We start from the raw sequence: 115,343 nt of genomic DNA, 5'->3' as shown, positions 1-115,343 counted from the left end.
GACGCGCGCGCGGCGAACCCGCAGGAGGGCGACACCTTCACGATCGGTCTGCCTCCCGAGTTCGAGTTCCCGCAGGCCATCCCGTTCCAGCTGAACGGCGAGCTGAACGGCAACCCCGTGGTGTGGGGCAACTGCCTCACCGACCCGGCGACGAGCATCGCAACCTGTACGTTGACGGATGCCGTGCTCTTGGCGCCCGAGCTCGTCCAGGGGACCTGGCAGTTCGACATCGAGGCGGTGCAGGCCACCACCGCGAACCAGGTGACCTTCGATCTCAACGGCGCCCAGGTCCCCGTCAACCTCCCGGGCGGCGGCGGCATCGACGACGGCATCGTGCTTCCCGGCGAGGTGACCAAGTCCGGTGTCATGAACCAGAACAACTGGTCGATGACGTGGACGGTCGACATCCCCGGCGCGAACATGGCCGGCCAGAGCACCGTGACCCTCCGTGACACCCTCGGCGCCGGCCACCAGCTGTGCACCCCGACGGGCCTGAAGGTCGAGACGGTGCGCGGCTCGACGGTCGTCGACGTCACCAACCTGGTGACGACCGCCCCCGCGCCGGGCCAGACCGACTTCACCGTCGTGCTCACCGCTCCGACGAGCGGCTTCGACGCGAACGTCACCTATCGCGTGACCTACCAGACCTGCACCGTGGACGGCGAGATCGATCCGCCCGGCACCACGTACGAGAACTCGGCGCAGATCGAGGGATGGGGCTCTGCCGGCTCCGGCGTCGGACACGTCGAGAACCTGCCCTGGCAGTCCTCGCTCACCAAGTCCGGCAGTGTCCTGGGCGGTGCCGACCGCAACGGAGAGGTGGCGTGGACCGTCGTCGTTCCCGGTGACCAGCTCGTCGGCAAGAACGGGTTCACGCTGACCGAGACGCTCGGTGCCGGGCACCAGCTGTGCGCCGACACGATCAGCGGCATCCAGATCACCGAGCGCTACGGCCCGAGCAGCCAGATGTCGCAGAACATCACCAGTTCGCTCACCGCGACCACGCTGTCGTCTTCGGCGCAGACGTTCCGGGTACGGTACGACATCAGCAACCCGTCGTTCCAGTTCAAGGCCTCGGACTACCGGTACGTCATCACGTACCGTACCTGTGTCACCTCGACCGACCTTCCTTCCGGTGGTACGGCCTATGCAAACCAGGTCGACGTCGACGGTCAGGTCGCCAGCACCCAGGCGACGGTTCCGGCCCGTACCCAGGGCAAGTCCGGACGCATCAACACGACGGCGGTCACGATCGACGGCGTGCAGCACATGCCCCAGACGACCCTCGACTGGGTGGTCACCATCCCGGGCGAGATGATCGAGAACATCGACGACGTGCTGACGCTGACCGACACGTTCTCGGCGTCGCAGAGTGTCTGCGAGGCGGGCGACCCCTCCGGCGGACTGCCGGCGCAGCTGCGGCTGAAGGTCGAGGCGCGCGACCAGATCCAGAACGGCGGTCTCGCCACCGTCGATCTCACCGGTGACACGCAGGCGACGCTCGCCGGCAACGTCCTCACGTTCGACATCGAGGCCACCAACCTGCCGATCCCGACGGGGACCAGCGACGGCTTCTCACGCGAGTACCAGTACGTCATCACGTACACGACCTGCACGACCAGCGGCGGTATGGATGCCCGGGGCACCGTCTACTCCAACGACCTCACCGGTTCGGGCATCAACTTCACGTCCAGCATCACGCAGAACAACAGCGGCAGCGGCACCGGCCAGGGCGTGACCCGCGGGTCGGTCGCCATCGACAAGGTGCTGGCCGACACACCGGGCGCCGAGTTCGTGCCCGATGACGCCGCCTTCACGGTGCACGTCCGCGAGATCGACCCCGCCAACGTGACGCAGAACGAATACGACCTGCAGGTGCCGCTCAGCGGCGCACCGGTCAGCGGACTGAACGCGCGCGGTACCGGATGGAAGGTCGAGCTGACCGAGCCCACCTTCCCTGCGATCCCCGGAGTGACCTTCGGCGCGCCGGAGTTCGCGGAGGGACCCGGCGTCTCGGTGAGCGCGGACGGCACCGTCGCCACGGCAACCATCAACCCGGGTGTGAACGTCTCGGTGACACTGACGAACGAGGCGCTTCTCGGGTCGGTCAGCGTCGCGAAGGCACTGCAGGGCGGTGCGGCGAACCTCGTCGACCCGGACCGCACGTATCAGGTCACGGCATCCATCGACACCACCGCGCTCGGTGCCGGATTCCCCGCGCAGCCCGACCGCGTCGTCGACCTGACCGTCGGTGAGCCGGTCACCCTGGACGAGGTCCCGATCGGCGCGACGGTGAACTTCACCGAGGCGCGCCCCGCCGACGACGACACCCTGACGTGGGCGGCTCCGGTCTTCACTCCGGCGAGCGTCGTGGTCACACCCGCGCACGCCTCCCAGCCGGCGGCGGTCACCGTCACCAACAGCGTCGAACGCACCGTCGGGACCTTCTCCCTCGTCAAGGTCGTGACAGGGGAGCAGGCCGACAACCCCGCGGTGCCCGACACCGTGACCGTGACGGCGAGCTGGGACGAAGAAGGCACGCCGGGGTCGAAGACCCTGACCCTGCCCACCGACGGCACACCGGTGCCCTTCGGTGAGAGCCTCCTGATCGGCACCGAGGTCACCCTCACCGAGACGCCCCTCGTTGACGGCTCGAGCATTGCCTGGGGCGCGCCCGTGTGGTCGGGCACCGGTGTGACTGCCGACGGTCCGTCGGCGGTGGTGACGGTGGGCCGGGATGCCGGTGCGACGGTCACCCTCGAGAACCATGCGGCAACGTCGACCGCGGGCATCACGCTGATCAAGGGCATCGCCGGGGCGGCAGCCGGTGAGGTGGACCCCGCCACGGAGTTCCCCATCACCGCCACCTGGACCGATGAGGACGGGGTCGAGCAGTCCCGCGACCTCGAGATCAACGCCGTCGAGCCCACGCCCCTGGGCGAGGATCTGCCCGCCGGCACGGTCGTGACGATCACCGAGGGAGCCGCTCCCGAGATCGACACCGTCGTGTGGGGATCGATCACGATCTCCGGCGACAACGTCGACGACAACGGCGACGGCTCGGCCACGGTCGTCGTGTCGGACCAGCAGAGCACGGTCGGCCTCGTGACGGTGGTCAATGAGGCCACCTGGGCTCCCGGCACCTTCTCGATCTCCAAGAGCATCGAGGGCGTCCTGCTGGACGACCCGGACGTGCCCGAGACGGTGACCGTGATCGCCACCTGGACCGAGGGCGGTGACCAGCAGTCGGCCGAGATCTCGGTGCCCACCGACGGCACGGTCGTGGAGTTCCCGCAGGAGCTGCCGCACGGCACCGAGGTGACCCTGACCGAGACCGCCCTCGACGACAGTGCGCGCTTCACCTGGGCCGACCCGACGTGGAGCGGTGAGCGCGTCGACGCTGCCGAGGACGCGACGGCCGTGGTCACGATCGCCGCGGCCGACGTCGCGGAGGTGTCGCTCGTCAACACCGCCGTCACCTCCCTCGGAAGTGTCACCATCACCAAGTCCCTCACCGGGGAGGGCGCGGCCCGTTCCACCGGAACCGCGTTCCCGGTGACGGTGAGCTGGACCGACCTGCTCGGCGAGCAGCAGACGCTCGACATCAAGCTGACGGCGGGTGTTCCGCTCGTCGTGGACGACCTGCCACTGGGCACCGAGGTGCGCGTCGAAGAGCGCGCCGCCACCCTCGCCGACCAGGTTCGGTGGGCCGGCGCGCAGTGGAGCTCGGCCGATGACGACGTCACGGTGAGCACGCAGAACGGCAACCCGGTCGCCGTCGTGACGGTCGCCGGGGAACCCGGTGCGACGGCTGCCCTCGCGCTGGAGAACGAACTCGTCATCGACCCGGGACTCGCGGTCACCGGAGCCGACGCCGCGATGGTGTCGGTGATGGCGGGAGTGGCCTCGATCGCGGTTCTTGCCGGCGCGGTGCTCATCTGGGGACGACGCCGCCGCCGGGCGTGATCTGAGGGCCAGAGGGGAAGACGGGCTGGGGCCGTCTTCCCCTCTGGCGTACCCGGCGGACGAGACGAAGACATGAAATCGATTTCGCGAACAGCGGCATTCGTCGTATCGTGACAGGCGATCGAGGAGGATCATGACCGCATCGCGCCCTCGCCGTGTCTTCCGCATCGCCGCGGCAGCGGCATCCGGTTCCCTGCTGATCGGGATGGCCGCCTGCACGGCTTCGCCGACGATGCCGGTCGTGGACACGAGCCAGGAGAAGCCGTTCGTCCTCGAGGGGGTGTCGAACCTCACCGAGATCGCGCAGCTGACCGGGCCGGACGGCATGAACGACACCGAATCGGCGGCCGTCGCCGGAACCGACCTCGGATCCATGACGAACCTCGGCGACCGCACGTACTTCTTCTTCGGCGACACGTTCGGGGAGCGGGCCCCGGACGCGGTGGGCGGTCAAGGCGGCATCTGGAGGTCGAACGCCGCGGCATGGACGACCGACGCCGATCCGTCGGACGGCATCTCCTTCGACGGATGGACGCCGACCGACGAACTGGGATGGGCGCAACCTCTCATCGAAGGTGAGCACGACAGCAACGACGGCGAGGGTGAGGTCACCAAGATCCCGACGCATGGATTCGCCATCGGCGACAGTCTCTACGTCTCGTACATGTCGGTCTCGCACTGGGGCGAGCCCGGGGCGTGGGATGCGAACTACGCGGGTCTCGTGAAGTCCACCGATCGCGGTGAGACGTGGACCGCCCTGGAGAGTCCGCGGTGGCCCGGCGACTCGAACTTCATCCAGGTCGCGCCGGTGATCGTGTCGGACGGCGGCCGGCCGTTCGTGTACTTGTGGGCGATCCCCGCGGGGCGCTTCGGCGGGGTCGCGTTGATGCGCGTGCCGGCGACCGAAGAGGCGGTGGAGGACGCCGACGCCTATTCGTACTTCGCCGGCGCCGACCCGGAGGGCGAACCCCGGTGGGATGCCGATATGGATGCCGCGGAACTGGTCGTCGAGGGAACCATCGGCGAGCTGTCGGTGATGTGGTCGGACTACCTCGAGCGCTGGATCATGACCTACTCGGATGGCGGGAACGCCTATATCCGCGAGGGGCTCACGCCCTGGGGCCCCTGGGACGAGCCGGTGCTGCTGGCCTCGGCGGCCGACTACCCGGGCCTGTACTCGCCGTACCTGAATCCGCGCTACGTCACCGAGGGGGGCAGGCGCATCTTCTTCAGCATGTCGTTGTGGGGCCCGTACAACGTCTTCTGGTTCTCCGTCGACCTGGATAAGGCCTCCTGACGGGCGATTTTCGGGTGATGGGTGAAATCGATTCAACGCCTGGCTCGGACGCCGGCCCGGGCCGGACAGGCGACCCTCCGCGCGGACCCGGTGACATCGCCGTTCTGGCGGCGCACCGAGCAGCCAACGAGATCGACGTGAGCACCCATTGCGCATGAAATCGATTTCGCCTACGCTGGCCGAGGACGAGATCACCGGCGATCCGCACGACGGCGGCATCGCCCGTTCGGCTCAGACCGGGCTTCCTGGCCGGCCACAGCTCCGACTCATCGCAGAGTCGTGTTCCTGAGGAGGGACGAATGCACAAGAGAAACAGCAGGCTCCTGATCGCCGTCGCGGCAGCCGCTGCCGCCGGCACCATCCTGGCCGGTTGCAGTGCCGGTGGCGGAGGTGACGCCGGTGAGGGCGGCGTCACCACGGTTCAGTTCTGGCACCGCACCTTCACGCCGGTCGAGAACGAGTGGTACGCGAACATCGTCAAGCAGTTCAACGAGTCGCAGGACGAGATCAAGGTCGTCGACACGGAGGCGCCCGCGGATGCCTGGGATCAGAAGATGAAGTCCGCTCAGGCGGCGGGCAAGGCGCCCGACATCTACACGTTCTCGGCGAGCATCACCGACGCCGTCAACGCAGGGCAGCTCCACGAGCTCAACGGGCTCGTCCCCGAGGACAAGCTCGACGAGATCATCGAACCCGCGCAGCCGATCTCGCAGATCGACGGAAAGTACTACGCCTACCCGCTGCTCCTCGAACCGCAGACCGTGCTGTTCTGGAACAAGGACCTGCTGTCGGCCGCGGGGCTCGACCCCGAGACCGGCCCCACCACGTGGGACGAGCTGTTCGACATGTGCGCGGCGATCAAGCCGACGCTCGCGGACGGGCAGTACTGCATCTCGCCGGCCAGTGACGCGGTGACCTTCGCGTGGTCGTCGGTCGGTCAGCAGTACAACTTCTCGGGCCACACCGCGCTCAACGAGGACTGGACCGCGCCCGACATCGACGACGACGGCTACCGGCAGCTCATGGAGAACTACAAGACGCTGTGGGACGAGGGCTACATGGCTCAGCAGGCGCTGGACGTGTACGTCGGCGGCAAGGACTTCGGCGAGGAGAAGGTCGCGTTCAAGGTCTCGGGCTCGTGGATGATGTCGGAGATCGGCTCGGACTACTCCGACGTCCTTCCCAAGACCGGCATCGGCGCGTTCCCGAACGCCGCGGACGCCGATGGTCGCGGGGCCACGACGCTCGGCAACTTCCGGTGGGTCATCGACGCCAAGTCGAAGAACGCGCAGGCCGCCGCCGACTTCCTGACCTGGGCGCTGGCGGGCGATCCCGAGCTGCTGGTCCCCTTCTTCGTCGACACCCAGTTCACGAAGGTGCCCGTGCGCCAGTCGGTCCAGGACGCCGTCTCGGCCGATGAGGCAAGCGCCGACGCGCCGTGGTCCTCGATCGTGATGAACGACATCGTGCCCACCGCGATCCCCGAGCCCACCTACCCCTGGGACGTGTCGCTGGCGGTCGGCACGGCGATGGAGTCGGTCATGAAGGGCGCGGCGTCGACGGACGACGCCATCAAGACGGCGGAGGATGCCATCAACACGGTGATCCAGCGCGACGACCTGCCCAGCAAGGCGCCGAAGTCCTAGCGAAGGATCGGGTCCGGGGGCCGATGCGATCGGCCTCCGGACCTGCGCCGGCTCGGACCACAGCGAGGTGAGGAAATGACCGCGACGCAGACGATGATGACCGAGACGGAGACGATGGTTCTCCCCGGTCGCCGGCACGACAAGCGCCGGCACGACAGATTCCGGTATCGCGACGGGCGGATCGCCTACCTGCTGATCCTTCCTGCAGTGGTGCTGTTGGGGATCTTCGTGATCTGGCCCGCGATCTACGCCGCCTATCTGTCCTTCCAGGACTGGAGCTTCTACAAGGACCCCGCCTTCGTCGGCTGGCGCAACTACACGAACGTCCTGAGCGACCCGCTGTTCTGGGAGTCGATCGGTCGTGGCTTCGTGTTCGTCGCGATGACGGTGCCGCCGATGCTCCTCCTGGCTTTCTTCTTCTCGAGCCTGGTCGTCAGCGTCTCGCGCTGGTTCGCCGGGGTCTTGAAGGTGAGCATCTACATCCCGACGATCATCTCGTCGGTGATCACCTCGATCATCTTCGTGTTGATCTACAACTACTCCGGCGGCATCCTCAACGCGGCCATCGGCGGGTTCGGCGTCGAGCCGATCGCCTGGATCGGCGATCCCGCGTGGGCGCTGCTGGCCATCGCGATCCCCGCCATCTGGCTGGGGATCGGGCTGACGTCGCTGATCATGGTCGCCGCCATGGTCGACATCCCCACCGAGTACTACGAGGCGGCAGCGATGGAGGGCGCGAACTGGTGGGACAAGACGCGGTTCATCACGCTTCCGCAGATGAAGAACGTCTTCCTCTACCTGCTCATCACGGGGTTCGTGGCGGCGATCCAGCAGTTCGAGCTGCCGCTGGTCATGACCGGCGGCGGGCCGCTGAATTCGACCACGCTGCCGAACCTGTTCATCTTCAACCACTTCCGCAACGACATCAACGTCGGGTACTCGATCGCGGCCGCGCTGCTGCTGTTCGTCGTGCTCGGCACGGTCTCGGCGCTGGTGTTCCGATTCGTCAACTCCGAGAGGCTGGTGGACTGACGTGACCGCTGTTCAGGATGCCCCGGTCACGACGGTGCCCGCCGCCCAGCGCCGTCCCCACCGCGACTTCACCTGGTGGTTCTACGCCGTCGGCAAGGCGATCATCGGCATCGTCTTCGTCGCCGCCGCGCTGTTCCCCCTCGCCTGGATGGTGATCGCGGGGTTCAAGGCGAAGACCGAGGTCATCCAGACCCCGTTCCAGTTCTTCCCCGAGGTGTGGCGCTGGGAGAACTACGTCCAGATCCTCGCCGACCCCACGTTCACGCGAACGATGGCGTGGACGTTCCTCGGTGCCGTGCTCTTCACCGTGCTGGCGCTCGCGGTGAACTCACTCGCCGCCTACGCGTTCGCGCGCCTGGACTTCCGCTTCAAGCGCACGCTCTGGGTGATCGTCATCACGACGATGTTCATTCCCGGGATGACGATCCTCCTCACGAGCTTCATCGTCGTGACGAACCTCCAGATGCTCGACACGCTCGCCGTCCTGGTCATCCCGGGCGCGGCCAGCGCCGGGATGATCTTCTTCATCCGGCAGTTCTACCTCAGCATCCCGTCGAGTCTGGAGGAGGCGGCGATGCTGGACGGCTGCGGTCGCCTGCGCATCTTCACCAAGCTCTTCCTGCCGCTGTCCAAGCCGCCGTTCGTCGTGATGGGCATCACCGCGTTCCTGGCGTACTGGAACTCGTACGTGTGGCCGATCATGACGATCACCTCCCCCGACCAGTTCGTCGTGCAGCAGTACCTCGCGACGTTCCGTTCCGAGCGCAGCACCGAGCTCGGACTTCTCATCGCCGGGTCAGTGCTCGCGGCCGCGCCCGTGATCATCCTGTTCCTCATCTTCCAGCGCCAGATCATCGGAAACATCAAGATGGCCGGCCTCAAGTAGGCCGTCCGACGGTCCGGACCGTGTCAGAAAGGCAGCACGTCATGCGAACACCCGTCGCGATCGCGGTCACCACCGTGGCGCTCCTCATCGGATCCCTCGCGGGTGCGGGGGCGGCCGCGGCCGGAGACGAGGATGCCGTGGCCGCGGCATCCCCGGATCATTCGCCGGCGGTCGTCGTCGCCAAGATGACCGGCCCGAAGTCGACCAGCGCGACCGATGCCGCCTGGAAGGTGACAGGCACGGACCTCGGCATCATGTGGGACAACGGCGACGGCGAGATCCTCACGGCGTTCGGCGACACGTTCGGCGACTGGACCGGCCCGGGCGGCGGGGGCGGTGACTGGCGGTCGAACGTGCTGCTGCGCAGCAGCGACACCGAGCTGTCGGACGGCATGACGTTCGACTCCGCTGTGGAAGACGCCCCCGGCCATGCCGGTGAGATCATCCCCTCCCTCAAGATCAACGGGCAGGAGATGACGACGATCCCGACCGCCGGCATCGCGGTAGGTGACCGTCAGTACCTCGCCTTCATGTCCGTGCGCCAATGGGGGCCGCCGGGCGCCTGGGACACGAACTTCAGCCGCATCGCCTACTCCGACGACAACGGTCAGACGTGGAACTCGACCGACGGGCCGCAGTGGACGAACACCCCCGACGGGCAGGACCCGTTCCAGATGGTGGCCTTCGAACGGCACGACGGGTACGTGTACATGTTCGGAACGCCCAACGGTCGGTTCGGTGCGGCGCACGTCGCACGTGTGCCCGAGGCCCAGATCCTCGACAAGACGGCGTACTCGTACTGGAACGGCACGACCTGGGGAGCGGATGAGACCGCGGCGGCGGCGATCGTGCCGCCGAACGTCGCGGAACTGTCCGTGCAGTACAGCGAGTACACCGGCGGCTGGCTCATGACGTACCTCGACGAGAACCTCGACGTGGTGCTGCGCACGGCGGACTCGCCCGAGGGTCCGTGGAGCGACCGGCAGCGGCTCGCGAGCTTCGCCGACTTCCCCGGGCTCTACGGCGGCTTCCTGCACCCGTGGTCGGCGGACGGCGAGCTCTACTTCGCGCTGTCGCAGTGGGATCCGTACAACGTCTACCTGATGCGCGCCGAGATCGATGAGAGCGGCGCCGTCGTCAACCCGAACCTCATCGAAGACCCGGGTTTCGAGCGCGCCGTCGACGGCACCATGCCGGCGCCGTGGGCCTGCACCGGCAACTGCGGCATCGACATCAACCACGCGTGGGCGCACGGCGGCAGCAAGCAGGGATGGATGCGGCACAACACCGGCTGGATCGACATCCACCAGGATGTCGCGGTCGAGCCGAACACGACGTACACGTTCACGGGCTTCGTGGTCACCGGCGGCACGCCGGCCCAGGGATCGATCGGCGTCCGCGAGCTCGGCGCCGGCGGCGCGACGATCGGCGAGACGACGTTCGAGGCGGTCGGTGCGTACACGCGTTACTCGGTGACGTTCCACAGCGGTGACCGCACCCAGGTGCAGGCGTTCGTGGGAACGCACCTGAACGGCGACCGCTGGGTGCAGATCGACGACCTCTCGCTGGTGAAGGCGAAGGAGCAGCTGCCGGGGCTGACGGTGTCGGTGTCGTCCGACCCGGCGGCGGGCACCGAGGTGGTCCGCGACGACGTCGTCACGTACACCGTGAAGGCATCGACCGACAGCGCCGGCGCCGAGGGCGTCGCACTCGCGGTCGACCTCGCAGGGCTCGTCGACGATGCGACCCTGAACGCGGCCTCGCTCCACGCGTCGATCGGAGCGGCCGTGCTCGACGGCACGACGCTGCGGTGGTCGGGGGCGATCCCGTCGGGCCAGACACTCGAGCTCTCCTTCGCGGCGACCGTGCGGCGCGACGCGTCGCGGACCGATTCGCAGCTCGTGGTCGCGACATCCGCCACCGCCGACCGGGCCATCCTCACCTCGTGCGCAGGCTGTCAGCTCACCCTCACGGCCGTGCACTACGACCCGCGCCCGCCGCGGCCGGAGTTCCCCGACAAGCCCGGCAAACCCGAGAAGCCGGGCAAGCCCGACAAGCCCGGCAAGCCGTAAGTCGCGGGACACGCCCGCCGACCGACCCGCGGGACGGTCGGCGGGCGCCACGTGCGCACGTCCGAGGCGGCAGGGAGCCCGGAGGCGATGGCACCGGGTCGGTATGCCAGGCCGTCTGACGGGGGACCGGAGCTTTCTAGGATGGGGCTGATGATCCGGATGCCCGAAGCACGGGCAGACAAGGAAGGCGGGCGGATGGCAGCTGAGCGGCTGGCGGCGGTCTACGAGTCCTTCGACGAGCGGTTCGCCGACGTCGGCGGCGACCGCTGCATCGAGTGCGTATTCGACGGCGGTCGCTGGCTGGAGGGCCCGGCATATCACCCGGCGCATCGCTTCGTGCTCTTCAGCGACATCCCGAACGAACGCGTGCTGCGCTTCGACGAGCGCACCGGGCGCGTCGACGTCGTCGATGCGGCATCCGGCTTTGCGAACGGCCGCACCGTCGATGCGCAGGGCCGATTCGTCTGGTGCGAGCACGGCGGTCGCCGAGTCGCGCGACTCGAGCACGACGGCTCGACGAGCGTCGTCGCAGACGCCTTCAACGGCGCGCCGCTGAACAGCCCGAACGACGTCGCCGTCCACAGCGACGGCTCCGTCTGGTTCACCGATCCCACGTACGGCATCATGAGCGACTACGAAGGCGTCGCCGCCTCGCCGGAGCAGCCGGTGCGCGGCGTGTATCGCGTCGACCCGGATGGCTCGATCGCCTTGCTCTTGGGCGAACTCGACCAGCCCAACGGCATCGCCTTCGGCCCCGACAGCACCACCGTCTACGTCACCGACAGCGGTACGCCGGCGATCTGGCGCGCCGAGGTCCGCTCCGACGGCTCGACCGGCGCCCCGGAGCGCATCGCGGATGCCGACGTGGTCTACGACGGCATCCGCATCGATGCGCTCGGCCGGCTGTGGGTGGCCGCCGAGGACGGGGTCCGCTGCCATGACGCCGACGGCACGCTGATCGGCCGCATTCCGTTGCCGGAGACCGTGGCCAACCTCGAATTCGGCGGACCTCGCCGCAACATCCTGTACATCACCGCCACGACGAGCCTCTACGTGCTGCGCACCACCGTGCGTGGGCTCGCGCGCGCGGGCGGGTGAGCCCGTCACCCTTCCCGCACGCCTCGCCCTGCGATACGCATGGACGGATCTGGAGCGACCACCCAAACGCTTCCGCCCCGTCGCCTGACTCGATGGACCGAGACCGGGTCCTGATGGGGCGGCCTGCGTGACGGCGGCCGCCGCCTTGCTTGCCGCGGAAGACGACATCACCCGAGTTCGCGCCGAATCCAGCGCTCGACGACGAGTGCGGTCTCCGCAGGGGTCAGAGAGTCGTTGTCGATGACCTCCGCACGCCATGCCGGATCGCCCGGCGGCAGGTCCGTCCATCGAGACCACTGCATGGGCACCTTGCTCGGAACCTGGATCACCTCGGGCGCGTGCGCAGGATCACGGGTATGGGCGCGGAGCCACTCGCCGAACCGGACGTGATGAACGATCGACGCCGGATCCTCGCCGCGGCGCAGCAGCCGCGCGGTCCGCGCACTCGGCGAACAATGCAGCAGGCACACCGCGATGCGCTCGAGCCGATCCGCCGACGGGGCGGCCAGCAGCTCTCCCATCGCAACCTGGCCACACAACACGAGGTGCCCGCCGCGCTCCTGCACTTCCCGTCCGCGCTGCAGCCAGAACTCGATCGCGTCATGCCGCCAGGCGGTGTCGGCGCCGTCAGGCACACCGATCGAGTCGAACTCGACGCACTCGACGTCGGCACCCCAGTCGACTTCGGCGAGGTACGGGAGGACCGAGGACTTGCCCGACCCGCTCGCTCCGGTGAGAGAGAAGAGCATTCTCCAGATGCGCCCTCAGTCCCGCGGTGCGCGCGGGGGAGTGGCGCCGATGTCAGGCACAGGAGCGGATCCTAGGTGCACCTCCATGTCGTCGGCACTCGGCGTCTTGGGGCGGCGAGCCGTCGGCCGGTCGAGGTAGAACATGGCGGTCGAGGCGATGTCGTCGCGCAGCGGGAGGTAACGCCAGCCGCTGCGCCAGCCGAGCGCCTGGATGTCGACCTTCGGGATGCCGGTTCGGAAGAAGATGGGATCGAGCAGGTGCCACCGGTACATGCCGAACCGCTGCTGCGACACGTAGAGCCCGTCGGGCCGGATCACCTGCGGCATCCCCAGATATGGCGTCGAGAACTCGGTGTAGCCCTTGCCGGGGATGTCGAAGTTCCACGCACCGCCGAAGTAGTCCTCGGTGCCGGTGCCGCAGATGGTCGGGTAATCGGTGTCGTCGTCGAGGTAGAACTTGATCTCGCCCTCGCCCCACCAGCCGTTCGAGTTCACACCCCACGCGATGTAGGTGCCCACGTACTGACCGCGACCCTCGATGCCCTCCAGGATCGTGTGCGGCACGAGCTCCTCGAGCGGGTTCGACCGTCGCCATTGCGCGTGGAAATAGCCCTCGTTCGCATAGTCCCCGCCGATCTCGTACGTCACCTGGTAGTACACGCGCACGTCCACGACGGACGTGTTCTCGATCGTGAGCCGGGCGCCGTCCCGGAAGGGCATCGGCCAGTACGAGTTGAAGCCGCCGTTCGGGTTCGCGGCGATCGCCTGCGAGTTCACCTGTGCGAACACACCCCAGCCGTTGCAGAAGAAGTCGCCGTAGGGCACTTCCACCGCAGGCTCCTCGGCGCCGTCCCAATACGCGCGCAGGATCAGCGTGCGCCAGTTGTCGGTGTGCGTCGTGATCCAGATGTGGGTGATCTTCCCCCCGCCCTGGATACTTGCGAGTTCGAACGTCTCTCCCGCCTTGACGTCCACGCTCGGCGAGATCTTCCATCCCGGACCGAGGTCCCGCGCGCACGACGCGCCCGTTCCCTCCGTCGCCCGACCGCCTCCGCCGGCAGTCCCGTCGAAGTTCTCCGGCGAGATCGAGCGCGTCTGCACCGTTCGCAGTGCGGCGATGGAGGAGAGGTCGGAAGAGGGGAACTGGGGTGCGTTCATCGGGCGGCACGTCCTCGTGTCGGCGCGCCCGGTGAGGGCGCGGGCGTTCGTTCAGCAGCAGCTATGTTGGAATCGATTTCAACACTGTATGGTGGGCAGACCGGCATGTCAACGCGGGCCGGCATGGGCGAGCGAGGTGACATGGCCACGATCTACGAGGTCGCGAAGCTCGCCGGCGTGTCTCCGGCGACGGTGTCCCGCGTCTTCAACGGGATGGGCGTCTCGGACGAGAAGACGCTCGCCGTGAGGGAGGCTGCACGCCAGCTGAGGTTCACACCGAACCGCACTGCTCGCACCTTGCGCCGCCAGGCCTCGGAGGTCATCGCGCTGGTGATCCCCGACATCGAGAACCCGTACTTCACCGAGATGGCGCGCGGGGTGGAAGACGTCGCCAGTCAGGCCGGCTATTCGGTCGTGCTGTGCAACACCGACGCGCAGATCGAGAAGGAGGCGACGTACCTCCAGATCGCCATCTCGGAGCACATGGCCGGCGTCATCCTGGCGGCGGCCTCCGACCACACCAATCTGGACGAGCTGCTGGCCACGGGGCGTCCGGTCGTGGCGGTGGACCGCGGAACCGGCTACGACATCGACGGTGTCGTCATGGCCAACCGCACCGCAGGCCAGGCCGCCACGGAGAACCTGGTGCAGGCCGGATATCGGCGCATCGCGTGCATCACCGGACCCCAGCACATCGAGACGGCATACGAGCGTGCTCAGGGGTGGCGCGCGGTGCTCGCCCGGCACTTCCCCGATATGGATGCCGATGAGCTGCTGCGGTACTCCACCTTCCGAGTGGACGGCGGCCGCGCGGTGATGGAGGAGCTGCTCGCGCTTCCCGAGCCGCCCGACGCGGTGGTGGCGGGCAACAACCTCCTCGGGGTGGGCGCGATCCAGGTGCTGACCGAGCACGGACTCACGCCACCGCGGATCGGCGTCGCCGTCGTCGGGTCTTTGCCGTTCACCACTCTCACTCCCACCGCCGTCACGGTGGTCCGACTGCCCGCACGGCACATGGGCGTGACGGCCGCGAAGATGCTGCTCGAGCGCATCAACGGCGACGACCAGCCGGCGCGCACCGTCGTGCTGCGCAACGAAGTCCAGCCGGCGAGCATCGCGCCCGTCCGCGCTGCGACGTCGGCCTGACGGCGGCGGTTTCAGCGTGATACGCGATTTGCGCGGTTGATCATGAAATCGATTTCGTCTACAGTGGACGCGTTCGACACCCCAGGTCGTGATCGAGGAGGATCCGATGACCGCCCGTTCCACGCACCACGCAGGGCAGCGGAGCACGTGCGCATGACCGCGCCGACTTCTCGGCTTGCGCGGCGGGCACGCGGCATCCCGCACACCGCGGAGCCGGTCGCCTTCCCGCTGGGCGGTATCGGGACCGGCAACGTCTCGCTCGGCGCGCGCGGGGAGCTGCGCGACTGGGAGCTGGAGAACCTGCCCGACAAGGGACGGATGAACCCGTACTCGTTCTTCGCCATCCACGCCGCCGCGGACGGCGCCGACCCGGTCACGCGCGTGCTCGAGGCCCAGATCACCGGGCGCCGTGACCTCGACGCGGGGTACCCCTTCGAACGCCAGGCCGGATTGCCGCGGCTGAAGTCGGCGACGATGTACGGCGAGTACCCCGTGGTCGACATCGATTTCGACGATGACGTTCTTCCGGTCGAGGTATCGCTGCGCGCCTTCACGCCGTTGGTGCCGCTCGACGCCGACGCCTCCGGCATCCCCGGCGCGGTTCTCCGGTACCGGGTCTTCAACCCCTCGGGTCAGCGCGTCCGCGTCACCGTCGCCGGCAGCGTGAGTCACACCGCCGGCCGAGGGGAGGGTCCCTTCGGCATGCGGGCCCCGCAGACAGTCCGCTGGCGTGAGGATCTGGACCGCGACGGCCGCGGTGTCCGCGGCCTCGAGTTCGGCATCCGTCTGCCGGAGGACGACCTCGGTTACGGCACGCTCAGCCTCACGACGACGGATGCCGCCACGACGGCCAAGCCGCAGTGGGTCACGGGATTCTGGCCCGACGGGCCGCGGTTGTTCTGGAACGACCTCGCTGCGGATGGCCTCCTCGGGCCCGAGCCCCGGCTCACGCTGGAAGATCGGCCTCGCGGCCTGTTCGCCGACTCGGATCCGGCCGCCGGCGCAGGGGCCGATGCCGCAGCGGCCCCGGCCATGAGCGAGGAGGAGCTCTTCGAGAAGCTGCCGCGACTGCGCACGGGCTCACTTGGGATCGTGCACGAGCTGGCACCCGGGGAGACCCGCGATTTCGAGTTCGTGCTCGCCTGGGGCTTCCCCAACCGCCACCGTTCGTGGCGGGGGCACATCGTTCCCGACGCCCGCACGGACGAAGGCGTCGTGCGCAACCATTACGCGACTCTGTGGCCGGATGCCTGGGCAGCGGCGACGCATCTTCACAGCGAGCTTCCTGAGCTCGAGGCCGCCACCCTCGCGTTCGTCGACGCGCTGTACGGCGGAAGCCTGCCCGAGGTGGTCGCGGACGCGGTGGGCGCCAACATCGCCGCGCTGCGATCGACGACGGCTTTCGTCGTGGAGACCCCCAACCCGATGCTCGGCGCGGGCCCCGTCTTCGTGGCGTGGGAGGGATCGTTCGACCACGCCGGGTCGTGCGAAGGCACGTGCACGCACGTCTGGTCGTACGCGCAGACGGCGGCATGGCTCTTCCCCTCGCTCGAACGCAGCGCACGCCGCGTGGAGTTCCTGCTCGAGACCGACAGTGAGGGCGGGCAGAAGTTCCGCGGCAACCGGGTCTTCGGCGGTGAGCCGTGGTTCATGGGACCCGCCGTCGACGGACAGCTCGGCACCGTGATCCGGCTGCACCGGGAATGGCGGTTCTGCGGCGATGACGACTTCCTCCGCGAGTCCTGGCCGGCTGCCGTCCGCGCGCTGGAGTACGCGATCCGCGAATGGGATCGCGACGGAGATGGCCTGCTGGACGGCGAGCTGCACAACACCTACGACATCGAGTTCCACGGGATCGATCCCCTCGCCAACGGCATGTTCGCCGCGGCGCTGCGCGCGGGCGCGCGCATGGCTGCGCACCTGGGTGAGAGCGACCGCGCGTCGGACTGGCTCGATCGGGCCGACCGGGTCGCAGCCGGGATGGACGAGGTGCTGTGGAACGGCGAGTACTACCGGCAGGTGATCGACGATGTCGACGCCCACCGGTACCAGTACGGAGAGGGTGTTCTGTCGGACCAGCTGCTCGGGCAGTTCCACGCGTGGATCAACGGCCTGGGCGATCTGCTCCCCCGAGAGCGGCTGCGCAGCGCGCTGGGTGCGATCGTCGCCCACAACCACCGCACCGACCTCACCGCGCACGAGAGCACGCAGCGGGTGTATGCGCTGAACGACGAGGGCGGCCTCCTCCTCGCCTCCTGGCCGGGCGGCGGTCGCCCCGCGATCCCGTTCGTCTACTCCGACGAGGTGTGGACGGGCATCGAACACCAGGTCGCGGCATCCCTCGCCTACGCCGGCCTCGTCGACGAGGCATTGCAGGTCGAGCGCACGCTGCGCGACCGCTACGACGGCCGATACCGCAGTCCGTGGAACGAGATCGAATGCGGCAATCACTACGCGCGCTCGCTGGCGTCGTGGGGGCTGCTCCTCGCGTTCAGCGGTGCGCAATGGGACGCGCCGACGCGCACACTCTCCTTCGATCCGGTCGGCGGCGGGTCGTTCCGCGGCCTGTTCACCACCGGCAGCGCGTGGGGCCGCGTGCAGATCGACGGCGACGCACTGACGCTGCATGTGGACGGCGGCACTCTCCGCCTCGACCGGCTCGTGCTCCGCGGTCGTGCCGTGTCGCCCCACGGGGCTTCGGAGCCCTTCACCTTGACGGCCGGTGAGAGCGTGAGCGCTCGCGCCGCCGTTGCAGACCCCTCACCACTGGAGACCTCATGACCAGCTATACCCTTCCCACGCCGCGCGAGCGCCAGGCGGCGCCGCCGAAGACGGCGTACCTGATCGCCTCAGGAGACCTGCGCGAGTCGGCGAACGCGGCCGGCTGGCCGACCCAGGTGGAGCTCGAGGCGGGGGTCACCCGTGTGCTGAACGAGTTGGGGTGGCAGGTGATCCGTGCCAACGAGGTCGACCCCGAGACGGGCCACGGCTTCATCTCGAGCCAGCGCATGGGCCTCGAGGTGTTCAAGAGCATCCCGACGGATGCGCCGCTGATCGTCGCCGAGGCGGTGTGGCAGTACTCGCATCACGTGCTCGCCGGGCTGCGCACGCACGAAGGCCCCATCCTCACCGTCGCCAACTTCGCCGGCGACTGGCCGGGACTCGTGGGCCTTCTCGGCCTGAACGCCGGGATGACGAAGATGGGCAAGGAGTACGCCTCCCTCTGGTCCGTCGACTTCACCGACGACTGGTTCAAGGCCGGACTGAAGGAATGGACCGAGACGGGGCGCATCACGCACGACGCGTCGCACGTGCGCGCCCTGCCCCCGCTGCCCGACACACCCGAGGTGCAGCTGGGCCGCGCCCTCGGCGACCAGCTGCTCGCCGACAAGGCCATCATCGGCGTGTTCGACGAGGGCTGCATGGGCATGTACAACGCGATCTTCGACGACGAGCTGCTCAACCGCACGGGAATCTACAAGGAGCGCCTGAGTCAGTCGGCGCTGTACGCCGAGATGCTGACGGTGACGGATGCCGAGGCCGACGCCGCACGGAACTGGCTCACCGACAGGGGCATGACGTTCCGGTTCGGCACCGACGAGGCCACCGAGCTCACCGAGGCGCAGGTGCGCTGGCAGATGAAGATGTACATCGCCGCGCTGCGCATCGCCGACGACTTCGGCCTGGACGCGGTGGGCATCCAGTACCAGCAGGGCCTGAAGGATCTGGTCCCGGCATCCGATCTCGCCGAGGGCGTGCTCAACTCGACCGAGCGCCCGCCGGTGTACTCGCGGGACGGCAAGCGGGAACTATTCGCGGGCCGGGCGTTCCCGCACTTCAACGAGGCAGACGAAGGGGTCGCTGTCGACGCGCTCGTCACCGACCGCGTGTGGACCGCGATGGGGCTCGTGCCCGACAACACCCTCCACGACGTGCGCTGGGGCGAGGACTACGACGGCCAGTTCGTGTGGGTGTACGAGATCTCGGGCTCGGTTCCCGGCTCGCACCTGGGCGGATGGGACAAGGCGGAGGGGTGGCGCCAGGGCCCGGTGTTCTTCCCGGCGGGCGGGTCGACGATCAACGGTGTCTCCAAGCCCGGCGAAGTCGTGCTCTCTCGCGTGTTCATCGCCGACGGCATCCTGCAGGCCGACATCTTCCGCGGCACGGTCATCGAGCTGCCCGAGGACGAGACGCAGCGCCGCAAGGATGCCACGAACCCGGAGTGGCCGATCGCCCACGTCGTGCTCCACGACGTCAGCCGCGACCAGTTCATGGCCCGTCACAAGGCCAACCACGCGCAGCTGGTCTACGCCCCCGATGCCGAGACCGCCGACAAGGCGCTCATCGCCAAGGCCGCGATGCTCGACCGCGTGGGCATCAAGGTCAACCTCGTCGGCCGCGTCAACGGGCTCTGAGCCAGGGGAGAGGAGAGCGGTGGCCGGCGACGCGGAAAGACGCGAGTGGACCGAGGCCGTCGTCGACGGACGATGGCTGCGACCGGCCCCCGGCGACGGGCCGCGCGAGCCGCGGTGGGGTCATCCGGACGGCATGCAGCTCGGGCTGCATCCGCTGTCGGGCCCGCGCGGACTGCTGCGGCTGTACACGCCGTATCTCGGTCAGCCGCGCGACCGTCTGCTGAACTTCATCGCCGTGGAACCCATCCCGTCAGGTGCCACCGAGCGGGGGTTCTCCGAGCTGGAGCGCAGTCGTCTCGATGGCGTTCCGGGATTGCGGATGTGGACCGTGGATGATGCCGCCGATCCGTCGCCGAGGGATCCGCGCGATCCCGCCCGTGGCGTGGTGTCCGACGCCGACGGTGTCGAGCGGCTCACCGTCGACGTGCTGGTCGAGCCGTTCGCCAACGGTGCGGACGTCTGGGTGCGGGCGGTCTTCCGCGCTGACCGGCCGCACGAGATCTCGGTCGCCGCCTACCGTCGGGACTCGTCGGCCAGGCTGGAGGCCTGCGTGCTGACGGCGACCATGGGAAACTGGGCGCGCCTGCGCACCCTGCGCCTGGCGGACCGCGAAGCCACCGCCGGGGCGTTGTGGCCGGACTACCGGGACGTGCACTTCGCCGAGCATGCCCGTTTCGGACTGGATCAGCTCGCCCGCGACGGCGGGGCAGTCACGGTCTCGGCGATCCCCGACGAGGCCGAGCCGCACCTGGCCGAGCATGCGCCCGGCACCAGGGAGCACTGGCGGTACGTCGGCATCCCCGCCGTTCAGACGTGGCGCGCCGAGGATCCGGATCCGCGGCTGGTCGCTCAGGTCAACGGGCGGTACACGTACTGGATGAGCGAGGCGCCGATCCCCGGGGGCATCGCGTTCGAGAACTTCGAGCTGGTCGAGCCGTTCCGCCACGGGCGTGCCTTCACCTTCTCGGCCGAGCCGCTCGTCGCGCAGCCGTGACTATCGCCGCGCCCGTATCTCGCTGATGATGGACGCATGGCGACTCTCGACGACGTCCGCGCCATCGCGCTCGCACTGCCGGGTGTGACGGAGCGCGTCGACGGCCACCGCGGCGGAGCCTCGTGGCGCACGGCCGCCGGCTCGTTCGTGTGGCAGCGGGGACCGAGCGGTCGAGACCTCGAGCAGTTGGCGACACTCGGCCGCGAATGGCCGGCCGGTGACGTGGTCGGGGTGCGCACCGACGGACTGCCCGTCAAAGAGGCTCTCCTCGAGACCGCCGCGGACGCCTTCTTCACCATCCCGCACTTCGACGGGTACCCGGCCGTGCTCGTGCGGCTCGAGGCGGTCGACCTCCAGCAGCTGCGCGAGGTCATCACCGACGCATGGTTGCTGAGGGTGGGCAAGCGCGTCGCGAACGAATGGCTCGCCGCGCACCCGCCCCTGTCCGGCTGAGTCAGCGTTCGCCGGTGCCGGTGGGCTCGCGGCATCCGTGGGGCGTTCGCCGGTGCCGGTGGGCTCGGCATCCGTGGGGCGTTCGGGGGTCGCGACACGCGGCAACGTGCGCGGCGTTGCGGCGTGTCGTGGCACCTGAGTGGCTTGCGTGCCCTGGCCGGCGGGCCGAAGTTCGGGCGCCGCGCGAGATGGGCTCGTGGTGTCCGTGGGGCGTTCGGGGGTCGCGACACGCGGTATCGTGCGCGGCGTTGCGGCGTGTCGTGACACCTGAGTGGCTTGCGTGCCGTGGCCGACGGGCCTGAAGCCCGGCGCGAGGCGGCGCAGCCCGGCGCGGGCTACGCGGTGACCGGGGCCTCGGCATCGGCCGTCGCGGCGTGCGCGGCGACGAACGCGTCGTAGTCGGCCTTCGACAGCGCCGCGTACGCGAACGCCCACTCCAGAAGCGACTCGCCGACGACTCCTCCGCTCCCGATGTAGCCGGCGACTGCGGCGGCGTTCGGCGACTGTGCGTGCGCACGTGCGAGCGTCGCCGCGCAGGCCTGTGCGTAGGCGAGGAAGGGGCGGTCCTCGATGGTCTCGGCTTCGACGGACCCCTTCATGTCCCGGAACTGCCGGACATAGAAGTCCCCGGTGTCGCTGCGCAGGTGACCGAGGAACGGGTCGGACACCGCCTGCAGGATGCGCTGCAGTGCGACGACCCGTCCGCCGTGGCCGTGCTGCGCGATGTATGCCATCGCCTCGGGAGGCTGGTCGATCCGCCCGTGCTCGACCAGCACGCTCTCGCCGGCCTGCTTGGCCTGCAGCAGCAGCGAGTTCCCGTCGGAGTCCTGCAGCAGAACCAGACCGCACAGCGTCCCGACGCTGCCGACACCGACGACGCGGCGCGCGAGATCCGAGACGGTGTAATGGTTCAGCAGCATCCGGATGTCGATGTTCGCCGAGTCCGCGTAGCGCCGCATGTTCTCGTGCAGGCGCGTGCCGCTGGCCTCGTCGCCGTGCACCATCGCGGGCGGGCGCTCGACGAACACCATGCGACCGTCGGGCAGCGTCTCCGTGAGCCGGCGCATCGCGCGCTCGGCCGTGCGCTTCTTCGCGTCGTGCATCGCCTCGCGCAGCACGGCGCGGGTGTCCTTGTCGGCCGAATCGGCGAACGCTCCCACGTCGAAGTGCTCGAAGAAGCGCAACAGGGGACTGCGCGAGGCGTGGGCCGCCATTGCGCGCGCGTAGGTCCGCACCGCCGCAAGTGCGGCATCCGTCACCACCGCCTCGTCTCGGCTCGTCGCCTGACCACCGATCACGATGCTGGCGACGAGCCGTTTGACGTCCCACTCCCACGGCGCCCACGCCGCCTCGTCGAAGTCGTTCAGGTCGAAGACGAGCGTGCGCTGGGGCGAGGCGTAGAAACCGAAGTTGGCGATGTGCGCATCTCCGCATGACGGGACGAGGATGCCGCTGTGCGGGTCGGCGGCCAGATCCGCCGCCTGCAGGGCGGCCGTGCCGCGATAGAACGCGAACGGGCTCGCCGACATGCGCTCGATGCGCAGCGGAACGAGCTCCGCGACGCGGGTCGCATTCTGGCGATCCAGGATGCCGAGGGGATCGCGGCCGGTCGTCGTCAGGCGGGAGAGCGAACGGCGCGGCGTGCGCTCCCGCGCGGCACGGCCCTCGGCCATGCGATCCGCCATGCTCGGCGGCGCGACCCAGGCCGTGTCGCGCCCGTCCTGCCCCGTGTGCGCCATGCGGTCATTGTGGCCCTCGACCGCCCCGAGCGATAGGCCTCCTGCGGACGGAGCCGCCGCACCACCCCCCGCCGGGCCGCGCGACGCCGAGCGGACCGTTGCGCGTCTCGGCGCGCTCATCCGATCGCCGGGCGTTCGTCGCCTAGCCTGGCCGCGTGAAGCGCGACGTCCCCCCGCAGCCCGCACCCGTGCTGTCGCCGTCGCTGCGCGTGCTGATCATCCTGGCGACGACGGTGGTCGTGCTCGCGGGCGTCTACTTCGCCCGGAGCCTCATCGGCCCGCTCGCGCTCGCGATCGTGCTCGTCGTGATCTGCGAGCCCGTGCGTCGCCCGCTCGACCGCCGCGGCTGGCCGCGCTGGGCCGGGACGACCGCCGTCATCCTCGTCGCCTACCTCGTGCTCGTGGTGATGGGGCTGCTGCTGTGGGTGGCCGGGGTGCAGTTCGCCCAGCTGGTCGACGAGTACCTCGACAAGCTCCGCGGCAGCCTCGACGGCTTCCTGGCGTGGCTGCAGTCCGTCGGATTGGACCAGGAGGCGACGGATGCCGCGGCCGCGGTGCTGGACCCGCAGGCGATCGTCGGGCTGGTGTCGAGCCTGGGCGGCACGGTGATCGCCGTGCTGACCGCCCTCTTCTTCGTCGTGTCGTACATCATCTTCATGGCCGCCGACGCGGCCCGGTACCGGGAGGCGGAGCGGGTGTTCGGCGCGGGCCGCCGCCCCGCCCTGGCGCGGATCCGGCGCCTGAACACCGGCATCCGTCGCTACTACGTCGTCAACGCGACCTTCGGTGCCATCGTCGCCGTCATCGACGGCCTCGCGCTGTGGGCGCTGGGCGTTCCGGTCCCGGTCGTGTGGGCGGTGCTGGCGTTCGTGACCAACTTCGTTCCGAACATCGGGTTCGTGCTGGGGCTGATCCCCCCGGCCGTGCTCGCGTTCGTCGTGGGCGGGTGGCCGCTCCTGCTCGCCGTCATCGCGATCTACTGCGTGGTCAATGTGGTGCTGCAGGTGCTCGTGCAGCCGAAGTTCGTCAGTGACGCCGTCGACCTCAGCCTGACCCTGAGCTTCTTCTCGGTCATCTTCTGGACGTTCGTCATCGGGCCGCTCGGCGCGATCCTGTCGATCCCGCTCACGCTGTTCGTCCGGGCGCTCGTGCTGGAAGGCGACCCGGGCGCCCTCTGGCTGCGGTGGCTCTCGGGCGATCGCGACGCCACTCCGGCCGCCGCGGCACGCGAGCGCCTCGGAGGGCCGTGATCCGCTGAGCCGCGGGGCGTGGCGAGGCTCCCGATCCGTCGCGCGCGTGAGCGTCTCCGGTCGTGTCTCCCGTCGCCTGCCCGCAGCCCGGGCGCGCCCCCGGGGCGACGCGGTCCGCGTAGGGCACAATGCGCGTGTGGACGAATCGACGTGGCGGGCACGCACCGAGGTCCCGCTCGTGGTGGCCGGGTTCGCCTACCTCGTCGCCTATTCGTGGCGGGTGATCGCCGACCTGACCGGCCCCGCGCGCATCGTCGCCACGACGGTGGTGCTGGTGACGTGGGGCATCTTCATCGTCGACTACCTGGTGCGCCTGTTCATGGCCGACCGCAGATGGGTGTGGTTCCGCACGCATCTGTCGGACCTCGCGTTCGCGCTGGTGCCCGTGCTGCGCCTCGTGCGACTGCTGCGGTTCCTCACGCTGCTGCCCGGGCTGCGCTCCACCCGAGGCGACCGGCTGCGCACGCAGATCATGGTGTACGGCGCGGGTGCGGCGGTCATCCTCATCTACATCGCGTCGCTGGCCGTGCTCGAGGCCGAGCGTCACGCGCCGGGTGCCAACATCACGACGTTCGGCATCGCGTTCTGGTGGGCCTGCGTGACGGTGACGACGACGGGCTTCGGCGACTACACGCCGATCACGGATGCCGGGCGGTTGGTGGGGATCGGAGTGATGTTCGGCGGGGTGGCTCTGGCCGGCATCATCACGGCGACGCTCGCCTCACTCGTCGTCGAGCTGGCCTCGCGGGGACATGACGATCGCGAGCCCGCCACGCGCGCGCAGGTGCGCGAACTTTTGGCCAAGGTCGAGGCGCTGACGGCCGCGTCCGCGCGCCCGGATCCGGCACGGGATGCCGGCACTCCCGGCGGCTCAGGTCTTTCCGGCGACCCTCGCGCTCCCGGCGGCTCAGGTCTTTCCGGCGACCCTCGCGCTCCCCGCGGCGAGGTCCTCGACCCGGATGCCGAGGGCCACGGCGGCGACGACCGCCCCGGCGGCTGAGACCCCGGCGGCTCCGGGCGCACTCCCGGGCGGCATCCGTCGCAGGGCGGCATCCGTCGCAGGGCGCAACCGTCGCAGGGCGGCATCCGTCGCAGGGCGGCATCCCGCCCCGGCGTCAGGCCAGCAGCTTCGCCTTCGCGGCGGCGAACTCGTCGTCCGAGAGGATCCCCTGCGCGTGCAGCTGACCCAGCTGCGAGAGCTGTGCCATCAGGTCGTTTCCCCCGCCGGCCGGGGCAGCCGGCTGGGCCGCGGCCTGCTGGGCGGCGGCCTGCTGGGCAGCCTGCTGCATGGCCGCCTGCTGCTGCTGCATCTCGTAGGCCTGCGCCTCTTGAGCCTGGTACGCCTTCTGCTGCTGGTGGCGTGCCACGCTGCCCGAGACCGCCGTCGCGGTGCCGGCGACCACGGCGGTGCGCGCCGCCATCCCGATCAGGCCCGGTCGTCCCATTCTTCCGAGTGGCATCTCTCCTCCTTCATCCGGCGTTCTCTGCGAGGAACGCGTTCACCACCGGGGCGGGCACTCCGTGCCGCGCGATGACCGCACCACCCGCGTCGTACAGGGCGCTCGCGAACGACTTGGCCCACAGCAGTTCGACGACAAGGATCGCCGCCGACCTGCCCGGTTCCAGACTCTCCGCGAGGAAGAGGATGTCCTCCTCGCCCGCAAGACCCGCCAGGTCCAGAGCGGGCGCGCCGTCGTTGACCGTGTCCGACAGCTCGAGAACCTCGATCTCACCGTCGGGCGAGCGGCGGGCGAAGACGAGGTCGAGCAGGTTGACGGTGCCCGTGGCGACGAGATCGTCGATCGCCTGGAGGACCGCCGGACCCGGACGGTCGCCGTCGAACGCGATCGCGTAGAACTCGATGGGTCCGTAGTCGAAGCTGGTCATCTGCGTCTCCTTCTTCCGGCCGGCTGGTTCAAGCGCCGCACCTGCTCCGGAGCTCTGGTCGCGAGAGTACCGCCGATCGCACCGACGCGGCAGGGGTGGTCCGCTCGCTCATCAGTTGAGGGCGGACGTGAGCCGCATGACCCCGTCGAGGAACGTCGCCTTGGCGGGTTCGCGCCGCCACTGCTCCAGCGTCAGCTCCCGGCCGATGTCGCGATAGCCCTGCTCCACCTCGCGCATGGCGGCCACGAACGTCTCGCCGCGCACGAGCAGCGAGACCTCGCTGTTGAGGCTGAACGAGCGGATGTCCATGTTGCTCGAGCCGATCACGGCGATGTCATCGTCGATGGAGAAGTGCTTGGAGTGCAGGATGAACGGCGCCGGGTACAGGAAGATGCGCACTCCCGCCTCGAGCAGCGTGGCGTAGTACGACCGCTGCGCGTGCCACACCATGAACTGGTCGCCGATCTCCGAGACGAACAGCTGCACCTCGATGCCGCGCTGGCACGCGGTCGTGATCGCGTAGACCATCGCCTCGTCGGGGACGAAGTACGGGCTCGTCAGGATGACCTTCTCCGTGGCTCCGTAGATGAGCGAGAGGAACAGCCGCAGGTTGTTCTCGGTCTCATAGCCCGGGCCGCTGGGCACCACCTGGCACATCAGGGCGTCTGATGACGTGGATGCCTCCAGCTGCGTGGCCGGCACGTGCTCGGTGGCCGACAGGTCCTCGCCGGTCTCGATGAGCCAGTCCGAGAGGAACACCGTGTTCACCTCGGCGACTACGGGCCCGGTGAGCCGGGTCATGAGCTCCTGCCATTTCAGGCCGCGTTTGATGTTCTTCGGGGCGTCGTAGCTGCGGTCGATGAGGTTTTGCGATCCCATGAACGCCACCCGACCGTCGACGACGACGATCTTGCGGTGATTGCGCAGATCGGGACGCTGGTATTTCCCCTGCAGGGGCATGACCGGCAGCATCCACGCCCATGTCACGCCGATGCGGTCGAGCTCGGCGAAGGTCGCCTTCGAGTTGGCCAGTCGCTTGGTGGAGAAGTGGTCCGCCAGCAGACGCACGGTGACGCCGCGCGCGACGGCGCGCTCCATGGCGGCGAAGAACCCGCGCGTGGTGTCGTCCCACGCCACGATGAAGAACTCCACGTGCACGAAGTGCTGCGCCTTCTCGATCTCGGCCGCCATCGCGTCGATGGAGGCCTGGTAGTCGCCGTACAGCTCGGCCTCGTTGCCCCAGGATGCCGGCAGCGCTGTGAGGTTCTCGTTCTGCTGCACGACGCGCTCGAACCAGCGGGGCCATTCGGCGTCGGTCCGCTCGAGCTGGCGGTCGGCGACGTTGCCGCGGATCATCGCGTCGATGCGCGCCTGTTCGTCGCGCCGTTTCGCCGGCAGCCGGAAGTTGCCGATCAGGAGGTACAGCACCACGCCCACGAGTGGAAGCAGCACGATCAGCAGCAGCCACGCCATCGCCGCCGTCGGCTTGCGGTCCCGGGGGATGTAGACGAGCGCGACGATGACGATGATCACGTGCGCCAGGCTCGCGAGAAGCCAGGAGAGGTTGGTGCCGAGAACGGAATCCACGGGCTAAGCATGCCCTGCCGCCCGTCGGGTCATGTAGTGCACTCCGCGTGAATCCCGGAGTCTTTGCCCGGTTCCGCTTCCTCGCGACGCGGCGGCCGCGGCTGCGGACCGAGCCCGATCAGGCGTCGGCGGCGCAGCGGAAGCCGATGTGCGACATCCCGGTGTCCTCGGCCTGCGGTGAACGGGCGGCGGGACGGAAGCGCAGGCAGTACTCCGGCGAGCACAGGTGCGACCCGCCCTTGAGCACCCGCCGCGGGATCGAGGGGAACCCCTCCTGGGCGCTCGCCGCCGCCAGCAGGTTCTCGCGTCTTCCCGCGTCCACGGGCTTGTCCGACAGGCGCAGATGCCGGGGGGTGTAGAAGTCGGTCGTCCACTCCCACACGTTCCCGGTCATGTCGTACAGCCCGTACCCGTTGGGCGGGTACGAGCCGACGGGTGCGGCATCCCCCACGCCCCGGTTGTCGTACGGGAAGTGCCCGAGCCACGAGTTCGCTTGCGGCACGCCGTCGGGGTACGGCTCGTCACCCCACGCGAACCGCGCGCCGTCCAGCCCGCCACGGGCGGCGTACTCGTGCTCGGTCTCGGTGGGCAGCCGCAAACCCGCCCACTCGGCGTAGGCGACGGCGTCCTCGAAGGCGATGTGGACGACGGGATGCCGCATCCTGTCGTCGATCGACGACTGCGGCCCGAACGGGCACCGCCAGAAGGCGCCCGGCTGCCAGCGCCACCAGTTGCGCCAGTTGCCGAGGTCGACCGGACCGGATGTCGGGCTGAACACCATCGCCCCGGGCACGAGGTCGTCGGGGTCGGCTCCCGGGAACGCGGCGGGATCGAGCTCGCGCTCGGCCACCGTGACGTAGCCGGTGTCGTCGACGAACGCGGCGTACTGCGCGTTGGTGACGGCGTAGCGGTCGATCCGGAACGGCGCCACCTCGCGCTCGTGCACGGGGCGCTCATCCGGGTAGAACTCGTCCGACCCCATGCGGAAGACGCCGCCGGGAATGAGCACCTGGTCGTGGATCACGGCAGTCACCGCTCCACCGTAGCCCCGGGCAGGGGCGTCCGGCGCCGATCAGAACGCGGCGATGCCCTTGCCGATGAGGTCCACCCCCAGCACCAGCAGCAGCACCGCCATGATGACCGCGTTCTCGCGGGCGAGCCAGACGCGCAGAGCGTCGAGCGGCTCCTTCAGCCGGTCGGCGGCGACGAGGTAGCCCACGACCGGGATGAGGACGGTGGATGCCGCGACCAGCGTGAAGACCGCGATGACGGCGATGACGGCCCCGGCGTCGAGGCCCGCCGAGCCGAAGTCGACGCCCGCTCCCGCGGTCAGCAGGAGGTTCTTGGGGTTAACCGCCGACAGCAGGAAGCCGAGGCCCAGGGCCGTCGGGAAGCTCACCTTGTCGATCGCCTGCATCCACTTCGGCATCCTCGGCTCCTCGCCCGCCTTGGGCCGTCCGCGCCACTGACGCAGCGCGAGCAGGAGCAGCAGCATCCCGAAGATCAGCCGGATGACGCCCTGGATGGGGTGGCTCTCATCGGCGTCAGAGCCGGGGAGGATCGACGACAGGAGCGTGAACACCGTCACCGCGATGACGATGCCGGCCAGCCATCCGAGGAGGAAGCCCACGCTCGTGGCCCGCGCCTTCGGTGACAGCAGCATGAGGATCACCGCGATGATCGGGATGGGACTGATCGCCACGCCGAGGGCGAAAGGCAGGGTCTCTCCGATGGCGCCGCCCATGGCTCCTCCAGACGATGACGGGATGGTTCCGGTTCACCGTATCGTCCGCCCGCTTCCGAGGTCGATCGCCGCGACGCCGCGATCCTGTCTTTCAGCGACAGCCGCCTCGAGCTGTGACCGACCGGTGACCCGAGCTCTGGCCGCGACCTCCGCCTGCCACCCATGACCGCGAGACTCCATCGGGCCGCCGAGACTGCGGTCCGCGCCCGAAGTCTCGGCGCTCCGATGAAGTCTCGCGGTTCCAGGTGGGCTGGGCCGCGGGTTCTGTTCACGCGATTCGCATGACGCGACGCGCTCGCGGCGGCGATTCGATGGAGCCCGAGGGTGCCGGAGGTGCACTCCGTCCGGAGGGAGCAGACATGACCGATGCGAGCAGCAACGAAGAGCTGGGGCCGATCGACTACATCGTGGTCGAGTTCCCGGCCGGACAGACCCGCCTGACCGGCGAGGCCGCCGCGGAATTGGTCGCCCTCGTCGCCGACGGCACCATCCGCGTGCTGGACCTGATGTTCCTGCACAAGGGCGAGGACGGATCCATCGACGTCGACGAGATCGAAGACATCGAGGACCTGGGAGAGCTGGGTGTCATCGAGGCGACCCTGGCCGAGGTGCTCGCGGAGCAGGACCTGCTCGACATCGCCGAAGCGATGGAACCCGGCAGCAGCGCGGCAGTGCTGGTGTGGGAGAACACGTGGGCCGCGCCGTTCGCCGTCGCGGTCCGGCGCAACGGCGGCCAGCTCATCGCGTCGGGCCGCATCCCGACGCAGGCACTGCTGGCCTCCCTGACGAATGAAGGAGAGTGACATGCCCATCGGAATCGGACGCGTGGGACGCGTCGGCATGATCGGCCGCCCGGTCGCCCGCACGGCGGCCGTCGTGGGGACGGCGAAGGTCGTGTCGAACGGGATCGACCGCAGGCAGGACCGCCGCGAAGACCGCCGTGAGCGTCGCTTCTGAGTCGTCACACCCATACGCGATGACCAATGACGTGAAGCCCGGTTACAACACGCCGATTCCGTCGCAGATCACGACGCCTGATCGAGTGAGCACCCGCATCGGCGATCTCGAGTTCATCGACGGCGTGCCGACCGCGGAGACGACCGACAAGCTCTTCGACCACCTCGACTTCCTGCGGGGCGTCGAGGCATTCCTGACCTGCATCCCGGCCGCCTCGCTGGAGGCGATTCGCCGGGCGACGGTGGAGGTCGCCGGGGACGCGTGCCACAAAGGCGTGATCACCGACCGACTGCTGGATTCCAACCCGCTCCTGCTCACCGGCAACACCGATACGGTGTACGCGATCGCCATGCTGGACATCGAGCGGGACGGCCCCACCGTCATCGAGGTGCCGCCGGGCTCGGGCCCGGGCACCGTGGACGACGCGTGGTTCCGCTTCGTGGTCGACCTCGGTGCTCCCGGCCCTGACCGCGGTGCCGGCGGGACTTACCTCATCGTGCCGCCCGGCTACGACGGTGAGCGGCCGGAGGGCTGGTTCATCGCGGAGTCGCCGAGCGCGGTCAACCTCGTGATCCTGCGCGGGTTCCTGGTGGACGGCAAGCCGGATGCCGCGGTCGCGCTGTTCGAGAACGGGGTCAAGGTCTACCCGCTTTCGACTCGTTCCGATCCGCCGGCGATGGAGTGGACGTCGCTCTCAGGAGTCGAGGTGAACACCGTTCACGCCAACGACGTGACGTTCTACGACGAGGTCGCCCAGGTGATCGCCAAGGAGCCGATCGATGTGATCGACGCCGAGACCCGCGGGCTGCTCGCGTCCATCGGCATCACGAAGGACGCGCCGTTCGCCCCCGACGAGCGGATGCGCGGCATCCTCGTCGACGCGGCGGCGGTGGCCAACGGCACCGCTCGCGCCATGGGGTTCCGCTCCCGGGAACGGGCGTTCTTCCTTTACGACGACCGCCGCTGGGTGAATCCCTTCCCGGGCGGCGATTACCGGTTCCTGCGAGACGGCGGCCGGGGCGGGCGATTCCTGGACGGTCGCACGACGTTCTTCTACCTCGCGACGGTCAACACGCCGGCCATGGCACTGAAGATGGTGGGCCGGGGCTCGCAGTATGCGCTGGCGACCCTCGACGTGAACGACGAGCCCCTCGACGGTGGAAAGACGTACCGCCTGCGGATCCCGGCCGACGCGCCGGCATCCGATTTCTGGTCCGTCGTGGTCTACGACCCGCAAACCCGTTCCGAGCTGCAGACCGGCCAGCCGCTGCCCAGCCGCAACAGCAAACGCGACGCCCTCGTCTACAACGAAGACGGGTCCGTCGACATCGTGTTCGGTCCGGACGAGCCCTCGACGCTCGCGACGAACTGGGTGCAGACCGTCGCCGGCAAGGGCTGGTTCGTGCTGCTGCGCCTGTACGGACCGCTCGAGAGCTGGTTCGACGGCTCCTGGAAGCCGGGCGACATCGAGCCCTCCTGACCCCCGAGCCCCCCGGCACCGCGACCTCTGACCGCGAGACTTCATCGGGCCGCCGAGACTTCGGGCGCGGACCGCAGTCTCGGCGCTCCGTTGAAGTCTCGCGGTTCGAGGCGCTGGACCGGGAAGGCGCGACCGGTGCGTCAGTTCGAGGGCTCGATGCGCAGCACGCCGGGCGCCTCGCCCAGGGTGAGGTCGTCGACCACGCGCACGGTGCGGGCGAGGTCGTCGACGCTGCCGATCACCGTGCCGAACCGGGTGCGGTCCGAGCACACGGCGGTCACCGTGACGAAATGCGATCCGGTGTCCCACGTGTAGGTGGCGAACGGCGGCGTGCGCCCGTCCGCGGAGCCCGAGACCGTTGCCGCGGGCCCGTCGGGTGCGGGCGCTGCCGGCTGACGCACCTGGCTTCCGAACGGCATCTCCAGCTTCTCGCCGACGCCGAGGTACGGAGAGCGGAACGACTCGGTGTCGTCGTACTCCATCGGCATCATGGCGCGTGCCGCGCGCAACTCGTTCGTCGCCTGCTGCAGCTGCGCCATCACCACCACGAGCTCGGCATCCGCCTTCCACACCCACACCAGCACGCGACCGGCGGCCCGGCGCATGAGAAGCGGAGCGGCCTGGCTCATCGCCCACGCCGCGAACCCGCCGCCCGGACGTGACGGCGCACCGAGCGCGGAGCCCGCCTGGGTGAGCAGCATCCTGATCGCGGCTTTGCGGTGTCGACGCCCGCGCAGTCCGAGCGACTCGGTCACGGGTACCCACAGGTTCGGGTCGGCGTCTGCCTGCAGTCGGGGCATGCCTCCAGGCTACGGGGCGCATCTGGCGCGTTCCTGGGCGGGCCGCGCGAACCCCTCCGGTACAGTGGATGCCGCGCGGCGGCCACCGCTGCCGCGCGCCGCCCGCCGCACAGACAGGCCCCCCACCGTGACCGATCCTGCGACGCCCGACGACACCCCCGCCGCGAGTCCCAGACCGCTCAAGATCCTCATCGGCGCCGACACCTTCCTGCCGCACGTCAACGGCGCCGCCCGCTTCGCCGAGCGCCTGGCCGCCGGCCTCGTCACCCGCGGACACGACGTGCACGTCATGGCGCCGAGCAAGACCCACCGCGAGCACGGCACCTTCACGGAGGTCATCGAGGGTCAGCCGATGACGATGCACCGCCTGCCGTCATGGCGCTACTACCCGCACGACTGGCTCACGTTCGTGCTGCCGTGGATGTCGAAGCACTATGCGCGCCGCGTGCTCGACGAGGTGAAACCGGACGTCGTGCACATCCAGTCCCACATCGTGATCGGCCGCGGGCTGTCACGCGAGGCGGCCAAGCGCGGCATCCCGATCATCGCCACCAACCACGTGATGGCCGAGAACATCCTCGACTTCACCACGCTTCCCGACGCGCTGAACAAGCAGTTCGTGAAGATCGCATGGGCCGACGCCAAGCGCACCTTCGATCTGACGCGCGCGGTCACCACCCCCACGCGCAAGGCGGCGGACTTCCTCGAGTCGACCATCGACATCACCGGGGTCATCCCCGTCAGCTGCGGCATCGATGCGAGCAACTACACGGCCGACCTCGCGCCGCGTGACGCGAACCGCATCGTGTTCGTCGGGCGATTGACGACCGAGAAGCAGATCGACGTCATCCTGCGAGCGATCGCGAAGCTCGACCCGGCCCTCGACGTGCGCTTCGACGTCGTCGGCAGCGGCGACCAGCGTCGCAACCTCGAGCAGCTCACCAGCGAACTCGGCCTCGCCGACCGGGTCTCGTTCCACGGCCACACGACCGACGAAGAGCTGCGATCGCTGCTCACGAACGCGAGCGTCTTCGCCATCGCGTCGATCGCCGAGCTGCAGTCCATCGCGACGATGGAGGCGATGGCCTCGGGCCTTCCCATCGTCGCCGCCGACGCGGTCGCGCTTCCTCATCTGGTGCACGACGGCGAGAACGGGTACCTCTTCCGCCCGGGAGACGTGGACGACCTCGCCGCCAAGCTCACCACCGTGCTCACGCAGTCGCCCGAAGAGCGTCTGCGTATGCAGCAGGCCTCCCTCGAGGGCGTCAAGGTGCACGACATGCGTCGTACGCTCGACACCTTCGAGGCGCTGTATCGCGACGAGCCCCTGCCGGAGTAGCAGCCCGTGCACGTGGTGATGTTCGGCGACCAGCACGCCGAATCGCTCGGCGGGGCACAGGTGTCGATGCGCCTGCAGCGGCGGTTCCTCGAGAAGGCGGGGCACACGGTGACGATCGTGGCGCCGGCGATGCACGGCCCGCGCGCCGCCGCCGCGCCGCGCGATCCCTCGTACCTCGACCTGCCGTCCATGCCGATCACGGTCGATCGCGAGTACTCGATGACGTGGCCCGGCCGTCGTACCGATCGATGGCTGGATGCCGCCATCGAACGTCTGATGGCGGACACGGGGCGTCCGCCGGTCGACGTGGTGCACGTGCAGGCCGACTTCTGGGGGGCCTTCATCGGATACCGGTTCGCGCGGCGTCACGGACTGCCGGTCGTGCACACGATGCACAACAGGCTGGATGTCGGTATCGAGGCCACCACGCCGTTTCCGAAGCTGGTGCTGCGCGTGCTCAACGCCTGGCAGCGCCGCGCCCTCGGCTTCGGGAGCGCGGCCGACGCGGCCGGCACCGACGGGTGGGCGTATCTGCGCAGATTCGCGGCGCGAGCGGATGCCGTCACCGCGCCGTCGTCGCACTTCGCGGGGCGCCTCGAAGCGCACGGCGTCCGGCCGGCGGGACGCCGGGTCGAACCGGCGCGCGCCTCGGAGCCGCCTTACACCGTCGACGTGATCTGGAACGGCATCGACGACGACGTGCTCGATGAGGTGCTGGCGGAGGCGCCCCCCGCACGAACGCCGGGACCGCCGCGCTTCGTGTGGCTCGGGCGGATGAGTCCCGAGAAGCGGCTGCTGCCCTTCCTCGAGGCGCTCGCCGCATCCGGCGTCACGGCGGATGTCGAGATCATCGGTGGCGGGGGGCAGCATCGCGCAGCACGACGACTGGTGGAGCGGCTGCGGCCGAACGCGACCGTCACGTTCGCCGGACGGATGCCGTACGCCCAGACCCTGCGCCGCATCGCTGCCGCGGACGCTGTCGTGCAGACGTCGATCGGCTTCGAGACGCAGGGAATGACGATCTTCGAGGCGGCCTCCTTGGGCACGGCGTCGATCGTCAGCGACCCCGATCTGGCCGGCGAGCTCGGCAGCGGTCTCTGGCCGGTGGGTGAGGGGAACGGCCCCGATGCGTCCACATCGGCGCTCGCCGCGGCGCTGCGGCAGGCGGCATCCGACATCGCGGCCGGCCGCGCGCCGATGCCTGATCCGGCCATCGGGGAGAGGTTCCGGCAGTCCTCGCGCACTGCGGCGATGATCGCCGTCTACGACCGCGTCACGCGCTGATCACACCATGAGCTGCACCGCGACGCCGTAGAGGACGCCGCCCAGGACGGCCCACAGCGCGGTCACGCCGATGCCGAGCCCGATGCCGGCCATACCCTTGGGTCGGCCCTTGCGCGTGAGGCCGATCGCGCCGCACACGATCGCCGCCAACGCGAGCAGACCCTGGACGATCGCGAACACGTTGGCGACCACGGCGATCGCGACGTAGTCGCCCGAGCGCAGCACCGCCGCCTGAGCGAGCAGCGACGAGGTGGAACCGAGCAGCACCACGATGCCCAGTACGAACGCGACGGTGCCGACCGGATTCTTGCCCGGGCGGGGGCTGGAGCCGTACGAGGGCGGTGCTCCGTACGGCACGCCGACCGCGGCGGCGCCGGGAGCAGTGCTCGGGGCGGGGGCCGGTTGCGCGGGTGCGGCCGGTTGCGTGGCTGGCGCGCCGGTCGGTTGCGCGCCCGGTGTGGACGCGGGGTGAGCGGCGGGGGCCGCGGCCGGTGCGGCCGCGGGCGCCGCGTCAGAAGGGGTGTCGGCAGACTGCGGGGCGTCCGAGGGAGTCGTCACGCGCCGAGTCTAGGGCGGTCGCCGTCGTCAGGGGAGACGGGTGCGATCGGTGGGGACGCGGCGGAAGCCGTCCCGGCGGAGGTTGACGATCGTCGAGGCGACCGCCACCGCGGACAGGGCTGAGAAGAGAATCACCATCAACATGGCAGAAACGCTACGCTTGTGGTCGTACTGCCACGAGTGGCAGAATGGACACACATCGCACGAAAACTGCCAGGCCGCATGCGCCGTCGTCCGGTCACGGGCGGGAAGGGAACCGATATGAAGACCGTCGCCTGCATCGTCACCGACGGGTTCGCGCCGTTCGAGTTCGGCGTCGCCTGCGAGGCGTTCGGCCTGGACCGCTCGGATGACGGCATCCCGACCTTCGACTTCCGCGTCGTGACCCCCGACCCCGGCGTCGTGCAGTCGAAGATGGGCTTCTCGATCAACGTCGACAACGACCTGTCGTTCGCGTACGACGCGGACCTCGTCGTCGTCTCGCCGGTGCCTCATCAGTACTGGGGCGGCGTCGACGAGCGCGTGCTCGACGTGATCCGCGCCGCCGTCGCCCGGGACGCGTGGGTGCTGAGCGTCTGCAGCGGATCGTTCGTCATCGCCGCCTCGGGTGTCCTTGACGGGCGGCGCGCGACGACGCATTGGATGTACGCCCAGAAGATGAAGGAGATGTACCCGTCGATCGACGTCGACCCCGACGTGTTGTACGTCCAGGACGGCCGCATCATCACGAGCGCCGGGACCGCCGCGGGGCTCGACGCCTGCCTGCATCTGCTGCGACAGGAGCTCGGGGCCGAGCTCACCAACAAGATCGCCCGTCGCATGGTGGTGCCGCCGCAGCGCGACGGCGGCCAGGCGCAGTTCATCGCCAACCCGCTGCCGGCCACGACCTCGCTCTCGCTCGCGCCGGTGACCGACTGGATGCTCGACAACCTGCGGCTGGATCTCACCGTCGACCAGCTGGCCGCGAAGGCCCACATGTCGCCGCGCACGTTCGCCCGCCGGTTCAAGGCCGACTACGGCGCGACTCCCGCGGCTTGGCTTGCTCGCCAGCGCATCATCCACGCGCAGCGCCTGCTCGAGAAGACCGATCTCGGGCTCGACCGCATCGCCTACGAGAGCGGCTTCGGATCCGCGGCGGTGCTGCGCCAGAACTTCTCGCGGGTGCTCGGCACGACACCCACGGCCTACCGCGCCCGCTTCGCCTGCGCCGTTGACGAGACGACGGATGCCCCCGCCGAAGGCATGGCGGAGGCATCCGTGTTGGAGCCCGTGGCGTGAAACGCCGCGGGTAGGAGGGTCAGTCGCGAAGCGCCTTCAGCTCGCGACCGTGCACGGTCAGCGCGTAGATCACGAGGATGTCCAGCGCGAGGAGGATGAGCGAGATCCACGGCTGCACGGCGATCAGCGTGAGCTGACCGATCGCGTTCAGTGCGACGAGGATGATCGCCACCACACGGGCCCAGGTCGCTCCCGTCAGCAGTGCGATGCCCACGAGGATGAGAAGCAGCCCCGAAATGAGGTGCCACCATCCCCACCCTTCGATGTCGACGGAGAACAACCCGGCGCCTCCCAGGAAGTACGCCGTGTCGGGTCCGATGAGGGCCTGAAGGCCGTGGAAGGCGTCGAGGACGCCCGCGATGAGCAGGACGACGGCGGCGAAGACGCCCCATCCCACCCAGCCGGTGACGGTGGTGTCGTTGTCGGTCATGAGGTTCCCTTTCGTGTCGGCGCAGTGCCGCCCGAGCCGGTCCGGGGTCCGTGCGCCGGCGGGGCCCGCCCGGGTTCCCCTCAATCCTGTGAGGAGCCTGAGTGCTCCTCGTCATGCAGGTCGCATGAAATTCGCCGTTCCGCCGGCCGGCGGCCCGCATCGTCGCCCGCCGTTCGCCGGTCCTTCGCTACCGTGGCGACGTGGGACGGGATCCGCGGTCATGGTTCTCGCGCAAGACGCTGCGTAAAGACCTGGTGGCGGGTCTGACGCTCGGCGTCGAGAGTGTCCCGGACGGGCTGGCCCAGGGACTGCTGGCCGGGGTGAATCCGCTGGCCGGACTCTACGGTCATCTCTTCGGGATGGTGGGGGCGGCGCTTTTCACCAGCAGCGCTCTGATGACGGTGCAGGTCACAGGTGCCATGGCGCTCATCGTGGCCGACGCCGACCTGCAGACCCGCGCCGACCCGGATCGCGCCCTGTACACCCTCGCCATGATGTCGGGCGTGCTGCTCGTCGTGCTCGGGCTGCTCGGCGGCGGTCGCCTGGTGCGCTTCGTCCCTACTCCGGTCATGACGGGCTTCGTCACCGCCGTGGGTGTGAACATCGTGCTGGGGCAGCTGTCGAACTTCACCGGCTACACCTCGCAGGGCGCCAATCGCCTCGCCAAGACACTGGATCTCAGCATCCACGTCGGCGAGTGGAGCCTGCCGTCCCTGGTCGTCGGCGCCATCACGGTCCTCGTCATCGTGCTGCTGCAGAACACCCGCGTCGGCGCGCTGGGGCTCGTGATCGCGGTGATCACCGGGTCGGTGTGCGCCGTGCTGCTGAACCTCTGGGTGCCGGGGCCCGTCGTGCTGCTGCGCGATCTCGTCGACGTTCCCGGCTCGCTGCCGGCGCCCGTGCTGCCGAGCCTCGACGACATCCTCTTCGTCACGATCCCCGCCGTGTCGCTGACCTTCGTGGCGCTGGTGCAGGGCGCGGGCGTGTCGGCGGGCATCGCCGCGCGCGAGGGCAAGACGCCGGATGTCTCCCGTGACCTCATCGGGCAGGGTGCGGGCAACCTGCTGTCGGGTCTGTTCCGCGGCATGCCGGTGGGTGGATCGTCGTCGGGGTCCTCGCTCGTGAGCACGGCCGGCGCCCGTTCTCGCGTGGTCTACTTCGCCGCCGGGATCGTGATGGCCCTCGTCATCCTGCTCGCGTCGGACCTCGTCGCGTACATCGCGATGCCGGCGCTGGCGGGCCTGCTGATCGTGGTCGGGGTCTCGGCCGTCAAGCCGAGCCGCGTGTACTCCGTGATCAAGAGCGGTCCTCTGCCGACCGTGGTCATGGCGGTGACGTTCGTCTTGATGCTGCTCATCCCGCTGCAGTTCGCGGTGCTCGCGGGCGTCGGCCTGGGCATCATCCTCTATGTCGCGCAGCAGTCCAACCGGCTGCGCGTGCGCCGGGTGGTGTTCGCGGCGGACGGCCGCATGCGCGAGATCGACCCGCCCCGTCGCGTCCCGCCGCGGGAGATCCTCATGCTGCAGCCGTACGGCAGCCTGTTCTTCGCCAGCGCGCCGACGTTCGAGCGCCAACTGCCCGCGGTCACCGAGGAGTCCGCGAACTCCGTCGTGATCGTGCGCCTGCGCGGCACCGACGACGTCGGGCTCGCCTTCGTCGAGGTGCTGCGCCGCTACGCGCACGACCTCGCCGGGGTGGAATCGAGTCTCAAACTCGTGGTGAGTGAGCCGGTCGTCATCCGTCAGCTGGAAGCCGGGGGCCTCGTGGCCGAGATCGGCGCGGCCAACATCTACCGCGGCACCGAATGGGTGGGCGAGGCCCTGCGCCGCGCCTACGACGACGCGCGTGAAGAGCGCAATCGCGCCTGACCGTCCCCGGTGGACACCTCCGCGGCCTGCTGCGGCATCCATCCTCACCCGACAGGTCAACGGATTCAACAGGTCAACCGGATCCAACACGTCAACGGATCCGACAGGTCACGGGATTCAACAGGTCGACCGCGCTTCCACAGGAGGGATGCCGTGGCAACAGTCCTGTGGAAGCGCGGTTGACCTGTTGGGGAGCGCGTCGCGCAGGAGCGGTCGATCCTCAACGCCGGGCGCTGGCCGCACGAGTCTTGCTGGAAAGGTGAGGCATCGGCTAAACTTGAGCCAGATCGACTCAACTTTGAGTCCCGCAGATTTCAGGAGACCAATGAACGCCACTCAGCAGCCCGGACAGGAGGACGCGCAGAGCGCCCTCGAGCAGTTCGGCATCAACCTCACCGACCGCGCCCGTCAGGGCAAGCTCGACCCCGTCATCGGGCGAGACAGCGAGATCCGGCGCGTCAGCCAGGTGCTGACCCGCCGCACCAAGAACAACCCCGTCCTCATCGGCGAGCCCGGCGTCGGCAAGACCGCCGTCGTCGAGGGCCTCGCGCAGCGCATCGTCGCGGGCGACGTCGCCGAGTCGCTCAAGAACAAGGAGCTGGTCACCCTCGACATCTCCGCTCTGGTGGCCGGCGCCATGTACCGCGGCCAGTTCGAGGAGCGCCTCAAGAGCGTCCTCAAGGAGATCACCGAGTCCGACGGGCGGATCATCACGTTCATCGACGAGCTGCATGTGCTCATGGGCGCCGGCGGCGGCGAGGGGTCGGTCGCGGCATCCAACATGCTCAAGCCCATGCTCGCACGCGGCGAGCTCCGCCTCATCGGCGCGACCACGCTCAACGAGTACCGCGAGTTCATCGAGAAGGATGCCGCCCTCGAGCGCCGCTTCCAGCAGGTCTACGTCGGCGAGCCCAGTGTGGAGGACACCGTCGCGATCCTGCGCGGGCTGAAGGAGCGGTACGAGGCCCACCACAAGGTCGCCATCGCCGACGCGGCGCTCGTGGCCGCGGCATCCCTCTCGCACCGCTACATCCCCAGCCGTCAGCTGCCTGACAAGGCCATCGACCTCATCGACGAGGCGGCGTCGCGGCTGCGCATGGAGATCGACTCGGCGCCGCTGGAGATCGACGAGCTGCGCCGTCACGTCGACCGCCTGAAGCTGGAGGAGCTCGCCCTCAAGAAGGAGAAGGACGACGCTTCGAAGGAGCGCCTGGCCGCCCTCCGCGAGACGCTCGGCGTCGAGGAGCAGCGCCTGCGCGAGCTGCAGGACCGGTGGGAGCGCGAGCGCGCCTCGCTGAACCGCGTCGGCGACCTCAAGACGCGGCTGGATGCCGCTCGTGTCGAGGCCGAGCGCGCGCAGCGCGAGGGCAACCTCGAGAAGGCGTCCCGGCTGCTGTACGCCGAGATCCCGGCGCTGGAGCGCCAGCTGCTCGAGGCCGAGCGCGAGGAGCCGGCCGGAGACCGCATGGTCAACGAGCAGGTGACCGACGAAGACATCGCCGCCGTCATCGCGGCGTGGACCGGCATCCCGGTGGGACGCCTGCTGCAGGGCGAGACCGAGAAGCTGCTGCACCTGGAGTCCGAGCTCGGCAAGCGCCTGATCGGGCAGAAGGATGCCGTCAAGGCGGTCTCCGACGCGGTGCGCCGGTCGCGTGCGGGCATCAGCGACCCGGGCCGGCCCACCGGCTCGTTCCTGTTCCTCGGCCCGACCGGGGTCGGCAAGACCGAGCTCGCGAAGGCGCTGGCGGAGTTCCTCTTCGACGACGAGCACGCCATGGTGCGCATCGACATGTCGGAGTACGGGGAGAAGCACTCGGTCTCGCGTCTGGTCGGCGCCCCTCCCGGCTACATCGGGTACGAGCAGGGCGGCCAGCTGACCGAGGCCGTGCGGCGTCGTCCCTACTCGGTGGTGCTGCTCGACGAGGTCGAGAAGGCGCACCCCGAGGTGTTCGACGTGCTGCTGCAGGTCATGGACGACGGACGCCTGACCGACGGCCAGGGCCGCACGGTCGACTTCGCGAACGTCATCCTCATTCTCACGTCCAACCTCGGCTCGCCGATCCTCATCGACCCCACGCTGTCGACCGAGCAGAAGCGCGAGTCGGTGATGGCGATTGTGCGGCAGGCGTTCAAGCCGGAGTTCCTCAACCGCCTCGACGACATCGTGATGTTCTCGGCGCTGAGCGAAGACGACCTCGCGCAGATCGTCGAACTCGCCGTCGACGGACTGCACCGGCGCCTGAAGGACCGCCGCCTGACCCTCGCGGTCACGCCGGACGCGCGGGCCTGGCTTGCCGAGCGCGGCTACGACCCGGTGTTCGGTGCGCGGCCGCTGCGTCGGCTCATCCAGTCCGAGATCCAGGACCGTCTGGCGATGGCGCTGCTGTCGGGCCGCGTGCGCGACGGCGATGTGGTCCGGGTGGATGTCGCGGCCGACGGCTCGCAGCTCGTGCTCACCAGCGACGGACCAGCGGCCGAGCCGGTCGCCCAAGACGACGACGTGATCGAGGCCGAGCTGCTCGACGACTGAGCTCCCCGGGTCGGAGCCCTTCCGGTCCAGAGGATGCCGACGATACGGTCGGGGCATGCGCATCGCACGCTCCGGCCGTTTCGTCTTCGTCGCCCAATGGGTCGCCGCCGTCGTGCTGCCGGTCTTCTTCTTCCTGGGCCGCGGCCTCGTCGGCGCCGAGCTCGGCTGGATGGCGATCCTCGGCATCGTCTACGGTCTCGCCGTCGTCGCCCTGTTGCTGGTTCCGCCGCTCTTGACGCTGTTCGACCGGGAGGGCCGCCGAGCCCGGGCGACCCGTTTCGCGTACGACATCGCGACGTTCGTGATGTGGGGCGCCATCCTGCTCGCCTCCCTCACGGTGCCCGACGCCGGCGACAGCGGTCACGTCGACTCGGCGTTCATGAACTGGTTCGGCCTGTCTTACGAGGCATCCGAGGCGGTCTTCGCCACGGCAGCCGGCATCATCGGTCTCGCCTACCTGGCCACGTTCGTGCTCGCGATCGCGGGCATCGTGCGCGGACGCGCCGGTGCACCGGTGGATGCCCCGGCACGGGGCGCGTGAGCGTCTCCGTGGGGGTCGGGTGACCGCCCACGCCGGCCCCATGCGCACCGTCCGTGGGCTGTGGGGGGCATCCCATCCGGGACCCACGCTCGTCGTCACGGCGCTGGCTTTCGCCCTGGGGGTTGCCACCGCCCTCGAGCCGTGGCGACTCGCACTGCTTGGGGTCGCGGTGTTCACCGGCCAGCTCTCGGTCGGGATCTCGAACGACGTGCTCGACGCCGCGCGGGACCGCGCTGTGGGACGCACCGACAAGCCGCTGGCACGCGGTGACGTCGCCGTCGGTCTCGCGTGGACGGCAGCACTCGTGTTGCTCGTGCTCGCACTGCTGCTCTCGGCGCCGCTCGGATGGCGGCTGCTCGCCGCCCACGCCCTCGCCCTGGGCTCGGCGTGGGCCTACAACGCCGGGCTCAAGTCGACGCCGTGGTCCATCGTCCCGTTCCTCGTCAGCTTCGGGCTCTTCCCCTCGCTGGCGACCCTTGCCGCCTCGGATCCGGCGTTCGCGGCCTGGTGGGCGTGGATCGCGGGGGCGGCGCTCGGCGCCGCCGTCCACCTGACGAACGTGCTCCCCGACCTCGACGACGACGCGCGCACCGGCGTGCGCGGACTGCCGCACCGGCTGGGCCCGCGCGTCTCAGCCGGCGTCGCGGCCCTCGCGGTGGTGGCAGGAGCCGTCGCCGTGCTACTCGGTGCCGCCGGGGGGAACCTGGGTGCCGTCTCCCCGGTGTCGTGGGTCTTCTTCGTCGCCGTGGTGGTGCTCGCCATCGTCACCGCGTGGCGCGCCGTCCGTCGGCCGCCGACGCGGGCCCTGTTCCGGCTCGTGATGCTCGCGGCCCTGCTCCTCGCGGCGCAGCTCGTCGCGTCCGGCACCGCGCTGGTTGCCTGACTCGTCTCTGGGGGTTTGGGGCGCGTCGGTGCCGTTCGGGGCGTGCGATGTGCGCCCCGAACGGACGGGATGCGCCCCAAACCCGAGGGGGAAGGACGACATCCCGCCGGTCACGCGTCGGCGTCGAAGTCCATCGCGTACGCGCGGGCGAAGAGACGGCCCGAGGGACCCGTGAGCATCGCGCTGACGACCGAGCGCCGCAGCGCGTCGGCGCAGGGGAAGGGCCGACCGAGCACCGTGTTCATCGACGCCATCGCCGCCGCCCGGCGGGCCGACGCGACCCGCCGGGCCTCCCATCGGGCGAGGGCCTGATCGGGAGGCGTGCCGGTGTGCAGCCACGAGGCGATGAGCGGAGCCAGCGTCGCGGCATCCAGCAGTCCGAGGTTCATCCCCTGGCCGCCGATCGGACTCACCTCGTGCGCCGTGTCGCCGATCGCGAAGACGCGACCGTTGCGCAGGCGTGGGGCCACCACGCGGCGCACGCCGAAACCGGTCGCCTCCGCCACCGCCGCTGCGGCCGCCTGCTCGCCGCGCCGGGCGAGGGCGTCCCGCAGTCTCGCCGCGCGGGCGGCGGGCTCGTCGTCCGCGCCCGGGTCGTCCCACGCCACGAAACGCCGGCGGCCGCCCGGAAGCGGGAACGACTCCAGGACGCCGTCGGGGTCGAGATGCACGACAGCCACTTCCGAGTCCGGTCGCGGGCCGGCCACGGCATCCGTCATCAGATACCGGTCGCGATACTCGCGCGCGCGAACCGCACCCTGCCGGTACACGAGGTCGCGTCCCGCAGCGCCGCCGGCGACGACCACCACGCGGCTCTCGTGCTCGAGGACGCGCCCGAGGTGCGTCGAACGCACCACGACGCCGCCCAGGCGCGGGATCACCGCCCGCACGTGCGCTCCCCGCAGTGCGGCTGGCGCCACGGCCGCCAGCACCGATTCGGTGGCGGCCTGCGGCAGGGTCGCCACGAACGGGAACCTCGCCGACAGCGCGTCGAAGCGGACCGTGCCCAGAACCCGGCCACGCGTGCGCGCCTCCCCGCGCCGCACGCGCACCGCCTCCGCGAGGAGACGCTCGGTGATCCCCGACGGCTCCAGCGCCGCCAGGACGGGGGAGTGGATGCCGATGGCCCGTGTACCGCCGCCGGCGCTGGGCCGGCGCTCGAGCACCGTCACCTCCACCTCGCGGCGCGTGAGCTCTGCGGCCAGCAGCATGCCGACCGGCCCGGCCCCGACGATGGTGACCTCAGGCATGACCGCGAGCGTTGGCGAGGATGCGGAACGGGACCGGGGTGTGCACCGTCCAGGACCCCGGCATGATGTCCTCGAGCGTCGCGCCGAGCTCCGCCGCGGTGTAGCTTCGGCGGATCGATCGCAGACCGTCCGTCCGCAGGAACGTGCCAGGCGCGAACGGGGTCACACCGACGGCGTACAGCCCGTAGGCCAGCCGTGACCTCGCGATGTCGCCGTGCAGCACGATCCCGCGCGAGAGGGCCAGCGAGTCCCGCGCGAACCCCGCCAGGCCGTCGCTGAGATGGTGCAGGACGTGGTTCGAAACCACGGCGTCGTACACCGCTCCCTCGTCGACGAGAGCGCGCGCGTCGGCGCAGCGGAAACGGATGCCGGGGATCGGTGCCCCGGCGACCGCAACCTCGTGCGCCCGCGGGTCCGGGTCGATGCCGGTCCAGGTCACCTCGAGCCCGTCGCGGCGCGCCGCCGCCGCCAGCCGCCGCACCAGATCGCCGCCGCCCGAGCCGATGTCGAGCACGCGCGCCGGCCTGTCGAGTGCGGCGAGAGCGGGGGCGAGCCAGCCGCGGTAGACGGTGCCCCAGCCCGACACCAGTCGGTTGATGGTGCCGAACCGGCGCAGCGTCGCGCGCAGGCGCTCGGGGTCGCACTCGGGATCGTCCATGAGCTCCACGAGCTCGCCGTCGCGTACCGCCAGGCTCACGCGTGCGCTCCCCCCATGGCCCGCCTCACGACACCCCGCGCGGCCGCCGTGCCTGCTCGACGCGTGCTCACGTCGATGCCGCCAGCGCCAGACCCGTCTCGGCGGCCGTCGCGACGGCCGGCCGCCGCACGGTGATCAGCGCCGACTCGACGGTCAGGCCGGGACCGAAGGCGAGACCGGCGACCCGCGTACCGTCACCCACGTGCCGGTCGTCCAGGAGCGCGGCGAGGATGAAGAGGATCGTGGCGCTCGACATGTTCCCGAAGTCGCGCAGCACGGCCCGCGAGGCCGCCAGTGCGTCGGGGGGCAGCCCGAGGCCGCCTTCGACCCGGTCGAGCACACTGCGGCCGCCCGGATGCACCGCCCACAGCTCGGGCTCCGCCTCGTTCCCCAGGAAGCGTCCCACCGCACCGCGGATCTCCCGGCCGATGATGCGCGGCACCTCGGCCGAGAGCACCATCTCGAAGCCCTGGTCGCCGATGGTCCAGACCATGTCGGTCTCGCCTTCGCTGGTCAGCGCGGTGCCGAACCGGTCCAGCTGCAGGCCGCCCGGCCGGCCGACGGCGGGATCGGCCGTCACGATGGCGGCGGCTGCGCCGTCCGCGAAGACCGACGCCGCCACGATCTGCTGCGGGTCGGCCGAGGCGCGGACGTGCAACGAGCACAGCTCCGTGCAGACGACGAGGACGACGGCATCCGCCCGCGTCGCCGCCAGCGCGGTGGCGACACGAAGCGCCGGCAGGGCCGCCGCACAGCCGATGAACCCGAGATGTGCCCGCTCCACCGTGGGTTCGAGCCCCAGGTCGCGGACGAGCCGGTAGTCCGGTCCCGGGGCGAAAGATCCCGTGCACGAGACGGTGACGACGTGTGTGACAGCGGATGCCTCGACCCCGGCGTCGTGCAGGGCGGTCCGCGCCGCCTGCGCGGTGAGGGCGGGTGCCAGCCGGATGTACAGGTCGTTCCGCTCGGCGGTGCCCGGCGAGAGCAGCGTGCCCTCGGCATCCACGAAAGCCGTCTCGCCGGTCGGCGCGACGTGCGGGGGCGCGAGCTCGGACAGTACGGTGTGCCGCTGCTGGATGGCCGACGCATCGAACACGGCCTGGATGCGGCGGCGGGTCAGGCGGTCGACGCCCGGCTGACTCGCGAAGAGCTCGCGGACGCTCTCCTGGCGGATCAGGGTGCCAGGAACTGCCGTGCCGATCGAGACGATGCGGGCCGTCATGCTGCAACCTAAGCACGCTCACGGCCCCTGCAGCACCGTCTTGCCGTAATCGGGCCCGTGGGATAGGCGGGTGCGGGTGGGTCTGGAGGGCCTCGATACGCGCGGGCCGCTCGCTCCTCGATCGGCGGGTTCGGGCTGGTGCTCGCTACTCGACCGGCGAGTGGGGCGCGGCGGGGACAGCGTCGGGCAGTTCCCGCATGCTCCAGAACGGTCCGATCACGACGAAGAGGCCGGCCAGCAGCTCGCCGGACGCGGCGATCCACAGCGTCGGCACCGTGCCGATCCACGTGCCGAGCGCACCGGCAAGCAATGCACCGATCGGCATGACGCCCCACACCACGAACCGGATGGAGGCGTTCATGCGACCGAGCAGCCTCGACGGGGTGATCCGCTGGCGGAAGGTGACCTGCGTGACGTTGTACAGCAGGATCGTGAAGCTCGTCACGAAGAACTGCACCACCAGCAGCGGGAAGGCGAGGGCCGGCACGAGGGAGATCGCGGGCAGGAAGAATGGGGAGACGCAGAACGCGATCGCGCTGATCGGGATCGCGCGCGCCTCGCCCACTCGTTTCAGGATGTGCGGGGTCGCGATCGCCCCCAGCAGCCCGCCGACGGCGGAGAGAGAGAAGACCACTCCGAGCATCTGCGGGGTCAGACCGAGCTCGCGCAGCGCGAAGATGGGCAGCAGCGTGGCGGCGATCGTTCCGAAGAAGTTCGCGACGCCGGTGGTGCCGACGATCCGGCGCAGCAGCGGGTTGCCGAACACCCAGCGCAGGCCCTCGGCGATCTCGTGGAGCAGCGGCTTGTGGTCCTCGGGGGCGCGCAGCTGCTCGTGGTCGCGGGTGAACAGCAGGGCGACGAACGAGGCCAGGTAGGTGCCGACGGTGATGAGGATCGCCAGGGGCGCCGCGAGCACTCCGACGAGCCAGCCGCCCATGGCCGGTCCGGCCAGGCCCGCCAGCTGTTCAGTGGACTGGAGCTTGCCGTTGGCCTCGGCGATCTGATCGGTGCGCACGAGCGAGGGGATGATGCTCTGGTTCGAGACGTCGAAGAACACCGTCGCGACACCCATCACGAGCGCCACCAGGATCATGTGCCAGATCTCGAGAGCGCCGAACAGGGCGAGCAGCGGGAGCGTGCCCAAGGCCGCAGCGCGTACCGCGTCGGCGACGATCATCACGTGCCGCTTGCGCATGCGGTCGATCCAGGCGCCGGCGGGAAGTCCCACGACGAGGAACGCCGCGACCTGCGCCGCGTTGAGCACGCCGACCTCCCACTCGGTTGCGTCGAGGATGAGCACAGCGAGGACGGGGATCGCCAGCTCGGTGATCTGCGCGCCGAACTGGCTGAGCGCCTGACCGCTCCACAGCGTCAGGAAGTTGCGGTCGTGCCACAGCGAGCCCCTGCGCGCCGGTGCCGGGGGTGCTGCCTGGGCAGCGGCATCCTGATCCGCCTGAACGGCGTCGTCTGTTCCCGCCCGCGAGGTGAGCGTGGATGCCTCGGCCCGGGCTTCGGCGAGGGCCTCGGCCGACATCGGCTGCGCCTGGGTGTCGTGCGGCATCTCGTCTGATTGAGACATGCCAATCAGTGTGGGCCACTGATTGAGATATGTCAATCGGTCTTGTACGCTGAGGCCGTGGCCGACGACAGCGAGGGGCGGATCGAGCTCCGGCGCGGCGATCCCGAGGCCGAGGCGCGGATGCGCGCTCTCAGCTCGCCGCTGCGGCTGCGGGTGCTGCGTCTGTGCGCTTTCGAGTCGCGCACCAACAAGGAGCTCGCCGAGCTGCTCGGTGTGAATCCGGGCACGATGCTCCACCACGTGCGCACGCTCGTGCAGACCGGTTATCTCGCCGCCGAGCCGGAGCGCAGCGGCGCGCAGGGCGCGCGCGAGGTGCCGTACCGTGCCACGGGGCTGTCGTGGCGGACCTCGATGCCGGGATCCGCGCCCGTGCTCGTCGAGACCTTCCTGCAGCAGATCGAAGGGGTGGCCGACGAGGACCTCGATGTCACCTGGCTCGGGCTGAAGCTCAACGCCGAGCACAAGGTCGAGCTCGCGCGGCGGCTCCACGATTTGGCGCAGGAGTTCAAGGACCGCGGGCCCGATCCCGACGGTGACACGTATTCGCTGTTCACCGCCTTCCATCCCGACGACAATCCGCCGGCTGCGCACTGACGACGCGGGAGGGGGTGGACGGCTTGCCGGTACGCGGCGGTCAGGGCAGTGCGGGCCACGCCTCCGGTCCGCGCGTGCCGGCAGGGTATTCGTCCAGCGGCACTTCGCCCGCCCGCCAGGCCGCGAGCACCGGGTCGACGATGCGCCACGACTCCTCCGCGGCATCGCCGCGCACCGCGAGCGTCGCGTCGGCGTCCAGGATGCCGGAGAGCACCTCGCCGTAGGCCTTGAGGGCGCCCGCGCCGAGGTCGGCTTCGAGGATCGCGCGCTCCAGCTCGAACGGGTCGTCGCCACCGTTGACGTTGAGCTCGAGCTGCATGCGGTCCGGACCGAGTGAGAATCGCAGCACCGACGGCGGCGCGTCGCCCGTGAAACCTTCCGGGAGGTGGTTCACGGAGCGGAAGGTCACGACGACCTCACCGTTCTTCCCGGCGAGGGCCTTGCCCGACCGCAGCGTGAACGGCACCCCCTGCCAGCGTTCGTTGCGCACTTCGCATGTCACCTCCGCCAGGGTCTCCGTCCCCAGCGACGGGTCGACGCCCGGTTCGTCGACGTAGGAAGGAAGGTGGCGGCCGTCTATCGTGCCCTCCGTGTAGCGGGCGCGGCGGGACGCGGTCTTCGGATCGTCGCGCCACACGTGCGTGGCCCGCAGCACGGCCGAGGTGGCGTCGCGGAAATCGCGCTCGTGGAGCGTCGCCGGCGGCTCCATCGCCAGCACGGCCATGACCTGCAGCAGGTGGCTCTGGATCATGTCGACGAGGGCGCCGGCCCGGTCGTAATAACCGGCGCGGCCTTCGAGCCCGAGGGTCTCGTCGTAGCGGACCACGACCGACTCGATGTGCTGCGCCGACCACACAGGTGCGAACACGCGGTTGGCGAACCGCACGCCCAGCAGGTTCAGGGTCGTCGAACGGCCCAGGAAGTGGTCGACGCGGAACACCTGCTCCTCGGGCACCAGCCGGGCCACCGTCTGGTTGAGTCGGTGGGCGGACTCCTGGTCCACGCCGAACGGCTTCTCCAGCGCCAGCACCGTGCCCGGCGGAAGGGTGACCTGCGCCAGTGCTTCGCAGGCGGCGGCCGCGACGGCAGGGGGCACGGCGAAGTACAGGGCGATCCGGTCGCCGGGATCGGACAGCAGCCGTTCCAGGTCCTTCGGGTCAGTGATGTCTGCGCGCAGGTACGTCGTCTCGGCGACGGCGCCGAAGGCGTCCTCGAAGCCGCCTGCGGCGAAGGCGTTCCGTACCGTGTCACGCCATCGGGCGTCATCCCAGTTGTCCATGCCGGCGCCGCGCAGCCGGACGCGACGCTGCGGCTCCATGGTCAGCAGCTGCCCGAGTGCGGGCAGGAGGAGCCGGGAGGTGAGGTCGCCGGAGGCGCCCAGGATGACGAGCGTGGTCTCTTTGGCCATGGGCCCAACCTATTCATCCCTGGCCGGGAAGGGGCGGATCGGCGCCCACGCGGATGCAGATCGCCGCCCCTCTGGACAGCCTCGCGAGCCGGGAGGATCGTGGTGGTGGGGACACATCACTGGGAGGCTGACATGTTCACACCCGATCGGCCGTTCTCGAGCTTCGCCGTGCCCGACATCGGCGAGGCCGCGGCCTTCTACCGCGACACCCTGGGGCTGGACGTGACCGTGTACGAGGAGATGGGCGGCGGTTTCACCATCGCACTGCCCGCCGGCGGACACGTCTTCGTCTACCCCAAACCCGACCATCAACCGGCGGTCTTCACGATCCTCAACTTCAGCGTCGACGACGTCGACGCTGCCGTCGACGATCTCAATTCCCGCGGGATCGTGACGAAGATCTACACCGATCCGGATTACGGCACCGACGAGAAGGGCATCTCACGCGGTTTCGAGGGCGGACCCGACATCGCATGGTTCCGTGACCCGGCCGGCAACGTCATCGCCGTCGGTGAGATGCCGCCGCAGATGATGGGCGGCTGAGCGCGGCCGGTCGACCGCACCCGCTCAGCCGGAGAGCGCCTCCGAGAGCTTCACCCGCGCGCCCATGCGCAGCAGCGAGTTCTCATAGATGCGCGCGCCGACGAGGATCGCCGCGACGCACGTCGCCACGAGGATCGCCAGCGACACCAGCGGCTCCCACCACTGCGCCTCGCCCAGGAAGATACGCATCGGCATGCCCACCGGCGCCGAGAACGGCACGTACGACATGATCCCGAGCACCAGCGGGTTGTCGTTGAAGAAGATCACCAGGAAGTACGGCGCCATGATGAGCATCGTCAGCGGGGTGGTGGTCGAGCCGATGTCCTCCATGCGCGACACCATCGAAGCGGCCGCCGCGAACAGCGAGGCGAGCAGGATGAATCCGAACAGGAAGAAGATGGCGAACCACGCGATGGGCCCCCCGAGTCCCTGCAGCAGCGCGGTCTGATCGGTCACGGTGAGACCGATGATCGCGATGGCGGCGAGGATGAGAATCTGACCCATTGCGAGGATGGTGTTGCCGATCACCTTGCCGGCCAGCAGCGACCGCACCGGGATGGCCGAGATCAGCAGCTCGACGACACGCGTCTGCTTCTCTTCCACGACGCTCTGCGCGATCGTGCCGCCGAACATCGACGCGGCGAACAGGAACACGATGCCGAAGCCGATGGCGGCGATGTAGCCGAGCGCGGCGTTCACATCCTCCGGCTGGAGCAGTTCGACGGGCGGCAGCTGCGAGAGCTGCAGCAGCAGCTGTGTCGGGGCGCTGGACTCCGCGATCACCGCGAAACCGAGCGGTGACGACGATTCGGCCACGATCGCTGCGTCGACGTCGCCGCTGGTGACGAGCGCTTCCGCCTCGCTCCGGTCGGCGACCTCGGTGATCTCGAGCCCGTCGACGCCGGAGACGTACGAGGCCGCGTCGGCCGAGACGGCGACGGGGGTCCCGCTGGAGGTGGACGCCTGGAAGCCGGCCCAGATCACGAGGACCAGCGCACCGAGGAACAGGATGGCCGTCGAGATCACGAAGGCTTTGCTGCGCAGCTTCGAGCCGATCTCGCGCTCTGCGACGAGCCAGACGGCCTGTCCGCCGCTGAGGGCCGTGCCACCGCGGGCAGAGGTGTGGGTGATGCTCACTGGATGACCTCCTTGAAGATCTGGGCGAGGGACGGATGCTGCGGCGCGAAGCTCGCGACATCCCCCTGCGCGACGGCCCGGCGCAGCACGCGCTGGGCCGTCTCGTCACTGTCGGCGTCGAACACCGCGTACCCGCCGTCGAACTCGAGCACCTCGACGCCCGGCTCGGACCGGAGCCATCCGGCGTCGCCGGCCGAAACCAGCTCGAAGCGTCGCGTCGAGTGCTCCGCGCGGAGCGTCTCGCGTGCCCCGGCGGCGCGGATCGTGCCGCCCGCGATGATCACGAGGTCGTCGCAGAGCCGCTCGACGACGTCGAGCTGGTGCGAGGAGAAGAGCACGGCGGCGCCGTCGGCCGCCCGCTGCTGCAGCACGCCGGCGACGACGTCCACGGCCAGCGGATCCAGACCCGAGAACGGCTCATCCAGGATCAGCACCTGCGGGTCGTGCACGAGCGCGGCGGCGATCTGCGCCCGCTGCTGATTGCCCAGCGACAGCGTCTCGACGTTGTCGTTCAGGCGCTCGCCGAGGCCGAGCTGCTCCAGGAGCGCCGTCGCGCGGCTTGTGGCATCCGCCTTCGAGAATCCGTGCAGCCGTGCGAGGTACACGATGTGGTCGAGCACCTTCATCTTCGGGTAGAGCCCCCGTTCCTCGGGCATGTAGCCGAACCGGCGCCGGTCGGACGCCGTCACTTCGGCGCCGTCGAGCGTCACGGTGCCGGCATCGCCGGACAGGACGCCCAGCACGATCCGCATGGTGGTGGTCTTGCCGGCGCCGTTGCCGCCGACGAAGCCGGTGAGCCGGCCCGGACGCACGTCGAACGACACGTCGTCGAGCACCCGCCGACCCCCGTAGCTCTTGCCGATACCCCGCAGCTGCAGCATCCTGTCTCCTCTCGCGTGAACCACGCTATGCAGTCGGCTTGCCGGTGTCCTCCGTCGTGCGGGGGATCCTGCACGTCCACCGCGCGAGGGAGCGACGTCTCATTTCGTCACATCGCATGCGCCGGAATAGATCTCAGATCCATTTGATTGCATGGAATTGGAACGTCCACCGGTGGATCCCGCCGAGGGACCACCCCGTCTGAAAGAGCACTCATGACAGACCGCACCATCGGATACATCGTCGGAAGCATCTCGTCCACCTCGATCAACCGACGCCTGGCGAAGGCGCTCGAGCGCCTCGCGCCCGAAGGCACCACGCTCGTCGAGATCCCGATCAAGGACCTCCCGTTCTACTCGCCGGACTTCGACGCCGACTATCCGCAGGTCGCCCGTGACTTCAAGAAGGCCATCGACGACGTCGACGGCGTGCTCATCATCACGCCCGAGTACAGCCGCTCCATCCCGGGTGTGCTGAAGAACGCCCTCGACTGGGCCGCCCGGCCGTGGGGTCAGGGCTCGTTCAACGGCAAGCCCACCGCGGTCATCGGCACCTCCGGCGGCGGCATCGCGACCGCCGCCGCCCAGCAGCACCTCAAGGCGATCCTCAGCCACTTCAACGCCCCCACGCTCGGCCAGCCCGAGGGCTACGTGCAGACCACGCCCGGCCTGTTCGCCGAGACCGGCGAGGTCACCAACGACCAGACCGCCGAGTTCCTCGTCGGTTACCTCGAGGCGTTCGGCGCGCTCATCGACCGTTACGCCGCCGTTCCCGTCGCGGCCTGAATCCCCGGTCGGCGACGCCCGATCCCGTCTGGGCCCGCCCGGATGCCCCGCCCCTGAGTCGCTTGCGGCTCGAGGCCGGGGCATCCGTCGTCTCCGGCGGGGATGACTGCGGCGTTCGTCTCGCGGTCCGCGCGTCAAACCGGCGGGCTCGATCGTCGATCTCGCGCCGCGCGAGGTCGCCGAAACGCGATCGAGCCCGTCGGTTTGACGGCACCGGCCGGTGCAGCCATCCGGGGCGGCATCAGGCCAGGCCGTGCCGGTGGGCGTAGACCACCGCGGCCACGCGATCGCGGGCTCCGAGCTTCTGGAGGACGTTCGAGACGTGCGTCTTGACGGTCGCCTCGCCGATGTAGAGGTGGCGAGCGATCTCGGCGTTGCTCATCGCCTGCGCCACCAGGCGCAGCACCTCGGCTTCCCGCTCGGTGAGCTCCACCGGTACACCCGGCCCCGAGACAATCACGGCGCCGGCGACGGGGCGAGAGTCCGTACCGGCGGATGCCGCGGCCCGAACGGTGCGTTGCGGCTCGGCCGGCTCGTGGGCTGCGGCCGGAGCCTGTGTGAACCGGGCGATGACGCGACGGGTCACCTCGGGCGCCAGCAGTGCGTCGCCGGCGGCCGCGACGCGCACCGCGGCGATGAGCTCCTCGGGGCCGGCGTTCTTCAGCAGGAACCCGCTCGCCCCCGCGGCGAGCGCGTCGAAGAGATAGTCGTCGCGGTCGAACGTGGTCACGACCACGATCGCGGCATCCACCGCCGGGTCGGCCACGATGCGCCGCGTCGCCTCGAGACCGTCCATGTCGGGCATCTGCACATCCATGCAGATCACGTCCGGACGCAAACGGGATGCCGCGGCCACCGCCTCGATTCCCGTCGAGGCCTCTCCGACGACGGCGATGTCGCCGGCCGACTCCAGGATCATGCGGAACCCCGCCCGCATGACCGCGTGATCATCGGCGAGCAGCACTCGGATGCCGGCGCTCACGCTTCGACCTCGACGCGTCGCGGTCGCCCCGCCGAGGCCGTCAGCGGCACCCGGAGACGCACGAGGAAGCCGCCGCGGCTGCGCGGCCCGGCTTGCAGCTCGCCGCCCGAGGCGGCCGCGCGCTCCCGCATGCCGACGAGCCCGAGCCCCGGGCGCATGGGCGCCGCCACGACGCGGCCCGTGTTGACGATCTCGAGCTCCACTGCGTCGGAGTCGTAGCGCAGACGCACGTCGGCGGCGGCATCCGGCCCGCCGTGGCGGCGGGCATTGGTCAGGGCCTCCTGCGCCACGCGATACAGGTTGACTTGCACGAGGTCGGGAAGGTCCACTTCGTCGCCGACCACGGCGAGGGTCGTCGGCAGCCCGTTCTCGTTCGCATGGGCGACGAGCTCGGCGAGCCCCGAGAGATGAACGGTCGAGCCGCCCTCGGCGTCGCCACCGGACGTGCGCAGAGTCTCCAGCAGCTGCCGCAGCTCGTTCAGGGCGGAGCGTGCGGACTGCTCGACGCCCCGCAGTGCGCTGCGCGCGGCATCCGGGTCCCGTTCGAGCACCGCTCTCGCGGCGCCCGCCTGCACGCCCATCGCCGAGACATGGTGGGCGACGACATCGTGCAGCTCCCGCGCGATGCGGACACGGTCCAGGGCCACCGCCTGCGCTGCCGTGACCTCGCGCTCGCGCTCCAGTTCGCGCGTGCGCTCCTCGAGGGCCGCGCGCGACATCGCGGCAGCGTACGCGCGGTCGCCCATGTAGTACGCGCCTCCGAAGAAGCCGGCGTTGACCAGGAACTGGATCAGCATCATCGCCGCGAACGGCGAGAACAGCCCCGCCCTCGACAGCGTCTCGTCGCCGGGGTCGATGGCCGCCTGGAACATCGTGACGAGCAGCCAGAGGAACATCCCGACGATGACGCCGATCCGCACCCACATCGCCCGGCGGCGGTCGTCGACCCATGCGCCCACCGTGTACATCGCGATGAAGACCGCGATGTTGCTCACGTACAGATCGGGGATGCGGAAGGTCACCCCGACGAAGAACACCACGGCGACGGTCACCACGACCAGTTCGGGGAAGCGTCGACGGACCGCGAGCGGCGCGGTGAGTCCCAGCCCGTAGAGGAGGGCCCACTGCATACCGCCGGCCGCATCGTCGCCGTAGACGCCGGCCACCGATCCCAGCGCCGTACTGAGGACGGCGGCCACGAACAGCCCCGCGGCCAGCCAGACGTCGCCGCGCAGCTCGGCCGCTGTCGGCTTCGGCCGGCGCGCCGGACGGGCGGCAGGACGCTGGTCGGACATCCCTCCACGGTACGGCGGCGGACGGATGCCGGCATCCCCCGTGGGACGGAGACGCCCAGCGGTTACTTGCTATTGACAAGCACGCTTGCTTTTTGCAACCATAACTCCATCGGGACGGATCGGCCTCCCGACACCGACACAAGGAGCACGGCAATGACGCACATCTTCGTCAACATCCCCACCGACGACCTCGAGCGGGCCAAGGCCTACTACACGGCGCTCGGCTGCGGGCTGAACCCGCTGTTCACCGACGACAACGCCGCCTGCATCGTGTGGAGCGACGACATCTACTTCATGGTGCTCACCAAGGAGTACTTCTCGACGTTCACCGACAAGGAGTTCGCCGACCCCAAGACGCACGCACAGGTACTCCTCTCGATCAGCCGCGACTCCCGCGAGGACGTCGACCGCATCGTCGAGGCCGGCGTCGCGAACGGCGGCACGGCGCCCGGTGAGCCCCAGGACTACGGCTTCATGTACGCGCGCGACCTCATCGACCCCGACGGGAACGGCATCCAGTTCATGTACATGGATCCGGAGGCGGCCGCCAAGGGCCCCGAGGCGTTCATGGCGGAGCAGGCGCAGGCGTAAGTGGCCTCTCGCAGCTACGGGCAGTACTGCGGTGTGACGACGGCCGTCGAGCTGATCGGGGAGCGGTGGGCACTGCTCATCGTCCGCGATCTGCTCGTCGGGCCGCGGCGCTACACCGACCTCAAGCAGGGGCTGCCGAAGATCCCCACCAACATCCTCTCCACGCGACTCAAGGAGCTGCAGGAGGGGGGCGTCGTGCGTCGGGTGCCGCTGCTGCACTGCGGTCTCGTGTACGAACTGACGCCGTACGGGCGTGAGCTCGAGCCGATCGTGCTCGCACTCGGGCGGTGGGGATTCCAGCAGATGGGCGAGCCGCAGCCCGACGACGTCGTGACGGCCGACTCGCTCACCATGGCGCTGCGTACGGCGTTCCGAGCGGATGCCGCGGCCACGCTGCCGCCCGCGGACTACGAGCTGCACATCGCCGATGTGGTGCTGCGGGTGCAGGTCGACGCGTCGGATCTGCGGATCGCGCAGCTCGAGCCTGCCGGGCGTCCGGTCGACCCCAGGCTCGGCACGCAGGCGACGCTCGAGGCCGCGCCCGCGCTGACGTTCGCGGCCGGCCCCGGCATTCGTCGCGTCATCTCGGGTGAGCTGACACCGGCGGAGGCCATCGACCAGGAGGTGCTCGCCGTCGTCTCGGGCGACGCGACGCTGCTCGAGCGCTTCGCGCAGACGTTCTCGATCGAGCCCGGGGCTGCTCTCGTCGCGTGATCGCCTCGGTCGCCCGACGGCCGGCTCGGGTCGTCAGCGCTCGCGTTCGCGCGGCGCGCGGTGGCTCACTGCGGGAGGACCGCCGTCACGGTGAAGGTCGCGAGGCGGCCGAGCGGCCCGGAATCCGGGCCGACGAACGTGGCGGGGTCGATGTAGCGGACGCCGATGACGTGCTCGCCGGGAGCGATGTCCTGCACGACACGCGCCAACGGCTCGTCCGCGAGCACGTGATGGTTCCCCGTCGACACGCCGTCGACGTAGACGATCACGGTCTGCCCCGGGATGCCGCTCAGCAGGACGGTCAGATCGCCCGTGGGTCCCTGCAGATCGACGTTCTCAAGCTCGCCGGTCAGTGAGCCGTCCTCGGCGGTGATGACCGGAGCCGGAAGCGGGAAAGGCCCGACCGCGGCGCTCGGTTCGGAGGGCAGCAGGTCGGGTGCGGTCTGCACGGCGCGGACCGTCATGTTCTCGCGGAGCAGATCCGCCGGGATCAGAACCGCGAACGTGCCGTCGGGGTCCACGGTGGTCTCGGCGAGCGTCTGGTCGCTCTCATCGAGCAGCGCGATGACCGCTCCCGGGATGCCGCTCCCGGTGAAGGGTCCGGGCACGAGCGTGTCGACATCGGCCGCGGGTGCGAGCACCGGGGCCTCGGCGCGGGCCGGAGGCGGCGTCGTCGGTGTCGGGGTCGGGGTCGGACTCGGCGTCGGGACCGGGTCGGGCGCCGGGTTCACGGCCGGCGGGTCCACCGCCGGCGGCGGATTCGGCCGGGTCACTCGCGGTGCCGGAGCCGGGACGACGTCGGCGACGGGCCCGGGCGCGACGATCGGCGCGTCGACGATCTCGGCCTCGGCCACCGAGTCGTCGGGCGCGATCCTCGCGTCATCGGGCGCCGTCGCGACGTCGTCCGCGGCATCCGTCTCGACCGGCGCGGGAGTGGCCGCGGCTGTCTGCTCCGCCGGCGCTCCCCACGGCGCCAGCGCGAACACGACAGCCCCGGCTGTGACGACCGCGGCGACTCCCAGTGCCACCGCGATGCCCGCGACCGGGATGGCGGCGGTGCCGGCGCTCCCCACGCCGACACCTCCGCCCAAGGCGCTCCCCGCGCCCGTTTCCCCAGAGCCGGACGCCCCGCCACCCCCGGTGGGCGATCCGGTCACCACCGCCGCCACGGCCGGGGTGGCGTCGGTGGAATAGGCAAGGGCCCCAGCCCCGCCAAGTACCAGTGGCAGAAGCACCATGCGGAGCTTCTGCGACACGTGCTCGAGGTCCGCCGCGACGATGCGGCAGGCCGGGCACTCGCGCAAGTGGGCGTCCAGGCGGCGGCGGTCGCCGCGTCGCACCGGCTTCTTCTCGCTGACGACCAGCACCTCGCACGCCCAGCGGCACTCCGCCGGGCGCGCCGGGTCGCTGACGTGCGCGTGAAGCCACGCCTGCTTGAAGCCTTCGCGAGCGCGGTACACGAGCGCCGACACGGCGTTCGGCGTCATGCCCAGCAGCGGCGCCACCTCGCGGGGCTTCATGCCCTCGACCTCGATGTACCACAGCAGCGTGCGCCAGCGCTCCGGAAGCTCGCGGAACGCCTGGGCCAGCACGGACCGGTCCGCGACCAGCTCGGCGAACTCGGCCGCGGAGTCGGCCGCGCGCTCGTCGAGGTCGTCCAGGGGCAGTTCCGTCGTACGGCGTCCCCACGAGGCCGCGACGTTGCGCACCGTGGCGAACAGGTACGGGCGGAAGCCCTCCTGAGGTCCGCCCCCCTTGCGGATCGCGGAGAGGATGGAGGTGAAGGCCTCCGAGACGATGTCGTCCGGGTCGGCGTGAGGACTCACCGCCCGCGCGGCACGCCGCGCGCTGGCGACGTGCCGCTCCCACAGCTGCGCATACGCGGCGTCGTCTCCGGCGCGCGCGGCGGCGACGAGCTCCTCGTCGGAGCGCGGCAGCGGGCCGTCCTCGACGTCGCTGCTGTGGGGGGTGGTCACGGTCTCTCCTCGCCGGATGGCGCTTCACAGTGGTCCAGCCGGCGACGGTCGTCGCCGCCAGGCTGTGCGATGCGCGCAGGAAAAGCCTGGTGAGGGCAATTCTGCCTCACGCGCATCATCGGGGTTCACAAGAGCAAGACGGCATCCGCCCGAAATCATGACGCGGCGGGAGAAAAAAGTTCTGCCGATCTCGTGAGGGCGCTCGTCAGAAGATCATCGGGCGATCATCGTCGTCGGGTCCCTCGAGGTCGAGGTCGACGACGACCGGTACGTGGTCGCTGGGGGCCTCTCCCTTCCGCTCCTCGCGATGGATCGTCGCGCCGGTGACGGCGTCGGCGAGGGCGTGCGAGCCGAGAATGAAGTCGATGCGCATGCCCTCGTTGCGCGGGAACTTCAGGCGCTTGTAGTCCCAGTACGTGTACCCGGTGGGGATGAGCGGACGCACGACGTCCTGCAGGCCCGCGGACTCGAGCGCGGCGAACGCCTCGCGTTCGGGCGGCGACACGTGGGTCGAGAAACCCGGCACGACGGCAGGGTCGCCGTTGTCGGCATCCGTGGGGGCGATGTTGAAATCGCCGACGAGCGCCAGCGCCCGGTCGGGATCGGCGGCCAGCGTGTCGGAGGTGTACTGCGTCAGCGCCGCCAGCCAGTCGAGCTTGTAGTAGTAGTGCGGGTCGCCCAGTGAACGGCCGTTCGGCACGTACAGGCTCCACACCTCGACGCCGCCGACGGTCGCGCCGATCGCTCGGGCCTCCTGCGGGGCGTCGGGGCCGTTGTGTCCCTTCTCGAACCCGGGCATGCCGGGGAAGGCGGTGCGCACGTCGGCGAGCGGCTCGCGACTGGCGATCGCGACGCCGTTCCACTGCGAGAAGCCGTGGGCCTCGACGTGGAATCCGGCCTCTTCGAACCGGTCGAAGGGGAACTGCTCCGCCTTGCACTTGATCTCCTGCATCGCGAGCACGTCGATGTGCTCGCGCACCGCGAAGTCGACGATGCGGTCGACCCGCGCACGGATGGAGTTCACGTTCCAGGTGGCCAGGCGCATGGGCACCAGCCTAGGCGCGGCCGCGGACGTCCGGCGGAGCTGCGGGGCGGCATCCGTAGACTCGTGGGTATGACCGCCGCGTCCACGTCAGAGCTCGAAGCCGATCGCCAGCGCCTCATCGGCCTGATCAACGACGAGGCGGTGTTCCACGGCGATTTCACCCTGTCCAGCGGCAAGAAGGCGACGTACTACGTCGACATGCGCAAGCTCACGCTCGACCATCGTGCCGCTCCGGCCATCGGCCGGATCATGCTCGACCTCATCCGCGACGTCGACGGTGTCGTCGCCGTCGGCGGGCTCACCCTGGGCGCCGATCCCATCGCCAACGCCGTGATGCACGAGTCGGCTCGCACCGACCGCCCCCTCGACGCGTTCGTCGTGCGCAAGGAGCCCAAGGACCACGGTCGCGGCCGCCAGGTGGAGGGGGCGGATGTCGCGGGCAAGCGTGTGGTCGTGGTCGAAGACACCTCGACCACCGGGCAGTCGGCGTTGAAGGCGGTCGAGGTGCTGCGTCGCGAGGGCGCGGACCCGGTCGCCGTGGCCGTCATCGTGGATCGCAAGACCGGAGCGCAGGCGGCGGTGGAGGCGGAGGGCCTGCAGTGGCTGGCGGCCATCGATCTCGACGACCTGGGCCTCGCCCCGCAGTAGCCGGCCGTAGCCGCTCCTCCACGCTGGCCTCCTCACCGGGTCGGCGCGGGGATGTCACACGCGGGCGACAGCCGGTGTCTCCATGTCGGAGGACTCGTTCCCACGACACGGAGGAAGACATGACCGCTTCAGCCCGCATCCCCGCCGCGTAGGCTCCCGATCATGAGCATCGCCGACGCCGACGACCCGTTCGTCGTGCACCGGAGTCTGCTGTTCACCGTGGCATACGAGCTGCTGGGATCGGCCGCCGACGCCGAGGACGTGCTGCAGGAGTCGTGGCTGCGCTGGGCGGCCGTCGATCAGGACGAGGTCCGAGACCCCCGTGCGTACCTGGTGCGCATCGTGACGAGACAGTCGCTCAACCAGCTGCGCACCCTGTCGCGGCGCCGCGAGGACTACGTGGGCGAGTGGCTGCCCGAGCCGCTGCTGACCAGTCCCGACGTAGCCGAGGATGTCGAGTTGGCCGAAAGTCTGTCGATCGCGATGCTGACCGTGCTCGAGACGCTCGCGCCCGCCGAGCGCGCCGTGTTCGTGCTGCGCGAGGTCTTCGACGTGCCGTACGACGAGATCGCGGATGCCGTGGGCAAGTCGCCGGCCGCGGTGCGGCAGATCGCCCATCGGGCGAAGGATCACGTCGCGGCCCGCCGTCCGCGCGTGCGCGTCGTGCCGGCCGAGCACGTGGAGGTGGTGAACCGGCTGGTCGCCGCCCTGAACTCGGGCGACGTGCAGGGCCTCATGGACGTGCTCGCGCCCGACGTCGTCTCGGTCGCCGACGGCGGCGGCAAGGTGCGCGGCGCCGCGCGACGCCCGATCGTGGGCGCCGAGCGCCTGGCGCGCTACCTCGTGGGCGGCCTGGCGAAGGTCGAGGGGACGCTCGTGGCGGTGCCGATCTGGGTGAACGGTCAGCCGGGCCTGCGCATGGAGCTCGACGGCCGGCTCGCCGGTGTGGTGAGCCTGTCGGTGCAGGACGGACGCATCACGCGGCTGTACTCCATCGCGAATCCCGACAAGCTGGGCTGGGTGGACGAGGAGGCAGAGGTCGCCCGCTGAGAGTGCCCGCTGCCCGGTCTCAGGCCCCGGAGCCGCCGCCTCCCTTGCCGCGCCGGCGCCACCACTGCCACAGGATCACGACGAGCGCACCGAGCGTGATCACGAAACTCGTCAAGAGCAGCAGGGTCTGCTCGCCCTCGGAGATCATGGGCGCTTGCCTTCCGCGGCGTCGGCGACGAGCTTCGCGATGCGCGCGGCACGCGTCTCGGGGCGCCGAGCGGTGTCGACGCCGGTGATGCCCAGTTTGCGCGACGAGGGCGGGAACGCGTCCCATGCGGCGCGGGCGGCGGGCAGTGCGTCGAGCGCCGCGGCGAGGTCGTCGGGCTCGCGCAGCGCCTCGGCGTTGTCGAGCACGCTCCACGACCCGTTCTGCTTCGCCAGTTCGATGGCGCGGATGCCGGCCTCTTCGAGCAGCCCCTCAGCTTCCAGCGCTGCGACGCGCGCCTTGTTGGTCGCCGCCCAGCCGCTCGACGGCCTCCGGGGTGCGAACCACAGTCCGCCGCGCTCGTCGTCGAACGTGCGGACCGGTCCGTCGATCCAGCCGAAGCACAGCGCCTGCAGGATCGCATCCTCGTACTCGACGAACGTCAGGCCGGAACCCGGTCGCGCGCGCACCAGCCAGGCGCCCTTCGAGGTGCGATGGTTGGCGGCAAGCCACGAACGCCAGGCTGCGGCATCCGTCGCCTCGACCTTCTCGCCCTCGTCCAGCACGCCCATGCCGCGACCTTAGCGGGGACCGCCGACCTCGCGCACGACACGCGCCACCGCCATGACCGCGACTACAGCAGCTGCGGGTCCTCGGACTCGACCGGTTCGGGATCGAGGAGCTCGGCGACGGAACCGAGCACCTCGTCCGGACGGAACGGGTAGCGCTGGATCTCGCTCTCGTCGCTGATGCCGCTGAGCACGAGCACGGTGTGGAGACCGGCTTCGATGCCCGCGACGACGTCGGTGTCCATGCGGTCCCCGATCATGCCGGTGTTCTCGGAGTGCGCGCCCAGGCGGTTCATCGCGGAGCGGAACATCATCGGGTTGGGCTTGCCCACGACGTACGGCTCCATGCCGGTCGCCTTGGTGATGAGCGCCGAGATCGCCCCGGTCGCCGGCAGGAGACCCTCGGTGGAGGGACCGGTGGCGTCGGGGTTGGTCGCGATGAACCGTGCACCGGCGCCGATGAAGCGGATCGCCTTGGTGATCGCCTCGAACGAGTAGTTGCGCGTCTCGCCCACCACGACGTAATCCGGGTCGGTCTCGGTCATGATGAAGCCGGCTTCGTGCAGGGCCGTGGTGAGCCCCGCTTCGCCGATGACGAACGCGGAACCCCCCGGCATCTGCGACTTCAGGAAGTCCGCCGTTGCCAGCGCCGAGGTCCAGATCGACTCTTCCGGGACGATCAGCCCGGACGCCCGGAGTCGCGCCGACAGGTCGCGCGGCGTGAAGATCGAGTTGTTCGTGAGCACGAGGAACGGCACGCCCTGCTCGCGCCACTGCTGCAGCAGGTCGGATGCCCCCGGGATGGGCGTGTTCTCATGCACGAGCACCCCGTCCATGTCGGTGAGCCAGCAGTCGATGTCGGACCGGGTGCGCATGCGTCAAGACTAGGCGGGCGCAGGCGTAGGGTCGAAGCCGTGACATGGGACCCCCGCAGCCTTCCCGACCTCGCGGGCCGCGTGTACCTCGTGACCGGATCCAACGCCGGACTGGGGTACTTCGCGTGCGAGCAGCTCGTGCGCGCCGGTGCGCGGGTCATCATGTCGGCGCGCCATCCGAATCGTCTCTCGGCGGCGCGTGCGGCAATTCGGCGGCGCGTCCCGGATGCCGCGCCCGACGCCACCGAGCCGCTCATCCTCGACACGTCCAATCTCGGTTCGGTGCGCTCGGCTGCCGCCAGCGTGCGGGGGAGGGGTGCGCTGGACGGCGTCCTCCTCAACGCCGGGATCGTGCATGCGCCCAAGACCCGCCAGACGACGATCGACGGGCACGAGGTGGTCTTCGCCACGAACGCGCTCGGGCATTTCGCGCTCGCCGGTGAACTGCTGACCGCGCTCGCCGAGGCGGGTGCGGATGCCGGCCCGACAGGTGGAGCCGGCCCGACCGGTGGAGCCGGCCGGACCGGTCGCATGGTCTGGGTGGGAAGCATGTCCGCCTCGCTCACGCCCTACGATCCGGTCGACCCGCAGCTGGCCGACGGCTACTCGGCGTGGCGGGCGTACGTCCAGTCCAAGATCGCGACCGCCGCCCTCGGGTTCGAGGCCGATCGCCGACTGCGTGAGTACGCGGTGCCGGTGGCCAGCGTCGTCGCGCACCCGGGGTACTCGACCGGCGGTCGCACACCGGGCATCGCCGGCGTGAACGAGCCGTCTCGCGTCAAGCGCTTCACCGACAACCTTCAGGCGGTTCTCGCCCAGTCCAAGGAGCACGGCGCGTGGCCGCTGGTGCGCGCGCTCACCGACCCGGCCGTCGAGGGCGGCGAATTCTGGGGTCCGCGGACGGGCTCGCGCGGCGCGCCCCGCCGGCAGACGGCCGCGAAGATCACCCGCGACCCCGCCGTCGCCGCGCGCCTGTGGGACGTGGCCGAGACCGCCACCGGCGTGCGCTGGCCCTTCGAGGCCGCGGCGCAGCTCGCCGTGGGTCGCTCCACGACCTGACCTCCTGTTCCGACGCGCCGGCGCCTCGCTCGTCGTGGTCCTGCCGCGCGCTCGTCGGGGTTGCGCGCCTCGCTCGTCGTCTCCCGTCTTCAGGTGTCACGACACGCGGTGTCGGCGGGGACGTTGCCGCGTGTTGCGCCACCTGAACGAGGACCGCGGCGCCGGGTGGACCCTCGGCGCCGGGTGGAGTCACCCGGGCGCCTCAGGCGCTGAGCCAGACGGCGTCGGCGGCGGCGGCGGGCAGCGACACGTCGGCGCCATCGGCCGCCGCGCCGGTCCGCAGGCGCAGGGCTGCGGCATCCGTCACCGTCACGGTCGCGCCGACGGCCACGCCGGCCGATTCCACGGCGCGCAGCAGCTCGGGGTCGCGGTCGCTCACGCGCAGCACACGGCCGACGTGACCGGCCGGCGCCGCGCCGAGCAGCACGAAGGGTTCGCGGTGCACGTGGCCCGCGGCATCCGGGATGGCGTCGCCATGCGGGTCGAACCGGGGGCGTCCGAGGCGCGCATCGATGCCCTCGAGCAAGCGGTCGCTGATCGTGTGCTCGAGCACCTCGGCCTCGTCGTGCACCTCGTCCCACGAGTACCCGAACTCGCGCACGAGCCACGTCTCGATGAGCCGGTGGCGGCGGATGATCGCAGCCGCTCGGCGCTCCCCTTCCTCCGAGAGCGCGATCGGGCCGTACGGACGATGGGTCACGAGACCCTGCGCCGCGAGCTTCTGCACCATCTCGGTCACGCTCGACGGGGCGAGCCCCAGCTCACCGGCGAGCTGCGACGGCGTGATGCGGTCGTCCTGCCACTCGGTGTGGTGGTAGATCGTCTTCAGGTAGTCGTCGACGGCGGGAGAGGCCACCGTTTCAGGGTACCGGGCGCCCCTCACGCGCCCGTGAGCACGAGATACAGCAGCAGGCCGTTCAGCGCGATGAGGAACACGGATGCCGCGACGCCGGCGACCGTCGTCCACACCCGGTTGCGGAATCCGCCGAGCACCTCGCGGTTCGCCGTCAGCGCCACCAGCGGGATGAGCGCGAACGGGATGCCGAACGACAGCACCACCTGGCTGAGCACGAGGGCCACCGTCGGGTCGAAGCCGATCGCGAGGATCACGAGCGCCGGGATGAGCGTGACCAGCCGGCGCGCCAGGAGGGGAACGCGGATGTGCAGCAGCCCGTGCATGATCTCGGCGCCCGCGTAGGCCCCGACCGACGTGCTCGCCAGCCCGCTGGCCAGCAGCCCGACGGCGAACAGCGTCGCCACGAGAGGTCCGAGGCCCGCGTACAGCGCGGTGTACGCGCCCTCCAGCGAGTCGGTGCCCGGAACGCCGGCCAGGTTGGCGGCCGCGAGCAGCAGGATGCACAGGTTCACCGTGCCGGCGATCAGCATCGCGATCGTGACGTCCCACCTCGTCGCGCGCAGGAGGCGACGGGTCGGGATGCCGCGCAGCTCGGCGAGCGTCGGGTCCGCCGGGGTGGCGACTGAGGCTGCTGAGGGTGTCGAAGCGCTCGGAGACCCCGCGGCTGTGCGCTCGAGGGGATTCGTCTCGCTTCGCCCGCTCGACGACTGGGGTGCGGCGGGGGCGAAGCGATCCCGCGCCAGCGCGCTGTGCGCGTAGATCGCGTGCGGCATGATCGTGGCGCCGAGGATCGAGGCGGCCAGGAGCACCGAGTCGGTGCCCTCGAACCGTGGCACGAGCCCGCCCACCACCCCGGCCGGGTCGGGAGGGGCCACCAGCACGCCGAACGAGAACCCGATGGCGATCACCAGCAGCAGGCCGATCACGACGAACTCGAAGGTGCGCGGTCCGCGGCGGGACTGAATGAGCAGCATCGCGATCGACACCGCTCCGGTGATCGCGCCGCCCCACACCAAGGGGATGCCGAACAGCAGGTTGAGCGCCACCGCCCCGCCGATCACCTCGGCGATGTCGGTCGCCATCGCCACGAGCTCGGCCTGCAGCCAATAGGCGCGCCGGCCCCACCGGTTGTGGATGCGCCGGCCGAGGGTCTCGGGCAGGCTCCGCCCCGTGACGATGCCCAGCTTGGCCGACAGGTACTGGATGAGCCACGCCATGACGTTCCCCAGCACGACGACCCACACGAGCAGATACCCGTAGCGGGCGCCGGCGGTCATGTTGCTCGCCACGTTGCCCGGGTCGAGGTATGCGACCCCGGCGACGAGTGCCGGTCCGATCAGCCACGCCAGCCGGGGAAGTGTCAGTCGGCGGCCACCGCCGGTCGCGGCATCCTGGCGTCGCCCTGGGCCGGTGACGCGCACGGCGCGGCGTGAGGGGGTGTCGACCTGGGCATCTTCGACCTCGGCTTTCGGCATACCGAAACCATAGCGATCTTTCGGTTAGCCGAAAAGTACTTCCGGCTGGAGGCGGGCCCCGGGGGATAGCCTTGCGGGGTGAACCCGCCAGACGCCTCCCCGCCGGAGCAGGGTGAGCGGACGCTTCCGGTGGGAGTGGGTCCGTGGCCGGGCGGGCCGTCCGCGTGGCCGGATGACCCGCGGTACGACCGCGAGCTGCTCGCGCACGGCGATGCGCGCAACGTCGTGGACGCGTACCGGTACTGGACGATGGACGCCATCGTCGCCGACCTCGACACCCGGCGGCACCCGTTCCACGTCGCGATCGAGAACTGGCAGCACGACATGAACATCGGCTCCATCGTGCGCAGCGCAAACGCCTTCCTCGCCGCCGAGGTGCACATCATCGGCAAGCGGCGCTGGAACCGCCGCGGCGCGATGGTCACCGACAGGTATCAGCACGTCCGCCACCACGAGACCGTCGAGGCGTTCGCCGAGTGGGCGGATGCCGCGGGCCTTCCGGTCCTCGCGATCGACAACGTGCCCGGCTCGATGCCGCTGCCCGACGCCGACCTGCCCCGGGCGTGCGTGCTGCTGTTCGGTCAGGAGGGGCCGGGGCTGTCGCCGGAGGCGCTGGCCGCGGCATCCGGTGTCGTCGAGATCCGACAGTACGGGTCGACCCGGTCGATCAATGCGAGCGCCGCCGCGGCGGTCGTCATGTACGAGTGGTGCCGCCGCTGGGCCTGAGGCTCCGTCCGTGGGTCACGGGTCGCCGAGCCGTCGCCGTGCTCTTGGACCAGCCCGTGACGGCCAGTCGCGAACCGCGGGTCAGACGCCGACCGTCATCCAGGCCGACCCTCGCACCCGCCAGCCGAGGGTGAGCAGCCGGGCGAGCATGTAGACACCGAAGAAGGCGACCGCGAGCCACGCCAAGCCCGCGGCGCCGACCGGGTGCAGCACCGCGACGAGAACGAGAGCGGGGATGAAGGGGACGAGGTTGAGTACGCCGACGATCGCGAGGTAACGCGCGTCGCCGGCACCGATGAGCACGCCGTCGAGCACGAACACGATGCCGCAGACCGGCTGGGCGACGGCCAGCACGATGAGCGCCGGCTGCACGAGCACCGCGATGCCGGCGTCGCCGGTGAACAGCAGTCCGATGACGCCCGACAGTGCGCCGATCACGCCGCCGACGACGACCCCGAACCATGCGCCCCACGCCACCGTGCGGCCGAGGACACGGTGTACCAGGGGCGTGTCCTCGGCGCCGAGGCCCTTGCCGACGAGCGCCTGCGCGGCGATGGCGAGGGCATCCAGCGCGAAGGCCGCCGTCGAGAAGATGGTGAAGGCGACCTGCCAGCCCGCGAGCTCCGCGGTGCCGAGGCCCGTCGCGACCGCCACGGTCGCCAGGAGAGCGATCCGCAGCGAGACGGTGCGCAGGAAGAGCCAGCCGCCCGCGCGAGCGGAGCCCCGCACGCCGTCGCGCTGCGGTCGGACGGATGCCTCGTGCCGGCGCGCGAGACGCCCCACCACCGCGACGTACGCGGCCACCATGCCCCACTGCGCGACGACCGTGCCGACCGCGGAGCCCGCGATCCCCCAGCCGAACACGTAGATGAAGACCCAGTTGAGCAGGGCGTTCGCGGCGAAACCCAGTCCCGCGATCCACAGCGGGGTCACGGTGTCTTGCATGCCGCGCAGCAGGCCGGTGGCGGCGAACACCACGAGCATGGCCGGAAGCCCCCACATCGAGATGCCCAGGTACGTCTCGGCCTGCGCCGCGACTGCGGGATCGGCCCCGAAGAGACCGATCAGCAGCGGGGTCGTCAGGTATCCGACAAGGGCGAGCACCGCGCCGATGCCGAGCGCCAGCCACATGCCGTCGATGCCGACCGACACCGCGCGGGAGGGATCGCCGGCCCCGAACCGGCGAGCCACCGCCGGCGTCGTGGAGTAGGCCAGGAACACCATGAGTCCGACGATCGTCTGCAGCACGGCGGACGCGATGCCCAGTCCCGCGAGCGGCTCGACCCCGAGATGGCCGACCAGCGCGGAATCGACGATGAGGAAGAGCGGCTCGGCCACGAGGGCGCCCAGCGCCGGCACCGCGAGCCGCAGGATGTCGCGGTTCAGGGTGTCGCGGGTGCTCGTCACCCTCCGAGCCTAGGAGGCCCCGCCGACGTGCGGCCGCCGACCATGCCCGTGCTGTCGCGACCAGGCCCGTGGCACGCTCGGGGTGGGAGGGGCATGCGCGGCTCGGAGGGCCGGGAAGGGCATGCTCGGGCTGGGAGGAGCATGTTCGCGCTGGGAGGGCGCGGCGGACGGGAGGGACGGGAGGGGATGTCCGGCGGGACGACGGAACCGGCGCACAGCCGGTGGCGACTAACCTGGAACGCATGACCGACGCCCCCGCTCCGGTCTCGCGCTCGATGAGCTCAGCGCCGAGATCCGACCCCAGGACGACCTCTTCCGCCACGTCAACGGCGCATGGCTCGAGCGCACCGAGATCCCCGACGACAAGGCGCGCTGGGGGTCGTTCCACCTCATCGCGGAGCAGGCCGAGAAGGACGTGCACGCCATCGTCGAGGAGTCCCAGCAGGCCGAGCCCGGCACCGAGGCCCGCAAGATCGGCGACCTCTACACGAGCTTCATGGACACCGAGCGCATCGCCGAGCTGGGCGCCGCGCCGCTCGCGGACGTGCTGGCCCGCGTCGACGCCATCGCCGACATCCCGGGATTCCTGCGGACGGTCGGTGAGTTCGAGCGCGACGGCGTGGCGGCGCTGATCCACCTCTACATCGAGCCCGACCCGGGCAACCCGCAGCGCTACGTGCCGTTCTTCATCCAGGGCGGGCTGTCCCTTCCCGACGAGAGCTACTACCGCCTCGACAACTTCCAGGAGACGCGCATCGCGTTCCGCACGCACGTGCAGCGGATCCTCGAACTGGCGGGCGTGGCCGAGGCCGAGGCATCCGCCGATCGCATCGTCGCCCTCGAGACGGAGCTTGCCACCCACCACTGGGACAACGTCGCCAGCCGTGACGCCGTCAAGACGTACAACCTGAAGACGTGGGACGAGGTGCAGGAGCTCGTCGGCGTCGACCTGACGCCGTGGCGCGACGGCGCGGCGCCGGAGCACGGCGAGGCGTTCGCCGAGATCAACGTCTACCAGCCGAGCTTCTTCGAGGGCCTCGGCCTGCTGCTGGTCGAAGACCGCCTCGAGGACTGGAAGGCGTGGCTGCGGTTCGCGGTCGTGCACTCGGCCGCCCCGTTCCTCTCCGACGAGTTCGTCGCCGAGAACTTCGGGTTCTACGGCACCCAGCTCACCGGCGTTCCCGTCAACCGCGAGCGCTGGAAGCGCGGCGTGAGCCTCACCGAGGCCGCCATGGGCGAGGCGATCGGCAAGGTCTATGTCGAGCGGCACTTCCCGCCCGCCGCGAAGGAGGCGATGGACGAGCTGGTCGCGAACCTCATCGAGGCCTACCGGCAGAGCATCTCGCAGCTGGAGTGGATGACGCCCGAGACCCGCGAGCGCGCGCTGGCCAAGCTGGACTCCTTCACACCGAAGATCGGGTACCCGGTGAAGTGGAAGGACTATTCCACCCTCGAGATCGACCCGGCCGACCTGGTCGGCAATGTGCGCCGCGCGCACGTGTGGGAGCACGACCGCCAGCTCGCCAAGGTGGGGCAGCCGATCGACCGCGACGAGTGGTTCATGACGCCGCAGACGGTCAACGCGTACTACAACCCGCTGATGAACGAGATCGTGTTCCCCGCGGCGATCCTGCAGTACCCGTTCTTCGACGCCGAGCGCGATGCGGCTGCCAACTACGGCGGCATCGGCGCGGTCATCGGTCACGAGATCGGGCACGGCTTCGACGACCAGGGCAGCCGCTTCGACGGCGACGGGTCGCTTCGCGACTGGTGGACCGACGAGGACCGCGCAGCCTTCGAAGAGCGCACCAAGAACCTCATCGCGCAGTTCGATGCCCTCGTGCCGCAGGGCCTGGCCGAGGAGCACCACGTCAACGGCGCCCTCACGATCGGCGAGAACATCGGCGATCTGGGCGGTCTGGGCATCGCGATCAAGGCGTACGAGCTGTCGCTTGGAACCACGCCGGCCGGCGAGCCGGTGGAGCCGCCGGTGATCGACGGGTTCACCGGCATCCAGCGGCTGCTGCTGAGCTGGGGACAGATCTGGCAGCAGAAGGGCCGGGATGCCGAGACCATCCGCCTGCTGACCATCGACCCGCACTCGCCGAACGAGTTCCGCTGCAACCAGATCGTGCGCAACATCGATGCGTTCTACGATGCATTCGAGGTGACGCCGTCGGACGCGCTCTGGCTGGACGAGGACCAGCGCGTCACCATCTGGTGAGGACAGGCCGCGTGCGGTCCTGACGCCCCGCAACGGATACACACGGAAGGGATGCTCCGTGGGCATGGAGCCCAGAAGGGATGCCGAGTCGCTGCGGGGGGCGCGACGGAGCACCAGCCGACGGCTGCCGCGGAGGGCGGCGGCCGGGCGTCGGTCGTTCACGTCGACGCTGAAGGCGCTCGACGACCTGGCGGCATCCGGCGCCAAGATCTCGGTCCGTATCACCGACCTCGACCGCGGCACCTCGGTGCTGGCCGGCGACGACTTCGTGACGCTTCCGGTCGCGGGGCTCGGAGTCGTGCCGCTGCTCATCGAGGTGGCAGCCGGCTTCGAAGCCGGGCGCCTGGATCCGCTGGAGATCATCGACCGCTCGCGGGTGGACCCGGTCACCGTCGGCGGAGTGTGGCAGCACCTCAAGGCGCCCGCGCTGCCGCTGTCGGACCTCGCCGTGCTCACCGCCGCGACGGGCGACGCGCTCGCCGCGAACGCGCTGCTGGCACGGGTGGGTCTGCCGGCCGTCCGTGCGCGCATCGAAGAGCTCGGCCTGTCGCGCTCGGCGCTGCTGGACCTGTTCCGCGACGAGCGAGGACCCGACGACGCCCCGCACTTCGCCCTCGGCTCGGCCCGCGAGCTGGCCGAGGTGTTCGCCGCGCTCGTGAACTCGCAGGTCGTCTCGCCCAGCGTCAGCGCCCAGGTCGCGGAGTGGCTGAGCTTCAACCACGACCTGTCGCTCGTGGCATCCGCGACCGGCCTCGACCCGTTCTCGCACGAGAACGACGAGCACGGGCTGCTCTTCATCAACAAGACGGGCCGGGATGCCGGCATCCGCGTCGAAGCCGGCGTGCTCGCCGGGCCGCGCGCCGGCGTCTCGTACGCGCTCATCGTGTGCTTCGACGACCTCTCGATCTCGCACCGGCTCCGCGCGCACGACGCCTTCCGCGTGCTCGGCACCGACTTGATGGAGTACGTCTTCTGACCCGCTGACCCGGGGGCCTTCGGCCTGCGTCGCCCTGCCCGGCCGCCCGCCCCGGCCTTGTCCGCCCCCCGGCCTTCGCAGGACCGCGAGACTTCAACCGAGCGCCGAGACTGCGCCCGGAGACCGAAGTCTCGGCGCTCCGATGAAGTCTCGCGGTGGATGACGCCGGGTGAACGCCGAATGCGATCAGGTCTCACGGACGATGACGTCGGGTGACCGGCGGGTGCCTATGGCGGGGAGGGATCGACTACCCTCGCAAGGGTGTCAACCCCGCCGTTCCGCGCCGACATCGTCGGCAGCTTCCTCCGTCCCGCCGAGCTCGCCGAGGCTCGCCGCCGATTCGCCTCCGGTCAGATCGACGCCGAGGCCTTGCGCGTCGCCGAAGACACCGCGATCGCCGAGCTCGTCGTCCAGGAGGCCGACGCCGGCCTGAAGCTCGCCACCGACGGCGAGTTCCGCCGCTCGTGGTGGCACTTCGACTTCTTCGGGTTCCTCGACGGCGTGGACATCGTCGAGCTGGACCACGGCATCCAGTTCCAGGGCGTACAGACCAAGCCTCGCGGCATCGAGGTCAGCGGCAAGATCGGCTTCAGCGACACGCACCCCTTCCTCGACCACTTCCGCTCGCTCAAGAGCCTGCTCGAGCGCACGACCGGTGCGGTGCCGAAGTTCAGCATCCCGGCGCCGACCGTGCTGGACTTCCGGCTCGAGCCGGGGCACATCGCCGAGTCGGCGTACGGCGGCCGCGACGACATCGTCGACGACCTCGTGCAGGCGTACCGCGATGCGGTCGCCGCGTTCTACGATGCCGGGGCTCGGTACCTGCAGTTCGACGACACGGCCTGGGCGTACCTGTGCTCGGACGTCGAACTCGAGAAGGCGCGGGAGCGCGGCATCCACACCGACGGCATCGCCGAGCGGTACGCCGGCATCCTCAACCGCATCCTCGACGGCAAGCCCGACGACCTCGTCGTGACGACGCACGTGTGCCGCGGGAACTTCCGCTCCACCTGGATCTCGTCGGGCGGATACGAGCCGGTCGCCGAGCAGCTGCTGGGCAACACCGCGTACGACGGCTACTTCCTCGAGTACGACAGCGAGCGCGCCGGCGGCTTCGAGCCCTTGCGGTTCCTGCCCGAGGGCGACAAGACGGTGGTGCTCGGCCTCATCACGTCGAAGACCGGTGAGCTGGAGAACGTGGATGCCGTCAAGCACCGCATCGACGAGGCATCCCGGTTCGCCCCTCTCGACCAGCTGGCGCTGAGCCCGCAGTGCGGCTTCGCCTCGACCGAGGAGGGCAACGTGCTCACCGAGGCCGAGCAGTGGGCGAAGGTGCGCGAGGTGGTCGACATCGCCGCCGACGTCTGGAGCTGACGCGGCGCGTTTCGTCTCGGTCGCTGGCGCTCCCTCGCTCAACGACCGGGCTCGGGCGGTGAGTCTGGCGTGACCGCGCGCGCGAGTCGACACGTTCCGCGCGGCTCGACACGGTTTGCGCGGGGCCTTTCGCGCGAGTCGGCACGTTCCGCGCGGCTCGACGGGCTCTGCGCGTGCGGAACCTGTCGACTCGCACGAATAATGGCGACTCGCGGCCGACGTCTGGCGCTGACGCGGCGCGTTTCGTCTCGGTCGCTGGCGCTCCCTCGCTCAACGACCGGGCTCGGGCGGTGAGTCTGGCGTGACTCCGCAAGCGAGTCGACACCTTCTGCGCGGGTCGACAGGTTCTGCGCGGTGCCTCTCACCGCGAATCGACACGTTCCGCGCGGCTCGGCAGGATTTGTGCGGGCGGGACCTGTCGACTCGCACGAATCGTGTCGACTCGCGGCAGGTGTCTGGGGCTGAGGCGGCGCGTTTCGTCTCGGTCGCTGGCGCTCCCTCGCTCAACGACCGGGCTCGGGCGCTGAGTCTGACGTGACCCCGCGCGCGAGTCGACACGTTCCGGGCGGCTCGACAGGTTTTGCGCGGGCGGAACCTGTCGACTCGCACGGATAATGGCGACTCGCGGCCGGTCGGGGCAACCCGCGGCCAGTCGAACGCTCGACCCGCGGTCAGTGCGACGGCGGGGCGTCGACCACGGGGGTGCCGTGGGTGTGGAACGTCTCGATCGTCTTCATGCCCCACGCCTGGCCCTTCTTGCGCTCGGCCTCGGACCACTCCACCACCGGCTGGTCGGGGTCCAGGAGCAGTCGGGCGCCGGCGTTGGCGAACTCGATGCGGTTGCCGCCGGGCTCCCACACGTACAGGAAGAACGTCTGGTTGATGGCGTGCTTGTGCGGGCCGGACTCGATGTGGATGCCGTTCTCGAGGAAGATGTCGGCGGCCTTCAGGATGTCTTCACGGGTATCCGGGGCGAACGCGACGTGGTGCAGGCGGTTGCCGTGCTTGGTCCAGTCGTCGGAGTACACGACGTCGTAGGACTTCAGTGAGAAGTGGAACCACCATGCCGCGAACCTGCCGTTGTCGAGCCGGATCCGCTCGGACTCCCGCATCCCGAGCGCCGCGCGCAGGAACTCGCCGTTGGCCTCGACGTCCTTCGCGAGGTAGTTGATGTGGTCCAGGCGGCGAGCGTTCACCCCGCGGCCGGGGAAGCGTGACGCCTGGTTCTTCAGCGCGGGCCGGTCGTCGGCCCCCGCGGCGTAGCGCTCCGTCTCGTAGAAGATCGCCATCGCGTGCCCGTCGGGGTCGGTGAACTCGTACGTCGGCCCCGTGCCGTGGTCACCGTCCACCCACCCGCGGCCGAGCCCGGTCGCCTCGATCGCGGCCACCCGACGCTCCAACGCCTGCGGCGACGACGCGCGGAACGACGTGCGACCGACCCCGGCGGCATCCGATGCCGTCAGCTTGATCGTGTAGAGCTGGTACTCGTCCCACGTGCGCAGGTACACCGAGTCGCCCTCCTCGGCGACGACCCGCATCGCCAGCAGCTCCTCGAAGAACCACCGGCTCTCGGCCGGGGTGGGGGTGAGCAGCTCGACGTGGGCGAGATGGGCGACGTCGAACGACGTGTCGGCGGTCATGGGGCGTCCTCTCTGACGGGGTCGGGTCTCTGGGCGGTGTTCAGCGGCGTGCGCGCGGGAAGACGGTGCCGTCGAAGAGCTTGCGGGCGGTGCGCAGCGAGAACGACGTCGCCCGCCAGGTGCCGTCGGCGTCGCGGGTCACCCGCACGCGCGAGGGGAAGGTGCCGGTCGGGTGCTCGATCGCGGTCTCCTCGCCGTCGAGCGGACCGGCCATGCCGGACGCGACGGTCTCGGGGATGCGCAGTGCTGCGGCGACGGATGCCGCCATCAGCACGCCGATCGAGCTGTGCACGCGCGCCGGGATGAAGGCGCGTGTCGAGATCGCGCCGCCGTCCCGCGGCGGTGACAGCAGGATCATCTTCGGCACGGTTTGGGCCGACACGTCGCCGAGCCCCATGCGCGGACCCGCGGCGAGCCGGATGCGCTCGAGCCGTGCCCCGAGCTCGACGTCGGCCTCGAGCTGCGCGGGCGACTCGGTGCCGTCGACGCCGAAGTCGTCGGCACGCAGCAGCACCACCGGCATGCCGTTGTCGATGAGTGTCACGACGTGGCCGTCGATCTCGTCCGAGGGGCTCCCTGTGGGCAGGAGCGGCTTGTCGGGGCCGCCGCCGACCTCGAGCTCGATGGGGGATGCCGTCCCCGGCACGCCGTCGATCACCGCATCGCCGTCGTACTCGGGGCGGCCGTCGTCGGTCGCGAAGACGGCGGTGGCGGCATCCCCGGTGTTCAGGAGACGGATGCGCACGGTCGTCCGCGACCCCGTCCCCGCGACGAGTCCTCGCTCGACGGCGAACGGGCCGATGCCGGCGAGCAGGTTCCCGCAGGTCTGCGCGTCGCCGACCGTCGCCGTGTCGACCCCCACCTGCAGGAAGAGGTAGTCCACGTCGATGCCGGAGGCCGCAGACCGCGCGACGATTGCGACCTTGCTCGTCAGCGGATGGGCGCCGCCGATGCCGTCGATCTGACGCGGGTCGGGTGAGCCCATGATCCGCAGCAGCAGATCGTCGCGCACGGCGGGGTCGGCGGGCAGGTCGGACGCGAGGAAGTAGGCGCCCTTGGAGGTGCCGCCGCGCATCAGCATGCAGCGGACGCCGTCGCGCACCGGGTCAGTCATGCGCGTCCTCGCCCGCCTCGAAGTCGGCCTGCCTGACGTATCGGACGCCCAGCTGGGTCAGCAGGGGCCGCAGTCCCTTGCGGTCCAGGCTCAGCTGGCCGTCGCGGTAGGCGGCGCGGTCGGCCTCCTCCTTCGCGACGCGTGCGTCGGCGGCCGCGAGCACCGTCGGTGCGTCTTCGCGCCGCACCCGCAGGACGCCGTCGTCGTCGGCGACGACCACGTCTCCGGGGCGCACGGTCACGGCCCCGACAGTGATCGGCACGTTGACGCAGCCGGGTGTGGCCTTGACCGTGCCCTGCGCGAAGACGGCGGCCGACCACACCGGGAAGCCCATCGCGCGCAGCTCGGCAAGGTCGCGCACGCCCGTGGTGGTGACGAGGCCGCGCACGCCGCGAGCCTGCAGCGCGGTGGCGAACAGCTCCCCGAACGCGCCGTCGACGGAGGGCGAGGTCGTCGTGACGACGAGCACGTCGCCGGCCCGGCACTGCTCCACGGCCGCGTGGGTCATGAGGTTGTCGCCCGGGTGGCACAGCACCGTGACGGCGGTGCCGGCCATGCGCACGCCGTCCTGGATGGGACGGATGCCGGGGCCGACGAGTCCGGTCCGGCCCATCGCCTCGTGCACCGTCGCCACCCCGTGCGCACCGAGCGCGTCGGCGACGGCGCCCTCGGCGCGCGCGATGTCGGTGACGACGACAGGGCTCACGGCATCCACCGCCTCACGAGAGCACCCCGGTGACCTGTGGCAAGTGCCGCATGTACGCCTCGCCCATGGTCTCGTGCGGCAGGCCGAGATTAGGGCCGGCGTTGCGCTTGAGCTGCACGCCGCGTCGCACCGCGAGGTCGGTGTAGTACGACCACATGTGCTTCTGGGCGGGCAGGCACTCCATCGCCGCGCGCTTGCGCGGGAAGGCCTCGGTGATGTCGAGCAGGACGTTCGGCGTGAAGTCGCACTGCTCGGGCTGGTGCGGCTCGAAGAAGAACACCGGCGGTGCGCCGATGATCTCGTCCTTGGACGGGTAGGTGCCGTCGGAGTTCGCGACACCGATCGCCTGTGCCAGCACGCGCGCTTCGAGGGCCATGCGGGCAGCGGCCGGATGATCGCCGTTGTACGGGTCGCGCAGCGTGTGGGTGAGCACGACGGTGGGCTGCACCCGTCGGTAGAGGTCCACCAGCCGCGCGACGGCCTCGCGGGACTCCGCCAGCGGATAGTCGCCGAGGTCGAGGAACTCGATCTCGGCACCGAGAGCGGATGCCGCGGCCTCCGCCTCGTCGCGACGCACACGCTTGATCTCGTCGAGGGACTTGCCCTCGAGCCACTGGCTCGCCGACTCGCCGCGCTCGCCGTAGGACAGACACGCCACCACGGCGCGCTCGCCGCGGAGGGCGGCGGCGGCGATGGCGCCCCCGGCTCGCCAGACGAAGTCGCCGGCGTGTGCGCTGACGACGAGGAGCGTGTCGGCAGAGTCTGTCATGGGGCCAGCGAATCACAACCATGGCGAAATGGTCAACAAATTGTCTACAATCGTGGCGACCATATACCTCTGGATGTAGGTAAAGCGCTCACGTAGCATCGCGCTCAGGTCACCGGCAGAGATCACTGGACGAGGAAGTCGAGACAGGCATGGCGAGCAATCTGCAGGAGCTCATGGAGGAACGCGGGGACGTCGTCGAGATGCTGCGCAACTCGCAGCTCGGCACCTACATCTACCCGGTGGTCCCCGCCGAGTTCACGAACTGGCGTCGCGAGCAGAAGGCGTGGCGCGAGACCGCCGTGCTCTATGACCAGACCCATCACATGGTCAACTTCTTCGTGTCGGGTCCCGACGCGCTGCGGCTGCTGTCGGACACCGGGATCAACTCGTTCGCGAACTTCCCGGTGAACACCGCCAAGCAGTTCGTGCCGACGTCGTCGACCGGCGGCGTCATCGGCGACGGCATCCTCTTCCACCTCGCCGAGGACGAGTACGTCTACGTGGGCCGCGCGCCCGCGGCGAACTGGCTGCAGTTCCACGCCGAGACCGGCGGCTACGACGTCGAGACCCGCTACGACGACCGCTCGCCGTCGCGCCCGTACGGCGCCGCGGTGAGCCGCGAGTTCTACCGGTTCCAGATCCAGGGGCCGAACGCGTGGCAGATCATCGAGAAGCTCGCCGGACGCGAGGTCGAGCAGGTGAAGTTCTTCCACATGGGCGAACTGGAGATCGCCGGCCAGCGGGTGCGGACCCTCCGCCACGGCATGGCGGGCGCACCCGGACTGGAGATCTGGGGCCCGTACGCCGATCACGGGCGGATCCGGGATGCCGTGCTCGAGGCCGGCCGCGAGTTCGGCATCGAACCGTGCGGGTCGCGCGCATACTCGTCGAACACCCTGGAATCCGGCTGGATCCCCTCGCCCCTGCCCGCCGTCTACACCGGCGGCGACATCGAGCGCCGGTACCGCGAATGGCTGCCGGCCGACAGCTATGAGGCGATCAACGCCCTCGCGGGCTCATTCGTCTCGGACGACATCGAGGACTACTACCTCAACCCCTGGGACGTGGGGTACGGCTCCTTCGTGAAGTTCGACCACGACTTCATCGGACGCGACGCCCTCGAGCAGCTCGACCCGGCGGCGCAGCGCAAGAAGGTGACGCTGGCGTGGAACGACGAGGACCTCGGCAAGATCCTCACCAGCGTGCTCGACCGCGAAGGACCGGGCTACCAGTTCTTCGACCTGCCCAACGCCAACTACGGCTCCTCGAACTACGACGCCGTCATCGACGCCGACGGCAGCACGGTGGGGCTGTCGCTGTTCACGGGCGTCACGGCCAACGAGAAGCGCGGCCTGTCGCTGGCCACCGTCGATCGCGACGTGCCGATCGGTGCGGAGGTGCGCGTGGTGTGGGGCGAGCCCGACGGCGGCTCGCGCAAGACCACGGTCGAGCCGCACGAGCAGATCGCCGTGCGGGCCGTGGTGAGCCCGGCGCCCTACGCCGTGACGGCCCGGCAGGAGTACCACGGAGGCTGGCGCACCGCAGGCGTTGCGTAGCCGGCGACGACGGGCCGGCGCCTGAGTCGGCGTTGAGGGGTCGCGACACGCTGTTACCCGGGGCGCGTAGCGGCGTGTCGTGACACCTGAAGCGCCGTGAGGATGCCGGACCCGGGCCGGCTTCTACTCCTCGGACCGTTCGGCGACCAGGCGCTCGAACCACGCGAGCGTGGCGCGGGTCATGTCGGCGGGCGCGCCGGATGACTCGAGCACTTCGAGCGCGGCGCGCACCTCGTGCTCCCGGCGCACCGCGTGGCGGGCCGTGCCGTCGACGAGGCGTTCCACGAGCTCGGCGCCCTCGGGGCCCAGCTCCGCGGCCATCTGTGCGCGCAGCCACCCCTCGGCGCCCACGGCGCGCGCGGCGCCCAGGCCCTCGAGCACGAGCGCCGCCAGCCCCTTCATGAACACGCTGCGCAGGAGGCGCAGCCGTGCCGCCTCGCCGGCTGCCCCCGCCACCACCTCGACGGGGACCTCGAACTCACTCACGCGGTCGGCGAAGACCTGCGCCCCGGAGCCGCTTGCCAGGAGGGGGGTGCGGTGCCCGGCCCGCACGACAGGAGCGAGCACGGCCACGTCGGCCATCGCGAGGCCCCGGTCCGCCGCGAGGCGGGCGATGCGCTGTTTGACCTCGGGCGCAGCGGTGTTGAGATCGGCGTACACGGCGTCAGCCGCGAGGTGCGCGAGGGAGTCACGGGCGACGGATGCCGCGGCCTGGCCCCCGACCAGGCTCAGGGTGACGTCCGAGCCGGCCAGGGTGTCGGCCAGCGTCGGGAACTGCGGCACGTCCGGATCTTCGAGCTCGTGCGCCGGGTCGAACCCTCGTACGTGGGCACCGGCGTGGGCGAGGCCGGGCGCGTAGCGGCGGCCCGCCTCGCCCAGTCCGAGGATCGCGATCGTCGTCATCGCCGCCCACCCCCTGACACGGCGGCATGCCCGTCGCCGGGGAGCGCGGCCGCGCCGTCCACCGCGGGCACCGGCAGCGCACCCGCATCGTGGGGATCGGTGTCGAGGCTCTCGAGATACTCCAGCGACCGGCGGGAACCGCTCATGAGGGAGCGGATGCCGTGGGTCCGCTCGTCGACGTCGGGCCGGTACGCGACGGCGAGGTCGCGCGCGGTGCCGGCCGCCGCGCGGCGCAGCAGCTCGACGTACCCGTGCGGTGAGCTGTCGTCGTTGGGTACGACCACCCCGATCGCGGCGTAGACGGTGCCGCCGGGCCCGGTGATCGGCACGGCGATGCCGCGAGACTCCGGGTGGATGTGACCTTCTGTCACGGCGAACCCCTCCTCCCGCACCCGGCGCAGACGGGCGCGCAGCTCAGGACCGGTGCGGATGGTGCTGTCGGTGTAGACCCGCAGTCCTCGGGCGATGACATCGGAGACCAGACCGGCGTCGGCGTGCGCCAGCAGCACCAGCCCGCTCGACGACGCGTGCAGCGGGATACGGCCGCCGATCAGCGTGGCGTTCACGACGGCGTCGCGGGTCGACATCCGGTCGATGAACAGCACATCGCGGCCGCTCAGCACCCCCAGCTGCGTGTGCTGTCGCACCCGCTCATGCACAGCCGCCAGCCACGGCCGGGCGATCTCGCGCAGACCCACGGCGCCCGGCGTGCGACTGGCGAACTCCCACAGCCGCACGCCGAGGCGGTAGGTGCGGTCGGGCAGACGCTCGAGGAGTCCCTCGCGCTCCAGCTCCGCGATGAGCCGATGCGCGGTGGATCGTGGGATGCCGGCGGCATCGGCGATCTCGCTCAGCGTGAGGAAGGGATGCCACGCGTCGAAGCTCTCCAGCACGCGCAGGTGACGGTGCAGCACCGACTCGCCGGCCGATCCTCGTGCCACGGCATCCTCCTCGACGACGCCGCCATGCTAACCCCGGCGGCCGCCGGATGTTCCACTCAGCGGAACCCGGGGTAGGCCGGCGACCGCGGTGGGCGTTTCGTCTCGCTTCGCTCGCTCAACGACCGGGTGGAGCTCCGGTCGTTGAGCGAGGGAGCGCCAGCGACCGAGACGAAACGTGTCGAGCTGGTGTCTGCGATGGGGGCGTTTCGTCTCGCTCCGGGCGCTCAACGAACGGGTGGAGCGCCGGTCGTTGAGCGAGGGAGCGCCAGCGACCGAGACGAAACGTGTCGAGCCGGCGTCTGCCGGGGGGCGTTTCGTCTCGCTTCGCTCGCTCAACGACCGGGTGGAGCGCCGGTCGTTGAGCGAGGGAGCGTCAGCGACCGAGACGAAACGTGTCGAGCCGGCGTCTGCCGGGGGGCGTTTCGTCTCGCTTCGCTCGCTCAACGACCGGGGCTCAACGACCGGGGCTCAACGAACGGGGGTCAGGAGTTCTGGCGGTACACGGTCCGGGCGTAGTCGTGGTACGGCGCCGGGGCCACGGTGGCGCGGATGCGCACCTGGCGATGGTCGGCGTCGACGGAGTCCTTGCGCGAGACGGGGTCCTCGCCCCACACCACCTCGACCTCCTCACCCTCGTGGATGTCGGCGTCCAGCGTCGCCAGCGACATGTACAGCTGGTCGTACGCGACGTACCCGGCATCCGTCGAGATGCCGACGCGCCGCCCGTCCCGCAGAATCTCGTCCATCTGGTAGAAGCCGTAGCGCGCCTTCGGGAAGTCCAGGTACTTCGCCGGCGTCCCCGGCTCGAGCTGCGAGCGCACGACGTCGGCGACGTCCCCCGAGTTCCAGATGAGCGTCACCTTGCGTCGCGGCGGGTTCTCGGCGTGCTTCTCGAGCGCCGCTCGACCGTGGAAGTCGTGGTCGAAGCGCACCGAGCGCCCCAGTCCGATGTCGAAAGGCGTCATGTAGTAGTCGTGCACGTCGGTCGAGTACAGCGAGCCGCCGATGGACCCGATGCGCGCTGCCGGCAGCCACTCCCGGTACTCCGCGAAGTCGTCGTCGAACACCGCGGGGAAGGGGGTCGGCACCCAGCCGGACTCCAGCGGCGACGACGAGTACGCCTTGGCGCCGACGCGACGGATGCCGTGTTCTGCGCCCGCTGTCATCAGGGCGTCGAGCACGATCTCGTTGTCTTCCCACGGCCCGTAGAACTCGAACCCCGGCTGACCGGCCATGCCGTGGCGCAGCGCCTTGACCGGGCGTCCGGCGATGGTCACATCGCCGATGTGGAAGAACTTGATCTCCGGCACCGGTCCGCCGAACACCTTCTCCATCACGATGTCGGCGTGCGGTCCCTGCAGCTCGTACCGGTAGAACGTGGGAGGGCCCTGCCGCATGTGCGAGTTGGCCTCGAGGCGGTAACGCACGTCCTTGCCCGCCGCCTGCGCCTTCTCGATGTTGAACCGCACCCAGTCGATGAGGATGTGGTGGCCGATGAGCACGAGACCCTCGGGCCCCTCGGCGTTGTAGAAGAGGATGCCGTCGCCGATGAGGTAGCCGTCGGCATTGACCGAGATGAGCTGCTTGGCGACGCCCGGCCGGAAGGTCGCGAACGTGTTGGGCGAGATCGAGCTCAGCAGCGGGATGAGGTCCGCGCCGTCCAGGAAGAGCTGCGTCATGTGGTGGGACTGGTCCATCAGAGCCACCGATGTGTTCCACGCCCGCTGCTCATCGCGCCAGTTCGTGAACTCGGGTGCCACGGGGAACGTGAACGCCGGCCAGTTCTGGTTGCGCAGCAGCTCGACCGGGCCGCCCGCCCGCTCGATCGCGTGAGCGAGCGATTCTGCCGTGGTGTCGGTGATGGTCATCGTCGACCTCCTCTGTCGATTCCGGAGACTGCGGTCAGCGTAGGAGCGCGGTCGGCGGAACCCCGCGCACAGTTCCGTTCAGTGGAAGCGACGATCGAGTGGGCCACGCGCGGGGGCCAGCATCGGAGGAGGGTCACGGTCCGGGAACTTCACACCAAAATCGTTGACAATCTCGCCGTGAATCCGTAGTTTCCCAGCAAGGGGGAGGCGCTCGAGTCCCCCGATCGACCGCGACGACGCGATGCGAAAGGCGGGGCCATGGGCGCTCGACTGGCAGTGCGTGACGTCAGCCTGCAGTTCGGCGGCGTCAAGGTGCTCCAGGACGTGACGTTCACTGTCGAACCCGGCCAGATCTTCGGGCTCGTCGGCCCCAACGGCGCCGGCAAGACCTCGCTGTTCAACTGCGTGAGCGGCCATTACCGTCCGAGCGCCGGCTCGATCACGATCGACGACGACGAGGTGCTCGGCTCGCCGCCGGCCACCCTCGCCCGCCACGGACTGGCGCGCACGTTCCAGCACCCCGCGCTCCAGTTGCGGGCCACTGTGCTCGAGAACGTCCTGCTGGGCGCGCACAGCCGGCTGCCCGGTGGTCCGCTCGAGTGGTCGCTGCGGCTCCCGCGCACGGTGCGGGCCGAACGCGAGCGTCGCCAGGAAGCCCTGGACCTGCTGGACAGCCACGGCCTCGGGTGGGCGGCGCACATGCGCGCCGACGAACTCTCGCACGGGCTGCACAAGGGCATCGAGCTGTGCCGCGCGCTGTTGATGCGGCCGCGCCTGCTGCTGTTGGACGAGCCCGCGGCCGGCTTGCCGCACTCGGAGGTCGAACAGCTCATCGAGACCGTGCGACGGGTTCGCGACGACGACATCACCGTCGTCATCGTGGAGCACAACATGGGGCTCATCTCGGCGCTCACCGACCGTGTGGTCGTCCTGGACCACGGCCGCAAGCTCATGGAGGGCTCGGCGGCCGAAGCTCAGTCGGATCCCCGCGTGATCGAGGCGTACCTCGGGAAGGACGCCGCCGATGACGCTGCTTGAGCTCACCGATGTGCGCGCGTTCTACGGCCGCGTGCAGGTGCTGGAGGGCGTCTCGCTGACAGTGCCCGACGGCGGCGCAGTGGGGATCCTCGGTGCCAACGGCGCCGGCAAGACGACGACGCTGCGGGCGGTGTCGGGCACCGTGCGCTCGACGGGCACCATCCGCTTCGACGGCAAGGACCTGCGGGGCCTGCGGCCCGACCAGGTCGCCGGTCTCGGCATCGCCCATGTGCCCGAGGGGCGCGGCACCCTCGCCGACCTCACGGTGCGCGAGAACCTGCGCGTGGGCGCGTATCGCCGCAAGGACGCCAAGGCGATCCGCGCGGACGTCGACTACTGCCTGGAGCTGTTCCCGCAGCTGCAGGACCGGATCCGCGCCAGCGCAGCCACCCTGTCGGGCGGGGAGCAGCAGATGCTGGCCATCGCCCGGGCGATCATGGCGCGGCCACGGCTGATGCTGCTGGACGAGGCATCCCTCGGCCTGGCGCCCAGCACCGCCAAGGCGGTGTACCAGGCGATCGGCCGGCTGCGGAGGGAATCGGGCATCGCGATGGTCGTCGTCGAGCAGAACGCCAACCTCGCCTTCACCCTCGTCGACACCGCCACCGTGCTCGAGACCGGCCGGAGCGTCCTCACCGGATCGACCGCCGAGCTCAAGGGCATGGACGAGATCCGCCGCGCGTACCTGGGAGGCTGACATGGGCACCTTCATCCAGCTCGTGATCGACGGACTGTCCACCGGATCCATCTACGCCGCACTCGCCCTCGCGATCGTGCTCGTCAACCAGGCGACCGGCCTGATCAACTTCGCCCAGGGCGGCATGGCCGTCCTGTCGGCCTACATCGCGTGGGCGCTCAACGGATTCGGGGCGCCGCTCATACTGGCGATCCTCGCCGCCATCGTCATCTCGTTCTTCCTGGGTGCCCTCATCGAGCGGTATCTGCTCCGGCGTTTCGAGCGGGGCGATCCCGACACCGCCGTCGTCGTCACGATCGGTCTGCTGACGCTCATCACCGGCATCTGCGCGTGGATCTGGACCTACAACAACCGGCTCTTCCCGTCGCTGTTCCCGCTGGAGACCATCAAGATCGGCAGCGCGGTGATCAGCGTCCGGTCGCTGGGGACGATCATCGTGATCGTCGCCATCATGCTGCTCCTGCAGGCGCTGTTCCTCGGGACCAAGCTGGGCCTCGCGCTGCGCGCCGTCGCCATCAACCCGGGATCCGCCTCGTTCTCGGGCATCCCGGTCGGCCGGCATCTCATGATCGGGTGGGGTCTCGCGGCGGCGCTCGGGGCGGTGGCGGGCGTCCTGGTGGCACCGCAGCTGACGCTCACGCCGGGGATGATGGACTCCGCACTGGTGTACGCGCTCGCCGCCGTCATCCTGGGTGGCCTCACCAGTCCGATCGGGGTGGTCGTCGCCGCCTGGCTGATCGGCGTGCTGGAGAACCTCGCCGCCGTGTACATCCCCTTCATCGGGCACGATCTCAAGATCGCGGTGCCCTTCATCCTCATCTTCGTCGTGCTCATCGTGCGACCTCAGGGTCTGTTCGGCCGGAAAGCGGTGGTGCGCGTCTGATGGCTGTGACCGCAGAGACCCCGGGCCGCACCGACGCCCCGCCGCGGCCGCCGTTCTTCAGCCGACCCTGGGTGCGGTGGGCGGGCATCGTGCTGGTGGTCGTGGTGCTCGTCGTCGGCCCGCTGGTGCTTCCCGAGCTCGCGAACCAGACGATCGCACGCATCGGCGTCTTCGCGGTCGCCGTGCTGGGCCTGAACGTCGTGATGGGCTACACCGGACAGGTCTCGCTCGGTCAGATCTTCTTCGTCGGCGTCGGGGCCTATGTGACGGCCTTCGGGGTCAACGCCGACTGGAACATCGTGCTCGTCTTCGTCCTCGCCTGTCTCGTACCCGCGGTGATCGGCCTCTTGATCGCGCTCGCGGCGGCGCGGCTGGGCGGTCTCGCGATCGCGATGGTGACGATCGCACTCCCGATCGTGGGTGTGCCGCTGGCCAAGCGGCTCTCGGATCTCACCGGCGGCTCGCAGGGCACGTCGGCGCGCTTCTCGGATGCCCCGGAATGGACCGGCCTCTACGACGACCAGTGGCAGCTCTACATCGTGATCCTCATCGGCGGCATCACGTTCCTTTTGACGCGCAACCTGGTCCGCGGCAAGTACGGCCGAGCCTTCGCGATCGTGAAAGGGAACGAGGCCGTCGCCGGATCGATGGGCGTCTCGCCGTACCGCTACAAGGTGCTCGCCTTCACCATCGCGTCACTGATCGGCGGTGTCAGCGGATTCCTCTACATGGTGGTCATCCAGTACACCTCGCCCGAGACGCTGCACTTCGGCCATTCCATCGAACTGCTCGCGTCGATGGTCATCGGCGGAGCCGGCAGCATCATCGGCTCGCTGCTCGGCGGCGCGTGGTACGTCCTGCTCCCGCAGCTGACGAACCTCATCGACCCCGACCTCACCGCGGTGCTGCAGGGCGCGATCCTCCTGGTGGTGCTGTTCATCCTGCCCGGCGGCCTGGTGTCACTGCCGCGGCTGTGGCGCAAACGCCGTCATGACCCCTCGCGCCCGGACGGGAGGAGCGGCGCCGGCGTACGGATGGATGCCCCGTCATCCGACCCCTTCCCGGCGCAGGCCGCAGACACCTCGGGCACCGCGCCCTCCTCGTCACCACCCCCTACGCAGTCATAACCCACACAGAGAGGCAGGACCATGAGCACGAACCGCAGAAGGATGCGCATCGCCTCGGTCGTCGCGGGGATCGGCATCGTCGCCGTGCTCGCCGCCGGATGCTCCCGCGGCGGCGGGACGCCCAACAGCACCGACGACGGCGGGGGCGAGGCGAGCCCCGGCATCACCGACACATCGATCACGCTCGGCATCACCACCCCGCTCTCGGGGCCGACCGCCGGACCGGGCACCTGCACGGTCGCCGGCATCACCGCGTACTTCGGAGCGAAGAACGCCGACGGCGGCGTCGAGTTCGGCGACGGCAAGACCCGCACCGTCGAGATCGAGGCGCTGGACGACGAATACGACCCGCAGAAGGCCAAGGCCAACTACGACCAGCTCAAGAGCAGCGTGTTCGCGATGACGGCCGGGCTCGGCACGCCGACCAACCGGGCCTGGCGCGAGGCGGCGATCGCCGACGAGGTGCCGCAGGTGCTGATCATGACCGGCGACCCCATCTTCAGCAACACCGAGGAGAGCCCGTGGCAGCTCGGCTTCGTGCCGATCTATCAGAACGAGGGCGAGGCGTTCGGCAAGCTGCTGGCCGAGTCGAGCGAAGACCACAAGGTCGCCATCCTGTCGCAGAACGACGACTACGGCGAGGGGTACGTCGAGGGCTTCAAGAGCGGCATCGAGGGCGCCGACAACATCGAGATCGTCAAGGAGCTCACCTACGAGGCCACCGACACGTCGGTCGACGCGCAGCTCACCGAGCTCGCCGGGTCGGGCGCCGACGTCTTCTTCAACGCGATGTCGATCACCCCGCTGGTGATCTCGTCGCTGCAGAAGTCGCAGGAGCTCGGCTGGCTGCCGAGCTGGTTCCTGCCGTCGAACACGTCGAGCCCGAGCGCGATCCTCGAGCCCGGTGGGGCGACCGCGTTCCCCGGCGTCTACACCGTCGCCTTCGCGCAGTCGGCGGCGGCTCCGACCTTCGCCGAGAGCGAGGAGGGCGCGGCGTTCCTCTCCGAGCTCAAGGAGTACGCCGACTACCCCGACACGCCCGCGTTCCCGCACTGCGTGTGGTCGTACCAGATCGGCGCGACGCTGGAGCAGGTCTTCGCCAAGATGAGCGAGCCCACGCGCGAGGAGTTCATGAAGCAGCTGCGGACCATCTCGGGCTACACGGCTCCGCTGATGCTCGAGGGCTCGTCCGTCGACACCACGGTCGACGGGCAGCCGGCGGTCTCCACCGTGCAGGTGCAGAAGTACAACGGCAAGGGCTACGCGCCGGCCGAGTCCTGGGACCAGTGACCTGAGCCCATCGAGGGGCGGGCGGAGGCATCCGTCCGCCCCTTCTCGCCTCACCGGGGGCGTTTCGTCTCGGTCGCTGCGCTCCCTCGCTCAACGACCGGGCGGGGTCGGTGTGCTCCCTCGCGCAACGACCGGGCGCGTTTCGTCTCGGTCGCTGCGCTCCCTCGCTCAACGAGCGGGTGAGTCGGTGTGCTCCCTCGCTCAACGACCGGGCGCGTTTCGTCTCGGTCGCTTCGCTCCCTCGCTCAACGACCGGGCGGGGTCGGTGTGCTCCCTCGCTCAACGACCGGGCGGGGCGCTACTCCATGCCGTGGAGGACCTCGACGATCCCGGAGAGGTGGGCGCGGGTGGCGGCCTCGGCGGCGTCGGGGTCCTTCGCCAGGATCGCGTCGATGATCGCGATGTGCTCGGGCGCGGAGGTGGCGGCCCGGCCGGGGTGGAACGCGAGGCGGAACTGATGCCGTGCGGACTGCGCGCGCAGCCGCTCGAGCAGCTGCGTCGCGGTGCCGTGGCGGCTGAGGTCGCGGATGCGGCGGTCGAGCTCCTGGTTGAGGCGCGAGTACGCCATCAGATCGCCGGATCCGATGGCCTTCTCGATCTCGCCGCGCAGCGCCCGGAGCTGGTCGGCGTCGGCCGGTGTCAGGTTCTCGGCGGCCTTGCGCGCGCACAGCGTCTCGAGCCCGATGCGCACCTCGACGATCTCGATCGCCTCGTCGACGGTGATGGCCCGAACGCGCGCGCCCCGGTTGGGCAGGCGCTCGACCAGGCCTTCGCCAGCCAGATTGAGCAGTGCCGTGCGCACCGCCGCGCGGGACGCGCCGTAGCGTTCGCTGAGGTCGGCCTCGATGAGGCGCTGATGCGGGGCGAACTGGGCGTCGAGGATCGCCTCGCGGATCTGCTGCGTCAGGTCGGGACGCTCCGTGGCGTCGTCGCTCAGGACCGCGGCATCCGTCATCTCGGTCGTCCCCCTTCGACACACCGGTTCGTCCACTGACACTATCTCGCGACGGCCGATGCCTCCGGAAGCATCCCACACGAAATCATCGCGAATATCGTCGACAATCTTGATTCACGCGCATGCGAGAGGCACGCTGGTCATGCATCCATCCGCGCACCCGATCGCCGGTCCCGGCGGCCCCGCGGGCGGAGGCGGCGACCCGGACAGGACCAGCACAGAGAGGTGGCGTTCCATGGGCGAGACGACGACGGGGACTTCGGTCCGCACAGGGCTGTACATCGGGGGTGAGGAGCGCTTCACCGACGACGTGCTGACGATCCCCGACCCGGGAAAACCGGGCGTCGTGGTCGGCGAAGCGGCCGCGGCATCCGCATCGGATGTGAAGGATGCGGTCGCCGCGGCGAAGGCGGCGTATCCCGAGTGGTCCGCGCTCAGCGCTCAGGAGCGCGCCCGCCGGATGACCGAAGCGATCGCGGGCATCGCCGACGAGCGCGACGAGGACGCGGCGATCCTGTCGCAGGAGAACGGCAAGATCCGCCTGGAGGCGTGGATCGACGCGCTGGTGTTCGAGCTGCGGTGGAACCTGGCGCTCATGCTGGCCGACGAGGTCGACGGTGGCAAGACGCTCCCGCCGGTGCCCGGCGCGATCCCCGTCTCGACCGAGGTCTCGTACCAGTCGCTGGGTGTGGTGACCGTGATCGTCCCCTTCAACTGGCCGATCGCGATCCTCGGGGCTTCGCTCCCGCACGCCCTGCTGGCGGGGAACACCGCGATCGTGAAGCCGCCGCCCTCGGCGCCGCTGGCGACGACGCGGGTGGTGCAGCGCGTGGCCGAGAAGCTGCCGCCGGGCGTGCTCAACGTCGTGACCGGTCGCGACCAGGACATGGCGGATCTCATCCAGCACCCCGACGTCGCCAAGGTGTGCTTCACGGGGTCGGTCAACGGCGGCAAGCGGATCATGGAGATGGCGTCCAAGACGCTCACCCGGGTCACGCTCGAACTGGGCGGCAACGACGCGGCGGTGTTCCTCGACGACGCGATCCTCGACGACGAGCACCTCGACCGGCTGTACGCGGCGATCTACGACACCACCGGCCAGATCTGCATGAACGCCAAGCGCGTCTTCGTGCACCGGTCTCGTCTCGACGAACTGGTGACCGGCCTCACCGCTCGCCTCGAGAAGGCCGTGCTCGGCTACGGGCTCGACGAGGGCACCACGATGGGACCGCTGCACCAGCCCGCGCAGAAGGCCTTCGTGGACGAGATCATCCAGGAGGCCAAGGATGCCGGCGCCGACGTCCGCGAGTTCGGCGAGCTGCCGGACGGTGACCTCGCGGGCGGCAACTTCGTGCGCCCGGCGATCGTCGTCGACCCGGACCCCGGGCTGCGGGTGGTGACGCAGGAGCAGTTCGGCCCCGTGATCCCCATCATCCCGTTCGACACCGAAGAAGAGGCCGTCCGCCTGGCGAACGACACGTGGGGCGGCCTATGCGGCTCGGTCTGGACCGCATCCCCCGACTCGGCCCAGCGCGTGGGCTCGCAGCTCGTCTGCGGCTACGTGTGGGTCAACGACCACGGCGCCACCCGCCTGGACCTGCGCGCACCGTTCGGCGGCATGAAGCAGTCCGGCTTCGGTCGCGAGCAGGGCATCGAGGGCGTCCGCGCCTTCCAGGACACCCGTTCGATCGCCACCATCGACCCCGAAGCTCTGGCATCCATGGCTCACTGAATCCGTTCCCGCAGAAAGGGCGGACCTCTCCGTGCGCGGAGGGGTCCGCCCTTTCGTTCGGGTGACACCTGCCGCGTCCGTCGACCGTGAGCACCGCAGAATGGTGGGCAGAACTTATAGTTGAGAAAATCAACCATCAACTTTTATGATGTTCTTACGTCGGCAGGAGCCGGCGCCATCTGCACAACGATGTGGAGTTCCCATGCGTACCAGCACTGCCGTAGCCGTTCCCCTTCTCGCGGTCGCCCTTCTCGCGGGCTGCTCTGCGCAGCCGGCGACCGACGCCGCCCCCGAGGAGTCGACGGCTCCCAGCGAAGCTCCCCTCTACGATCAGCTCCCCGACGCGATCAAGGAGGCCGGGGTCATCAAGATCGCCGGTGACACGCACCCGCCGTACCGCACCATCGAAGAGGGCGGCGAGATCACCGGCATCGATCCCGACCTGCAGGCCGCTCTGACCGAGCAGCTCGGTGTGCCGTTCGAGATCGTCACCTCGTCGGGACTGGACGCCATGCTCACGGGCATGCTGTCGGGGCGCTACGACGCCTTCAACGGCCCGGTGCGCACGACCCCCGAGCGCGAGGCCGATTTCGACGCCGTCGTGTGGATGACCACGCGGACCTCGTACGTCTTCCTCGACGAGCGCGCCGACGAACTGGACGACCCGGAGGCGCTGTGCGGCTCGCGTGTGGCCGGCGTGACCGGCTCGGTCACCGAGAGCCAGCTGGCCCGCTACAACGAGTGGTGCGAGGCGGAAGGCCTCGACGCCGCCGAGTTCATCGGGCTGGAAGACAGCAACGCCACGTTCCTGGCGGTCAACTCCGACCGCGCCGACTACGCCGGCACGACCCAGTCGGCGGCGATCGACCTGCAGGCCTCCGACCCCGACCGCTACGGCTATCTCATCCAGAGCGACGAGCAGGGCGCCGGCATCGACCAGCTCGCCATGTTCATGCCGAAGGGCAACGGCCTGGCCGAGCCCATGCTGGCCGCCTTCGAGGCCATCTTCGAGAACGGCGAGTACGAGCGGATCATGTCCGAATGGGGCATCGAGGATGCCGCCGTCGACGCGCCCGTACTCAACCCGATGACGAGCAAGTGAGGCGAGAATGACTGATCTCACGACGCAGCCCGTGCGCAATCCGTTCGCGGACCGCACGGTCGACGTCGCGAACGCCCGACGGCGGATCCATCCCTGGCGGGTGGTCGTCGGCATCCTGCTGGCGCTGGTGACCGTGCAGATCGTGGTGTTCTTCGCCACCAACGACCGGTTCGAATGGCCCGTCGTCGCCGAGTACCTGTTCAACCCGAGCGTGCTCATGGGTCTGGGCATGTCGATCATGCTCACCATCGTCGGCATGGTTCTGGGGTCGCTCCTCGGAACGGCCCTGGCGGCCGGCCAGCTCAGCGAGTTCCGGCCGCTGCGCTGGGCGTGCATCGTGTTCGTCGGCGTCTTCCGCGGCGTCCCGCCGCTGGTGCAGCTGATCTTCTGGTACAACCTCGCCTACCTCCTGCCCCGGCTCGCGCTGGGGGTGCCGTTCGGTCCCGAGCTGTTCAGCTGGCCGACCAACGACCTGATCACTCCGCTCACCGCGGCGATCATCGGACTGTCGCTGCACGAAGCCGCGTACATGGCCGAGATCATCCGTGCCGGCATCCTCTCGGTGGACTCCGGACAGCGCGATGCGGCCGCGGCGATGGGATTCAGCCGCTGGCACTCGTTCACCCGCGTCGTGCTGCCGCAGGCGATGCGCGTGATCATCCCGCCGACCGGCTCACAGGTGATCGCGCTGCTGAAGGGCACATCGCTGGTGAGCGTGATCGCGATGGGCGATCTGCTGCACTCCGTGCAGGTCATCTACAACCGCACGTACGAGGTCGTGCCCATGCTGATGGTCGCGGTGATCTGGTACCTCGTCGTCGTCACGGCGCTCACGCTCGTGCAGCGCCGGGTCGAGCGCCATTTCAGCAAGGGGATGTCGCGGGCCGCGGTCGCGCGGCGGACCGCCGAACGAGTGGAGGCGACCGCGTGAACGATCGCACGCAGGAATCCCTGACGCCGGTCCTCCAGGTGGTCGGGCTGCGCAAGAGCTACGGCGACCACCTGGCGCTGGACGGCGTCGACTTCGAGGTGCACGCCGGAGAAGTCGTCGCCGTGCTGGGCCCGTCCGGCTCGGGCAAGTCCACCCTGGTGCGCTGCATCGACCAGCTCGAGTCGATCCAGGGCGGCGCGATGTACCTCGACGGCGAGCTGCTCGGCTATGAGCGCCATCGCGAGGGCATCCGTCCGCTCCGCGACGCCGACGTGCAGCGGCAGCGCCGCCGCATGGGGATGGTCTTCCAGCAGTTCAACCTCTTCCCGCACTGGACCGTGCTGCGCAACATCACCGAGGCGCCGATCAAGGTGCACGGCGTGCCGCCGGAGAAGGCCAAGGCGCAGGCGATGGAGCTCCTGGCCCGCGTGGGGCTGGCCGACAAGGCCCAGGCGCACCCGCGCCAGCTGTCCGGCGGTCAGCAGCAGCGGGTCGCCATCGCGCGGGCCGTCGCGACACAGCCGCGCATCCTGTTGTTCGACGAGCCGACCAGCTCACTGGACCCGGAGCTGGTCGACGAGGTGCTGCAGGTGATGAAAGACCTCGCGGAGTCGGGCATGACGATGATCGTGGTGACGCACGAGCTGGACTTCGCCCGCCACGTGGCCGACCGATGCGTCTTCATGGCCGACGGACAGGTGATCGAAGACCGCCCGTCGGCGCCGTTCTTCGACCACCCGGAGTCGACGCGGCTGCGCACCTTCCTCACCCGTACGTCGGGGGCGGCCGTCGGCGAGGTCGCGTGATCACGATCCACGCCGTCGGGGACCTGGTCCTCGAGCACGGCGACGCGCGCGCGCTGCTGGCGCCGGCCGCCGGGCGGCTTCGCTCGGCGGATCTGGTGATCGGGCAGCTGGAGATCCCGCACCTCGAGGCGGGGATCGTCCAGACGACAGACGTCCCGGCCCTGCCCGGTCCACCGTCGGCACTGGACGCGCTCGCCGAGGCCGGGTTCGGCATCCTCACCCTGGCAGGGAACCACGTCTACGACTTCGGGCCCGACGGGATGCGCGAGACGGCGCGACACTGCCGGGAGCGCGGCATGCGGACGGCAGGCACCGGGGAGACGATCGAGGAGGCCTTCGAGCCGGTCATCGAGGAGGTCGGCGGCGTGCGCGTCGCCGTCCTGAGCGTCAATTGCGTCGGCCCCCGCGAGAGCTGGGCGACGTCGTTGAAGCCCGGCGCCGCCCATGTCGAGGTCATCACGCACTACGAGCCGCGCGGCGCCAACCCCGGCGGTCCACCCCGGGTGCATACGTTCGTCGAGGCATCCAGCCTCCAGCGCTTCGTCGCCGCCGTCGCCGACGCCGCGACGCGGGCCGATGCCGTCATCGTCGCCCTGCACAAGGGGCTCGTTCACGTGCCCGTGGACATCGCGGCGTACGAGACGCAGATCTCGCATGCGGCGGTGGATGCCGGGGCCACCGCCGTCATCGGGCACCACGCGCACATCTTCAAGGGCATCGAGGTCTATCGCGGTCGTCCCGTCTTCCACGGGCTCGGCAACTTCGTGACGGTCACCGCGGCGCTCGCCGCCGCATCGGACGACGCACCCGAGCGCGCGGCATGGGCGCGGCAGCGCCGACGGCTGTTCGGCTTCGATCCCGACCCGTCGATGCCGCACTACCCGTTCCACCCCGAGAGCCGGAACACCGCGATCGCCGCGCTGAGGATCGGCGACCACGGCATCGAGGCCGCGCTGGTGCCGTGCTGGATCGACGACGACGCGCGCCCGGTCCCCGTGGACCGTGGATCCGCGCGGGGCGAGCAGGTCGCTGACTACCTGCGCCGGATCACCGCCGAGGCCGGGTTCGCCACCGAGCTCGAATGGGACGACGACCGGCTCGTCGTCCGGACGAAGGAAGACTGACATGAGCGCCACCGACGGCCCCCTCGCGGGCAAGACCGTGATCGATCTGACCACCGCTCTCGCGGGCCCCTACGCCACCCTGCTGCTGGCAAGCCTCGGTGCCCGCGTGATCAAGGTCGAGAACCCCACCCGTGGCGGCGACTCGTCGCGGAACAACTCGCCGTACGTCACCGCCGACGGCCTGCAGATGCGCCGCTCGGCGCCCGACGACATGTCGGTCTCGATGATGGCGCGCGGCCGGGGCAAGGAGAGCATCACGCTCAACCTCAAGCACCCGCAGAGCCGCGACGTGTTCTTCGACCTCGTCCGCCACGCCGACATCGTGGTCGAGAACTACAGCGCCGGTGTCACCCGTCGCCTCGGCATCGACTACGCCGCGGCGCAGCAGGTCAATCCCCGCATCGTCTACACCTCGATCAGCGGCTTCGGCGCCCAGGGCGTCGCCGGCGAGGGAAAGGCGATGGACACCATCATCCAGGCGCTCAGCGGCGTCATGATGACCGCGGGCGAACCGGGCGACGCGCCGATCCGGTTCGGGCTGCCCATCGGCGACCTGGTGGCGCCGCTGTTCGCGGTGATCGGCACCCTGGCCGCCGTGATGGATGCCGAGGCCACGGGTGAGGGCCAGCACGTCGACGTCTCGATGCTGGGCAGCCTCACTTCGCTCGTCGCGTGCGAGCCGTTCGACGCCCTCGAATCCGTCGGATTCCCGTTGCGGACGGGTTCGGTGGTGCCGCGGCTCGCGCCCTTCGGCACATTCCAGGCCGCCGACGGCTGGTTCGCCATCTGCGCGCCCACCGATCAGTTCGCCGAGGGCACCCTGGCCGCCATGGGAAGCGCCGAGCTCGTCGACGACCCGCGCTTCGCGTCCCGCGACGCGCGGGTCACCCACGCGGACGAACTGCACGGCATGATCGCGGAATGGGCCGCGTCACGCTCCACCGCCGAGATCCTCTCGGCCTTCGAGCACAACGGCGTGCCCGCGGCCCCGGTCCGCGACACCGCCACCGCCGTCCGCGACGACATCGTCACGAGCCGGCGCGAGGTCGTGCCGCTCGTGCACCCGCGCTACGGTCACCTCGACGGTCTCTACGGCAGCGGGCTGCCCGTGGTGTTCTCCCGCAGCCGCGCCGACCTCTCCCGCCCCGCGCCGGGCCTGGGCGAGCACACCGACGACGTGCTGGGCGGGCTGCTCGGGTACGACGAGCAGCGCGTCGACGAGCTGCGCCGGGACGGAGTGCTGTGACCGGCGCGCGCCCGGTCATCGGCATCGTCGGGAACGACGTGCCGCGCCAGCTCGTGCTCGCCGGCGGTGCGATCCCGCACCGGCTCACCGGCTCGTGGAGCGGCCCGATCGACCCGGAGGCGCGGGATCTCCTCGGCGCAGCCGATGCGGTCGCCGCACGCATCCTGACCGAGGTGCGCGCCGGGCGCGCGCAGTGCGACGCGCTCGTCGTGTGCGCGGACAGTCAGGCGCACGTCCGGCTCTTCTCCGTGCTGCGGGCGACCTCGCCCGACCTGCCGCTGCATCTGCTCGACCTGCCGCGCTCCGCATCCGCCGCCGCGCGACGGTTCGCCCGGTTCCAGCTCGCGCGTCTGGCGACCTTCGTCAGCGACGTCACCGGTCAGGTGATCGACGTCCCGGCGCTGGCGTCGGCGGCCCGCACGGAGCGGGAGCTCGGCGACGCGCTGCGGCGGCTGCGGGAGCGCCGGCGGGCGGTGCCGTCGCGGTGCCTCGGCTCCGTCGCGCTCCAGGCGTACCTCGACGCGTCCCGCCTCGACCCCGCGACCGCTGCGGCGCGGATCGATCAGGCGCAATCCGAGGTGCCGGCAGGTGCGGTGCGCGTGCACGCGACCGGGTCGAATCATCCGGATGCCGCCGCCTATCGCGTGCTCGAAGAGCAGGGGTGCACCGTGGTGAGCGAGGACCACGACACCGGCGACCAGGCGTGGCTGGGGGTGGCGGTGGACGGCATCGACGTCGACGAGACGATCGAGCGCCTCATCGACGCCCACTTCGACCGCATCGGCGCTCCTCCCGTGGCCTCCAGCGCCGCGCGAGCCGGTCTGACGCGGGATGAGGCCACCGCTTCCGGCGCCGAGGTCGTCGCCGGCCTCATCCGCGAACTGGACGAAGCCCCGGCATGGGACATCCCCGATCAGGCGGCGCTCTTGGGCGAACGTGGCGTCGCCCTTCGACTCCGCACACGCGTGCGCCCGGGGGACGAGCTGCAGGCGGCCGGCGATCTGGCCCGCGAGATCACCGAAGGGGCGGCATCCCGATGAGCCGGAACGTCGACTTCGGAGAGCGGCTGTCCAGTGCCGCGGCGGCCACCGCGTACCAGAAGGACTGGTTCCACTCGCTCTCGGAGCGCGTGCGGGAGGGGGCTCCGCTGGCGCTGGCCAACGCGGATGCGCCGCATGAAGTGCTGCGCGCGATGGACATCCCCTACGTCGTGAACCAGTGGTGGTCGTCGATCATCTCGGCCAAGCGCGCCGGTGCCGCCAGCCTCGCCGCGGTGGCGGCCAGGGGACTGCCGGACTACAGCAGGCAGTACGACGTGCTTCCGCTCGGAGCGCAGGAGCTCCCGGCCGAGGACGCCCCGTGGGGCGGGCTGCCGGAGCCGCGGTTCGCGATCGCCGAGCGAGGCGGCGACGTCACCCACAAGATCTTCGAGCAGTGGGGGCGCCGCGCGGACACCGAGACGTTCCTGCTGTCGCGCACCGCCGCGGATCCGGCGCCGGAGGGCTGGTGGGATCTCGTCGCCCACCGCTGGGAGGACGTGTTCGGCGCCGAGCGGATCGACCTGCTGCAGGGGGAGATCGAGGAGCTCATCGCATGGCTCGAGGAGCGCCTCGGACGCGCGCTCGACCGTGGACGCCTGGCCGAGGTGATGGCCCTGGGGAATGAGCAGGCGGAGTGGAACCGGCGCACCCGCGGGCTGCTCGCCGAGGCCCGGCCGCTGCCGGTGCCGGTGACCGACATCATCCCGAGCGTCATGGTTCCGCAGTGGCACCGCGGCACCGAATGGGCGGTGCAGGCGGCACGGCGCCTGCACGACGACGTCGCGCGTCGGATCGACGAAGGCGCCGCGGTGTGGCCCGCAGAGCAGCGCCGCCTCATGTGGATCGGCCGCGGCCTGTGGTCGGACCTGGACATGTACCGCTCGTTCCAGGAGGAGTTCGGCGCGGTGTTCGTCTGGTCCATGTACCTGGCGATCGCCGCCGACGGCTACGCGCGGTACGGGGCGGACCCGGTGCGCTGCCTGGCGGCACGCTTCGTGGGACTGACCGACCTGCTCTACGTGCCTCCGATGTCGTCCTCCTGGTACGTGAAGGAGGCCATCGCGCACGGGGTCGACGGTGTCGTCCACCTGGTCGCCGACGACACGCCGGGCGGCGCCCTGATCACGGCGGCGCTGGAGGACCACGGCATCCCCGTTCTCGAGATCCGGGGCAGCAACGCCGATTCCCGCTCCACGGCCGGCGTGCGCGAACGGATCGCCGCGTTCCTGCGCGACCGCGTGGCACCGAGCGCCTGATCCGGTGACCCGCTGGCCCGTGTTCCGGCCGTTCTCGAACGGCCGGTTCTCGCTCTACTTCGGCGGGCAGGTGGTGTCGAACATCGGCACGTGGTTCCAGAACCTCGCGCTGTCGCTGGTGGTGCTGGACGCCACCGGGAGCGCCCGCGCGCTCAGCGGTGTCACGATCGCCCAGTTCCTGCCGCTGCTGCTGCTCAGCGTGCCCGCGGGACGCCTCGCGGACCGGGTGCGCCCGCGCACGATCCTGCTGACCACCTCGCTGCTGTCGGCCATCGTCGTGGCGGGGCTCGCCGCGGCGACGCTCGATCCCGACGCGCCGGTCGCCACCTATTACGCGCTCGTCGCCGCGCTCGGCACCGTGAACACCTTCGAACGCGTCGCCGCGCAGGCGATCATCTTCGAGCTCGTGGGCCCCGGTGAGCTGGGTCGCGCGGTGTCGCTCAGCACGATCGCCGCGGCCTCCGGCCGGTCGATCGGTCCCGGGTTGGCCGGTCTCGCGTTCGAGGGCCTGGGCGCGACGGCGTGCATGCTGGTCAATGCCGGCTCGTTCCTGCTCGTCTTCCTCTCGATGGTGCTGATCCGCCCCTCGCAGCTGCACGTCCGCGAGACGCGGAGCCGCTCCCACACCGCCGACGCATACCGGGTGCGCAGGGACCGGGGCCTGGTCACCCTCCTCATCGTCAACGCCGTCGTCGCGCTGCTCGGCCTCAACCTGATGCTGGTCCTCACCGCCACGGTCTCCCTCACCTTGGACGGCGATGCGACCGCGGTGGGGGCTGTGCACACGCTCAACGCGCTCGGCGCGATCCTCGGCGGCATCCTCGCCGCGGGCAGGTCGAGCGTCACGGTGCGCTCGCTGATCGCGGCGTGCGGCGGGCTCGGGCTCGCGCTGCTCGCGAACGCCGCCGCGCCGGGCCTGGGCGTCCTGCTCGCGCTCGGCCCCGTGCTCGGGCTCGGCGTCGGCTATTACCAGGGCATCCTCAGCGCCGCCGCGCAGGTGAGTGTGCCGCCCCGACACATCGGGCGAGCGATGTCGCTGGTGACGGTCGGCAACTACGGGATGGTGCCGTTCGGCGCCCTGCTGATGGGCTGGGTCATCGACGAGTCGGGCGGACGGACCGCGCTGGCGATCGGGGGTGTCGCCGCGCTCGCGTGCGCGGGGTTCGTGCTGCTGCGGTCCCGGCGGACCAGCGAGGCCTGACGCCCGTCAGACCGGCGCCATGCCGGCGCCCTTGCTGGGTCGCCGGCGGCGGGCCACCGCCTCGGCCTCCGCCGTGCGGTCGCCGAAGTAGCCGCCCGCGAGCACGTCGGCGGCGTGGTCGAGGATCTCGGCGAGGGTGTCGCCCAGATCCGGCCCGATCGCCTCGGCCAGTCGATCCTCGCGCGACCGGATCTCGCTCTCGCACTCCGCCAGCGTCGCCCAGCCGGCCTCGCTCAGCCGCACCAGTCGCACCCGGCGGTTACTGGGGTGGTCGACGCGCTCGATGAGCCCCGAGGCGAGCAGCTCGCCCGAGACGACATGGGCGGCCTGCGAGCTGACGAACGTGCGCCGCGCCACCTGCGCGTTCGAGAGCGGAACGCCCTCGCCGAGCACTTGCAGGATCAGCAGCTGCGGGAGCGTGACGCCGTGCGCGAGCGCAGTGTTCTCGGCCGCACGGTTGAGCGCCCGGGCGAGGCGGTACGCCGTGTAGTTGAGCCGGTCCGTCGCGGGGGTCCCCCGCGGGTCTCGGCTGATGTCCGGCACGCCCTTCAGCCTAGGCCTCCAGCCGGTCGACCAGTTCCAGGCCGCGGCGTGCCCAGGCGATCTCGCCCTGCGCACGCTCGACGAGGCCCTCGTACGCGAACCGCTTGTACGCGATGGTGCGCTCGCGGTCGGCGTCGGCGGTCACGGCCAGGCGCCGGACCAGCATCGGGTTGGCGACCGCGTCGATGCGCTCGAGCTCGCCTTCCCACTGCGCCAGCTCGCCCTGCCACTGGGCGATGTGCCGCTGCAGGAACGCTCGCGCGGCCTCGGGGGTCGTGGCCTCGAGGTAGGCCGCCCGCAGGTGGGCGGGATCGCGCACCCGCTGATAGTCCAGCGGGGCGGCCATCCATTCGACGAACGCCTGCTCCCCGGCATCCGTCACGTGGTACAGACGCCGGGTGCCGCGCTCCCCGCGCGGCTGCTCCTCGCCCTGGATGAGTCCGAGCTCCTCCATCTTGCGCAGCTCGGGATAGATCTGCGAGTCGGGGGCGTGCCACACGTGTCCGACGGACTGGTGGAACTGCTTCTGCAGGTCGTAGCCCGAGAGGGGGCCGACGCGCAGGATCGCCAGCAGTGCGTATCGCAGACTCATCGCGCGCTCCTTCCTCGCCCGAGGGTAGCGGTCCCTGACCGCGAGACTTCACTCGAGCGCCGAGACTTCGGGCTAGGACCGCTGTCTCGGCGCCCCGTTGGAGTCTCGCGGTCTCTCGCGTCTCGCGGGTCTCGCGGTCAGGGTGGGGAAATGGTTCGAGGGGGCCCGCCCGGCGCGGGCGGACCCCCTCGGGTCTGTCAGGCTCAGGCGGATGCCTTGTACCCGGTGCGCCAGCCGCCGTGATAGGTCTGCCGCGCCACGGTCGAGTACGGCACCGGGCTGACGACGGCGCGCACCTCGAGCTGCTTGTGCGGCTCCACCGAGGCCTTCGAGGTTCCGCCGTTGGGCTCGCCCCACACGACCGTCACCTCGGCGCCCTCGGGCACGTCGGGGTTCACCGTCGCCAGCGACAGCGCGCGCTTCTCGTTGGCGCTGTATCCGGTGAACATCGAGAATCCGACGACGTTGCCGTCGGCATCCGTCACCGAGTCGTAGTTCGCCGAGCCGTAGTTGGCCAGCGGCAGGTCGAAGAACTTGTAGCTGTCGCCTTCGGTGTCGAACAGCGACGCGAAGATCTTCGTGACATCCTCGGCGTTCCACGCCAGCGTGACCTTGCGGCGCTGCGTGGCCGGGTCGATCTTCTCCAGCGCGTCGCGCCCGATGAAGTCGTGGTCGAACTTGACGAACGAGCCGTACCCGAGCTCCCACGGGGTCAGGTAGTAGTCCTCGATGTCGTCCGACACGAAGGAGCCGGCGAGCGTCCCGGTCGCCTCGTAGCTGTCCACGCCGAGCCATTCGCGGTAGCCGCGCTCGGCCTCACCGGTGTAGATGGCCGGCAGCGGCGACGGGATCCAGCCGGACTCCAGCGTGTTCGACGGATAGGCGCGCGAGCCGACAGGCACGAGCCCGAACTCGGCGCCGGTCTCGACGATGAGGTCCCGCACGCGGTGGTGGTCCTCGTACGGCCCCCAGATCTCCAGGCCCGGCGCTCCCGCCATGCCGTGGCGGAGCGTGCGCACGTTCATGCCGCCCAGCTGCATCGTCGACATGCTGAAGAACTTCAGCTGCTCCAGCGGACCGCCGTTGAGCTTCTCGATGACCTGCCACGCGGCGGGGCCCTGGATCTGGAACCGGTAGTACCGCCGGCTCACCGCGTCGCCGTACGGGCGCGAGGGGGAGCGGCGGTCGACGGTGACGTCGAGGTTCTGGTAGCCGCCGGTCTCACCGTGGTACAGCAGCCAGTTCGACGCGGGGGCCCGCCCGACGTACACGTACTCGTCTTCGGCCTCGTGGAACAGGATGCCGTCGCCGATGACATGACCGGAGGCGGTGGTCGGCACGTACTGCTTGGCACGGTTGACCGGGAAGGTGGCCACCGAGTTGATGGCGGTGTCGGAGATGAGCTTGATCGCGTCGGACCCCTTGAGGAACACATTGTCCATGTGGTGCGACTGGTCGTACAGCACAGCGGTGTCACGCCACGCCTTCTGCTCCTTGATCCAGTTCTGGAAGTCCGCGGGGACCACCGGGTAGATGTACGAGCCGATCTGCGAGTTGCGCAGCATCTCGACGGGGTTCTGAGCGTCGATGAGCTCCTGCAGATTCTTCGCCATGGGAGAACCTCTCTGTTCGTTGATTTTCGGGGTGGGATGCCGGGGTCGAGCGTTTCGTCTCGCTTCGCTCGCTCGACGCCGGTGGCTAGGTGAAGACGATGGTGTGGTTGCCGTGGCGGATCACGCGGTCCTCGGCGTGCCATTGCACGGCGCGGGAGAGCACGGCGCGTTCCACGTAGGCGCCGCGGGCCTGAAGGTCCGCCGCCGTCATCGCGTGGGTGACACGGGCGACGTCCTGCTCGATGATCGGGCCCTCGTCGAGGTCCTCGGTGACGTAGTGGCTCGTCGCGCCGATGAGCTTGACCCCCCGCTCCTTGGCCTTGCGATAAGGGGCCGCGCCGATGAAGGCGGGGAGGAACGAATGGTGGATGTTGATCACGGGAACGCCCACCTCCTCGAGGAAGGACTCCGAGAGGATCTGCATGTAGCGGGCGAGCACGACGAAGTCGACGTTGCCCTTGAGCAGCTCGACGATCTTCGCCTCGGCGGCCGACTTGTCGGGGCCCTGCGAGGGAACGTGGAAGAACGGGATGCCGAAGCTGCGGACGTCTTCGGCGGTGTTGGTGTGGTTGGAGATCACCATCGGGATCGTGACGGCGAGCTCGCCGCGACGGTGCCGCCACAGCAGCTCGAGCAGGCAGTGGTCGCTGGTGGAGACGAGGATCGCCATGCGCTTGGGGATGGACTGGTCGGTCAATCGCCACTCCATCTTCAGCGGCCCGAGGGTCTTGTCGAGGTCCGCCTCGATCTCGGGCAGCGCGGCCTGCAGATCGGGGCGGTGGAACACGACCCGCTGGAAGAACTCGCCGCCCTCGGGGTTGTCGGAGTACTGGTCGAGCGTCACGATGTTGCCGAGGTTGCGCGTGACCAGGGCGGTGACGGCCGCCACGATGCCGGGCTGGTCGGGACCATGCACGATGAGGCAGGCGTGGTCCCGTCGGGTGTCGAGGTGCGTCGTCACCGCAGCGCCCCCGACGACTGCGCCGCGACGAACTCCCGCGCCCACTGCGACGTCGCCAGCAGCCCGCCGAACGTGTAGAAGTGCAGCTTCACATCGCCGTGCCCGCCGCCCGTGCCCGGGCTCGTCGAAGGCTCGGCGAGCCGGTCGGCCAGGTCGGTGACGAAGCGGTCGGGACCCGCCGTGCCCATGAGGTTGGTCAGCGAGAAGCCGTACTTCTTCACGATCATGGCGTTGGCGCCGACCCCGAACCGCCGCGCGAAGTTGATGAGCCGCTTGATGCCGGCCGGCCCCGGGGTGCCGATGCGGATCTGCGCGTCGATGCCGCGCTCGCGCACCGCCTCGATCCATGCGATCACCGGATCGGTGTCGAAGGCGAACTGCGTGAGCACGACAGCGTCCAGCCCCTGCTGGGCCAGCGCCAGCGCCTTCTCGTCGAGGTGACGCCACAGCACATCGTCGGCGATGTCGGGGTGGCCCTCCGGGTACCCCGCGATCGAGACCTCGCGGGCGCCGTACTTCTGCAGCAGCCCGGAGCGGATGACGCTCAGCGAGTCGGGGTAGGGTCCTGCCGGGTCGGCGGGGTCGCCGCCGACGGCGAACACGTGCTCGGTCGCGCCGACCTCCTGCAGGCGGGCGAGGAACTCCTCGAGCTGCGCCTCGGACTCCAGGCGGCGGGCCGAGATGTGCGGCACCGGCACGAAGCCCATGTCCTTCACGGCCTTGGCGGCGGTCACCCGCATCTCGAGGTCCTCGTTGCCCAGGAACGTGACGTTGATCTTCGTGCCCTGGGGGATGGTGTCGCGGGCCTCCTCGAGGCCGGGCACGTCCTTGCCGGTCATCTCGAGCGAGAAGCCGTCGACGAGCGCGGCCGCCTTCGGGGAGACGGGAGTCGGGTGAGCCACTGTCGAGGTCCTTTCCTCTGCCGGGCGCTTCCCTGCGCCTCGGTAACCACACGATACCTATGACCATAGGTAATGGCAATAGGGACGCGTCGAGCGTCTCCGCCATCCTCGGTCGCCGCGCGGGCACCCCCGCCGCGAGATTCCGATGAACGGACGCCCCCGTCGCCGCTCGCACCCCGGCTTCCTCGCCCCGGGCCCCTCCCGGCGGCGGTTTGTGCGGAGAACACGCCGTTGTGCGCCCGGCCATTGCGGCGTGTCCTCCGCACAAACCGAACGGGAGGTGGGATGGGTCATTCATCTAATCGGTGACGGGCGTCACAGAATGCTTGACAATGCGAGGGCGGTGCCGCACGATGATCGTGTCCGGCACGCCGCGGTGCCGCCCCGACGAGTGTCGGACGGGACCGCCGCCGCAAACCCCCCGCACCGTCCACGAGAGGCCCGTCAATGAAGAAGAGTCTTGTCACCCTCGGCGTCCTCGCCGCCGCCGCGCTCGCCCTCAGCGGCTGCACGGATTCCGCCGCCGGTCCCGCATCCACCGCGACGTCCACGGGCGACGCCGGCGGCGGCGACCTCACCACGGTCCGCGTCGCTGCGCTGCCCATCGCCGAGACCGGCGCCCTCTGGGCGGCGATCGACGAGGGCATCTTCGAGGAGCACGGCCTCGAGATCGAGGTCGTCCCCTCGCAGGGCGGCGCCAACGCCATCCCGGCGCTGCTGAGCGGCGACATCCAGTTCGCGATCGGTCAGCCGTTCGGGCCGATCCGCGCCGATCTCCAGGATCTCGGCGTCGTGATCATCGGCAACTACGCCAACAGCCTCGCCGACGGCGACGACGTCAACGCGGTCGTCGCGCTCGGCGATTCCGGCATCACCCGGCCCGCAGACCTCGCCGGCAAGAAGGTGTCGGTGAACACCCTCGGTGCCGCCGGCGACCTCACGATCCGCAAGGCGGTGCAGGACGACGGCGGCGACCCCTCGACGATCGAGTTCGTCGAGGTGGCGTTCCCCGACGTGCCCGCGCAGCTCGAGGCGGGAACGATGGATGCCGCGTGGGCGCCCGATCCGTTCCGCGCGATGATCGTCGGCGACGGCGGAGTGTCGGTCGTCGAGCCGTACCAGGCGACGATCCCCGGCCTGTCGGTGCTCACCAGCATCACGACGCAGGCGCTCCTGGACGATGACCCCGAGCTCGTCGAGGCGTACTCGGCGGCCATGGCCGAGGCGCTGGACTGGGCCAGCCAGAACGAGGATGCCGTTCGCGCGGCGATCGCCACCAACCTCGAGATCCCCGAGGAGGCCGCGGCCGGCATCACGCTGCCGACCTTCACGTGGGACCTCGACGGTGCCGGCATCGAGGACCTCGGCGCACTGGCCGTGGAGTTCGGCTACATCGACGCCGAGCCCGACTTCGACCGCCTGCTCCAGCAGCAGTAGCCGCCGGCGGGAGGGGTGCGGCCGCGCCGCTCGCCGGCATCCGTCCCCTCCCGCACGCCGTCCCGCTCGCACCCGAAGCCCCGATCGGACTGTTGTGACCGCCACCGTCGACTCCCCGATGCTCGTCGCCGCGCCGCCGCGCCGACGCAGCCCGCGCCGCCGGCGCACGCTGCGCAAGGCGGCACTGGGCGTGGCCGGCATCGTCGGGTTCCTCATCGTCTGGCAGCTGCTGCCGCCCCTCGGCATCGTCGCCCCGCGCTACTTCCCGACCGCCACTGCCACGCTCGCCCAGCTGGGGCAGGAGCTGCGCGACCTCGAATTCTGGCGCAACGTGGGACGCACCCTCACGGCGTGGGGCATCGGCCTTCTCATCGCCACCGTGCTGGCGACCGTGCTGGGCACGGTCATCGGGCTCGTGCCGTTCCTGCGCCGCGCGACGCACACGACCGTCGAGTTCCTGCGCCCGATCCCCTCGGTGGCGCTCATCCCGCTGGCCATCCTGATGTTCGGCCTGCGCATCGAGTCGGCCCTGGTGATCATCGTGTACGCCAGCTTCTGGCAGGTGTTCATCCAGGTGCTCTACGGCGTCGCCGACGTCGACGCCGTCGCCCGTGACACGGCGCGCAGCTTCGGGCTCTCGCGGGGCTCGCGGGTCGTCAACCTCGTGTTCCCCACGGCCCTGCCGTACCTGATGACGGGGCTGCGGCTGGCCGCGGCCGTGGCGCTCATCCTGGCCGTCACCGCGGAGATGTTCATCGGCAACCCGGGGATCGGCCGGGCGATCATGGTGGCCCAGAACGCCGGGCAGTGGACCACGGTGTACGCGCTCGTCGTCGTGACGGGGCTGCTCGGGCTGCTCGTCAACCTGGTGTTCCGCGCGATCGAGCGACGCTCGCTCTCGTGGCATCAATCGGTCCGAGGGGAGGACGTGCTGTGACGCTCTACACGAGCACCGTCGTCACGCCCCGGCGCCCCGCACGGGTATGGGCGAAGATCGGCGAGAACACCGCCTACGCGATCGGGCTGCCGATCGTGCTGCTGGTGATCTGGGGCGTCTGGGCCTCGATCAGCCCGGCCATCTTCTTCCCGAGTCCACTGGCGATCGTCCAGGCGTTCGTCGACACGTGGGTGGGGCCTGCCTTCGTCAACGACGTGCTGCCCAGCCTCGGCAGGCTGGCCCTGGGTATCGTGCTCTCGATCGTGATCGGGATCGCCGCGGGCACGCTCATCGGCCTGGTGCGCTGGCTGCGCGAGCTGCTCGAGCCGCTTCTGGAGTTCTTCCGCGCCGTGCCGCCGCCCGTGCTGATCCCGATCGTGGCGGTGCTGCTCGGCGCGAACGACGCGATGAAGGTCGTGGTGATCGTCGCCGGGGCGGTGTGGCCGATCCTCCTCAACACCATCGAGGGGGTCCGCGCCACGGACTCGGTCATGACCGAGACGGCACGCTCGTTCGCGCTGCGGCCTGCCGAGCGACTGCGCTACCTCACTCTCCCGGCGGCCAGCCCCCGCATCATGGCGGGTGTGCGGCAGTCCCTGTCGATCGCCCTGATCCTCATGGTCATCTCGGAGATGTTCTACTCGTCGTCCGGCCTGGGGTACCAGATCGTGTTCTTCCAGCGCAATTACCTCATCGCGCAGATGTGGAGCGGCATCCTGCTCCTCGGACTCATCGGCATCCTGCTGGCGACCGTCTTCGGCGTCGTCGAACGGCGGGTGCTGCGGTGGTATCACGGAATCAAGGAGGTGGAGCGTGCCTGAATCGCCGTCCACAGCACGGACGCTCTTGAACGTCGAGCACCTGCGCAAGGTGTACGAATCGTCGACCGGGAACGTCGAGGCGATCGGCGACATCGGATTCCGGATGGATGCCGGCGAGCTGGTGTGCATCGTGGGGCCCTCGGGATGCGGCAAGACGACGCTGCTCAAGTGCATCGCGGGTCTTCTGAACCCGACGTCGGGGATCGTCGAGCTCGACGGCAAGCGCGTGACCGCCCCGCCGCCGAAGATGGCGCTCGTCTTCCAGGAGTACGGACGCAGCCTCTACCCGTGGCTCACGGTGCGCGGCAACGTCGAGCTGCCGCTGAAGCACAAGAAGCTGTCGCGACCCGAGCGCGACCGGCTGATCGACGACGCGCTGACCGCGGTGGGCCTCGACCACGCCGCCAAGAGCTACCCCTGGCAGCTGTCAGGCGGCATGCAGCAGCGCGTGGCCATCGCCCGTGCGGTCGCCTACCAGCCCGAGGTGCTGATCATGGACGAGCCCTTCGCCGCGGTCGACGCGCAGACGCGGGCCGACCTCGAAGACCTCGTGCGGACGCTGCACCGTGAGCGCGGCATGTCGATCCTGTTCGTGACGCACGACATCGACGAATCGGTGTATCTCGGCGAGCGGGTCATCGTCCTGTCGAAGTCGCCCACGTGGGTGCAGGAGGACATCGCGATCGACCTCGACGCCGACCGCGACCAGATCACCACGCGCGCGCTGCCGCGCTTCACCGAGCTGCGCACGCACGTCTACGAGCAGATCCAGCGCGCCAAGCGCGGCGAGGCCGTCCGGCCGGAGGCGGCGTGAGCCTGGCCACCTCCGCAGCCGTGTCCGGCGCGCCCGTCGGTGAGACGTCGGTGCTGACGCGCAAGCCGCGACAGCTGCTCCTCGCCTTCTTCGGCGAGTACGTGTGCGACCGGTATTTCGAGCCGCTCCGGGCCAGCGTGCTGATCGGCGCGCTCGAGAGCGCCGGCGTCGCGGCGTCGGCGGTGCGGACCAACCTGGACCGCATGGTGCACAGCGGTCTGCTCGAGCGGCGCCGGCTCGGTCGCGAGATCGGGTTCGTGCTCACCGCCCACGGCAGCGAGGTCCTGCGCGAGGCATCCGGGCGCGTCAACGGGCCCGCTCCCTTCGAGCCGCAGGGAGAGGGGTGGACGCTCGTGACCTTCACGGTTCCCGAGCACCTCCGCGACCTGCGCCACCGTCTGCGCGCCGCCCTGACCTGGTCGGGCTTCGCGCTGCTGCGCGACGGTCTGTGGATCGCGCCCGGCGCGGTCGACCTCGCCGCGGCGCTCGGTGCCATCATCCCCGACCTGCCCCCGGCATCCGTCAACGCGTTCTCGGCGGCCGAACTCGACGGCTTCCCCATGTCCGAGGCTGTGCGCGTCGCGTGGGACGTCGAGCGCATCCGCGACGCCCACGACGAGTTCATCGCCCACTGGGAGCGGGAGGATGCCGCATCCGATCTGCCCCCGCTCACCGCGCGCACGCTGCTCGTGGCCGATTGGCTGGCGCTGCTGCGCGCCGATCCCCGGCTTCCCCGCCAGTACATGGGCGAGGGCTGGCCGGCCGACCGCTCCTTCGAGCTGTTCACGCAGCGGCATCGCGCGTTCGCCTTCCCCGCGGTGCGGGATTTCGCCGCCCTCGTCGGCTGAACGCGCTCCTCGGCCGAACCCGCCCTCTCGGGTGAACGCCTCCGCCGGCTCAGGCGCGCTCGCCCGCAGGCGCCTCGGCGTATGCGCGGAACGTGTGGTGCGACGCCAGGTCGGCGAGCTCCGCGGAATGAGGCCGGAGGATCCGGCGGAACGCCGCCTCCGCCGCGGGGCCGGTCGCGTCGTAGATCGCGGAGCACACCGCCAGCGCGCGCTCGAAGGGCGCATCGTCGCCGGTCAGCGCGCGGGGGAGCATGGGATCGGCATGACGCAGTTCCCGCCAATCGCGCATCACCGAGGTGCGCACGCGAAGCACATCCGCGTCGCGGTGAGCCGGTGGTCCGGCGTCCCCGCGGGCGGCCGCCTGTTCCGCCGTCTCCAGTCCCGCCGCGACCGGCTCCCACCGCCGGACGAAGTCGCGGTAGGCGGCATCCCGCTCGTCCAGCCCGAAGGCTGCGCGAGAGACGCCGCTGTCCTGTCCGTCCGGCAGCCGCGCGCCCACGAACACCGTGAGCTGGCCCGCCTCCGGAGGTGTGCTCAGCTCACGCACGATCGAGTCGACATCGCGCCGATGGTCTCCCGGGCGGATCCACAGGCCGTCGTGGACATTGCCGAAGCCTGATTGACGGAGCCTCTCCCGCAGCGCATTCCGGGTGCTCCGCTGATCCTCGCGCAGCGAGTAGCCCACGACACTCCACGTGCCGTCCCACGGCTGTGCGATGTGACTGCGGAACAGCAGCTGAACGTGGGCGTCGACGGACTCCTGGCTCATCGGAGAGACCGCGTACGACGTCGTCCTCCCGGTCCTCGTGGTGACGAGGAAGCCCCTCTTCGCCAAGCGCTGGACCGCGGCCCGCGCGCCCGCCGGCGTCACGTCGAACAGCTCCAACAGCGTCACGAGCGCGGCCGACGGGATGGGTTCCGGGCGAAGGTGCCAGTAGTCGCCGAGGAGGACGATGAGCAGCTGCTGGGAACGTGCGCCCTGCTGATCCCGGGGGAGCAGGTGATCGGCTGACCGCATGGTGCGATTGTGCCAGTCAGACCGTCACGGCGCGGGAGCCGCGGCCAGGGCGAGCGGCACGGCCCGCGGGCCGTACTCGAGCCAGTTCATCATCCGCACCTCGCCGGCGAGCGCGAACGACGTCGTCCGCCGCAGGAGCACCTGCAGCGCGGTGAGCAGCTCGACACGCCCCATCGTCGCGGCGGGGCATCTGTGTGCGCCACGACCGAACGCGAGATGCGAGTTGTTCTTGCGGTGGAGGATGAACTCATCCGGTCGCTCGAAGACGGCGGCGTCCCGGTTGGCCGAGGGGAAGACGAGCGCGACGGCCTCGTCCGGGCGGACGAGCCGGCCGTGGACGACGGTGTCCTCCCGGGCGGTGCGCGCGAACACCCGGTACGGGGCGTGAAGGCGCAGGAACTCCTCGATCGCCGCAGGAAGATCGTCGGGGTTGGCTCGCAGGTGCTCCTGCAGGTCGCGGTCCTGTGCGAGATGCACGACGCAGCTTCCCAGGACGGCCTGCGGTGCGCCCATGCCCGCGACGATCATCTGGCGGATCGTCGCGATGGCCGTCCGCTCGGTGATGTGGTTCGCGGGATCCATCGCGGCCGCGTGCAGACTCGCCACCAGATCGGTCGCAGGGTCGGGACGCTGGGACAGCCGGTCCCGATAGACGCGCTCGGCGATCTCGTACAGCTGTGCGCTGCACTGCCCGATGACGTCGTCGTCCATGTCCTGGATCGCGAACCCGTAGCGCACGCCGATCTCACGGACGTGGTGGGCGAGTTCGGCGGGCACGCCGAGGAAGGCGGCGAAGCAGTCGACCACGAACGGGGCGGCGAAGTCGGCGACGCCGTCGGCGCGCCCGCGTGCCGTCATGGCGTTCACGAGCTCCTCCGCGCTGGCGCGGAACGTCGGCTCGTGGGTCTTGACGACCGAGCGGCGCATGACCGGATCGATCGCCTCACGGTAGGCGGTGTGTTCCGGCGGGTCGAAATGCAGCGGGGGACGCCGCGATGAGCGGGGCACGTGCGGCACCACGTTCTGCACCGACGTGATGAAGCGCTCGTCCTGCGCGACGGCCACGACGTCCTCGTAGGTCATCGCGGCCCAGAAGCCGCCGAACGCCTCGCTCCACGGGAAGGGGTTCGCTTCCCGGAGTGCCGCGTAGTCGCGGTGCGCGCTGCCGAAGCTCTCCTCCAGCGCGGGCGCCCACTCGCCGCTGCGTTCGGACCGCGCACGGGAATCGACGGGCACGGATGCCGCGGCATCCGTCTGCGTCGGGGTGGCGCCGAAGGGGCACCCTGTCATCAGATCACCTTCCTTCGCGCCCACCGCGCGACGGATTCGAGGGCGACGACGACGGCGATGAGTCCGATGAGGATGCCGGCCGTCGTCTGGTAATGAAGGGTGGCCACGGACTCCTCCAGAAGGAAGCCGATACCGCCCGCACCCACGATGCCGAGCACGGCCGACTCGCGCAGGGCGAGGTCGGACGTGAACAGACTGTTGCCGATGAAGCTCGGCACGAACTGGGGCCACACGCCGCTGACGAACACCTGGAGGCGGGTGGCGCCGGTCGCCTCCAGGGCGCGGATCGGAGCGGGATCGACCTTCACCAGGGAGTCGGTGAAGAACTTGGCCGCCAGGGCGGTGCACGAGATCGTGAGCGCCAGGAAGCCGGCGAAGGGGCCGAGGCCCAGGGCGGCGACGAAGAGGAGGGCGAAGATGATGTCCGGCACTCCGCGCACCAGCACCATGAGACCCCGCAGGGCGATCGAGAGGGGCTCGAGGCGGATCAGATGCCGCGTCGACAGCAGCGCGATCACGAGCCCGACGATGACGCCGAAGGTGGTCGCCGAGATCGCCATGATCACGCTCTCGAAGATCCCGTACGCGATGTCGAGCGAGAACGCGGGAGGGAAGAACCCCGTCAGGACCGCGACGGCGTTCTGCCACGCCCGGCCGAGGCGCGGAGCGTCCGCGAACAGCTGGACGAGGGAGAAGACGAACAGCGCCAGCACGATCGCGCCGGAGCACACCCGCAGGAGGCGCGAACGGTTCCACCCCGGCGTGGCCCGCGCCCGCCCGGTGCCGTAGAGCTCTGTCGCGGTGTGCTCGGCGGCATGCTCGGCCAGAGCGCGCTGCGCGAGATACGCGGCGAGCTCGAGCACCAGCAGCATCACGACGATGACAAGGATGATCCCCAGCGCGCGGCGGTAGTCCAGCGAGCCGATCGCGGTCTGCAGCGCCAGCCCGATGCCGCCGGCGCCCACCAATCCGAGCACGGCGGAGGCGCGGATGTTGATGTCGAGGCGGTACAGCACGATGGCGGTGATGCTCGGGAGCGCGCGGCTGAACGTGGTCGCCACGAAGTTCTGCGCGCGGCGGGCGCCGACGGCGGCGACGGCGTCGCGCGGCGCCGGGTCCTGCTCCTCGAAGACGTCGGCGAACATCTTGCCGATCATCCCCACCGAGTGGAAGGCGATCGCCAGCGCGCCGGCGAGGGGGCCCAGTCCCACGATCCGCACGAGGATCAGCGCGAACACGAGCGAGGGTACGGCGCGGGTGACGACGATGATGCCGCGCGCGAGCCAGCCGATCACCCGGGGGCCGGTGAAGTGGCGTGACGCGGCAGCGGCGAGGAAGACCGACGCGATGGTGGCAAGGCCCGTGCCCGCGATCGCGATCCAGAGCGTCTCCAGCGCGAGAGTGGCGAGGTTGGCCGGGTCGCCGACGGTGGGCGGCACCATGCGCTGCAGCAGCGCCGCGATGTCCTCGAACCCGTCCACGAGCGCGGCCGGCCGGATGTCGAGCCACCACATGCCGAAGAGGGTGACCGCCAGGTACGCCAACGGGATGCCGACAGTCGCCGCCGACGCCCGGGGGCGGCGAGCCGACGACGGGGACGACGTCACCGGCGGCCGGTCCAGCGTGAGCGACATGTCAGACCCGCTTCGCCTGTTCGTACACCGCTCGGACCTGTGCCTCAGTGGTGTCGACGGTGGCGGCATCCAGGATGAACGAGCCGTCCCGCACGGCCACGATCCGGTCTGACACCTGCAGCGCCAGCTCCACCTGGTGGAGCGAGCAGATGACGGTGAACCCGTCCTCGGCGCTGAGCTTCTTGAGGGTCTGCAGCACCGACACGCTCGCGTTGGGGTCCAGGGAGGCGACGGGTTCATCGGCCAGCACCAGCTCCGCCTCCTGCATGAGGGTGCGAGCGATCGCCACCCGCTGCTGCTGCCCGCCGGACAGCGTGTCGCACCGCTGATAGCGCTGATCCACCAGCCCGACCCGCTCGAGGTTCGCGACCGCCCTCTCACGCAGCCCGCGCGGATAGCCGGCGATGCCGTAGCGCGGCATCCGGAGGGACCCCAGGGCTCCCATCAGGACGTTCTCCATCGCACTGAGACGTCCGACCAGTCCGAACTGCTGGAACACGAACCCCACGCGTGTGCGCAGCCGTTGGAGGGATCGCCTCCCGCACGTCGCCGGGTCGACTCCCAGCACCGACAGCGTGCCGCCCGTCGGTCGATGGCTGCCGTTGATGAGACGCAGAAGAGTGGACTTGCCGGCACCGGACGGTCCGACCAGCGCCACGAACTGGCCCGCGCCGACATCGAGGTCGACGTGCGTGAGGACCGTCTTGTCGCCGAAGCGCATGCTCACGTCGCGCAGTGCGACGCCCGGGGCGCGCCGACCGGTGAGATGCGAGGGGTTCTCCGTCATTCCCGGTGCCTTCTGTGCAAGGGGAGTGGTCACCGGGTCATTCCTCACCGCGGCAGACATCCGTCTCGAGCGTCTGACAGATCTGACTGATCACGTCGTAGTCGGAGGAGGTCGCGGGCTCGAACGCGAAGGCGCCGGTTCCGCCCCACTTGCAGGCGGTGGCCCCGCTGAACTCCTCGCCCCACTCGGCGGGCGCCTCGCGATTCTGCTCCGCGCAGAGGTCGGCCTCGAACGCCGTCACCGCGTTGTAGTCGGTGACCGCCTGGACGATCTTCTCGCGCAGGTGCTCGTCGAGCCAGTTGCCGACGACGATGGGGGTGCCCGGGATCGGGTCCGACGTCCACACCGTCTCGGTGTCGCCTTCGGCGATGATCCCGCGCTCGGGCAGGATCGTCGTGACGAAGGTCTCCGCGACGAAAGCGATGTCGCAGTCGCCCGCGAGCATCTGAGTGACCGCGACATCGTGCGACCCGACGAAGAGCGGATTGATGTCGGTCTCGGGGTTGATGCCGGCCTCGGTCATCGCGGCGGCGGCCGTGAGATATCCCGTCGTCGACGCCGGGTCCGTGAAGCACACGTTCTTGCCCGCGACATCCTCGATGGACGAGATGGCGGAGTCCGGCGTCACGACGCCGAGCGACCTCACCGCGCCGGAGCCCGGCTCCGGCGTCCGCTGGTCTTTCGCGACGGGTTCGACGTCGGCGACGTCCGACGCCAGGTAGTACGAGAAGGCACCGTACGTGGCGATGTCCACCCGCTCGGCCACCTGTGCCTCGATGACGCCGGCGTTGCTGCTGACCGCCTCGATGCGGGTGGGGATGCCGGTGGCCTCCTCGATCGCGGCGACGACCGGCAGGAAGCTGTTCTCGAGCTCTTCGCTGTCGTCGGTCGGGACGACGGCGAACACGAGCTCGGCCGGGGCGCCGGAGGCCGAGTCCGCGTCGTCGACGCGCGCGTTCGGACTCGCCCCGCAGCCTGCCAGGAGCAGCCCGGTGGCCATGACGGTCGCCGCGAGAACAGTTGCCTTCTTCATGTCGGGCACCTTTCGACTTCGGGGGGAAGACGGCCGCCGCGTCTCCGGCCGACATTGGAGGGAGACAGTTTCAACTACGTCCGTCATTGGATGTGTGGTGTTTCCACGGAACCACGAATAGTTGTGATTGTCAACGGACATGATCGCCAACCGTTGACATCCTCAACCGATCGTGTCAGGGTCAAGACCGCTACAGATCCCGAGGCGAACGTCGATGAAAGTGTCGTGCGCCCGGTCAACGTCGACCAGACAGTGCGGCGCGTTCGTCCCACCTGCGGTTCGGAGCGTGGGCGCCGCCGGAAGGGACCACCATGTCATCACGCTCGATTCGCGTCGGCGCCGGCATCGTCGCCTCCGTGGCGCTCATTCTCACGGGGGGCTCCGCCGGGGCAGCACCACCGGCCACGACCGAGAGCCGGGGGCCTCTCCCCCGCGGCGGTCAGTATGTGCTCTACGCACCGGAGGACTGGAACGGCACGCTGCTGACGTGGAGCCCGGGCTTCGGCGGAGGAGGGGGCGTCGCATCCGCCGGGCCCTCCGCGGATGTGGTGTCGTGGCTCACCGAGGAGGGATATGCCGTGGCCGGGGCGGCAGCGGGCAGCGGATGGGCTGTCGAGGACCTGCTTGCCGCCCAGCCCGAAGTCGTCCGGATCGCGGCAGACGCGCTGGGAGAGCCCGACCACGTCATCGCATGGGGATCGTCGATGGGCGGGCAGGTCTCCGTGGCCCTGCTCGAGCAGCGGGCCGACCTCTTCGATGCCGCCCTCCCGCTGTGCGGATCGGTCGCCGGCGCGATCCCGATGCTCAACGGGGCGCTGGACGGCACCTACGCCCTGAAGACGCTGATCGCTCCCGCTGACACGCGTCTGGAGCTGGTCGACGTGACGGATGAACCGGCTCGGCAAGCGGCGTTCCGTGAAGTGCTCGACGCCGCGCAACAGACGCCGGAAGGCCGGGCACGGATCGCGCTCGCGGCGACTCTCGCGCAGATGCCGACATGGTCGCAGACCGACACGGAGCGACCGCGCGACGCCGAGGCG

General features: G+C 70.2%; 103 protein-coding genes (2 of these 103 cut by a window edge). 57 read left to right on the top strand and 46 right to left on the bottom strand.

All coding sequences use genetic code 11. The features are described from left to right. From C9992_RS10105 to C9992_RS10075, 7 genes are all read left to right on the top strand, one after another. Window positions 1–3,966, top strand: the 3' portion of a protein-coding gene (locus tag C9992_RS10105) for a DUF5979 domain-containing protein (protein ID WP_106815484.1). 177 nt of this gene lie to the left of the window's left edge; 3,966 of the gene's 4,143 nt are visible here — the last part of the coding sequence; its start codon lies off the left edge, out of view; it ends in the stop codon at window positions 3,964–3,966. 133 nt (window positions 3,967–4,099) lie between these two features. Continuing rightward, window positions 4,100–5,263 carry a DUF4185 domain-containing protein gene (locus tag C9992_RS10100; protein ID WP_106815483.1) on the top strand — a complete coding sequence of 388 codons (1,164 nt, stop codon included), beginning with the start codon at window positions 4,100–4,102 and terminating at the stop codon, window positions 5,261–5,263. A gap of 299 nt (window positions 5,264–5,562) precedes the next feature. Further along, window positions 5,563–6,909: an extracellular solute-binding protein gene (locus C9992_RS10095; protein ID WP_235008177.1), complete on the top strand. Its 1,347-nt coding sequence runs from the start codon at window positions 5,563–5,565 to the stop codon at window positions 6,907–6,909. 75 nt (window positions 6,910–6,984) lie between these two features. Next, entirely contained in the window at window positions 6,985–7,941 is a 957-nt protein-coding gene (locus C9992_RS10090; protein WP_235008176.1) for a carbohydrate ABC transporter permease, read from the top strand. A 1-nt stretch (window position 7,942) separates the two neighbouring features. Continuing rightward, window positions 7,943–8,827 (top strand): carbohydrate ABC transporter permease, encoded by an 885-nt coding sequence (locus tag C9992_RS10085; protein WP_106815482.1) that lies wholly within the window; start codon window positions 7,943–7,945, stop codon window positions 8,825–8,827. A 41-nt stretch (window positions 8,828–8,868) separates the two neighbouring features. Continuing rightward, window positions 8,869–10,899, top strand: coding sequence for a DUF4185 domain-containing protein (locus C9992_RS10080; protein ID WP_106815481.1), 2,031 nt, complete (start codon window positions 8,869–8,871; stop codon window positions 10,897–10,899). 150 nt (window positions 10,900–11,049) lie between these two features. Continuing rightward, window positions 11,050–11,997, top strand: a complete 948-nt coding sequence (locus C9992_RS10075; RefSeq protein ID WP_235008175.1) for an SMP-30/gluconolactonase/LRE family protein — start codon at window positions 11,050–11,052, stop codon at window positions 11,995–11,997. A 167-nt stretch (window positions 11,998–12,164) separates the two neighbouring features. On the opposite strand, the gene C9992_RS10070 is transcribed toward C9992_RS10075, so the two are convergent. After that, window positions 12,165–12,746 (bottom strand): DEAD/DEAH box helicase family protein, encoded by a 582-nt coding sequence (locus C9992_RS10070; RefSeq protein ID WP_106815480.1) that lies wholly within the window; start codon window positions 12,744–12,746, stop codon window positions 12,165–12,167. 15 nt (window positions 12,747–12,761) lie between these two features. Then, the gene (locus tag C9992_RS10065; protein WP_106815479.1) at window positions 12,762–13,904 is read right to left on the bottom strand and encodes a glycoside hydrolase family 172 protein; all 1,143 of its coding nucleotides are present in this window, start codon (window positions 13,902–13,904) and stop codon (window positions 12,762–12,764) included. 105 nt (window positions 13,905–14,009) lie between these two features. Here C9992_RS10065 and C9992_RS10060 point away from each other — a divergent pair, with 105 nt between their 5' ends. The 5 genes from C9992_RS10060 (at window position 14,010) to C9992_RS10040 (ending at window position 20,912) form a co-directional block, all read left to right on the top strand. Further along, window positions 14,010–15,050: a LacI family DNA-binding transcriptional regulator gene (locus tag C9992_RS10060; RefSeq protein WP_235008174.1), complete on the top strand. Its 1,041-nt coding sequence runs from the start codon at window positions 14,010–14,012 to the stop codon at window positions 15,048–15,050. Window positions 15,051–15,203: 153 nt separating this feature from the next. Then, window positions 15,204–17,831 (top strand): GH116 family glycosyl-hydrolase, encoded by a 2,628-nt coding sequence (locus C9992_RS10055; RefSeq protein WP_106815478.1) that lies wholly within the window; start codon window positions 15,204–15,206, stop codon window positions 17,829–17,831. Continuing rightward, window positions 17,828–19,465 carry a fucose isomerase gene (locus C9992_RS10050; protein WP_106815477.1) on the top strand — a complete coding sequence of 546 codons (1,638 nt, stop codon included), beginning with the start codon at window positions 17,828–17,830 and terminating at the stop codon, window positions 19,463–19,465. The genes C9992_RS10055 and C9992_RS10050 overlap by 4 nt, the downstream gene beginning before the upstream one ends. Before the next feature lie 19 nt (window positions 19,466–19,484). Next, a complete protein-coding gene (locus C9992_RS10045) occupies window positions 19,485–20,459 on the top strand; it encodes a hypothetical protein (RefSeq protein WP_106815476.1) in 975 nt (324 codons plus the stop codon). Between the two features lie 36 nt (window positions 20,460–20,495). Then, window positions 20,496–20,912: an MmcQ/YjbR family DNA-binding protein gene (locus tag C9992_RS10040; protein ID WP_106815475.1), complete on the top strand. Its 417-nt coding sequence runs from the start codon at window positions 20,496–20,498 to the stop codon at window positions 20,910–20,912. Between the two features lie 335 nt (window positions 20,913–21,247). Here the strand turns inward: C9992_RS10040 and C9992_RS10035 are convergent, their stop codons facing one another. Further along, window positions 21,248–22,651 carry a DUF2252 domain-containing protein gene (locus C9992_RS10035; RefSeq protein ID WP_106815474.1) on the bottom strand — a complete coding sequence of 468 codons (1,404 nt, stop codon included), beginning with the start codon at window positions 22,649–22,651 and terminating at the stop codon, window positions 21,248–21,250. A gap of 155 nt (window positions 22,652–22,806) precedes the next feature. On the opposite strand from C9992_RS10035, the gene C9992_RS10030 reads away from it, so the two are divergent. Both C9992_RS10030 and C9992_RS10025 read left to right on the top strand, forming a co-directional pair. Further along, the gene (locus C9992_RS10030) at window positions 22,807–23,901 is read left to right on the top strand and encodes an AI-2E family transporter (protein WP_106815473.1); all 1,095 of its coding nucleotides are present in this window, start codon (window positions 22,807–22,809) and stop codon (window positions 23,899–23,901) included. Between the two features lie 136 nt (window positions 23,902–24,037). Then, window positions 24,038–24,901 carry a potassium channel family protein gene (locus C9992_RS10025; RefSeq protein WP_106815472.1) on the top strand — a complete coding sequence of 288 codons (864 nt, stop codon included), beginning with the start codon at window positions 24,038–24,040 and terminating at the stop codon, window positions 24,899–24,901. A gap of 115 nt (window positions 24,902–25,016) precedes the next feature. On the opposite strand, the gene C9992_RS10020 is transcribed toward C9992_RS10025, so the two are convergent. The 5 genes from C9992_RS10020 to C9992_RS10000 all read right to left on the bottom strand — a co-directional run bounded on the left by C9992_RS10020 (window position 25,017) and on the right by C9992_RS10000 (window position 29,119). Beyond that, window positions 25,017–25,346, bottom strand: a complete 330-nt coding sequence (locus tag C9992_RS10020; protein ID WP_106815471.1) for an SHOCT domain-containing protein — start codon at window positions 25,344–25,346, stop codon at window positions 25,017–25,019. 25 nt (window positions 25,347–25,371) lie between these two features. Then, entirely contained in the window at window positions 25,372–25,788 is a 417-nt protein-coding gene (locus tag C9992_RS10015) for a DUF6325 family protein (RefSeq protein ID WP_106815470.1), read from the bottom strand. 111 nt (window positions 25,789–25,899) lie between these two features. Then, window positions 25,900–27,375, bottom strand: coding sequence for a cardiolipin synthase (gene cls / locus C9992_RS10010; RefSeq protein WP_106815469.1), 1,476 nt, complete (start codon window positions 27,373–27,375; stop codon window positions 25,900–25,902). 118 nt (window positions 27,376–27,493) lie between these two features. Then, window positions 27,494–28,408, bottom strand: a complete 915-nt coding sequence (locus C9992_RS10005; protein WP_268807181.1) for a formylglycine-generating enzyme family protein — start codon at window positions 28,406–28,408, stop codon at window positions 27,494–27,496. Between the two features lie 39 nt (window positions 28,409–28,447). Next, window positions 28,448–29,119, bottom strand: a complete 672-nt coding sequence (locus tag C9992_RS10000) for a GAP family protein (protein WP_106815468.1) — start codon at window positions 29,117–29,119, stop codon at window positions 28,448–28,450. Window positions 29,120–29,478: 359 nt separating this feature from the next. Here C9992_RS10000 and C9992_RS09995 point away from each other — a divergent pair, with 359 nt between their 5' ends. Genes C9992_RS09995 through C9992_RS09990 form a run of 3 tightly spaced genes read left to right on the top strand, consistent with a single transcriptional unit; the run spans window position 29,479 to window position 31,556 of the window. Beyond that, window positions 29,479–29,922 carry a DUF6325 family protein gene (locus C9992_RS09995; RefSeq protein ID WP_106815883.1) on the top strand — a complete coding sequence of 148 codons (444 nt, stop codon included), beginning with the start codon at window positions 29,479–29,481 and terminating at the stop codon, window positions 29,920–29,922. A gap of 1 nt (window position 29,923) precedes the next feature. After that, window positions 29,924–30,076, top strand: a complete 153-nt coding sequence (locus C9992_RS18080; RefSeq protein ID WP_160150863.1) for a hypothetical protein — start codon at window positions 29,924–29,926, stop codon at window positions 30,074–30,076. A 19-nt stretch (window positions 30,077–30,095) separates the two neighbouring features. After that, the gene (locus tag C9992_RS09990) at window positions 30,096–31,556 is read left to right on the top strand and encodes a DUF1254 domain-containing protein (protein WP_106815467.1); all 1,461 of its coding nucleotides are present in this window, start codon (window positions 30,096–30,098) and stop codon (window positions 31,554–31,556) included. A 140-nt stretch (window positions 31,557–31,696) separates the two neighbouring features. Here C9992_RS09990 and C9992_RS09985 read toward each other — a convergent pair whose 3' ends face one another. Beyond that, window positions 31,697–32,356 (bottom strand): hypothetical protein, encoded by a 660-nt coding sequence (locus tag C9992_RS09985; protein ID WP_106815466.1) that lies wholly within the window; start codon window positions 32,354–32,356, stop codon window positions 31,697–31,699. Between the two features lie 127 nt (window positions 32,357–32,483). On the opposite strand from C9992_RS09985, the gene C9992_RS09980 reads away from it, so the two are divergent. Next, window positions 32,484–33,695: a glycosyltransferase gene (locus C9992_RS09980; RefSeq protein ID WP_200826284.1), complete on the top strand. Its 1,212-nt coding sequence runs from the start codon at window positions 32,484–32,486 to the stop codon at window positions 33,693–33,695. A 6-nt stretch (window positions 33,696–33,701) separates the two neighbouring features. Continuing rightward, the gene (locus C9992_RS09975) at window positions 33,702–34,979 is read left to right on the top strand and encodes a glycosyltransferase (RefSeq protein WP_106815464.1); all 1,278 of its coding nucleotides are present in this window, start codon (window positions 33,702–33,704) and stop codon (window positions 34,977–34,979) included. Here C9992_RS09975 and C9992_RS18075 read toward each other — a convergent pair whose 3' ends face one another. Beyond that, window positions 34,980–35,537 (bottom strand): hypothetical protein, encoded by a 558-nt coding sequence (locus C9992_RS18075; RefSeq protein ID WP_160150862.1) that lies wholly within the window; start codon window positions 35,535–35,537, stop codon window positions 34,980–34,982. It abuts the gene before it with no gap. A 261-nt stretch (window positions 35,538–35,798) separates the two neighbouring features. Here C9992_RS18075 and C9992_RS09960 point away from each other — a divergent pair, with 261 nt between their 5' ends. Beyond that, the gene (locus C9992_RS09960) at window positions 35,799–36,815 is read left to right on the top strand and encodes a GlxA family transcriptional regulator (RefSeq protein ID WP_106815882.1); all 1,017 of its coding nucleotides are present in this window, start codon (window positions 35,799–35,801) and stop codon (window positions 36,813–36,815) included. Window positions 36,816–36,834: 19 nt separating this feature from the next. Here C9992_RS09960 and C9992_RS09955 read toward each other — a convergent pair whose 3' ends face one another. Continuing rightward, on the bottom strand, window positions 36,835–37,245 hold the full coding sequence (locus tag C9992_RS09955; protein ID WP_106815461.1) for a DUF7144 family membrane protein: 411 nt from the start codon (window positions 37,243–37,245) through the stop codon (window positions 36,835–36,837). Window positions 37,246–37,445: 200 nt separating this feature from the next. On the opposite strand from C9992_RS09955, the gene C9992_RS09950 reads away from it, so the two are divergent. The 4 genes from C9992_RS09950 (at window position 37,446) to C9992_RS09935 (ending at window position 43,067) form a co-directional block, all read left to right on the top strand. After that, window positions 37,446–39,113 (top strand): SulP family inorganic anion transporter, encoded by a 1,668-nt coding sequence (locus C9992_RS09950; protein ID WP_106815460.1) that lies wholly within the window; start codon window positions 37,446–37,448, stop codon window positions 39,111–39,113. Window positions 39,114–39,438: 325 nt separating this feature from the next. After that, the gene (locus C9992_RS09945) at window positions 39,439–41,643 is read left to right on the top strand and encodes an ATP-dependent Clp protease ATP-binding subunit (protein WP_106815459.1); all 2,205 of its coding nucleotides are present in this window, start codon (window positions 39,439–39,441) and stop codon (window positions 41,641–41,643) included. 55 nt (window positions 41,644–41,698) lie between these two features. Continuing rightward, the gene (locus C9992_RS09940) at window positions 41,699–42,184 is read left to right on the top strand and encodes a hypothetical protein (protein ID WP_106815458.1); all 486 of its coding nucleotides are present in this window, start codon (window positions 41,699–41,701) and stop codon (window positions 42,182–42,184) included. Between the two features lie 40 nt (window positions 42,185–42,224). Continuing rightward, window positions 42,225–43,067 (top strand): UbiA family prenyltransferase, encoded by an 843-nt coding sequence (locus C9992_RS09935; protein WP_106815457.1) that lies wholly within the window; start codon window positions 42,225–42,227, stop codon window positions 43,065–43,067. A gap of 110 nt (window positions 43,068–43,177) precedes the next feature. On the opposite strand, the gene C9992_RS09930 is transcribed toward C9992_RS09935, so the two are convergent. The 4 genes from C9992_RS09930 to C9992_RS09915 form a co-directional block, all read right to left on the bottom strand. Beyond that, complete coding sequence (locus C9992_RS09930) at window positions 43,178–44,317, bottom strand: FAD-dependent oxidoreductase (RefSeq protein ID WP_106815456.1); 1,140 nt, start codon at window positions 44,315–44,317, stop codon at window positions 43,178–43,180. Further along, window positions 44,310–45,014 (bottom strand): methyltransferase domain-containing protein, encoded by a 705-nt coding sequence (locus tag C9992_RS09925; protein ID WP_106815455.1) that lies wholly within the window; start codon window positions 45,012–45,014, stop codon window positions 44,310–44,312. The genes C9992_RS09930 and C9992_RS09925 overlap by 8 nt, the downstream gene beginning before the upstream one ends. 67 nt (window positions 45,015–45,081) lie before the next feature. Beyond that, the gene (locus tag C9992_RS09920; RefSeq protein ID WP_106815454.1) at window positions 45,082–46,236 is read right to left on the bottom strand and encodes a type III polyketide synthase; all 1,155 of its coding nucleotides are present in this window, start codon (window positions 46,234–46,236) and stop codon (window positions 45,082–45,084) included. Between the two features lie 145 nt (window positions 46,237–46,381). Further along, window positions 46,382–47,815 (bottom strand): MFS transporter, encoded by a 1,434-nt coding sequence (locus C9992_RS09915; RefSeq protein WP_106815453.1) that lies wholly within the window; start codon window positions 47,813–47,815, stop codon window positions 46,382–46,384. A 120-nt stretch (window positions 47,816–47,935) separates the two neighbouring features. Between C9992_RS09915 and C9992_RS09910 the strand changes: the two genes are divergently transcribed. Beyond that, the gene (locus C9992_RS09910; RefSeq protein ID WP_106815881.1) at window positions 47,936–48,409 is read left to right on the top strand and encodes an ArsR/SmtB family transcription factor; all 474 of its coding nucleotides are present in this window, start codon (window positions 47,936–47,938) and stop codon (window positions 48,407–48,409) included. A 40-nt stretch (window positions 48,410–48,449) separates the two neighbouring features. Here the strand turns inward: C9992_RS09910 and C9992_RS09905 are convergent, their stop codons facing one another. Next, on the bottom strand, window positions 48,450–49,817 hold the full coding sequence (locus C9992_RS09905) for a glucose-6-phosphate dehydrogenase (RefSeq protein ID WP_106815452.1): 1,368 nt from the start codon (window positions 49,815–49,817) through the stop codon (window positions 48,450–48,452). A gap of 132 nt (window positions 49,818–49,949) precedes the next feature. Between C9992_RS09905 and C9992_RS09900 the strand changes: the two genes are divergently transcribed. Further along, window positions 49,950–50,360 carry a VOC family protein gene (locus C9992_RS09900; RefSeq protein ID WP_106815451.1) on the top strand — a complete coding sequence of 137 codons (411 nt, stop codon included), beginning with the start codon at window positions 49,950–49,952 and terminating at the stop codon, window positions 50,358–50,360. A gap of 24 nt (window positions 50,361–50,384) precedes the next feature. Here the strand turns inward: C9992_RS09900 and C9992_RS09895 are convergent, their stop codons facing one another. Together C9992_RS09895 and C9992_RS09890 are read right to left on the bottom strand one after the other, a co-directional pair. Then, window positions 50,385–51,497, bottom strand: coding sequence for an ABC transporter permease (locus C9992_RS09895; RefSeq protein WP_235008173.1), 1,113 nt, complete (start codon window positions 51,495–51,497; stop codon window positions 50,385–50,387). Then, window positions 51,494–52,378, bottom strand: a complete 885-nt coding sequence (locus tag C9992_RS09890; protein ID WP_106815450.1) for an ABC transporter ATP-binding protein — start codon at window positions 52,376–52,378, stop codon at window positions 51,494–51,496. Before C9992_RS09890 ends, C9992_RS09895 begins: the two co-directional genes overlap by 4 nt. Before the next feature lie 213 nt (window positions 52,379–52,591). Between C9992_RS09890 and C9992_RS09885 the strand changes: the two genes are divergently transcribed. Continuing rightward, window positions 52,592–53,161, top strand: coding sequence for an NADPH-dependent FMN reductase (locus tag C9992_RS09885; protein ID WP_106815449.1), 570 nt, complete (start codon window positions 52,592–52,594; stop codon window positions 53,159–53,161). Window positions 53,162–53,402: 241 nt separating this feature from the next. Here the strand turns inward: C9992_RS09885 and C9992_RS09880 are convergent, their stop codons facing one another. Both C9992_RS09880 and C9992_RS09875 read right to left on the bottom strand, forming a co-directional pair. Then, on the bottom strand, window positions 53,403–54,143 hold the full coding sequence (locus tag C9992_RS09880) for a response regulator (RefSeq protein ID WP_106815448.1): 741 nt from the start codon (window positions 54,141–54,143) through the stop codon (window positions 53,403–53,405). Continuing rightward, on the bottom strand, window positions 54,140–55,438 hold the full coding sequence (locus C9992_RS09875) for a sensor histidine kinase (protein WP_106815447.1): 1,299 nt from the start codon (window positions 55,436–55,438) through the stop codon (window positions 54,140–54,142). The genes C9992_RS09880 and C9992_RS09875 overlap by 4 nt, the downstream gene beginning before the upstream one ends. A 153-nt stretch (window positions 55,439–55,591) precedes the next feature. On the opposite strand from C9992_RS09875, the gene C9992_RS09870 reads away from it, so the two are divergent. Next, window positions 55,592–56,029, top strand: coding sequence for a VOC family protein (locus C9992_RS09870; protein ID WP_106815446.1), 438 nt, complete (start codon window positions 55,592–55,594; stop codon window positions 56,027–56,029). Next, complete coding sequence (locus C9992_RS09865) at window positions 56,030–56,743, top strand: winged helix-turn-helix transcriptional regulator (protein WP_106815445.1); 714 nt, start codon at window positions 56,030–56,032, stop codon at window positions 56,741–56,743. A 65-nt stretch (window positions 56,744–56,808) separates the two neighbouring features. Here C9992_RS09865 and C9992_RS09860 read toward each other — a convergent pair whose 3' ends face one another. Together C9992_RS09860 and C9992_RS09855 are read right to left on the bottom strand one after the other, a co-directional pair. Then, the gene (locus C9992_RS09860; protein ID WP_106815444.1) at window positions 56,809–58,719 is read right to left on the bottom strand and encodes a sigma-70 family RNA polymerase sigma factor; all 1,911 of its coding nucleotides are present in this window, start codon (window positions 58,717–58,719) and stop codon (window positions 56,809–56,811) included. Between the two features lie 205 nt (window positions 58,720–58,924). Further along, window positions 58,925–59,764, bottom strand: a complete 840-nt coding sequence (locus C9992_RS09855) for an exodeoxyribonuclease III (protein WP_106815443.1) — start codon at window positions 59,762–59,764, stop codon at window positions 58,925–58,927. A gap of 69 nt (window positions 59,765–59,833) precedes the next feature. On the opposite strand from C9992_RS09855, the gene pyrE reads away from it, so the two are divergent. After that, window positions 59,834–60,412 (top strand): orotate phosphoribosyltransferase, encoded by a 579-nt coding sequence (pyrE, locus tag C9992_RS09850; protein ID WP_106815442.1) that lies wholly within the window; start codon window positions 59,834–59,836, stop codon window positions 60,410–60,412. 162 nt (window positions 60,413–60,574) lie between these two features. Beyond that, complete coding sequence (locus tag C9992_RS09845; RefSeq protein WP_106815441.1) at window positions 60,575–61,462, top strand: RNA polymerase sigma-70 factor; 888 nt, start codon at window positions 60,575–60,577, stop codon at window positions 61,460–61,462. Between the two features lie 19 nt (window positions 61,463–61,481). On the opposite strand, the gene C9992_RS18490 is transcribed toward C9992_RS09845, so the two are convergent. From C9992_RS18490 to C9992_RS09835, 3 genes are all read right to left on the bottom strand, one after another. Continuing rightward, complete coding sequence (locus C9992_RS18490) at window positions 61,482–61,610, bottom strand: hypothetical protein (RefSeq protein ID WP_268807180.1); 129 nt, start codon at window positions 61,608–61,610, stop codon at window positions 61,482–61,484. Then, a complete protein-coding gene (locus C9992_RS09840; protein ID WP_106815440.1) occupies window positions 61,607–62,179 on the bottom strand; it encodes a YdeI/OmpD-associated family protein in 573 nt (190 codons plus the stop codon). The genes C9992_RS18490 and C9992_RS09840 overlap by 4 nt, the downstream gene beginning before the upstream one ends. 62 nt (window positions 62,180–62,241) lie before the next feature. Next, a complete protein-coding gene (locus C9992_RS09835; protein WP_106815439.1) occupies window positions 62,242–63,051 on the bottom strand; it encodes an HAD-IIA family hydrolase in 810 nt (269 codons plus the stop codon). A gap of 39 nt (window positions 63,052–63,090) precedes the next feature. On the opposite strand from C9992_RS09835, the gene C9992_RS09830 reads away from it, so the two are divergent. Then, window positions 63,091–64,110, top strand: coding sequence for an SDR family NAD(P)-dependent oxidoreductase (locus C9992_RS09830; protein WP_235008172.1), 1,020 nt, complete (start codon window positions 63,091–63,093; stop codon window positions 64,108–64,110). Between the two features lie 202 nt (window positions 64,111–64,312). On the opposite strand, the gene C9992_RS09825 is transcribed toward C9992_RS09830, so the two are convergent. Together C9992_RS09825 and C9992_RS09820 are read right to left on the bottom strand one after the other, a co-directional pair. Further along, window positions 64,313–64,966: a metal-dependent transcriptional regulator gene (locus tag C9992_RS09825; protein ID WP_106815438.1), complete on the bottom strand. Its 654-nt coding sequence runs from the start codon at window positions 64,964–64,966 to the stop codon at window positions 64,313–64,315. A gap of 23 nt (window positions 64,967–64,989) precedes the next feature. After that, window positions 64,990–66,441, bottom strand: a complete 1,452-nt coding sequence (locus tag C9992_RS09820; protein WP_106815437.1) for an Nramp family divalent metal transporter — start codon at window positions 66,439–66,441, stop codon at window positions 64,990–64,992. Window positions 66,442–66,519: 78 nt separating this feature from the next. Here C9992_RS09820 and C9992_RS09815 point away from each other — a divergent pair, with 78 nt between their 5' ends. After that, window positions 66,520–67,167, top strand: a complete 648-nt coding sequence (locus tag C9992_RS09815; protein ID WP_106815436.1) for a TrmH family RNA methyltransferase — start codon at window positions 66,520–66,522, stop codon at window positions 67,165–67,167. An 81-nt stretch (window positions 67,168–67,248) separates the two neighbouring features. Here C9992_RS09815 and C9992_RS09810 read toward each other — a convergent pair whose 3' ends face one another. Then, complete coding sequence (locus tag C9992_RS09810; protein ID WP_106815435.1) at window positions 67,249–68,574, bottom strand: MATE family efflux transporter; 1,326 nt, start codon at window positions 68,572–68,574, stop codon at window positions 67,249–67,251. A 292-nt stretch (window positions 68,575–68,866) separates the two neighbouring features. On the opposite strand from C9992_RS09810, the gene C9992_RS09805 reads away from it, so the two are divergent. From C9992_RS09805 to C9992_RS09795, 3 genes are all read left to right on the top strand, one after another. Further along, window positions 68,867–70,798 carry a M13 family metallopeptidase gene (locus C9992_RS09805; RefSeq protein WP_106815434.1) on the top strand — a complete coding sequence of 644 codons (1,932 nt, stop codon included), beginning with the start codon at window positions 68,867–68,869 and terminating at the stop codon, window positions 70,796–70,798. A 64-nt stretch (window positions 70,799–70,862) separates the two neighbouring features. Next, window positions 70,863–71,774, top strand: coding sequence for a serine hydrolase (locus C9992_RS09800; RefSeq protein WP_106815433.1), 912 nt, complete (start codon window positions 70,863–70,865; stop codon window positions 71,772–71,774). A gap of 261 nt (window positions 71,775–72,035) precedes the next feature. Beyond that, the gene (locus C9992_RS09795) at window positions 72,036–73,148 is read left to right on the top strand and encodes a 5-methyltetrahydropteroyltriglutamate--homocysteine S-methyltransferase (RefSeq protein ID WP_106815432.1); all 1,113 of its coding nucleotides are present in this window, start codon (window positions 72,036–72,038) and stop codon (window positions 73,146–73,148) included. 671 nt (window positions 73,149–73,819) lie between these two features. On the opposite strand, the gene C9992_RS09790 is transcribed toward C9992_RS09795, so the two are convergent. Genes C9992_RS09790 through C9992_RS09775 form a run of 4 tightly spaced genes read right to left on the bottom strand, consistent with a single transcriptional unit; the run spans window position 73,820 to window position 77,377 of the window. Further along, window positions 73,820–74,788: a VOC family protein gene (locus tag C9992_RS09790; RefSeq protein ID WP_106815431.1), complete on the bottom strand. Its 969-nt coding sequence runs from the start codon at window positions 74,786–74,788 to the stop codon at window positions 73,820–73,822. Between the two features lie 40 nt (window positions 74,789–74,828). Then, window positions 74,829–75,902, bottom strand: a complete 1,074-nt coding sequence (locus C9992_RS09785) for a 4-oxalomesaconate tautomerase (protein WP_106815430.1) — start codon at window positions 75,900–75,902, stop codon at window positions 74,829–74,831. Then, entirely contained in the window at window positions 75,895–76,608 is a 714-nt protein-coding gene (locus C9992_RS09780; RefSeq protein ID WP_106815878.1) for a 4-carboxy-4-hydroxy-2-oxoadipate aldolase/oxaloacetate decarboxylase, read from the bottom strand. Before C9992_RS09780 ends, C9992_RS09785 begins: the two co-directional genes overlap by 8 nt. Before the next feature lie 13 nt (window positions 76,609–76,621). Beyond that, window positions 76,622–77,377, bottom strand: a complete 756-nt coding sequence (locus C9992_RS09775; protein ID WP_106815429.1) for a PIG-L deacetylase family protein — start codon at window positions 77,375–77,377, stop codon at window positions 76,622–76,624. A 149-nt stretch (window positions 77,378–77,526) separates the two neighbouring features. Here C9992_RS09775 and ligM (C9992_RS09770) point away from each other — a divergent pair, with 149 nt between their 5' ends. Then, the gene (gene ligM / locus C9992_RS09770; RefSeq protein ID WP_106815428.1) at window positions 77,527–78,933 is read left to right on the top strand and encodes a vanillate/3-O-methylgallate O-demethylase; all 1,407 of its coding nucleotides are present in this window, start codon (window positions 77,527–77,529) and stop codon (window positions 78,931–78,933) included. Between the two features lie 123 nt (window positions 78,934–79,056). Here ligM (C9992_RS09770) and C9992_RS09765 read toward each other — a convergent pair whose 3' ends face one another. The 3 genes from C9992_RS09765 to C9992_RS09755 form a co-directional block, all read right to left on the bottom strand. Further along, on the bottom strand, window positions 79,057–79,836 hold the full coding sequence (locus tag C9992_RS09765; RefSeq protein ID WP_106815427.1) for a DUF1932 domain-containing protein: 780 nt from the start codon (window positions 79,834–79,836) through the stop codon (window positions 79,057–79,059). After that, window positions 79,833–80,777, bottom strand: a complete 945-nt coding sequence (locus tag C9992_RS09760) for an IclR family transcriptional regulator (protein WP_106815426.1) — start codon at window positions 80,775–80,777, stop codon at window positions 79,833–79,835. Before C9992_RS09760 ends, C9992_RS09765 begins: the two co-directional genes overlap by 4 nt. A 482-nt stretch (window positions 80,778–81,259) precedes the next feature. Then, window positions 81,260–82,717 carry an aminomethyl transferase family protein gene (locus C9992_RS09755; protein WP_160150883.1) on the bottom strand — a complete coding sequence of 486 codons (1,458 nt, stop codon included), beginning with the start codon at window positions 82,715–82,717 and terminating at the stop codon, window positions 81,260–81,262. Between the two features lie 186 nt (window positions 82,718–82,903). Between C9992_RS09755 and C9992_RS09750 the strand changes: the two genes are divergently transcribed. Genes C9992_RS09750 through C9992_RS09730 form a run of 5 tightly spaced genes read left to right on the top strand, consistent with a single transcriptional unit; the run spans window position 82,904 to window position 87,680 of the window. After that, window positions 82,904–83,683, top strand: a complete 780-nt coding sequence (locus C9992_RS09750) for an ABC transporter ATP-binding protein (protein ID WP_106815425.1) — start codon at window positions 82,904–82,906, stop codon at window positions 83,681–83,683. Next, the gene (locus tag C9992_RS09745; protein WP_106815424.1) at window positions 83,670–84,380 is read left to right on the top strand and encodes an ABC transporter ATP-binding protein; all 711 of its coding nucleotides are present in this window, start codon (window positions 83,670–83,672) and stop codon (window positions 84,378–84,380) included. The genes C9992_RS09750 and C9992_RS09745 overlap by 14 nt, the downstream gene beginning before the upstream one ends. 1 nt (window position 84,381) lies before the next feature. Beyond that, window positions 84,382–85,263 (top strand): branched-chain amino acid ABC transporter permease, encoded by an 882-nt coding sequence (locus tag C9992_RS09740; protein WP_106815423.1) that lies wholly within the window; start codon window positions 84,382–84,384, stop codon window positions 85,261–85,263. Further along, on the top strand, window positions 85,263–86,390 hold the full coding sequence (locus tag C9992_RS09735) for a branched-chain amino acid ABC transporter permease (RefSeq protein ID WP_106815422.1): 1,128 nt from the start codon (window positions 85,263–85,265) through the stop codon (window positions 86,388–86,390). The genes C9992_RS09740 and C9992_RS09735 overlap by 1 nt, the downstream gene beginning before the upstream one ends. Before the next feature lie 21 nt (window positions 86,391–86,411). Beyond that, a complete protein-coding gene (locus C9992_RS09730; protein WP_235008171.1) occupies window positions 86,412–87,680 on the top strand; it encodes an ABC transporter substrate-binding protein in 1,269 nt (422 codons plus the stop codon). A gap of 298 nt (window positions 87,681–87,978) precedes the next feature. On the opposite strand, the gene C9992_RS09725 is transcribed toward C9992_RS09730, so the two are convergent. Further along, window positions 87,979–88,635, bottom strand: a complete 657-nt coding sequence (locus C9992_RS09725; RefSeq protein WP_106815420.1) for a GntR family transcriptional regulator — start codon at window positions 88,633–88,635, stop codon at window positions 87,979–87,981. A gap of 235 nt (window positions 88,636–88,870) precedes the next feature. Here C9992_RS09725 and C9992_RS09720 point away from each other — a divergent pair, with 235 nt between their 5' ends. The 9 genes from C9992_RS09720 (at window position 88,871) to C9992_RS09680 (ending at window position 99,073) form a co-directional block, all read left to right on the top strand. Further along, entirely contained in the window at window positions 88,871–90,367 is a 1,497-nt protein-coding gene (locus C9992_RS09720; RefSeq protein WP_106815419.1) for an aldehyde dehydrogenase family protein, read from the top strand. A 202-nt stretch (window positions 90,368–90,569) separates the two neighbouring features. Then, the gene (locus C9992_RS09715; protein ID WP_106815418.1) at window positions 90,570–91,469 is read left to right on the top strand and encodes a transporter substrate-binding domain-containing protein; all 900 of its coding nucleotides are present in this window, start codon (window positions 90,570–90,572) and stop codon (window positions 91,467–91,469) included. Window positions 91,470–91,476: 7 nt separating this feature from the next. After that, window positions 91,477–92,400, top strand: coding sequence for an amino acid ABC transporter permease (locus tag C9992_RS09710; RefSeq protein ID WP_106815417.1), 924 nt, complete (start codon window positions 91,477–91,479; stop codon window positions 92,398–92,400). Further along, on the top strand, window positions 92,397–93,206 hold the full coding sequence (locus tag C9992_RS09705) for an amino acid ABC transporter ATP-binding protein (RefSeq protein ID WP_235008170.1): 810 nt from the start codon (window positions 92,397–92,399) through the stop codon (window positions 93,204–93,206). Before C9992_RS09710 ends, C9992_RS09705 begins: the two co-directional genes overlap by 4 nt. Next, window positions 93,203–94,330 (top strand): CapA family protein, encoded by a 1,128-nt coding sequence (locus C9992_RS09700; protein ID WP_106815416.1) that lies wholly within the window; start codon window positions 93,203–93,205, stop codon window positions 94,328–94,330. The genes C9992_RS09705 and C9992_RS09700 overlap by 4 nt, the downstream gene beginning before the upstream one ends. A 1-nt stretch (window position 94,331) precedes the next feature. Continuing rightward, complete coding sequence (locus C9992_RS09695; protein ID WP_106815415.1) at window positions 94,332–95,576, top strand: CaiB/BaiF CoA transferase family protein; 1,245 nt, start codon at window positions 94,332–94,334, stop codon at window positions 95,574–95,576. Next, entirely contained in the window at window positions 95,573–96,616 is a 1,044-nt protein-coding gene (locus C9992_RS09690; protein ID WP_106815414.1) for a 2-hydroxyacyl-CoA dehydratase family protein, read from the top strand. Before C9992_RS09695 ends, C9992_RS09690 begins: the two co-directional genes overlap by 4 nt. Further along, complete coding sequence (locus tag C9992_RS09685) at window positions 96,613–97,872, top strand: 2-hydroxyacyl-CoA dehydratase family protein (protein WP_106815413.1); 1,260 nt, start codon at window positions 96,613–96,615, stop codon at window positions 97,870–97,872. Before C9992_RS09690 ends, C9992_RS09685 begins: the two co-directional genes overlap by 4 nt. Before the next feature lie 4 nt (window positions 97,873–97,876). Then, a complete protein-coding gene (locus C9992_RS09680; RefSeq protein ID WP_106815412.1) occupies window positions 97,877–99,073 on the top strand; it encodes an MFS transporter in 1,197 nt (398 codons plus the stop codon). Between the two features lie 6 nt (window positions 99,074–99,079). Here C9992_RS09680 and C9992_RS09675 read toward each other — a convergent pair whose 3' ends face one another. The 5 genes from C9992_RS09675 to C9992_RS09655 all read right to left on the bottom strand — a co-directional run bounded on the left by C9992_RS09675 (window position 99,080) and on the right by C9992_RS09655 (window position 103,684). After that, entirely contained in the window at window positions 99,080–99,616 is a 537-nt protein-coding gene (locus tag C9992_RS09675; RefSeq protein ID WP_160150861.1) for a MarR family winged helix-turn-helix transcriptional regulator, read from the bottom strand. A 10-nt stretch (window positions 99,617–99,626) separates the two neighbouring features. Next, window positions 99,627–100,208, bottom strand: coding sequence for a PadR family transcriptional regulator (locus tag C9992_RS09670; RefSeq protein ID WP_106815410.1), 582 nt, complete (start codon window positions 100,206–100,208; stop codon window positions 99,627–99,629). Window positions 100,209–100,411: 203 nt separating this feature from the next. Continuing rightward, complete coding sequence (gene ligM, locus C9992_RS09665; RefSeq protein WP_106815409.1) at window positions 100,412–101,821, bottom strand: vanillate/3-O-methylgallate O-demethylase; 1,410 nt, start codon at window positions 101,819–101,821, stop codon at window positions 100,412–100,414. A gap of 85 nt (window positions 101,822–101,906) precedes the next feature. Continuing rightward, window positions 101,907–102,782, bottom strand: coding sequence for a formyltetrahydrofolate deformylase (gene purU / locus C9992_RS09660; protein WP_106815876.1), 876 nt, complete (start codon window positions 102,780–102,782; stop codon window positions 101,907–101,909). Beyond that, a complete protein-coding gene (locus C9992_RS09655) occupies window positions 102,779–103,684 on the bottom strand; it encodes a methylenetetrahydrofolate reductase (RefSeq protein ID WP_106815408.1) in 906 nt (301 codons plus the stop codon). Before C9992_RS09655 ends, purU begins: the two co-directional genes overlap by 4 nt. A 447-nt stretch (window positions 103,685–104,131) precedes the next feature. On the opposite strand from C9992_RS09655, the gene C9992_RS09650 reads away from it, so the two are divergent. From C9992_RS09650 to C9992_RS09630, 5 genes are all read left to right on the top strand, one after another. Next, on the top strand, window positions 104,132–105,121 hold the full coding sequence (locus C9992_RS09650) for an ABC transporter substrate-binding protein (RefSeq protein ID WP_106815407.1): 990 nt from the start codon (window positions 104,132–104,134) through the stop codon (window positions 105,119–105,121). Between the two features lie 94 nt (window positions 105,122–105,215). After that, entirely contained in the window at window positions 105,216–106,058 is an 843-nt protein-coding gene (locus tag C9992_RS09645; protein WP_235008169.1) for an ABC transporter permease, read from the top strand. Next, window positions 106,055–106,879, top strand: coding sequence for an ABC transporter permease (locus tag C9992_RS09640; RefSeq protein ID WP_106815406.1), 825 nt, complete (start codon window positions 106,055–106,057; stop codon window positions 106,877–106,879). Before C9992_RS09645 ends, C9992_RS09640 begins: the two co-directional genes overlap by 4 nt. Next, window positions 106,872–107,693 (top strand): ABC transporter ATP-binding protein, encoded by an 822-nt coding sequence (locus tag C9992_RS09635; RefSeq protein WP_106815405.1) that lies wholly within the window; start codon window positions 106,872–106,874, stop codon window positions 107,691–107,693. Before C9992_RS09640 ends, C9992_RS09635 begins: the two co-directional genes overlap by 8 nt. Then, the gene (locus C9992_RS09630; RefSeq protein WP_235008168.1) at window positions 107,690–108,541 is read left to right on the top strand and encodes a PaaX family transcriptional regulator; all 852 of its coding nucleotides are present in this window, start codon (window positions 107,690–107,692) and stop codon (window positions 108,539–108,541) included. Before C9992_RS09635 ends, C9992_RS09630 begins: the two co-directional genes overlap by 4 nt. 49 nt (window positions 108,542–108,590) lie before the next feature. Here the strand turns inward: C9992_RS09630 and C9992_RS09625 are convergent, their stop codons facing one another. Genes C9992_RS09625 through C9992_RS09605 form a run of 5 tightly spaced genes read right to left on the bottom strand, consistent with a single transcriptional unit; the run spans window position 108,591 to window position 114,303 of the window. Then, window positions 108,591–109,559 (bottom strand): PaaX family transcriptional regulator, encoded by a 969-nt coding sequence (locus C9992_RS09625; protein WP_106815404.1) that lies wholly within the window; start codon window positions 109,557–109,559, stop codon window positions 108,591–108,593. Window positions 109,560–109,583: 24 nt separating this feature from the next. Further along, a complete protein-coding gene (locus C9992_RS09620) occupies window positions 109,584–110,849 on the bottom strand; it encodes a cytochrome P450 (protein WP_106815403.1) in 1,266 nt (421 codons plus the stop codon). Beyond that, window positions 110,849–112,483, bottom strand: coding sequence for a phosphonate ABC transporter, permease protein PhnE (gene phnE, locus C9992_RS09615; RefSeq protein WP_160150860.1), 1,635 nt, complete (start codon window positions 112,481–112,483; stop codon window positions 110,849–110,851). Before phnE ends, C9992_RS09620 begins: the two co-directional genes overlap by 1 nt. 1 nt (window position 112,484) lies before the next feature. Further along, on the bottom strand, window positions 112,485–113,303 hold the full coding sequence (locus C9992_RS09610) for a phosphonate ABC transporter ATP-binding protein (protein ID WP_235008167.1): 819 nt from the start codon (window positions 113,301–113,303) through the stop codon (window positions 112,485–112,487). Between the two features lie 4 nt (window positions 113,304–113,307). Further along, on the bottom strand, window positions 113,308–114,303 hold the full coding sequence (locus C9992_RS09605; RefSeq protein WP_160150859.1) for a phosphate/phosphite/phosphonate ABC transporter substrate-binding protein: 996 nt from the start codon (window positions 114,301–114,303) through the stop codon (window positions 113,308–113,310). Window positions 114,304–114,614: 311 nt separating this feature from the next. Here C9992_RS09605 and C9992_RS09600 point away from each other — a divergent pair, with 311 nt between their 5' ends. After that, a protein-coding gene (locus C9992_RS09600) for an alpha/beta hydrolase family protein (protein ID WP_106815399.1) crosses the window boundary here: on the top strand, window positions 114,615–115,343 show its 5' portion. 630 nt of this gene lie beyond the right edge of the window; only the first 729 of its 1,359 coding nucleotides appear in the window; the start codon lies at window positions 114,615–114,617; its stop codon lies beyond the right edge, outside the window.

The organism is Microbacterium timonense (assembly GCF_900292075.1).
GTDB classification, from domain to species: Bacteria; Actinomycetota; Actinomycetes; order Actinomycetales; family Microbacteriaceae; genus Microbacterium; species Microbacterium timonense.
This window is presented reverse-complemented; position numbering and strand designations above follow the sequence as displayed.

Excerpts from the sequence above, each read along its gene's own strand:
- C9992_RS10080 (WP_106815481.1), top strand. The coding sequence starts at position 8,869 with ATGCGAACACCCGTCGCGATCGCGGTCACCACCGTGGCGCTCCTCATC.
- C9992_RS18490 (WP_268807180.1), bottom strand. The coding sequence starts at position 61,610 with ATGATCTCCGAGGGCGAGCAGACCCTGCTGCTCTTGACGAGTTTCGTG.
- C9992_RS10035 (WP_106815474.1), bottom strand. The coding sequence starts at position 22,651 with ATGGCGCACACGGGGCAGGACGGGCGCGACACGGCCTGGGTCGCGCCG.
- C9992_RS09870 (WP_106815446.1), top strand. The coding sequence starts at position 55,592 with ATGACGCACATCTTCGTCAACATCCCCACCGACGACCTCGAGCGGGCC.
- C9992_RS10090 (WP_235008176.1), top strand. The coding sequence starts at position 6,985 with ATGACCGCGACGCAGACGATGATGACCGAGACGGAGACGATGGTTCTC.
- C9992_RS10050 (WP_106815477.1), top strand. The coding sequence starts at position 17,828 with ATGACCAGCTATACCCTTCCCACGCCGCGCGAGCGCCAGGCGGCGCCG.
- C9992_RS09715 (WP_106815418.1), top strand. The coding sequence starts at position 90,570 with ATGCGTACCAGCACTGCCGTAGCCGTTCCCCTTCTCGCGGTCGCCCTT.
- C9992_RS09670 (WP_106815410.1), bottom strand. The coding sequence starts at position 100,208 with ATGAGTCTGCGATACGCACTGCTGGCGATCCTGCGCGTCGGCCCCCTC.
- C9992_RS09985 (WP_106815466.1), bottom strand. The coding sequence starts at position 32,356 with ATGCCCCGACTGCAGGCAGACGCCGACCCGAACCTGTGGGTACCCGTG.
- C9992_RS10015 (WP_106815470.1), bottom strand. The coding sequence starts at position 25,788 with ATGACCAGCTTCGACTACGGACCCATCGAGTTCTACGCGATCGCGTTC.
- C9992_RS10095 (WP_235008177.1), top strand. The coding sequence starts at position 5,563 with ATGCACAAGAGAAACAGCAGGCTCCTGATCGCCGTCGCGGCAGCCGCT.
- C9992_RS09995 (WP_106815883.1), top strand. The coding sequence starts at position 29,479 with ATGACCGATGCGAGCAGCAACGAAGAGCTGGGGCCGATCGACTACATC.
- C9992_RS09625 (WP_106815404.1), bottom strand. The coding sequence starts at position 109,559 with ATGCGGTCAGCCGATCACCTGCTCCCCCGGGATCAGCAGGGCGCACGT.
- C9992_RS09800 (WP_106815433.1), top strand. The coding sequence starts at position 70,863 with ATGGAGCCCAGAAGGGATGCCGAGTCGCTGCGGGGGGCGCGACGGAGC.
- C9992_RS09735 (WP_106815422.1), top strand. The coding sequence starts at position 85,263 with ATGGCTGTGACCGCAGAGACCCCGGGCCGCACCGACGCCCCGCCGCGG.
- ligM (WP_106815409.1), bottom strand. The coding sequence starts at position 101,821 with ATGGCGAAGAATCTGCAGGAGCTCATCGACGCTCAGAACCCCGTCGAG.
- C9992_RS09930 (WP_106815456.1), bottom strand. The coding sequence starts at position 44,317 with ATGCCTGAGGTCACCATCGTCGGGGCCGGGCCGGTCGGCATGCTGCTG.
- C9992_RS09710 (WP_106815417.1), top strand. The coding sequence starts at position 91,477 with ATGACTGATCTCACGACGCAGCCCGTGCGCAATCCGTTCGCGGACCGC.
- C9992_RS09885 (WP_106815449.1), top strand. The coding sequence starts at position 52,592 with ATGACAGACCGCACCATCGGATACATCGTCGGAAGCATCTCGTCCACC.
- C9992_RS09840 (WP_106815440.1), bottom strand. The coding sequence starts at position 62,179 with ATGGGCGTGCTGGACGAGGGCGAGAAGGTCGAGGCGACGGATGCCGCA.
- C9992_RS09960 (WP_106815882.1), top strand. The coding sequence starts at position 35,799 with ATGAAGACCGTCGCCTGCATCGTCACCGACGGGTTCGCGCCGTTCGAG.
- C9992_RS09685 (WP_106815413.1), top strand. The coding sequence starts at position 96,613 with ATGAGCCGGAACGTCGACTTCGGAGAGCGGCTGTCCAGTGCCGCGGCG.
- C9992_RS09695 (WP_106815415.1), top strand. The coding sequence starts at position 94,332 with ATGAGCGCCACCGACGGCCCCCTCGCGGGCAAGACCGTGATCGATCTG.
- C9992_RS09890 (WP_106815450.1), bottom strand. The coding sequence starts at position 52,378 with ATGCTGCAGCTGCGGGGTATCGGCAAGAGCTACGGGGGTCGGCGGGTG.
- phnE (WP_160150860.1), bottom strand. The coding sequence starts at position 112,483 with ATGTCGCTCACGCTGGACCGGCCGCCGGTGACGTCGTCCCCGTCGTCG.
- C9992_RS09725 (WP_106815420.1), bottom strand. The coding sequence starts at position 88,635 with ATGACGGATGCCGCGGTCCTGAGCGACGACGCCACGGAGCGTCCCGAC.
- C9992_RS09775 (WP_106815429.1), bottom strand. The coding sequence starts at position 77,377 with ATGACAGACTCTGCCGACACGCTCCTCGTCGTCAGCGCACACGCCGGC.
- C9992_RS10100 (WP_106815483.1), top strand. The coding sequence starts at position 4,100 with ATGACCGCATCGCGCCCTCGCCGTGTCTTCCGCATCGCCGCGGCAGCG.
- C9992_RS09765 (WP_106815427.1), bottom strand. The coding sequence starts at position 79,836 with ATGACGACGATCGCGATCCTCGGACTGGGCGAGGCGGGCCGCCGCTAC.
- C9992_RS09920 (WP_106815454.1), bottom strand. The coding sequence starts at position 46,236 with ATGACGGCCCGCATCGTCTCGATCGGCACGGCAGTTCCTGGCACCCTG.
- C9992_RS09730 (WP_235008171.1), top strand. The coding sequence starts at position 86,412 with ATGAGCACGAACCGCAGAAGGATGCGCATCGCCTCGGTCGTCGCGGGG.
- C9992_RS09785 (WP_106815430.1), bottom strand. The coding sequence starts at position 75,902 with ATGACTGACCCGGTGCGCGACGGCGTCCGCTGCATGCTGATGCGCGGC.
- C9992_RS09745 (WP_106815424.1), top strand. The coding sequence starts at position 83,670 with ATGACGCTGCTTGAGCTCACCGATGTGCGCGCGTTCTACGGCCGCGTG.
- C9992_RS10065 (WP_106815479.1), bottom strand. The coding sequence starts at position 13,904 with ATGAACGCACCCCAGTTCCCCTCTTCCGACCTCTCCTCCATCGCCGCA.
- C9992_RS09720 (WP_106815419.1), top strand. The coding sequence starts at position 88,871 with ATGGGCGAGACGACGACGGGGACTTCGGTCCGCACAGGGCTGTACATC.
- C9992_RS10060 (WP_235008174.1), top strand. The coding sequence starts at position 14,010 with ATGTCAACGCGGGCCGGCATGGGCGAGCGAGGTGACATGGCCACGATC.
- pyrE (WP_106815442.1), top strand. The coding sequence starts at position 59,834 with ATGACCGCCGCGTCCACGTCAGAGCTCGAAGCCGATCGCCAGCGCCTC.
- C9992_RS09935 (WP_106815457.1), top strand. The coding sequence starts at position 42,225 with ATGCGCACCGTCCGTGGGCTGTGGGGGGCATCCCATCCGGGACCCACG.
- C9992_RS09845 (WP_106815441.1), top strand. The coding sequence starts at position 60,575 with ATGAGCATCGCCGACGCCGACGACCCGTTCGTCGTGCACCGGAGTCTG.
- C9992_RS09605 (WP_160150859.1), bottom strand. The coding sequence starts at position 114,303 with ATGAAGAAGGCAACTGTTCTCGCGGCGACCGTCATGGCCACCGGGCTG.
- C9992_RS09940 (WP_106815458.1), top strand. The coding sequence starts at position 41,699 with ATGCGCATCGCACGCTCCGGCCGTTTCGTCTTCGTCGCCCAATGGGTC.
- C9992_RS09820 (WP_106815437.1), bottom strand. The coding sequence starts at position 66,441 with ATGCCGAAAGCCGAGGTCGAAGATGCCCAGGTCGACACCCCCTCACGC.
- C9992_RS18080 (WP_160150863.1), top strand. The coding sequence starts at position 29,924 with ATGCCCATCGGAATCGGACGCGTGGGACGCGTCGGCATGATCGGCCGC.
- C9992_RS09750 (WP_106815425.1), top strand. The coding sequence starts at position 82,904 with ATGGGCGCTCGACTGGCAGTGCGTGACGTCAGCCTGCAGTTCGGCGGC.
- C9992_RS09740 (WP_106815423.1), top strand. The coding sequence starts at position 84,382 with ATGGGCACCTTCATCCAGCTCGTGATCGACGGACTGTCCACCGGATCC.
- C9992_RS09835 (WP_106815439.1), bottom strand. The coding sequence starts at position 63,051 with ATGCGCACCCGGTCCGACATCGACTGCTGGCTCACCGACATGGACGGG.
- C9992_RS09900 (WP_106815451.1), top strand. The coding sequence starts at position 49,950 with ATGTTCACACCCGATCGGCCGTTCTCGAGCTTCGCCGTGCCCGACATC.
- ligM (WP_106815428.1), top strand. The coding sequence starts at position 77,527 with ATGGCGAGCAATCTGCAGGAGCTCATGGAGGAACGCGGGGACGTCGTC.
- C9992_RS09650 (WP_106815407.1), top strand. The coding sequence starts at position 104,132 with ATGAAGAAGAGTCTTGTCACCCTCGGCGTCCTCGCCGCCGCCGCGCTC.
- C9992_RS09875 (WP_106815447.1), bottom strand. The coding sequence starts at position 55,438 with ATGTCCGACCAGCGTCCTGCCGCCCGTCCGGCGCGCCGGCCGAAGCCG.
- C9992_RS09855 (WP_106815443.1), bottom strand. The coding sequence starts at position 59,764 with ATGCGCCTGGCCACCTGGAACGTGAACTCCATCCGTGCGCGGGTCGAC.
- C9992_RS09790 (WP_106815431.1), bottom strand. The coding sequence starts at position 74,788 with ATGACCGCCGACACGTCGTTCGACGTCGCCCATCTCGCCCACGTCGAG.
- C9992_RS09945 (WP_106815459.1), top strand. The coding sequence starts at position 39,439 with ATGAACGCCACTCAGCAGCCCGGACAGGAGGACGCGCAGAGCGCCCTC.
- C9992_RS09990 (WP_106815467.1), top strand. The coding sequence starts at position 30,096 with ATGACCAATGACGTGAAGCCCGGTTACAACACGCCGATTCCGTCGCAG.
- C9992_RS10040 (WP_106815475.1), top strand. The coding sequence starts at position 20,496 with ATGGCGACTCTCGACGACGTCCGCGCCATCGCGCTCGCACTGCCGGGT.
- C9992_RS10075 (WP_235008175.1), top strand. The coding sequence starts at position 11,050 with ATGATCCGGATGCCCGAAGCACGGGCAGACAAGGAAGGCGGGCGGATG.
- C9992_RS10000 (WP_106815468.1), bottom strand. The coding sequence starts at position 29,119 with ATGGGCGGCGCCATCGGAGAGACCCTGCCTTTCGCCCTCGGCGTGGCG.
- C9992_RS09910 (WP_106815881.1), top strand. The coding sequence starts at position 47,936 with ATGCGCGCTCTCAGCTCGCCGCTGCGGCTGCGGGTGCTGCGTCTGTGC.
- C9992_RS09905 (WP_106815452.1), bottom strand. The coding sequence starts at position 49,817 with ATGGCCAAAGAGACCACGCTCGTCATCCTGGGCGCCTCCGGCGACCTC.
- C9992_RS10055 (WP_106815478.1), top strand. The coding sequence starts at position 15,204 with ATGACCGCGCCGACTTCTCGGCTTGCGCGGCGGGCACGCGGCATCCCG.
- C9992_RS10070 (WP_106815480.1), bottom strand. The coding sequence starts at position 12,746 with ATGCTCTTCTCTCTCACCGGAGCGAGCGGGTCGGGCAAGTCCTCGGTC.
- C9992_RS09915 (WP_106815453.1), bottom strand. The coding sequence starts at position 47,815 with ATGTCTCAATCAGACGAGATGCCGCACGACACCCAGGCGCAGCCGATG.
- C9992_RS09955 (WP_106815461.1), bottom strand. The coding sequence starts at position 37,245 with ATGACCGACAACGACACCACCGTCACCGGCTGGGTGGGATGGGGCGTC.
- C9992_RS09620 (WP_106815403.1), bottom strand. The coding sequence starts at position 110,849 with ATGACAGGGTGCCCCTTCGGCGCCACCCCGACGCAGACGGATGCCGCG.
- C9992_RS10020 (WP_106815471.1), bottom strand. The coding sequence starts at position 25,346 with ATGGGACGACCGGGCCTGATCGGGATGGCGGCGCGCACCGCCGTGGTC.